The sequence below is a fragment of the Caulobacter sp. GW822-FHT07D08 genome, from assembly GCF_058798735.1.
The window spans coordinates 1-94,026 of record NZ_JBXAKU010000018.1; the positions used below are offsets into that span (position 1 = coordinate 1).

A 94,026-nucleotide genomic window follows, 5' to 3' on the forward strand; every position below is an offset into this window, starting at 1 on the left:
CTTGGCATCGAGGTCGACGACGCTCTGGAGATGTCCGAGCAGATCGACCTCTAGCGCAACAACGGACCAGCTTTAACGCGGCCGGAATGCATGACGCGCCAACTCTGAATGTCGCGTTCCTGGAGCCACGCCAACGTCAGCAACTGGCGCGCCTCAGCCAGTAAACGCAGGTCGGGGCCTCGCGCCGAGTCCTTCGACATTGGCGCGCCGACGGCCGTCCGCGCCTTAAGCTTCGGCGCCGGCTGCGCCCTTGCGGCTAGTCCCCAGCGTCGCCGCGGCTTGAAGGCGCTTGCTTCAAGCCGCAAGCCACTACGGTCAGAAGGTCTTGCTGATTGACAACAGGGCGGCCTGATCGACCAGGCCGTCGCCGTCGAAGCGCGGCGCATAGCTCGCGCCGAACTGGAAGCCGGTCTTGGTCACCGCCGTGAGGCCCAGATCGAAGGCGCCGTAGGTGACGCCGGTCTTGGGGCCGCGGACGGCGAACAGCACGTCGGGCTGGGCGGTGAACGCCGCGTTGAAGATGTCGCGCTTGTCGCCAAGCTCCTGCACCGCGCGGGCCTTGCCGTTCAGGACCAGCGCGCCCCAGGCGCGATCGATCCCGTAGCGAGCCTCGACGCCCAGGCCCAGGCGGGTGCTGTCGCGGGTGCGGCCTTGCAGGGTCGAGCCGAACGCCTCGGGATTGACCTCGGTGTAACCGTCGACCTTGACGCGGGTGGCCACCAGATCGGCGATAGGCCCGAAGGTGAAGGCTCCAGAGCCCAGGCGATAGCCGGCGGCGGCGGCGAAGGTATAGGCCTTGCCGTCGGGACTGGCGGTGGCCGCCAAGGCGCTGTCGCCGATCGGCAGGATGCGGCGCGAGTCGTAGTCGATGCTGGTGTAGGCGGCGTAGCCGTCCAGATGGAACGGGCCCGAACGCCAGCCGGCATAGAGCGCCGGCGAATAGCTCTTGGTCTTCAGCTTGCCGCCCAGCGACAGGTCGGTGTCGGTCTTGTCGGCCGAGAAGGCAGCCCCGACGACAAGGTCGGGCGTTATGGCGTAGTCGACGCCGCCGCTGGCGATCGTCGTCGTCTGATCGCCCGCCAGAGAGTCTCCCAGGCCGTGATCGCCGAACCGGGCCCCGGCCGCCAGGAAGCCGCTGAACCGCGCCTCGCTCTCGCGCCGCCCCGCCAATCGCGACTGGATCTGGTCGAAGCGGGCCGAGGCCCCGTCGATGACCACCTCGGTCTGGACCGAAGCTTCCTCAGGGGTGGGGAAGTCAAGCACCACACGGGCGTCGGCGTTGTCGGGCGCGAAGTCCGAGATGGTTTCGTTGCCGACCAGGCCGCTGCGCGGCCAGAGGTTGGCCAGGAACTGCGCGGTCTTCAGGCCCTGCGGGGTCAGCAGCGAGGCCGGCATCACGACGCTGAGCGTGTTGCCCGAGACGGTCACCGCTCCGGCCGGCAGGACGGTGGCCACGCCGGTGACCAAGTCGCGCACGGTGGTCACGCCCTTGGGATCGACGATGATCACCGAGTCGAAGAGGACGTTCGAGGCGATAGCCCCAAAGCGCGCCGTGCCCTTGCCGCGATTGAAGCCCCAGACATAGACGCCGCCGGTGGTCTGGCCGATCGCGCCATTGGTCGTGGCGTCGAGGCGAAAGGTCGCCCCGTTATAGGTCGCCTGCATGGCGACCACGTCCAGGTCCGCGCCCTTGGGGCCGGTGTAGCTGGGAATGAAGTCGCCGACCGCGTCGGCCACCGCCTGGGCTTGGGCGGCGGAGGCGAGCGCCAGACCGGCGCCGAACAGACTGGCGATCAGGGCCAGGCGGCGAGCTTGAGCAGGTTTCGGGACGAGAGGCATGGGGAAGACCCTTTTCTTGGATTGCGGACACGGACGGGCGCCCGCCCGCGAGGCGTCGCGGGCGTCCGTTGGTGTAGGGACGAGAGGAACTCGCCGGAGCGAGCGTCAGGTGGTCAGGACGGAGCGGCGAAGGCTCCGCGCCCAGAGGCCCAGGGTCGCGCCGCCGCCCGGGAGGGCGACTGCGCCAAGCGTGTCGAAGTCATGGTTGTCATGCGCCTTGCCCGGTGGACCTCCTGGATGGACGTCGGCGCGAGGGCTTTATTCCTGAACCGCCGCGTTTTTTTTTAGGGTTTGGCGACGGCAAGATGCCAGCTGTTGGCCAGGAAGCCGTCGCCGCTGATGTCGCCGGGCTTCTGGTCCTTGATCCAGCGATAAAGGGGGCGCCCGTTGAACGCCCATTGCAGGGACCCGTCCTCGCGCGTCACCAAACCGTAGGCGCCGTCGGCCATGGCGTCGGCCTTGGCCAGCAGCGGCGGCCAGTTCTGGGCGCAAGCCTCGGCGCAGTTGGAGCGGCCAGAAGCGTCCTTGTCGAACACATAGAGGCTCATGCCGGCCGGGTCGGCCAGCGCGGCGCCCTTGGCGGTCTCGACGACGCGGATCGGGGCCCGATCTTGCGCCAGGGCGGGGCTGGCGGCCAGCAGCGCCAGGGCGACGAAAGCGGCGGATAGTTCAAGTTTAGGCATGAGATGTCTCCAAAGGTCACGACGACCCTCAAGCAGACGCCGCTGCGCCCCCCTTTATTCCCGTCCGCCGCCATGGCCGACGGGACCGAAAATGATTTCCGACCGGACGGAATAAACGCGGTCTGTCACTGACTCTTTAAGTCGCGACCGTCGGACTCAGTGATCCCAGCGTGAAGCCTGACTCCATAAGCCGCGACTGACTCCAAAAGCGCGCGATCAGACTCGAAAATGCGCGACTGCCTTTCGGTGATTTTTGACACATGGACGACTATAGGGGGGCTAACGTTTACGCCCCGGAGAGCTTCAACACGAACCTCAGGCGTCGAGCGGCAGGGGCGCGGCCGGGCTGACTAGGCCAGCCTGCCGCAGCTCGCACCAGAAGTCGGCGGGAATGACGGCGTCCAGGCCGGCGCGGTCTTCGGCGATGCGGCTGGGGCGGCTCGCGCCAGGAATGACGGCCGCGACGGCCGGGTTGGCCAGGGCGAACTGCAGGCCCGCGGCCTTCATGCTGACGCCGTGGTGACCGGCGATGGCCTTGATGCGGGCGACCTTGTCGAGGATCGCCGGAGTGGCCGGGGCGTATTCGAAGTGGGGGCCGCCGACCAGGGCGCCTGAGCTGTAGGGGCCGCCGACGACGATCCCCAGGCCGCGCTCGGCGACCATGGGCGTCACTCGCTGTAGCGCGCTGTCGTGGTCGAGCAGGGTGTAACGGCCCGCCAGCAGGAAGACGTTCGGGCGAGGCTCTTCCTGGCCCAGCAGCAGCTCGATCGGCTCAACCCGATTGACCCCCAGGCCCCAGCCCTCGATCACCCCTTCGTCGCGCAGGCGGTCGAGCGCCTTGAAGGCGCCCCGGCGTGCAGTCTCGAAAACGCCCAGCCATTCGTCGCCGTAAAAGTCCTGCGCCAAGTCGTGAACGAAGACCAGTTCGATCCGATCGGTGCGCAGCCGCTTCAGGCTGTCCTCGATCGATAGGTCGCGTCCTCGGAATAGTCGTTCACGATCTTGTTGGGCCGGCCATGCTGAAAGACGCCGCTCTTCTCGCCGAAGTCGCGATCCTCGGCGGAACCGACGTCATCCAGAACGATCCGGCCGACCTTCGTGCTGATGACGTGCTGGTCGCGGGGCTTGCCCGCCAGAGCCTCGCCCATGCGCAGTTCGGCCAGACCGGCCCCGTAGAAGGGCGCGTTGTCGAAATAGCGGATGCCGTCGGCCCAAGCGGCTTCGACCGTTCCCAAGGCCTCGTCGATGGGAATGTCGCGAAACATGTTGCCCAGCGGCGCCGCGCCAAATCCCAGCTTGCCGGGCAGAAGCTTGCTCAAGGTCATGGTGGAGCCTTTCGATCAAGGGGTCAGGCTGATCAGTCGCGCCGGCCGCGGATCGGGCCGCCGGTGCAAGGCGGCGTTTGCTCGACGCCAACGACAGGGCGTGTCGCCGACGAAGGCGTGGAACACACGGGACATATGGGCCTGATCAGAAAATCCGCTACTCAACGCGATTTCGCAGAGTGAAGCCTGGGTCTGCCGCATCAGAACCTTGGCGTGGTCGAGCCGGGTGCGGGTCAGATATTGGCGCGGCGCGAGGCCAAAACTGCTCTTGAAGCGCCGCGCGAACTGTCCAGGGCTCAGACCCGCCAGGCTCGCGAGCTCCTTCAGCCGGATCGCTCGGCACAGGTGTTCGTCGAGGTGATGCAACACCTTGCGCTCCTGCCACGGCGCAAGCTCCGGCGCTCTGGTTTTGGCCGTGTCGGAAACAGCTTCGGCGACGGTCATCGGCGCTCTCCCTGCGCATCTATCCTGGCGTCCTTCACCCGATCGAACGCATCGCGCTGGAATTTCCTCACCGCGCTTCAACAATGTGATGAGGAGTTGCGGCCACGCTGCGTTCTGCCTTTCTGACGACGAGTCCTTGGGCGCGTTGGACAGACGGCGGAGTCTCTGATGGGAATGGCGCGAGAGGGGGCCATGAGGGATGCTTCGGACGCCGCCGCGCGCGCGGACGCTTTCGCCCGGCAGGCGGCGGCGATGCGCGGGCCCTTGGCTTCCTATTTCCGTCGACGGATCCGCAATGCGGGCGAGGTGGAGGACTTGGTGCAGGAGGTTTTCCTGCGCCTGACCGTGCGGGGCACCCCCGACAACGCCGATCACGCCAGCGCCTACATCTTCCAGATCGCCGCCAGCGTCCTGGCCGACCGGTACCGTCGGCGCACTGTCAGACGCGCCGACGAGCACGTGGCGCTGGATCCAGAGCTTTGCGGCGAACAAGATTTTGACCCCGCGCGCATCTATGCCGGCAAACAAGCCTTGAACGCCGCCGCCGCCGCCCTGATGACCATGCCCGAACGTACGCGGACGATCTTCCTGCTTCGGCGGATCGACGGTCTCCGTCACCTAGCGATCGCCAAGCAGCTGGGCCTGTCGGTCAGCGCCGTGGAGAAGCACATGGTTCGCGCCATCGAGCACCTGACGGCCCATGTGGGAGGCGCCCGATGAGCCGCGACGCCTTCACGCCTGCTCAGGCCGCCGCGCAATGGCTTGCTTGCGAGGACCTCGACCGATCGCCTCAGCGCGAGCAGTTCGCCGCCTGGCTGGAGGAAAGCGAAGACAATCGCAAGGCCTGGGCCCAGGCGCACCGGGTTTGGGAGGTCTTCGGCGACGCCGAGAAGAACGATCTGATCGCCGCCTTGGCGCGCGCGGCGCGACGGGCCGGACCCGAGCCGGTGACCAAGCCCCTCCGGCCTTGGCTCATCGCCGCCTCCATAGCGGCTGCGATCGTCGCGGCGGGGCTGTTCGCCGGCGTTCGCCAGGAGTGGTTCGCGCCGGCCACCGCGCCGACCCAGTTCGCGACGGCTGGCGCGCCGTCGCTCGCCGCGTTCGGGCGCGCAGACTACGCGACGGGCCAGAACCAGAAATCCATCGTCGACCTGCCGGATGGGACGCGTCTCACCCTCGATGCGGACACCGCCGTGGACGTGGCGTTCACAAAGGACCGCCGCGATATCCGCCTCCTGAACGGCCATGCCTTTTTCGACGTCGCGCATGATCGCGAGCATCCTTTCGCCGTGGAGGCCGGGGAGCGGCTCATCACGGCGCTCGGCACCCAGTTCGACGTAAAACTGGAAGCGGAGGAACTGCGAGTGGTGCTGGCCGAAGGCAGCGTGTCGGTTGGCATGGCCCATGCGCGCTCGGCCGGTCCGCCGCCGGTCACGCTTAAGCCTAGCGAGGCCTTCTCCGCGCCGAAGAACGCCGCCGGCAGGGTGACGCGAACGGATTTGAACGAAGCGCTGGCCTGGAAGCAGGGTGTGGTCGAGTTTCGTGACCAGCCGTTGTCCGAAGCGGTCCAGCTGTTGAACCGCTACACACGGGCCCAGATCGTCATCCGAGATCCCAAGGTCGCGGCCTTGCGCATCACCGGAGTCTTCAAGACAGGCGATATAAAGCGCTTCGGGCGCTCGGTCTCCGAGGTCCTGCCGGTGCGCATGATCGCCCGTGACGCGGACACCTACGAGCTGGTCTCCGCGCGGCGCTAGACCCTCTTTTCATTGAGGATTTTTGGAAAATCGACGTTCTCCCTCATAGAGCGGCGCGCGCTCGATAGGCTTGTGCCTGTCGACTGCTCCCGTCGCTCGAAACCCCAAGAGCGAGGACCGACATGACATCGCCCCAGATCATCCGCGACCCCGTGGCCGATCATCTGCTGACGCCGCAGAACGCCGCCCTGCTGATCATCGATTTCCAGCCCGTGCAGGTGTCGTCCATCGTCACGATGGAAAAGCGCCTGCTGATCGCCAACGTGGTCAACCTGGCCAGGACCGCGCGGCTCTACGAGCTTCCCGTCGTGCTCAGCACCGTGAACGTGGCCACCGGCCTCAATTCGCCGACGATCAGGCCGATCACCGACGTGCTGACGGAGGCCGAGCCGATCGATCGCACCGCCATCAACGCCTGGGAGGATGACGATTTCGTCGCCGCCGTGAAGGCGACCGGCCGCAAGAAGCTGATCATGGTCGCCCTGTGGACCGAGGTCTGCCTGGCCTTCCCGGCCCTCGACGCCCTGGCCAAAGGCTATGACGTTTTCGCGGTTGTGGACGCGGTGGGCGGCACCTCCGAGCTGGCGCACCGCGCTGGCATCGATCGCATCGTCCAGGCGGGCGGCAAGCCGGTCAGCTGGATCCAGGTGGCCTGCGAGCTGCAGCGCGACTGGAACCGCAAAGCAACCGCCGAGGACTTCGCGGACATCGTCCTGCGCGCCGTGGGTCACTAGCGATACGAAAAGGGGAGCAGGGCCGGTGGCCTTGCTCCCATTCTTCGGCGAGATCTTCGAAGAGGCTTAGGGCTTAGGGCTTAGGCGCGTCGGCCGCCTCGACATAGTCGGTGCTGGTGGGCCCGAAGCCGGAGATATAGACGCTGGCGCCTTCGGGGCCGGTCATGGCGAAGTGATCGACCCCCGCCGGCTCGCTGTAGAAGCTGCCGGGCGGGAGCGTCTTCACCAGCGCGCCCTTGGCCGTGCGGCCATAGCCGAAGCGCCACAGACCGCCGACGACGATGGCCGTGCGGTTGTCGCGATGGCTGTGGGCGGCGATGCGCATGTTGGGCGGCACGCGTAGCGCGATCGTGTAGGGGCCCGGCTTGGTGGGGTCGCCGTACAGGACCGTCGTGCGGATGCCGCTGACCCCGGAGGTGCCGGCCGTGGCGCCGCCTTGAGCGAGGGCCTGGATATCCGTGGGAGTGAGGCGAACCTGACGCTCCTGGGCCGATGCGGCGCCGCCCCCGATGATCAGCGCGACAAGGGCTATCGCGAAGCGGCGGCTCATGGCTTGGCGTCCAGGAAATCGCGGACCATCGCCACGGTCGCCTTGGGGTTCTCTTCCATGATCCAGTGGCCGGAGTCGGGCACCACGCCCTCGGTGACGTTGCTGGCGGCGAAGCGCATCACTGTGGCCATCATCGGCCCGAACGATTTTTCGCCGCCCAGGGCCAGCACCGGCATGGTCAGCTTGCCCTGCGCCATGAAGGCCTTGTTATCGACGGCGTCTCGGTCGAAGGCGGCGAATTGCGAGAAGCCGCCGTGCATGGCGCCGGGCAGGGCGTAGAGCTTGGCGTAGTGCTCGCGCGAGGCCTCGGTAAAGCGGGACGGTGTGGCTGAGAACTCGTTCCAGAAGCGATCGAGATAGATACGCTCGCGCCCGGCGACCAAACGCTCCATGTCCGGTCCGCCGAACCGGAAGTGCCACAGCAGCGGGTTCTTCAGGACATCTTCCCACGGACCGACGCCGGGCAGGGGCGCGTCGATCAGCACGAAGCGGCGGACGCGGTCGCGGTGTTCCGCGGCGAAGGCGTAGCCGACCATGTTGCCGATATCGTGGGTGACCAGATCGACCTGGCCGACCTTCAGGGCGTCGAGGACGCCGGCCACGTCTTGGCCCTGGTTCTTCTTGTCGTAACCGCCCGAGGCCGGCTTGGACGACAGCCCAAGGCCCCGCAGATCGGGCACGATCACGGTGTGGGTCTTGGCCAGCTCGACGGCCATCGGCTCCCACATGTCGCCGGTCTCGCCATAGCCGTGCAGCAACACGACGGCCGGGCCCTTGCCGCCCACGCGGACGTGGATCGTCGCGCCATTGGTCGCAATGTCCTGGACCTTGAAATCCGCAGGGAAGGGTTTGACCTGGGCGTGGGCGGTCGCGCCCATGGCCGAGGCCGAAAGGATGAAGGCCGCCAAGGCGACCGGGGCGAGCTTGCGCACCTGCTGTCCTCCAGTACGGCGCGGAACCGACCGCGCCTAGGAGGGGGAACGCAGGCTTCGGGGGAACCCTCACGTGGTGGACAAGGCGAGACAGGCTTGCCAGGCCGCCGGTCAAAAACGGGCGGCGAGCAGGAGTCCGAAGCGGCGGCGCCGCGGATCGCCATGGTAGTCATAGCCCATCTGAGTGACGTCGGCGATGATCGGGGGGCTGGTGTCAAACAGGTTCTGGACGCCCAATCGCACGTCGAACGCCTGGATGGGCGAGTTGGCGGGCGGAGTGAATCGACGGCGGGCCGTCAGGTCGATGTAAGTCTGGGATTTCAGACGGTTCGAGCCCTGGGCGAGCGCGACATCGCCGATGGCGGGATAGACGGGGGACCACAGGGTTCTGGCGCCGCCGACGTACTGGACGTTGAGGTCAACCGTGAGCTTGTCGCGCGTCCAGGTCAGGCCCGCATTTCCCTTCCACCGGGGAGGCGCGTCTCGCAGGCCAGCGCGTCCCAGCCAGGGCCCGTCCTTCTTGACCTTCGATTTCAGAACCGGCTGCCAGGTCGCCGCGCCATACAGCCGTCCCTGTCCGTGGGCCGTGGCGGGAAGCGTCCAGTCGAGGTCGTAGTCCACCGTCTGAGCGGTCGTGCGGCCGTCATTTCCATACCCCGTATAGAAGGCCGTGATCCGGCCGGCGGTGAAGCCGAGGACCGCGTCGGCGTCCGTGAGCGGTTCGCGGTCGACCCGCTCGGAATAGGGTGAGCCCTGTCCAAACAGATTGGATCCGGTGAACTTGACGATCTCGTCGCGGATCTCGATCCGGGAAACATCGATCGACAGGCGCGGCCCACCCCCTGTCGGATTGAGCACCAGGCCGCCGGATATCGTCCGGCCCTCTTCGGCGCGGATCCTGTGCGATCCCTCTCGAATCTCGATGACCGCGCCCTCGGAGATGGCGGGGCGGTTGCCCCGCTGCGGATCGAGCAGGTTGGAAAAGACCGGCACCGTCCGCTCTTGAAGATACTGCAGGGCGGGCGGCGTCTGGCCTGTCGCCAGGCTGGCGCGCAGCATCAGCCACGACCTCGGCAAGACCCGGGCGCCGACGGTGTAGACATCGGCGCGGCGGCGCGCGGTGAAAGGCCGCGTGGCCCGGGCGGCGACGGCCCGGTTGTCCGGCACGGTCATCCTGACGTCGTCGCGCCGCCCGGCGAGCTGCAACTCCAGGCCGCGGATGGGAATGAAGCGGGCGTCGGTCGGGACAAGCGGCGCACGTAGCTCGGCGTAGCCCGTGCGCACGTCCTGAGCGCGATCGTAGGTCAGCGTACTGGATTTGCCGAAGGTGCTCTGCGCCATGCTTTCGGCTTCGGGAATGTGTTCACGCCGAAACTCGCCCATCAGGGTGAGGGTCAGCGGTCCTCCAGGCAGCGAGAGAACCGGGCCGGCCGCACGCACGGTCGCGTCGTAGAGCCTGTTGGTCAGCCGCAGGCGGGACGAGGTGTTCACGAGATAGCTGCGAAGCCCCGCCTGCAGCGTCGCGTAGTCGCCAAAGGGCGTCAGCGCCGGTTGCCCGTTCCGCCCCACGACGCCCCATCCCAGGTAGTCGGAACCCACGTCGCGGCTTTGAGACTGGGTCTTCAGCGCGGCGCGGCCAACCGTGTAGTCGGCGGAGGCCTGCCAGTGGCCAGGGAGGCGCACAATCCCGCCCGCAGTGACACGATAGGCTGACGTCCTGCTGATCCGGTCCTGAACTAGATCGGGCAGGGGGACGAGGATGTTCAGCGCGTTGGTGAACGGGTTGAGGGGCGACGCGCCGAGCGTGCCCTGAAAATAGCGCGGCAGCCGCGCCTCGGCCCGGTTGTCCAGATAGAGCGCGTCGATGAAGGCCTCGACCCTGTCGGACGCGCGGTGCCTGGCGTTGAAGAGGATGGACCGCGTTCGCGGGGTCGAGACGAGCGAGGTGTCCTCGCCCCCCAGGCCCTCGGCGGGCGTGTCGAGTTGCCTGCCCGCGTTACCGGCCAGCGTTGTCGCGAGCGTGGCGCGGTCGCCTTGAAAATCGAGCGGCAGATGAGTGAAGACCGAGCCTAGCGACGCGCCGCCCAGGCTCGGTGTGAATTTCAGCGCGTCGCCAAAGATCGAGCCGATCAGGACGCCGCCGATCGGCTGACCGCCCAGATAGAAGCGTTTCGGGTCGTTGACGTTCCGATACTGTTTGGAACGCAGGGCGTAGTCGCGCTGCCCCACCGCGAAGCGCTCCGCGGCTGCGTATGAGCCGGCGATCAGCACATGGGTGCGACCGTCGTTGGGGGTGAACCCGGCGCGCCCCTCGACCCTGAAATGGCCCGCGTCGCCGCGGCTGGAGACGCCGGACTCGAGGGCCACCTCGGCGCCGCTGTAGTCGCGCTTCAACACAACATTGACCACGCCGCCGATCGCCGAAGGGCCGTGAACGCCGCCGATGGTGCCGGTCAGGCTCTCGATACGCTCGATCGCGCCCAGCGGGATCGCGTTGAGATCGGACTGACTGAAGCCGTAGCTCTGGGTCGGCAGGGCCGGCAGGCGACGGCCATCGACCAGGACGAGGGTTCGTTGCGATCCTAGGCCATGCAGATCCAGGCTCGAATTGTTCGAAGCCCCGGCGCGTACGTCCTGATAGGGCGATACCAACTGTCCATTCGCCGACAGCCGATCGCGGAAATACTGGCCCAGGTCGTCATGCGGCGCGACCGCCAGTTCGCGCGGGCCGATGACGTTGTAGGGCTGGATGTCATTCTCCGTGCGGCGGATGTCGGTGTTCTGGGTCCGCCGCCCGATGACCAGCACCTCCGATATCGCGCCGTCGCCGGAGTCCACGACGCGCGTCGGCGTAGCGAACAGGACGAAGACGCCGTCGGGTGTCAGCCGATAATCGATCCCCGACCCGGCCAGCAATCGAGCCAGAGCCTGCTCTCCGGAGAGACGCCCCTTGATCGCCTGGCTTTGATGTCCTTGAACAAGGTCCGCGGTGTAGAGGATGTCGACGCCATTCTCGCGAGCCAGCTCCGCGAGGGCGTCCCCCAAAGAGCGTCCACGCACATCAACAATCGCGGCCGCGCCTTGGGCGGTCGCTCCGCAGCTCAGCAATGAGATCAATATGCCCGCGGGAATCATCGCCATGCGTCCGCGTCCACGCGGTATGCGGCGCCGATCCTCCGCGGCGGGATGGATTGCGATCATATGGATCTCGCGCGTCTCTCGAGAACCTTGTTATCTCTGGCGGTGGCTAGGATGGCTAGCGCCAAGTCCGCGAACGGCGGCGACATCCTGATCGAGCGATTTCGCGGCTAGAATGTCCATGGTCTGGCCATTCACCCAACGTCAGCTATTGGCGCGGCGCTGCCGGAAATCGGACCCACCGTGGGCAAGGGCAACGTGGATGTGGGCGTTGTCGTGAGACTGTTGATCTTATCCGCCCGCCTTGGAATCAAGCGCGGTGATTACGGCCTTACCAGCAAAGACGAGGCCCAACGTCAGGGGCGCAAGCAGCCAAGCCATGAGGGCCTGTGAAAGCGGTGTCCAAAGACTGATCGGGACCAGCGCAACTCCGATCACCAGGCCGATCAAGGCTCCGAAACGGTTCAAGGCGAGCCGCTTTGGCGAGGCTGGCGCATCGCCGCGGCCCAGCACGATCAGCTTGGCGGCGCTGTTGGCGGCCATGGCCATCCAGATCGCGGCGGCGGCTAGGAGCAGGCGCGGCGCGGCTTCGCCCAGCGGGAACCAGCCGTAGATCACGCCGATTTCCATGGCCTCGAGCGCCGCGAACAGCCCCGCTATTCCGGCCAGCAGCGTGGCGCTCCAGCGTCGGCGCTGTACAGCGCTTTCAGAGTCGCCCGTCGGTTGGCGCAGCGCCACGAAGAGCAGGTTCAACAACAGGCCGGCGGGCGCGGCCAGCAGGGCCTCGATGGGCAGCGGCCGTCGTCCAGCGCCGAGATGACCGACCAGGGTCGGCAAGTGTTCCACCGGCCGATCCGCGGTGACGATCGCGGCTCCCATGGTCATCAGGGCCGTCAAGCTCCCGATCATGATGGTCAGACGGCGGTCCATGGCGTCGCTCCCTGAAAATTTCAGATAGACGATAATTTGCTAATTAGCTAAACATCAAATATGAACTCGATCTTCAAGGCGCTTTCGGACCCCACCCGCCGCCGGGTGCTGCAGTTGCTGCGTGAGCGGCCGATGACGGCCGGCGAACTGGCGGGGCACTTCTCGATCGCCAAGCCGACGCTGTCGGCGCACTTCGCCGTGCTGCGCGAGGCCGACTTGGTCGAGCCGGTCAAACAGGCCAACACCATCACCTATCACCTGAAGCTTTCGGTGCTCGAGGACGCGCTGCTGTCGTTCGCCGAGTCGCTGAGCATCGGAACCGGGGCCAGGGACGAGGTCTCCGACCGCGCCGCCAAAGGGGCCAAATCCTGAACCGTCGAACGCCAGGAGGCGTCGAATGAACAGATCGCTGAAGCTCGTCGCGCTGCTGATCGTGCTCGCCTCTTTCGCCCTCTCCATCGCCGCCCTGGCTTGGCGATGGCGAGAGGCCGGAGACGTCGCCGCGGTCTTCGCCGGGCCCAAGCCGTTCAGGCCGATGATCATCCTGGCCCTCCCCGCTGTCCTGGCGGGGCTGCTGGCCTTCACCGATCTCGGCCTCGCCCGTCAGGAGCCTCGCATCACCCGGGAGGGGCGATGGTTCGTGAGTTTCACCCTGCTCACCCACGTCGTGCTGCTGGTCGCGATCCAGGCATGGATGGTCGCGACCTATCTGGGTCCTGTTGGTCCCGATCATCACCAGCAGAATGCGCGGCGTTCCCTTGGCATGCAGGGCATATCCGTACTCGCCCATGACGTTGGGGTTTGGGATCAGCTTCTCGCCGGCCTGGGCGACGAAGGTCATGTCGGCCAGGAAAATATCGCAGAGGCGAATCTTCTTCAGGATGGTGTCGGTGATCGGCGGCGTACCCGGTTCGCCCTGAGTGTCGGAGTCGATGGTCAGCGCGATCTCGCCGCTGGCGTCGAGGATCGCCGCCGCTTCGTCTAAGGCCTTGCGGATGAAGTCGCGGCAGACATGCGTCGGCCGGTCCATCTGCCAGGAATAGAACAGGGTCAAGGGCAGCATCGGGATCAGGCGATCCTCTATCTCTTCTACCTCGGGAAGCCAAGCGTTGAAGTCTGCGCCGGAGGCGATCCAGCGGAATCCGAACGGCATGACCATCAGGACGGGCGCGCCGTCCGGCCTTGGCGCGGGGTCCCACAGGCCCAGGGCTTCGACCTCGGCGACCAAGCCATTGTAGGCGTCGGCCGTGTCCATGGCGACCACCAGGGGATCGAACCCGGCGGCCGCCATCGCCGCCGTCAAGTCGGCGGGTGCTTCCGCGCCTGCCGCGAGATAGAGCGCGACCACGCGCCCGCCCAGGCGGTTGTTGATCTGCTCTTGCCGCTCATAGGCGGCGTCCACTTGGGGGCCTGCCGCATTGCCCGAGATCGAGAACCGATTGTCTTCGGTCAGCTCGATGGTCCAAGGCATCGGATAGTTGGCGCTGAGCCGGCCAATGATCGTCCGCGCGGGCCGGAAGCTTCTGGCTGTCTGATCCCGGAACCGCTGCTGCAGCTGGAAGAAGAAGAGCGCGATCTGAAGCGCCTGTTCCAGCTGCTGAGGGCTCAGGACGACGACGTTGCCGCCGTTGCGGCGGCGCAGCCGCAGACCGAAGGCCAAGAACTTCCATTGGTAGGTGTCGGGCCCGCAGTTCCGCGACTACCACCTGTTGCTGGACGAGCAGGCCGGCGAGATCTTCGCCCGCACCGACGAGATCGCCGAGCGCGCGCGAAAGCTCGGCGCGTCGCCCCTGCGCTCGATCGGCGAGATTCATCGCCGTCAGCGTCTGGTCGACAACGACAAGGCCCGCGTCCCCGCCATCGCGATGCTGCGGGAACTGCACGGCGACAACTTGGCCATGGTCGCCGCCCTCAAGGAGTTGAAGGCCTTGGCGGACGCGGCCGGCGACAACGCCACTTCCGGCGCGCTGGACGCCTGGACCAACGAGGTCGAGCGCCGCGCCTGGTTCCTACAGGAGATCGCCCAGGACTAGGCGACGACGTGTTCATGGCGCGGCCTCAAGCACAGAAGGCCGCGCCGGCCGCGTTTTCACAGACGAAGGCGCGGTTGGCGGCGTTGGTCAGGTCCGTGATGAGCTGGCTGCCGGACCGGCAATCGGTATCGCCCGCGGCGACCAAGCCGACGAGCTTGAAGTTGCTCGAGGTGATCCCGTCCGGGGCGCCAGCGAAGATCGGCCCGCCAGAGTCTCCTCGACAGATGCCCGCGCCATCCGTCCTGCTGGCTTCCCAGGATAGGAGGCTGGGGGGCACTGGGGTCACCGCCACGCCGTTCATCAAGCGAATGGTCGTGACTTCCAGGGCGACGCCGTTGACTGGCATGGCGTCGGTCTCGCCCCAGCCGGCCGCGGTCATCACGACGGGCTTTGGCAGCCCACTGGCCTTGGCGGCGAAATTGCTGGCGTCCATGGGCTGGCTGAGCTGGATGACCGCTAGGTCGTTCTTCCAGACATCCCCGTTTCGGTCGAGCTGGCCATGGATCCTCGACGCCTTCACCGAATGGAAGCTGACCTTCGTGAACGGGCTTGGCTCGCCCGACCGCACGACCGTCTGGGTCCCGTTGGTAAATTGCGTGAGGACGATGATGTCGGTGTCCTTCGCTGGCGCTTCCGGCCCGACGACGCAGTGCGCGGCCGTCACCACCGTGCCGGGCGTGATCAGCAATCCCGAGCAATAAAGCTCCACGACGCCAGAGCCGTTGCGCTTGGCCAGGCCCACCACGTTCCTGAAGGCGCTTCGCGCCACCTTGTCGGTTTGGCGATTGAACGGATCGACTGGCCCCTCGTCCTTGGGGGGACGCGGCCGGTAGATATAGGGCGAGGTCTCCAGCGCCTTGCGTGCGCGATCGAGAAGCTGTTCGACGCCCGCGGGCTTGGCGAAGGCCTTCTGGCCTTGGACGTCGACGATGCGCGGCAAGGCCACGCTTCCCTGCAACTTGAGCCGCTCGCGAAGCCTGGCCAGGAAGGTGGGTTGCTCCTCGGCGAGTTGCCGCGCGGCCTCGACGGTCAGGACATCCCTGGCGGCCTCGTCGAGTTGCGTGGGAAACTCCGTCGCCTGGCCACCTTCCAGTTGGAGGCGCCTTAGCGCCACGGCGCTGCGATCCAGGACAGCCTGCCGATCCGCGGCGCCCATGCGCTCCAGCACCCGGCGGAGGTTGCCGTCGGGAAGGGCCGCATCGAGCCGGGGCGGCAACTTGCCATCGCCAGCCCGCGAGCCGTCGGCAGCGCGCGCTGGCGCGGACGCGACCACCAGCGCCAACAGCGCGACAGCCACGACCGGGCGAGGCCACCGGTCGATCATGGCGTCGTCGCGACCGCGCCGTTGCGCATCGTCTCCAGCTTCTTGCTTTCCTCCAGCAGCTTCTGTTGCTTCTGGATTTCCTGGATCTGGAAGTCGAGGTCGTCCAGGCGACGCTTCTGGTCACCGGTGACGTCGGCCTTGGCCGTCGCCAGCTTGGCCTGCAGGTCGACCACGTCGATCTGCTGCTGGATCTCGTCCTTCTCGGACTGCGACTTCGCGGCGGCCAGCTTGGCCTTCAAGTCTCGGCGCGCCCCGACGTAGTCGAGGTAGGACTGGCCGGCGGTCGCGAACGCGCCGCTTGCCCGCTCGGCCGGCGCGGTGGTGTCGAAGAACAGGCTCGTCACCGCGCCGTCGGGAGCCACGGTCAGCTTGATCGTGCTCTTGGAGAACGCCATCGACTTCAGCGGCAAGACGGAGACCTGTCCCCACTGCGGCACCGAGAAGAGCTTGCTCAACCGCTTGGTCCGGTCACCGCCGCACGAGCCGGCGCAGACCGCCATCAGCCCCATGGCGGGCGTGCGAAGCCAGATCCCGTCCGTGGACTTGCCCGCCAGGTCGAGCTTCTTGGCCGCGAGCCCGCTATCGACGGAATCCTGCTTCGCGGACTGCAGGTCGAAGGTCACCGTAGCGACGAGGTCAGGGGCGCCGTTGACGCCCAGGTCGTCCAGAGCGGCCTTCGGGTAGATGATCGAGAACGACTTGGCGAACTCGTATTCGTTTGGCACGAAATTCGTGGACGCATTGAACGTGAGGTCGCGCAGGACGATGGCCGCGACCCGCGCCTGCAGGCTCGTGGTCGGGGCGCTCGCGGGGAAGGCGTCTAGCTTGGCTTGGGCGGCAATAGCCCTTTGCACGGCGTCGGCAAGTTGCGCGTTGGCCCGGGCGAGGTCCTCCACGCCTGCGGTCTCCTTGGCCGCCTTCACGCCCGCCCTGGCGTCCACCACCGCCTTCTCGGCGTTGGAGGCGGCGGCCGACAGCTTTGACTTGGCCTCGGTGGCTTCCGAAGCCGCGTCCATCTGCAAGTTCAGTTTCCGGACCGAGACCAGAGCGTCGGTGAACTTGTCGCCGCACGCGGTGCGAACCTTGGCGATGATCGGGTCGTCGTGCGCCGGCTTGCCATCGAGGTCGCTGATGGAGACGTTCTTGTTGGCCGGCGCTTTGCCCCCCGAGAAAAGCCCCGTCCCCGTCATGCCCAGCGCGATCTTCAAGGCGCCTGAGACGACATTCGTGGCCGTCTCGGCGGTCCTGTCGTCGGCCGTGGCGTTGATCGCCTTCAAGGTCCCGTTTTCGTATTCGGTGATCTCGAAGTTGAGGGCCTTCAAGGCCCGGCCATTTAGGCCATCGTAGATCGAGAAGGCCCGGCGCCGATCCGCCAGGAGCTGGGCCGCCACGACGGGCTCCACCTCCCAGCTCATCACCGGCTTGCCGGCGGGGTCGGCCGCGCAGTTGGTGACGACATACTTCACGTCGATGTCGAAGCTACGGACCGGCAGGTAGTAGACCAGGCCCGTCGTTGGCTCGGCCGGTTCAACGCTCTTGGTCTTCACCGTGGCGCACCCAGAAAGGCCCAGTAGCAAGGCTACCGGCAGCAGATGGCACGCGCGATCGCCGCGCTTGATCGTCTTCATGGAAAGCCCCCGCCTCACGTCCCGGCGCCATCCGGGAATTGCGGGATCAGAAAATACAGACTATACGAGCATTATCAACCATAGTTCAGCGAACATCGTTACGATAAGTTCGCTGTAGTGTCGCCCCTGGCCTCAAACTGGATAGCTGCGTCTCTTGCCGGCATTGTCGGCCTTTTTCGAAGATCCTTGGCCTGGACCGGGACCGGGGCGGTTAAGTTGCGGCCACGACGCGGGGGCGCCCACATGGCGATGCAAGCTACCAGGCGGCGCGTACTCGCCGGATCGATCGCGGCGGTCCCATGCCTGTTCTTGGGCCCCGCCGTGGCCAGGGCCGAGCCCGTCACGCTTGTCGCCTCGGCCTCCTTCGTGGCGCTGGCCCTTGCGGAGGGGGCCGTCAGCTATGTCGGTGGCAGGGCGATGGCGTCGATCCTGGGCGACCCGGCGACCGTGGACGTCAAGCGATGGATCGAGAGCGCCGTCCAGGAACTCGAGGCCTATTTCCGCGCGGAGTTGAAGCAACAGCTTGAACAGCTGGTCGTGGACCAGCTCAGGGCGAGCGCCGAGGGCGTCGTGGCGAATCTCTACGAGTACGCCTCGCTTTCCGCCGCCTCGCGAAAAGCCAATCGTTTCCTCCTGGAGCACGCCGACACCAAGACGGCGGAACTCCTCTCCATGTCCCTGAGGCAAGACGCGGCGACCTTCATATCGCTGTCGGCCATGTCGTATCGGCTGATGACCCTGTACAGCCTGTTCCTGCTCGACAAGGACAGGGGCCATGTCCTCTCCCTCAAGCCGATGATGGATCGCTTCGTCCTCGACATCTCCAGCTATCGCAACAGGGCCGGACACCTGCTTTCGACGGAAGTCCGGGTCGGTGGCGCCTGTGACCTGATAGGTGGCGAGGAAGGCTTCAAGGGCAGCTATGTCCGCTGCCAGGTCAAGCTGGATGGCCAGCCCTACAAGTTGGTCACCGGGCCCGACTTCGATCGGGCCGACGCCAAGGTCAAGCCTGTACGCGACGCACTGGCCGCGACCGTGGCGGCGCAGCAGGCCGAGTTCCTCGCCAAGATCGACAAGCCGCTGCGCTCGACGATCGCGGCCTACGACGCGATGTGCCGCAAGGCGAAATCCAGCTATGCCGCGCCCCGCGAGGCGGGGATCGCCGCCTAGCCCTAGGCTTGGCCGGCCAGGTATCGGGCGACCGCACCAAGACAGTCGGTACTGATCCGTCAGGCAACCACTACACGGGCGCCGAGATGTTGACCCTGATGGACAACATGGACTTCAAGATCGTCGCCCAGGCCTCAAATCCGAACAACACGGCGCAAGCCTCCACGACGTTTTCTTCAACATCCCTTTCCGAAAAGGGACATGTGGAAATCGTCGGCAGCATGCTGGTCGGCGCTGATCAGGCCAATATCGACTTCACCGTCGCCCACGAAATTGCGCATGCCTTGCCCGCGGGCCACCAGATGGCCGACTATACTTCACAGGCCTTCTTCGATAACGGCGGGCAGCAGTACACCGTGCTCAATCCGGCAACGGGTCAATATGAAGCGACGCCGCGGTATTACACTGCCTTCGACGCCTCGCAGTACAAAATCATGAACGAGTCTTGGGCCAACACTGTCGGCAGGATGATCTCGTCCTTTGACGGCATGGGCTGGTATCACGACGGTGGGACCAACGTGCCCGCCTACGGTTATTGGCACTTTTAGAGAAGCCGATGCGCTCCATCGGCCATTTGGGATCTGAGTGCATGTCGAACCATCAGCTTTTCCGCCGCGCCGTGGCGCTGTCACTCGCCCTCACCGCCATCACTGGCGGTGGAACGGCTTGGTCGCGTGACCTGGGGCCCAGCGAGCGACAGGTCTACGTCTTCGCGAGCAGCAGCGCCGACGGCGGGGCGTTCTATCGGCTGGATGTAGCGGCCAAGCGGCAGGTCCTAGCGCCGACGATCGACGGGCGGGCCACGGCCTCATACCCCCTTGTGGATTGTGGGAGCGCCGATTGGTACTGCGTGACGAGCGACCGTCATGGCCTAGCCTTCATCGCGCCGCGCCTCTGCGCCGATCCTAGGGCGTCGCCGCAAGTTGGCGACGTTTGGCGTTACGCCGGGCAAAAGCTCGTCGTCCTGCAGCGCCGCGATCCCGAAAAAAGACCGTCGGGCGAGCGTGGCGGCGCGCCGCAGATCGCCGCGGACGCCGATATCTCCAGCATGCTCTTGCTCGGCAACCCGTCGCGCCCCGACACGGTCTACGAATATGCCTTATCGCGCGGGATCGTCGGCGTGTTCTTGCGTCGCAGTCCGCGCGGGCCGTCGCCTTATGAAGAAGCGCGCGCCGGACGCCTCAGTCGCACCGCAGAGCCGGAGCGAGCCGCCATCTACCGCTGGCTTCTACCGGTCGCTCCGTTGGTTCCAACCGATCTGGCTCGTTGTCGCGCCGCTCAGTAGCTCGGAGCGCGCCTCGCCACCGACGGCGCAGTAAACGCCACTAGCGCCCGTCTAGGAAAGGGCGCCGCAGGCGTTCCAGGCCGAGTGCCGAATGTCCAGTACGTGGAGTCGCGCCAATGTCTGCAGCTGGCGCCTTTCAGCCGCGACGAGGGCGAACCCGTAGCGGCGGCTTTCGCGTCAAAGGGGCACATCGCGTCGGCGTGGGGGCGTGAAGCCATAGGTTCTGAATTGGGTATTGAGACGACCGTTGGCGATGGTCACCTCCAGATAGCCCTCGGGCGTGCCCAAGAAGCTGCCGCGCCAGTCCGCGCCAGCGACCGCGCCGCTGGAGATATAGCGCACCCCGGCGACCTCGACGGTCTCGTATACGTGGCCATGGCCCTGCAGCACCCCCAGCACATTGCGGTTTTGGAACAGTCGCATCACCTCACGGCCGTTCATCACCCGCGTCCAGTCATAGGGCGAGGCCGCCCAGTCTTCGGGCTCGTAGCACTCCAGCGCGGTCACCAACGGGATGTGCGTCAGGACCACCACCGGATCCGAGGGCGAAAGGATCGCGAACTCGCCACGTAGCCATGTCAGCTGCTCGGCGTCGATACGGCCCTCGTAGTTGCGGCCCTTGAAGCCGATCGAGTCCAGGACAAGGAACCGCACGCCCTTGTGGTGGAAGCCGTAATAGGTCGGCCCGAACTGGTCGGTGAAGTAGCGCTTGCCGTAGCCGGGCGCGGACGGGTCCACCCCGCTCTTCTCGAACAGCCCGAAACAGTCGTGGTTGCCCAGGACGTGACGGACGGGCTTACCCAGCAGGCGCTCGGACTCGCGATAGAGCGCCATCTGGGCGTCGGCGCGGGCGCGTCCCACTTCCATGGCGTCGAACACATGGTCGCCGCCATGCACCACGAAATCGGCGTCGCTGGCCGCCACCTGGGCAAAGCAGCGACGCACGCCCTCGACCGCCCCGTCCTCGGGCTGGATGTGCGTGTCGCTGAGGAACACGAACTTGAAATCCCCTGTCTTGGCCTGGGCGGTAGCGGCGCAACTGGCGGAGACCAGCGCTCCGCAAAGCAGGGATCGACGGTTCATGGCGGTCTCGATCATTATCTCGCTCGAAAGGCGCCGCCGCCGAGGAGGACCTCGGCGGCGATCGGTCCAGACTAGAAGCTGACCCGCACGGTGGCGAACACCTGGCGCGGCGCGCCTTGCTGCAGCGTCGTGTACGAGCCCGTGGGGTCGGCATTGACGAAACCGCTGGTGCCGACCGACGAGTAGTAGCGCTTGTCGAACAGGTTGGTGACGTTCAGCAGCACCTCGACACGCGTCCGAGGGACGCGATAGCCGGCGGCCAGATCGAACACGGTCGAGCTCTTGACCGGCGAGTCGTTCAGGTAGGTGTAGAAGCGCTCGCCTTGATAGTGGGCCGTGATCTTCGACCAGACCGCGCCGTTGTCATAGGCCAGTTCGGCGCCGCCGACGGTCTTCGGGGCGGCCACGACGCGCTTGCCCTTCGTCGCGATCGCCGCGCCGCCGAGCGGCGTGACGTCGTTGTCATACTTGGCGTCGTTGTAGGCGAAGCTGCCGAACAGCGACCAGTCGGGCGCGAAGCGCCAATTAATCGCCGTCTCCACGCCGCGCGAGGTCACGCCGCCGACATTCTGCAGGACGTTCTGGTTGCCGACGATCGTGGCGCTGATCGAGGTGGCCAGCAGGCGGTTCTGGAAGGCGACGTCATAGGCGGTCACGGAGGCTTGCAGCCCGTCCCCGGAATAGCGATAGCCGGCCTCCAGGGTGCGGGTCTTCTCGGGCTTCAGGTCCTTGCGGATGTAGTCGAAGCCAGCCTGGGTGGTCGAGAAGGGGCCGCTGGACGCGGAGGCCACGAAGGCGGCCATGTTGCGCGTGAAGCCGGCGAAAACCTCGTTGCGCTCGTCGAGGCGGTAGAGGATCCCGGCCGAGGGCAAGAAGTAGTCCTTGGCCTTGATCGCGCCGTTGATCGGCGTTTTGCTGGTGATCGTCTTGGCTTCGTTGGTGACGTTCAGCGCCTTGAAGCCGGCGTTGACCTTCAGGTCGTCGGTGACCGACCAAGTGTCACCGACATGGAACTGGTAGGTCTTGGTGGTGAAGCGATAGTCCCAGCGCGTGCGGAAGGGATTGTCGTAGAAGCGCTGGAAATTGGTCGGAGCAACGCCCTTGGTCAGGCCATAGAGATAGGCGGCTTGGTGAAAGTCGTTGTCCTCGTACCAGACGCCGGCATCCAACTTGTGATCGCCCAAGGTGTAGCTCAGGCGGCTGATCAGGCCGGCGCGGTCGATGTCGTAGCGCAGCGCTGAAACCGAGACCGACGATCCGCCATACGCCTCGGGTGTCGCATCGTAGGGGCTCGCATAGGTGCCGATGCCGTGATCGCGGTGATAGTAGGCGGTCGTCGAACCCGACAGCGACGGCGTCAGGTCGTAGTCGAGCCGTTCATAGACCAGGGTGTCCTGCCGCACGCCGCCGCCGTTGTAGTAGACGTCGTCAGCGTTGAGATACGGCTTAGGAACGGCGGCGCCAGTCTGCAGGGCGGTGGCGAGCGTTTCGGCCAGGGCGAAGTTGTCGCTAATGGTGTCGACGTTCCAGCCCAGCCGATTGACCAGGGCAAAGGACACGTCAGCATAATCGTCCTCGCGGCGGTCGGCATAGTCGACGAAGGTGGTCGAATGCACGGCTTCGCCCAGCGGCTGGACGAACTTCACATTGATCTGCTTGATGTTTTGCTCGCCAGCGGCCTTCCACTTCTTGGTGTCCTGCCGTGCATAGCCCGCGTAGAGGCTGCCGCCGCCAGGCAATTTGCCCGTGTTAAGCCGGGCGAACCCACGCCAGGTGCCCCCGCTGCCGTAGGTGCCGGCCATATCGACGCCGAACGTACCGGTCGGGTCGATGGAGGTAAAATCGATCGTGCCGCCGATATTGCTGGTCGAGGCCGTGCCAAGGGCGCCGCCGCCCTGTGAAAGCGAGGTGGCGCCGTTGTTCTCGGTCAGCAGCGCGCGGCCGATGCTCAGGCCGTTGTTGTTGCGGTACTGCATGTTGCCCAGTGGCAGACCGTCCAGGGTGTAGCCCATCTGGTCGGTGGTGAACGAGCGGATGGTCACCTGCTGGGCCCATTCATAGGCGCCGAACGGGTCGGATGATGTGAAGTTGACGCCCGGCAGCTTGTTCAGCGCCGCGAGAGGTGAAGTGCCCGGGGCCAGCTTGTTCAGTTCGGCCTTCGAGAGCGTCTGCATCTGGCGCGTGCGTCCGCGGCCTAGCACGACCACGACCTCGTCGACCGCCGCGATCTCAGCCTGCGCGGGTTGGGCGGGAGCCTCGACGAGCAGATAGGAGCCGCCCGGCGTCGTTTGGACGTCCAGCCCCGACCCGACGAGCAGTCGGCGCAGTGCGGCGTCGGCGGTGAAGCGACCTTTGAGGGGCTCGGCGGCCTTGCCGCTGACCTGCTCGGGGCGGAAAACCACATTGACCTGGGTCTGACGGCCGACGGCAGTCAGCGAACGCTCGAGAGACTGGCCGGGCAGGTTGAAGGCGTACTGGGCCTGGGCTTGGGCCGCTCCGGCGGCCATCACTACCGAGACGGCCGCGCTTGCGAAAGCGGCGTGTTTGAAAGGCATCTGGATCCCCTGAAGACTGGCGAGGATCCTGCGGGACCCTCACAAGGGAAACGAAGCCTTCGCGCCGATCCGACATGAAGATTTCATGACGTGCCGGCGGCCGGGCCTATCGCCGCAGGTCCAGGCCATCCTCCCGGCGCACGACCCTGAGCCCGTGGAGCTGGGCCGCGGCGGCGGCGAACTCGGCGGCCTGGTTGGTCGCAAAGACGCCGGAAATCCTCAGGTCCGAGACATCGGCGTTGACCGTGACCTTGATAGGTCCATAGCGATTCATCTCGTTGGCGGCTTCGGCCAAGGTGGCGCCTTCGAAGATCACTTCGCCTTGCTCCCAGGCGGTCACGATCTCGATCGGGGGCGTGTCGAGCTGGGGTTGCGCCTGCGGCGCCACCTGCAGCCGCTGGCCTGGGGTCAGGATCGCCAACACCCGCTTGGCGCCACGCGGGTCCGCGCCCCGGCCAGAGACCTCCACCTTACCGCGCACAAGAGTCACCGAGACTCGATCGCCCTGCCGTCGCACCACGAAGGCCGTGCCCAGAGCACGCACTTCCGTCGTCCCGGCCATGACGACGAACGGGTGGGCCGGATCGTGAGCGACGTCGAACGCCGCCTCCCCGCGATCGAGGCGGATCCGGCGCTCGGTCGCCGAATAGATCACCTTGGCGCGGCTGTCGGTGTTGAGTGTCAAGCGTGAGCCGTCCGCCAAGGTCATGGCGCGATGCTGCCCCTCGTCGGTGACATAGACCGGCCCGCCCTTGATCGAGATGACCCCGACGGCCGCCAGCACGCAGGCCGCCAGCCCCAGTCCGATCAGCGCGGGTCGGATCGCCGAGCGGCGATGGGCGGAACCTCGGCTCGAGCGCACGGGCGCTGAGCGCCGTGGCGACATCAGCGCCACCGCGCCGGGCAGGAACTCCCAGGTTTCGGTGACCTGCTGGAAGGCGACCCGGTGCTCGGGATCCAGCGCCAGCCAGTCCTGCAGGGCCTGGCGGCTCTCCTCCACGCCGGTCTCGCGCTGGATGCGCGTCAACCAGACGGCGGCTTCCGCCCGAACGCGGTCGCGGCGCGATGCATTCGGTGTCACCATTGGTCCATCCACTTCGTCAGCTCAAGGGTCGCGCGCGCGACGTGCTTTTCCACCGCCGCGACGCTCATGCCCTCCTTCTCCGCGATCCGGGCGTAGCTGAGTCCGTCTATCCGGCGCGCCAGCAGAAGTCTGCGCGTACGTTCGGGCAAGCGTTCCAGTCCCTTGGCCGCGTGACGAAGCTTGGAGCGCGCGCGGAGAATCTCATCCGGAGCCGGCGTTTCATCGGCGATCAGCTGCGCGGCGTCGTCGAGGTCGATGAAGGGCGCGGCCCGCCGGCGCCGCGCCGCGTCGATCGACAAGTTCACCGCGGCCACCACGACGCGGCCTTCGGTGACGGGGCCCCCCTCACGCCGCCCGAACGCCTCGACCCGCAAGAAGGCTTCTTGGACAAGATCCTCGGCGTCCTGCGCCAGGACGCCGCGTCGGATGACCGCTCCGCGGGCCTTACGCAAAATTTGCTTCAACCCATTCATGGCCAGCCTTCGAACGCGCCCATCTCCGTAGACGAAGGGGGGTGTCAAATCCGACATTTCGGCCCCAGTTTTGTGACGCTGACGTCCGCAAGGGCGTGGCGGCCCTTGCCCTGCTCGACGCGGAGAGGTCGAACAGCACCTCAATTGTTTCCCGCGCGATGTCGGCGGGTTGCTCGGTCATGGCCAGCTGCACCGAGACTATCCAGCTGAGCAAGTCGGTGTGTTGGGCCGAGAGCTGATTTCCTCGCGCGAGATTGCTTGTCGTTGGCGCGTGTCTCCGACTATGCGCGATCGCCTGCCTGCCACGTACGACCAGAAGCAAGCCAGGTTCCTCTCTCCAATCGGGACGGCGGCCGTTTCAACGTCGGGCCTGTATCACATGGACCGGCTCGCGCCCGGGACGCCCCACCACATCCGGATGTGGGTGGGGAAGGGGCAGGGCGCCGCCTCGAAGCCAATCCGCGTATAGAGGCGTCGGGCGCCGTGATTGGTCTTCTCGACATACAGGGTCAAGGCGTCAGCGCCCGCCTCGACGGCGGCCTCCTGGACCGCCTGGATCAGGGCGCCGCCGACGCCCGCGCCGCGCGCCTTGCTCAGCAAGCACAGATCGATGGCTTTCCATTCGCGTTCGCTACGATCGAGATACACCGTCACCGGCGACGCGGGCACGCGCGGCTACCTGGAAGGCCACCCCTCGCTGAAGGGCCGCGTCGCGTTCCTGCGCGCCGAGCCGGGTGAGGACCATGCCGCGCGCTACTAGCGGTCTCAAGGTCACCCCAGATTCGGGACCTTTTCATCGGTGCCGGCCCGAGGCCCGGATCAAATCCTGTCAGGGGTGCTCCGCCGGTCGGTCTGGCTCGACCTCATCGGAGGAAGGCGGCTCAACGGTCGGTGGCGGATCGTCTGCTGGCCGATCCGGTGTCGCGGTGGCCGGCCGCTCAGCTTCGAGCGCCACTTTCAGCCCCGCCAGACGCTCGCGAAGCGCTTCATAGGGCTGGACGAGCGCCAGGAGGTCGTCGTCTAGGCGGCGACGGTCACGCGGCCTCGGACCGCGCGGTATCGAAGTTCGGCGGCGTTGTCTGTATCCGCCGCGCCAGTCGCGCCTGGATCCGCTCCCAGGTCTTGAGCTTGATCGGCTCACCCTTGCGCAGCTTGGTCCAGGTCGTCTCGCTGATCCCATAGACGTCGGTGAGATGTTCGCGCGTGATCGCCGGCAGGGCGGACTTGAGGGCTTCGAAGCGCTCGAGGCTGATGGTGATGGTCTGGATCACGTCGAACTCCAATGGACGTCGAAGGGGGCGCGGCCGGCGCCTGGGAGGTCGGCGCCGGCCGCTGACGATCGCTGGGGGGAGCGATCGTTATTCGCGTCCCGCCGAGGCGGGCTTGCGGTAGTCCAGCGCCGGCGGACGGTCGCCCAGCATGGCCTTGTAGGCGAAGTTGGGACCGCGACGCTGGTCCAGCTCGGCCTTGGCCTTCTTGACCACGTCGGGGTTGGAGAAGAGATCCGCGCCCGTCAGGGCCAGGGTCTTGGCGGCGTTGACGGCGCCCTTGACGCCGATCGACGAGCCGGCGGCGGCCACGTTCTGCCAGCTATGGCCAGCCGAGCCCGGAACGAAGGTGGCGGTGCCCAGGCCGACGGTCGGCGTCACCCAGCTGATGTCCGAAACGTCGGTCGAGCCGCCGCCGCCTTCCAGTTCGATCTTGTACGGCTCGATCGTCTTGACTGTGTCGATCGACGGCGCGCCCGGCAGGCTCTCCTGCATCTTCTTGGCGAAGGCCTGCTCCTCGGGCGTCCAGGTGATGCCGCCGACCTTGCGCAGGTTGGCGTCCATCACGCGACCCAGGGTGTCGTTGGGCAACAGGGCGTAGACGCCGCCGGTGATTTCCTTGTCGACCGTCGTGCCGGTGGCCAAGGCGGCGCCGTCGGCGGCCTTCTCGACCCGCGACCAGACGTCCTTGACGACGGCCGGATCGGGGTGACGGACGTAGTAATAGACCTCGGCGAAGTCCGGCACGACGTTGGGCGCGCTGCCGCCGGCGGTGATCACATAGTGGATGCGCGTCTTGTCGGGGGTGTGCTCGCGCAGGAAGTTGGTGGCGACATCCATGACCTCGACGCCGTCCAGCGCCGAACGGCCCTTCTCGGGCGCGCCGGCGGCGTGCGCCGAGATACCGTGGAAGCGGAACTTGCCGCTGATATTGGCCATCGACACGCCCTGGACGGCCGAGTTCGCATTGGCCGGGTGCCAGTGCAGCGTGGCGTCGACGTCGTTGAACAGGCCGTCGCGGACCAGATAGACCTTGCCCGAGCCGCCCTCTTCGGCGGGCGTGCCGAACACGCGCAGCTCGCCCTTGATGTTGTTCTTGACCATCCAGTCCTTGATGGCGACGGCGGCGCCGACCGAGGCGGCGCCGAACAGGTTATGGCCGCAGCCATGGCCGGCGATCTGGCCGGGGATGCCGGTCTTCACGGGAGTGGCCGTCTGGGCCAGGCCGGGCAGGGCGTCGAACTCGGCGAGGATGGCGATGACCGGGCCAGCGCCGTTCTTGAAGCTGGCCACGAAGGCGGTCGGTTCGCCCGCGACGCCAGCCTTCACGTCGAAGCCGGCGGTCTTCAGCTGGCCTTGCAGCAGGGTCGAGCTCTTGACCTCCTGATAGCCGACCTCGGCGAAGCCCCAGATCTTCAGGGCCGCGTCCTGGATCTGCGGGGCGTCGGCGTCGACGGCCTTCAGAATCTGAGCGCGCGCGGCGTCGTTGAGCGGCGCGGCGTGGGCCTGGGTCGCGAGCACGCTCGTCGCCATGCTGGCGGACAGAAGGGCGAGCTTCAGAGCGGAAAGCTTCATGGAACGGTTTCCCCGGGTGGCGAAGGACGACGCCAGACGGGCGCCCATCTATACGACGTAGGGCGAAGCGCGCCCCTCACCTGGAGTGTGAAAAATTTGTCGCCGCGCGTCAGGCGCGGGGGCGCACCAGTTCGACCCGGTCATCATCGGCGCGGCCGACGTCGGCCAGGCCGTAGGTCTTGAGCGCGGCCACGAACGCGTCGATCTGGCCGGTCTTGAAGACGCCGCTGACCGGGGTGGCGCCCAGGGCCGGATCGGCCAGCGCCAGCTTGCGCTCGGAGAAGCGGTTCATCTCGGCGACGACGGCCGACAGCGGCTCGCCATCGAACACCAGCCGCCCCTTCAGCCAGGCGGATTCCTTGGCGGTGTCGACCGCTGAGATCAGCCAGTCGGCGGGATCGGCGGCCACGAAGCGCGAGCCGGCCGACATCTCGACGCGGCGTTCGCCCCCATGTCCATTGGCGGGCGCGTCGGCGGCGATGCGCACCCGGCCCTCGACCAGCGTCACCGACAGCTTGCCCGGCTCCATGCGCACGTCGAAGGCCGTGCCGACGGCCGTCACGCGCTTGTCGCCGGCCGCGACCACGAAGGGGCGCGAGGGATCCTTGGCGACCTGGAAGAAGGCCTGGCCGCGCAGCAGCGTCAGCCGGCGCTCCTCGGCCCAATGGTTCACCCGCACGGCGGAGTCGGTGCTGAGCGTCACCACCGAGCTGTCGGCGAGACGGAAGGTCGAGCGCTCGCCCACCGCCGTGCTGAACACCGGTTCGTCGGCCGGCGGGACGCGTGCGGTCTCTCCGCTCAGCCAGCGCTTGCCGAAGATGCCGCCGCCGACAGCGGCGACCAGGCCGGCGGCCGCCAGGCCCAGGGCGCGGCGATCCAGATGCGGACGCTTGTCGCCGGCGTTCAGCGCATCGGCGCGCAGGGCCGCGAACGCCGGATCGCTCTCGAGAGCGGCGACGCCGTTCCAGGTCCGGTTGAGATCTTCCCACGCGACGGCGTTGCGGGCGTCGGCCTTCAGCCAACGCTCGAATTCCCGCCGGTCGCGCGGCGGCACGTCATCGCCTTGCAGTCGCGCGAACCAGAGGGCGGCCGCGCTATCCGGGTCGTCGTGTATCTCTTTGCCCGACGTGGTCGACGTCATCCTGGTCTCGCAGACGCTCGTGCAGGTGACGCAGCGCCTTCATCACATGTTTCTCGACAGCGCTGACGGAGACCCCCAGGCGCTGGGCGACGAGCTTGTAGCTCATCTCCTCGAAGCGCACGAGAATGAAAACCCGTCGCGTGCGTTCCGGCAGCTCGTTGAGGGCCGCCATGGCGCGCGCCATCTGCTCACGTCCCTGTAAGACGCGCTCGGGCGAGACTTCATCAACGGGATGATGAATTTCTTGCAGTTCGCAGTGATCGGACCGTCGGCGTGTGCGATCGCGACGTCCGCGATCGATCAGGACATTGGCGGCGACCTCGAAGAGATAGCCCTCGACATTGGTCACGACGGCGCCCGGCTGGCGTTTCTGGATGCGGAGAAGAACCTCCTGCACCAGATCCTCGACGTCGTTGGCGTTCGCGCGACGGGAGAAGAAGGCGCGGAGCGCTGGCGTGAAGCGCGCGCCGCTATCCGACAGGTCGCGGATCCGCTCGGGAGCCTTGGACGGCTCGCGGCCCCAGATCATTGTTTTCGCCCCGACATGACGGTCAGGTGAAATCGCGCTCTCGCCCGTGTCAAGAGAGGTTCCCCGCATGAGACCGCGAGGACGCAACCTTTGACTGGTTGCCTATTGGCTATGCAATACGCGATCTTACGCCGTCAGGATGCGCCGCGAAGTACGGCGCGCCGGCAAAGCAAGGCATGGTGCGCGCCCTCGACGGCGTGAGATTCCAGGCCGCCAGGGGAGGTCGGAATTCGTTGTTGCCCAGGGTCAGAGGCTCGGAAGCGTGCGCGAGGCGCGGCGCCGTCTTGGCCCTGCTGTGCGCTACGGCCCTGACAACCGCGCCGACCGCGGCGGCGGTCGCCGCGCCGCGACGCCCGGACGCCGCCCTCCGCTTCGACATCCCCGCGCAGCCCTTGAGCCAGGCGCTGAATCAGCTGGCGCTGAGGAGCGACCGCGAGATCCTGTTCTCGCCCGCCCTGACCCAGGGCAAGCGCAGCGAGAGCCTGAGCGGGGTGTTCACGGCCGAGGCGGCGCTGCATCGACTGCTGGCGGGGTCGGGGCTGAGCGTTCAGCTCGAGGGGCGCAGCTTCCTGGTCGTGCCGGCCGCCCGACCCGCCAGAGCCTCCACGACGAACGCGCCGCCGCCCGCGCCGCCACCGCCGCCGCCCGTGGCGATCGATTCGGTCGTCGTCACCGCCCTGAAGCGCTCCAGTCTGGCGCGGCAGACGCCGATCAGCATGACCGTGATCTCCGGCGAGCAGTTGTCGCGAGCGGGCATAGTCGACCTGGACAAGGCCGCGCCGTTGCTGCCGGGACTGAAACTGATCTCCACCGCCTTTGGCCGACGCCTGGTGCTGCGCGGCGTCTACGGGGCCGGCGAGGCGACGACGGGCCTCTACTACGACGAGACGCCGATGACCGGGCCGGTCGGCACCACGGCGGATCCCGGGGTGATGGCGCCGGAGCTGGCCCTGGTCGATGTCGACCGTGTCGAACTTCTGCGGGGCCCGCAGGGCACGCTCTACGGCTCGGGCGCGATGGGCGGGGCGCTGCGGATCCTGTTCAGGCGTCCGGACCTCTCGGCGGACTCCGCCTCGGTTGGCGCCTCACTGTCCTCCGCCGCCCACGGCGGGCAAGGCGGCGGGGCGAACGCGGCATTGAACCTCGTCGCGATCCCCGAGACCCTGGCCCTGCGTCTGACGGCCTATGACCAGCGCCAGCCTGGCGTGATCGACAACGTCCGGCTGGGCCTGAAGGACGTCGACGCTTCTCGCGTGCGGGGCGTGCGGCTGGCGGCGTTGTGGGCGCCGGGATCGCGGTTGTCGGCCCTGGTGTCGGCCACGCGCCAGGCCAGCCGCCGAGACGACATCTCGGCCTGGAACGACACGGCCGGCCCCTGGCGGACCGTCCATGCGGCCCGCGCGCCCTTCGACGGCGACATCGACCTGGCGGCCGCGACCGTGAAATGGCGTGGCGACGCGGTGGATCTCACGGCGGTGTCGTCCTGGTATCGCTGGCGACTGACGCGCCGCTCCGACTACAGCGGCGTGCTGCTGGGCGAGCGGACCAACGCGGCCGGCTGCGCGCGGATGTTCACCCTGGCCCAGGCTTGCGACGCCACGCAGATGGCCAGCTATTCGGCCTATGTCGACAGCGTCTATCCGGCGATCCTGAACCAGCCGGCGGAGATGACCGCCCGGATCCACGAAATCCGGGCCTCGTCGGTCGGCGAGGGGCCGCTGACCTGGACGCTGGGCGCCTATCGCGAGGTGCGCGGCGACTCCATCGACAGCCAGGTCCGGCACGTGGATCCCGATACCGGCGCCCTGGCCGAGCCGCCGGTGCTGATCGGCCGCCGCGACATCGAGAACCATCTCGCCCAAAGCGCGGTCTTCGGCGAGATGTCCTACGCCGTCGCGCGCCAGACCCAGCTGACCCTGGGGGCGCGGCGGTTCGACTACCTCAAGCGCGACCGAGGGGCGGTGCAGGTCGCCAATGTCGTTTCCGGCACCTGGGCCGACTATGCGATCGACGCGCGGACCCAGGAGCAGGGCTGGAGCCTGAAGGCCCTGGCCAGCCGCCAGTTCGGACCGGGGCTGTTCGGCTACGCCCAGGTCTCGCAAGGCTTCCGCCCCGGCGGCGTCAATGTGGTGCCTGGACTGCCCGAGACCCTGGCGGTCTATCGCTCGGACCGCCTGAACAACTACGAGCTGGGCCTGAAGACGCAGAGCGCCGACCGGCGCTTCACCGGCAATGTGGCGCTGTATCGAATCGACTGGCGGGACATGCAGTACGCCGCCCAGACCCAGAACCGCGCCTTCAACTACGTCACCAATATCGGCGCGGCGCGTATCCAGGGGCTGGAGGTCGAGGCCGCCGCCGAGCGCGTGATGGGCTGGACCCTGGCCGGCGCCCTGACCGTGACCGACGCGCGCCTGACCGCCGACCAGCTGACCAACACCGCGATCGGCCTGGGGCTGGAGGGGGACCGCCTGCCGGTCGTGCCCCGGATGACGGCCTCGGCGTCGATGGAGCGCCGCTGGACCCTGCCCGGCGACCTTGTCGGCCGGCTTCGCCTCGACGGCTCCTATGCCGGGCTCGCGCGCTCAGCCTTCAACGCGGGCAATAGCGACTATCTGAAGATGGGCGGTTACGCCGTCTTCGGCGCCAGTTTCAGCCTGGAGGGACGCGCCTGGACCCTGGACCTGACGGTCGACAACCTGCTGGACCGGGCCGGTCGCGCTACCGCGACGCGCAACACCTCGGGCCCGATCGAGTATTTCGGCGTGGCGCCGCGCATGCTGCGCGTGAGCGTCGAGCGTCGCTTCTGAGCCGGACTGTCCTTTTTCCGGCGCGCCAAGGTGAGGGAGCCTGTCGCCCTTGCGTCTGATCCTACAGGCCGCCGCCGAGCGCGCCGACAACAGGGGATCAATAATGATACAGTTTCGAGGCCTTCGCGCCCTGGCCCTGGGCGCCAGCGCCCTGACGAGCCTGGTGGCCGGCCAGGCGTTCGCCCAGTCGAGCGAACCCAAGGACGCCGGCACGATCGAAGAAGTGATCGTCACCGCGCTGAAGCGCTCCACCACCGTCCAGACCACCCCGATCAGCGTCAGCGCGGTCACCGAGAAGTCGCTGCAGGCGCTGGGCGCGCAGGGCATCCAGGACTACTTCCGCACGGTTCCGAACCTGCAGGTCGACGGCAACTCGCCGACCAGCCGCCGCCTGACCCTGCGCGGCGTGCGCAGCGCCGGTGAAGCCACCGTTGGCCTCTATTACGACGAAACCCCGCTGACGGGCCCCGCCGGCACCACCGCCGACGCCAGCTCGACCAGCGCCGACGTCAACCTGTTCGACGCCGAGCGCGTCGAGGTCCTGCGCGGTCCGCAAGGCACGCTGTACGGCTCGGGCTCGATGGGCGGCACCCTGCGCGTGATCCTCAACAAGCCCGACACCAGCCGCTACGCTGGCGCCGTCGAAGCCCAGGGGACCAGCACCAAGGGCGGCAGCAACGGCTATTCGGTCAAGGGCATGATCAACGTGCCGCTGATCGAGGACAAGCTGGCCGCGCGCCTGGTCCTCTACAAGACCGAGGGCGGCGGCTATGTCGACGACGTCCTGCTGAACAAGAAGGACATCAACGACCAGCACTCCAGCGGCGGTCGCCTGATGCTGGGCTTCACGCCCACCGAAAACCTGACGATCAACGCCTCGGGCCTGTACCAGAAGACCACCCTGGACGGTCAGAACACCTGGTACCCGGCGCTGGGCAAGGAAGAGTACAAGACCAACGCCCGCGTCATCGCCCCGACCAGCGACAACCTGCGCATGTACAACGTCACGGGCAAGTGGGACCTTGGTTTCGCGACCCTGACCGGCACGTCGTCCTACTACAAGTGGACGCTGCTGCGGAACTCCGACTACAGCCCGACGCTGTCGGGCAGCCGGGCCAACGCCACCTCTTGCCGCAACTGGGTCGCCGGCGGTCCGGCCGCGACGGGCTCGACGAACCCGGTCTGCACGGCGACGCAGCTGACCGCCTACACCGCCTATGCCGACAGCCGCACCCCGGGCGCGCTGTACCAGCCGATGGGCCTGACCTCGTGGAACCACGAGCTGCGCATGACCGGCTCGCTGTTCGACGACAAGGTTGACTGGACGGCCGGCGCCTATCTCGAAAAGCGCGAGGACTATATCGAGAGCAAGGTCGCCAAGGGCGACGCGACCACGGGCGTCATCAATCCCAACGACCTGACCGCCTGGCGCCACGTCGGCACCGACACCAAGCAGACCGCCTTCTTTGGTGAAGTGTCCTACAAGCCGATCGACAAGCTGACCCTGACCGGCGGCCTGCGCCGCTTCAAGTACGACAAGACCGTCTCCGGCCAGGTCCTGATCAGCAACTTCATCACTCAATCCTACGTCGGGCCGGCCGCCCAGGTCGACGCCAGCGCGGATGGCTGGGTCAGCAAGCTGAACGCGTCCTACCAGGTCACGTCCGACGTCATGCTCTACGCGGTGGCGGCCAAGGGCTTCCGTCCCGGCGGCGCCAACAACGTGCCGGGCCTGGCCAGCGCGCTTCTGGCCTATCAGCCTGACAGCCTGTGGAACTACGAAGGCGGCATCAAGAGCCAGTGGTTCGACCGTCGCCTGACGTTGAACGCGGCCGTCTACCAGATCGACTGGTCGAACATGCAGATCTCGGCGACCAGCGCGAACGGCGCCTTCAGCTATCTGACCAACGCCGGCAAGGCCAAGATCAAGGGCTTCGAGATCGAGGCCGTGGCCCGTCCGATCTCCGGCCTGACCATCAGCGGCACCGCCGCCATCGTCGACGCCAAGCTGACGGAAGACCAGGCCAACTCGACCATCCTGATCACCGGCTCGACCGGCCTGCGCGGCGACGAGTTCCCGAACGTGGCCAAGTACAGCGGTTCGGCCGCGGTCGAATACACCTGGCCGCTGAACGGCGACCTGAACGGCCTGGTCCGGGCCGACTACGCCTATGTCGGCGAGTCCGCCTCGCAGTTCCGTCCGACCTACGTCTACTACGAGAAGCAGGGCGACTATGGTTACGCCAACCTCCGCGCCGGGGTCGAGGGCCCGGACTGGGGCGCGTACCTCTTCGTCAACAACGTCACCGATGAAGTCGGGCTGATGAGTGTGACCTCGGCTGTGAACAACAAGCAGCAGGTGGTGAGCATCAATCCGCGCACGGCGGGCTTCCAGGTCCGCAAGCGCTTCTAGAGTCCAGTGACGGGTGGGCTTCGCGCCCGCCCGTCGCCTCGGGCGCCCGCCGCGGATACCCAGCTCGCCGACGCCCCTGGCCGGCGCGAGTTCGGCGAGCTCAGTGGAAAACGTTATACCCGCCGATGATCGCGATCATCAGCCATCCGCTGAGCAGGCTGCCCGCGAAGTTACGCGACAGCCAGTTCCTGGTTTTGTTCAACGCCGACATGGAACGCCCCCGACTAAACTGAACCGTAGGCTGCCGAGTGATTCTATCCACAGGCAATCTTGTTCGATGGCGTTCGGCCAAGTTTGGCGGATTTTCTTCTCTTGCAATTGGCTTCGTCGGAAGAAGAGCGTCGCGCGCTTCCAGGAATTAAGAGATGGTTAACAAGATAATTTAAGTTCACAAGTCGACATTTCGACAAGCTTCAGTATGAAAAGTCCTTTCTGATCAGTATTTTTGACGCATAAATCAAAACCCTAATGCGATAACCTGCCGCATTACCCCGATTGAGTACTCCGGATACAAATTGGTTAGCCAAACCGATTTGTACTCGTCGAGTTAGGGGGCGTGCTTGAGCTTCGTTTTTGCCCGTCAGGCCGCGTTCTTGGCCGTGGCGATGTTCATCAGCGGCCTGGTCGCTCAGCCCGCCAAAGCCCAGGTCCTTGAGATCGGCGCCGACGGCGCGGTGACGCGCTTCGAGGGGCCGGCCGTATTCACCGACGACGGCGCCAAGGCGCTGATCCAGGACGCGCCCCTGGCGGATCTCTCGATTGGCGCGGACGCCGTTCGTCAGCAGATCTCGACCGCCGCGAGCGCCTACGCCCTCGATCCGAAGCTGGTCGAGGCGGTGGCCTGGCGCGAAAGCCGTTTCCATGCCGGAGCCTTGTCGGCCAAGGGCGCGATCGGGGTCATGCAGCTGATGCCGGGCACCGCCCGCGACCTGGGCGTCGACCCGCACGACCCGGTTCAGAACATTCGCGGCGGCGCGCTCTATCTGCGCCGGATGATGTCGGCGTTCGGCGGCGACGTCCGCCTGGCGCTCGCCGCCTACAACGCCGGTCCCGCCGCGGTCCGCAAGCATGGCGGGGTGCCGCCCTATGCCGAGACCCAAGCCTACGTGACCTCGATCCTCGGCCGCATGGCCGCGACCGGGGCCGTTCTCGCCGTTCCTGCCCTCGGAGCCTCCCAGTGATGCGTGAAGTGATGCGTAAGTTCTTCCAGCCGAAGGCCGCCGCCCTGGCGACCGCTCTCACGGCCGCCGCCAGCCAGGCTCACGCCCAGGCCGCCCAGTCCGACCCGCAAGGCTCCAGCGCCCTGCTGGCCGGCGTCATGTGGCTGCAAGGCTCCCTGATGGGCAATGTCGCCACCGCCGTGGCGGTGATGGCCGTGGCCGCGGTCGGCTTCATGATGCTGACGGGACGCCTGAACTGGCGCTACGGCGCGACGGTCATCCTGGGCTGCTTCATCCTGTTCGGCGCCACCACGATCGTCAGCGGCATCCGCGCCGCCTCGGGCGCGGCCTAGGCCATGGCCGCCCCGCTGGATCGCGACGTGGTGTTCGGCGCCCTGACGCGCCCGCAGATGTTCGCGGGCGTGACCTACAGCTACTTCGTGATCAACGGCGTGGTGACCGCCGAACTCTTCCTGATCACCAAGTCGTTCTGGGCCATCGCCGCCGCCCTGGTGATCCACGCGATCGGTTACGCGGCGTGCCTGCGTGAACCGCGCATCTTCGATCTCTGGCTGACCAAGGTCAGCCGCTGTCCCCGCGTACCCAATTTCCGAGCCTGGCGATGCAACAGCTACAGCGCTTGAACCCCCGCAAGGAAATGACGGCCGGCAAGCGCCTGCCGTACGCCCGCCACCTCGACGACGTCACGCTGGAGACGCGCGACGGCCTGCTGATGCAGGTGATCCATCTGGCCGGCCTGCCGTTCGAGACGGCCGACAGTGAGACGCTGAACTACCGCAAGGCGGTGCGCGACGTGATGCTGCGCGGCCTGTCCAGCTCGCGGTTCGCCATCTACCACCACGTGGTCCGCCGCCAGGTCGACGCCAGCACGCAGGGGTCGTTCCCGGACGCCTTCAGCGCCGAGCTCGACGCTGCCTGGAGCGAGCGCCTGGCCGCGCGGAAGCTCTACGTCAACGACCTGTTCCTGACGATCGTCCGTCGTCCGTTGCAGGGCCATGGCGGGGTCATCGACGGCGTCCTGCGCGCCCTGAAGGGGACCGGCAAGGCCGAGGCCGCCGCCGTCCAGGCCGCCGACCGCCGCGAGCTGGACAGCGCCCGCGACAGCCTGATCTCGGCCCTGACGCCCTATGGCGCTCGCGTGCTGGGCGTTTATGACGGGGCCACGGGCCGCTGCTCCGAGCCGCTGGAATTCCTGTCCTGCCTCTACAACGGCGAGATGCGTCCGGTTCTGGTCCCGCAAGGCGACGCCGGCGAGTACCTGCCGTACCGCCGCGTCAGCTTCGGCCTGGAAACGCTGGAGCTGTCGCGCGCCGGCGCTCTGGCGCGTGGCTTCGGGGCCATGGTCTCGATCAAGGACTATCCGGCCCAGACCACGCCGGGAATGCTGGACGATCTGCTGCGCCTGCCGTGCGAGATGGTCATCACCCAGAGCTTCGGCTTCGTCGACCGCCAGCCGACCCTGGAGCGCATGAACCTGGCCCTGCGCCGGATGAAGGCCGCCGACGATGACGGCCTGTCCCTGCGCGCCGACCTGACCCGCGCCAAGGACGATGTCGTCTCGGGCCGCGCGGTTTTCGGCGAGCATCACCTGACCGTGCTGGTGCGCGGCGAGAGCCTGGAAGGTCTGGACCGCTCGACCGCCGAGGTGATGTCGGCCTTCACCGAGATGGGCGCCATCGCCGTGCGCGAGGACATCAATCTGGAGCCGGCGTTCTGGGCTCAGTTCCCAGGCAATTTCAAGGACATCGCCCGCAAGGCGCTGATCTCGACCGCCAATTTCGCCGGCTTCGCCAGCGGCCACAACTTCCCGGTCGGCCAGGCCGACGCCAACCACTGGGGTCCGGCCGTGACCTTGCTGGAGACCACCTCGGCCGGCCCGTATCACTTCAACTTCCACAAGGGCGACCTCGGCAACTTCACGGTCATCGGCCCGTCGGGCTCGGGCAAGACCGTGGTGCTGAACTTCCTGCTGGCCCAGGCTCGCAAGTACAGCCCGCGCATCGTCTTCTTCGACAAGGACCGGGGCGCGGAGATCTTCCTGCGCGCCATCGGCGGTCGCTACGAGACCCTGCGTCCGGGCCGGCCGACGGGCTTCAACCCGCTGGCCCTGCCGGACGGGGCTGACGCCCGCCGCTTCCTGACCGAGTGGGTCGCCAAGCTGGTCGCCGCGCCGGGCGAGGCCCTGTCGGTCGACGACATCGCGCGGATCAAGGACGCCGTCGACGCCAGCTTCGATCAGGCCCCGGGCCTGCGCCGCCTGCGCTACTTCGCCGAGCTGTTCCGCGGCGCGCGCCGTCCCGACGCCGCTGATCTGGCTGCTCGTTTGGCTCCTTGGCACGGGACCGGCGAGCACGCCTGGCTGTTCGACAACGAGACCGACGGCCTGGATCTGGACGCCGCCACCCTGGGCTTCGACATGACCCAGCTGCTGGACGACCCGGCTCTGCGCACCCCGGCCATGATGTACCTGTTCCACCGTGTGGAGCAGCGCCTGGACGGCCATCCGACCCTGATCGTCATCGACGAGGGGTGGAAGGCCCTGGACGACGACGTGTTCGTGGCCCGCATCCGCGACTGGGAAAAGACCCTGCGCAAGCGCAACGGCGTGGTCGGGTTCGCGACCCAGAGCGCCCAGGACGCGCTGGAAAGCCGCATCGCCAGCGCCATCATCGAGCAGGCCGCGACCCAGATCTTCATGGCCAACCCCAAGGCCCAGGCCAAGGATTACTGCGAGGGCTTCGGCCTGACCCCGTACGAGTTCGAGCTGGTCAAGACCCTGCCGGACACCTCGCGCTGCTTCCTGATCAAGCACGGGACCGACAGCGTCGTCGCTCGCCTGAACCTGGCCGGCGCGCCCGAGCTTCTGACCGTGCTGTCGGGTCGCGAGACCAGCGTGCGCAAGCTGGACGCCCTGCGCGAACAGCTGGGCGATGATCCACAGGCCTGGATGGCCCAACTGGTGAAGGCCGCGTGATGGCGTCCTGCGCGCAACTTCCCGTCGACGCCCCGATGGTCCCGGGCCTGATCGGCTCGGTCGACTGCCGGGTTCATGATCTGGCCGAGAGCGGCTTCGCGGCCCTGGCCGGGCCGGGCTCGCCGGTCGGTCTGCTGTTGACGGGCCTCCTGACCCTCTATGTCGTGTTCATCGGCTATCGCCTGATCCTGGGGCGTGGGGGCTTGAGGGTCGGCGACGCCGCCCTGTCGATGCTGAAGATCGGTCTGATCGTGGCCCTGGCCACCAACTGGGGTCTGTTCCAGATCCTGGTCTACGACACCCTGACCAAGGCTCCGACCGAGCTAGGCGGTCTGCTGCTGGAGGGCCAGGCCCCGTTCGTCCGCCTGCAGGACGCCTTCGACGGCCTGCAGCAATCGGCGACCCTGATGGCCAGCCGCGCCAGCGTCGGCGCCGCCGCCACCCAAGGCGGACCAGGCTTCGGCGCCTTCGCGGTCAACACCGGCGGCATGACGCTTATCTTGTCCACCCTGGGCGTGCTGCTGGGCAGCAAGGTCGTACTGGCCATTCTGCTGGCGCTCGCGCCTCTGATCGTCGGCCTGGCCTTGTTCGAAGCCACGCGTGGCCTGGTCGAGGGCTGGCTGAAGGCGATGATCGCCCTGGCCCTGGCGCCGCTGATCGCCACCCTGACCCTGTCGCTCGAGTTGGCCATGCTGGCCCCGTCGCTGCGGGCCCTGGCCGAGGCGCGGGCGGCCCAGCAGTTCGCCGCCTTCGACATCAATCCCGCCGTGACGGTGCTGGTGCTGACCACGGTCTTCGCCCTGGTCATGCTGCTGGCGCTCATCGCGCTGGGCGTCATCGCCGCCGGTCTGCGTCTGCCGCGCGGCCTGGCCGGCGCCGCCTGGTCGGACCAGAACGCCGTCCCCGGCGCCTCGCGCTACGCCACCGCTCAGGTCGAGCCGATGAGCCGGGCGGCCGCCATCGCCGCCGCCGCCGTGGCCATGGACCGCCGCCAGACCGCCGCCCCGTCCGCCGACCCGATCGGCCCTCGGATGCTGACCGTCGTCTCGGACCGCGTCTCGACCACGACCTCCGCCGCCCAGGCTGGTCCCGCCGCGCCGCTGGGCCAGACCTATCGCCGCATGCCCGCCCCCCGCCGCGCCGCCTCCAGCGCCCGGAGAGACCAGTGACCTTCGCCTGTCCTCGCCCGCTCCTCGCCGCGCTCGCGCTCGGCGTCGCCTTGGCCGGTTCCGCTTCTCATGGTGTTGCTTGGGCCACCCAGACGCCGCGTCCCGGTGCGACCGACCCGCGCATCCGCACCGTCGCCTACGACCCCGACCAGGTCGTGCGCCTGACCGGCTATTTCGGTATCCAGACCATGCTGGAGTTCGCCCCCGACGAGCGGATCGAGAACGTCTCGATCGGCGACGCCATGGGCTGGCAGGTAACGCCGAACAAGAAGGCCAACCTGCTGTTCCTCAAGCCCCTGGACCGCACCGCCGCCACCAACATGACCGTGGTGACCGACCGTCGCCGCTATGTGTTCGAGTTGGTCGTCGCCGGGCCCAAGGCTTCGGCGAAGGACCTGGCCTATGTGGTTCGGCTCCTGGTTCCGGCGCCCGCGCCGGTCACCGTCATCAGGCCGACGCCGGCCCCGCCGGCCGCGCCGGTCGTCCGCAACAGCGCCTATGCCGTGAAGGGCGACGCCGTGATCCAGCCGACCCGCGTCTTCGACGACGGCGTGGCGACCTATTTCGGCTGGCCGGCCCGGGCCGACCTGCCGGCGGTGTTCGTGGTCGGCGTCGACGGCGTCGAGGGGCTGGCCAATGCGGTGGTCCGCGACGGCTACCTGGTGGTCGACCAGCTGGCCCCGCGCTTCGTCCTGCGCTCGGGCAAGTCCAGCCTGACCGTGACCAACGCCGCCTTCAGCCAAGGGGGCGTTCGATGAGCGATCCCCGCCAGTCCGCCCAGGTCCAGCAGGATCTCGCCGCCGCCGACGCCCAGGCGCGTCCGGTCGTGGCCCGAGCTCACGCCGGCCTGCCGACGCCGGTGATCATGGCCGGCTTTGGTCTGGTCGGCGTCGGGGTCTTCCTGTGGATGGCCGGTCATCGCGCCGACGCGCAACCACGTCCGCCGCGCAAGGCCGAGGTCATCGCCGCCACGACCCAGGCCGCACCCGCCACGCCGCCGGCGGTCATCCCCGGTCCGCAGTTCACCGAGAACAACAGCCTGCCGCCGACCCCGGCCCAGGTCGCCGTGATGAACGCCGAGCCGCCGCCGCCGACCCCGCCGGCCGATCTCGACCAGCGCCGCCGCGCCCCGACCCTGGTGGTCGACTTCAGCGGCGCCCCGGCCCTGATCAAGGCCAGCGCTCAAGTCGATCCGTCGTCGCCGATGGCTGGCAAGGCCGCCGACACCGGTCTGAACGCCGACGAAAAGTTCGCCGACCGCGTCGGGACCAGCGACGCCGAGCCGGCCAAGGCCACGGCCATGCGCAATCTCGACGCCGTCATCCCGCAGGGCGCGGTGATCCCGGCGGTGATGGAAACGGCGATCAATTCCGACCTGCCGGGCCTGGCCCGGGCCATGGTCACCCGCGACATCAAGAGCTTCGACGGCTCGACCGTGCTGATCCCGCGCGGCAGCCGGGTGATCGGTCAGTACAAGTCGGGCGTGGCCATGGGCGCCTCGCGCGTCTTCGTGGTCTGGACCCGCGTGATCCGGCCGGACGGCGTCTCGATACACATTGCTTCTCCGGCTGCCGACCCGCTGGGTCGCGGTGGTCTGGAGGGCAGGGTCGACCGCCACTTTTTCAGCCGCTTCGGCGGCTCGATCCTGATGTCGGTGCTGAACGCCGGTGTCGCCGCGATCGGCAACGCCCGCTCGACCTCGCAGATCTATATCGGCTCGGCGTCGGAGGCGGCCAACCTGGCCGGCGCGGTGATGAAGAGCGACCAGGTCGCTCCGACCATCCAGACGCGGCAGGGCGCGCCGGTGACGATCTTCGTGGCCCGCGACCTCGACTTCTCCGGCGTGCGCAAATGACCGCCCATTCGCCAAAGCTCCCCTCTTCAGGAATGGGCGTCTATCTGGAGGCCTACCTCGCCCCGCTCGCGCCCTGGCTGGCCGAGCCGGCGGTGACGGACCTCTACGTGAACCGTCCTGGCGAGCTGTGGGTCGAGCGCCTCGGTGGAACCGCTGAACGTATCGAGGTCCCGGCCCTGGACGAGATCAATCTCTGGCGGCTGGCCCGCCAGGTCGCCAGCCTGTCCAGCCAAGGCGTCAGCCGCGAGCATCCGCTGCTCTCGGCGGTGCTGCCCGATGGCGCGCGGGTGCAGGTCGTCGCCCCGCCGGCGACGCGCGAAGGCCTGGCCCTGGCGATCCGCAAGCACGTGGTCAGCGATCTGTCCCTGACCGACTACGCCGCGTCCGGCGCCTTCGATCAGGTCCTGGCCCCGAAGGCCAATGCGGACGCCATCCTGCGCGCTTTTCTCGACGCTGGAGACATCCGCAACTTCCTGGCCGGAGCCGTGCGCGCCGGCAAGAACATCGTGATCAGCGGCGGCACGTCCACCGGCAAGACCACCTTTCTCAACGCCCTTCTCAAGGAGGTTCCACTCGACCAGCGTCTGGTGCTGATCGAGGACGCGCCGGAGATCCGCCTCGTCCACCCCAACGCCGTCGGCCTGGTGGCCGTGCGGGGCGAGCAGGGCGAGGCGCGGGTCACGACCGAGGATCTGCTGCAGGCCTCGCTGCGCCTGCGGCCGGATCGGATCATCCTGGGCGAGCTGCGCGGCGCCGAGGCCTTCTCGTTCTTGCGCGCGGTGTCCAGCGGCCATCCGGGTTCGATGACCACCGTCCATGCCGACGATCCGGCGGGGGCGGTCGATCAGCTGGCGCTGATGGCGCTGCAGGCCGGGGCCAATCTTCGCCGCGCCGACGTGGTCGATCATGTCCGGCGCGTCGTCGACATCTTCATCCAACTTCACCGCCAGAACGGCGTCCGAGCGGTCCGCGAGGTCGTCTTCCAGGACCCCTAAACCCGCTCCTCCCTTCAACCTTCCTGGCTTTCCAGCTTAAGGCGCGCCGGCCTCTCGCGGCGCGTCAGGGACCTTGTCATGCGTAAACAGGACTTTGGCTCGGCGGCCGCGCTGAGTTTGGCTTTCTTCCTCACCGCCTGTGGCGGCGGAGGCTCAAGTGGGAACAGCGGCGGCGGATCGTCCAGCGCTGAAAAGCCCGCGTCGATCGCGACCGGCGGCCTGGGCGGCACCTCGCCGGCGGCGCCGGGGGACTTCACCCGCGAAACGGCCGCCCGCCTCGCCAAGCAGGGCAGCTTTGGGCCGACGCTCGAGCTGATCGATCACATCCACGCCCTGGGCGGCGCGGAAGCTTGGCTGAACGAGCAACTGGCGCTGTCCTCGAGCAGCTACGCCGACATGGCGGCCAAGCCCGTGCCGAGCAACTTCTGCTCGACCCTGACCGGGACCGATCTGACCAACTGCAATCGCGACAACTTCACGGCCACGCCGATGCAGATGCGGTTCTACGCCAATGCGATCGGCAGGGATGACCAGCTGCGCCAGCGAGTCGCCTTCGCCTTGTCGCAGATCGTCGTCGCCTCGGCCGTCGACGTCGGCAACACCGCCGGCCTGGCGACCTTCAACCAGATCCTGCTGAGCAACGCCTTCGGCAACTACCGCGACATCCTCAAGGCCGTCACCCTGAACCCGTACATGGGCGACTACCTGGACATGGCCGACAGCAACAAGAGCCAGCCCAACGAGAACTACGCCCGCGAACTGATGCAGCTGTTCTCGGTCGGCACGGTCCTGCTGAACCCGGACGGCACGCCGCAGACCGACAACGCCGGCGCGACCATCGCCACCTACAGCAACACCGACGTCAAGGAAGTGGCCCGCGCCCTGAGCGGCTGGACCTATGCCCGCCTGAACGGCGCGGCCCTGACCGACAACACCAACCGCGACTGGACCAAGCCGATGGTGGTCTATGCCGCGCGCTACGACGTGGGCGCCAAGACCTTCCTGGGCAAGACGGTGCCGGCCAACGCGACCCAGCAGGCCAGCGTCGACGCCGTGGTGGACGCGGTGTTCAACCACCCCAACACCGGCCCCTACATCTGCAAGCGGCTGATCCAGCAGCTGACCATCGCCAATCCGACCCCGGCCTATGTCGGGCGGGTCGCGGCCGTCTTCGCCGACAACGGCGCGGGCGTGCGCGGCGACATGAAGGCGGTGGTCAAGGCGATCTATCTGGACAGCGAGGCCCGCGCCGCCTCGCAACTGCCGGGCAAGGTCAAGGAGCCGGTGCTGCTGGTCACATCGCTGGCCCGGGCGATCGGCTACGCGACCGACGGCTATGCCTTCACGACGCGCGACGCCGGCCTGGGCCAGGCCCCGTTCCGCGCGCCATCGGTGTTCAACTACTACCCCTACGACTTCCCGCTGCCGCAGGGGGCCGGCCTGCTCAGCCCGGTCACCAAGCTGATGACCACCTCCACGATCATCGCCCGCCACAACTTCCTCTACGACTGGACGGTCGGCGGCGACGCCACGCGCAACGAGTTCAAGCCGACCCTCGGCGCCACCGGCACGATCCCCAACTGGGCCAGCTGGGAAGCCAACGGGACGAACGATGGCAAGACCATCGACCGCATCAACCTCGTCCTGCTGAACGGCACGATGACGTCCGCCCAGCGCCAGGCGCTGACGACCGCCATGGCCGCCGTCAAGAACACCGACCCCGCCCTGCAGGCCCGCAAGCGCGCCCAGGTCGCCCTCTACATCGCGGCGTCGTCGCCGCTCTTCCAAGTCGATCGGTAGGCGTAACCATGACCGTTTCTCGTCGTGAAATCATGCAGATGGTCGCGGGCGGCTCGGCCGTCGCGGCTCTGGGGCAACTGGGCCTCTCCAGCGCGCTCGCCGCCGACGGCGGCGGTTACCGCGCCATGGTCGGCGTCTTCCTGTTCGGCGGCAACGACGCCTGGAACATGGTGGCGCCCACCGATGGCCGCTATGCCGACTACGCCAAGCAGCGCGGAGCCAGCCTGGCCCTGGCTCAGAGCAGCCTCGTGCCCCTGACCGGCACGGCTCGATGACCGCCCTGAAGTCGGTCTGGGACGACGGCGGCCTGGGCGTGGTGCTCAACACCGGCACGCTGTTCGCGCCCCTGACCAAGGCCCTCTACACCAGCCGCCCGGACCTGCGCCCGGTCAACCTGATGTCCCACGAGGATCAGCAGAACCAGTGGCAGGGCATGCGCATGCGCGCCACCAACAAGGACGGCTACATGGGGCGGATCCACGACCGCGCCGGTGGCGCGTCCAACCTGCCGCCGCTGATCTCGATCGGCGGCTCGAACCTGGCCCTGATCGGCGACCGCACCGCGCCGCTGATCCTGCCGTCGTCGGGCTCGATCGTCCGCAACGGCTATAACGCCGCCAGCACCGACGCGGCGGTGAAGGCCCGCCAGGCCGCCCTGGACGTCTTCGCCGACGCCTCGTCGTACGGCGCGATCACCGACCTGACCGGCAGGGGCATGTCCTCGGCCTACGCCCAGGCGGTGCAGGCCAACAGCATCATCACGGCGACGACCTCGGCGGTGGACAAATACTTCGTCAACCCGGCCACCGGCGCGGCCCTGACCTCGGACATCTCCCGCCAACTGCTGCGCGCGGCCCGGATGATCGAGGCGCGCAACACCCTGGGCCACGCCAAGCAGACCTTCTTCGTCAGTCAGGGCGGCTACGACACCCACACCAACCAGGTGGCGGCGCACAAGAACCTCTATGCCGATCTCGGCAACGCCCTGGCCGGGTTCTACAACGCCATGAAGGCCCTGGGCCTGCAGGACAACGTCACCGCCTTCACGATGTCGGACTTCGGCCGCGTCTACAAAGGCAACGCCAGCGGCGGCAGCGATCACGCCTGGGGCTCGAACCACCTGGTGGTCGGCGGGGCGCTCGCCAACGGCAAGGTGCACGGCCGCTATCCGGACGTGACCTTCGGCGGCCCGGAGGACGCCTCCAACGACGGCCGCTGGATCCCCTCGATCGCCACAGAGGAATATATCGGGGCCATCGCCCAGTGGTACGGCGTCAGCGCCGCCGATCTGCCCTATGTGTTCCCGAATTGGGGCGCCTGGAACGGCGGCGGGCGTGGGCCGGTGCCGCTATTTAGCTGACGGCTTGTCAGGCCGGGACGGGCGCCCTTAAGCAGGGTGCGTGTCTCAGCCCGGCTCAGCAGCGAATGGCTTCGATCACCTCCGGCTGATCGCGGCCGCGCTGGTGGTGGTTCACCACGTTCGCGTGCTGAACGGCGCAGCGCCCTGGATGATCGGATGGGGACCCGATCCCCTAGGCCCTGATCTGGGAACCCTGGGCGTCGGGATCTTCTTCGTGATCAGCGGCTATCTGGTGACCGCCAGCCTGCGCCGCACCCCCGGCGTCGGCGCGTTCCTGGCCAAGCGGGTGCTGCGCGTCGCGCCGGGCCTGCTGGCCGCCCTGCTGCTGACCGCCTTCGTGCTGGGACCTTTGGTCAGCGGCCTGTCGGTCGCGGACTATTTCGGCGGCGCCGCGCCGCTGCTCTATGTCCTGAATAACCTCAGCCTCTACGCGGTCACCTACGAGCTGCCGGGCGTCTTCTCCGACGCGCCCTATCCCGATGTGGTCAACGGCTCGCTGTGGAGCCTGCGGCTGGAGTTCACCGCCTATCTGGGTCTGGCCGCCCTCGGCGCCCTGCGGCTGGTCCGCGCGCCGGTGCTGGCCGGGCTGGCGCTGCTGGCGGGCGGGGCGTTCATGGTCGTCCACTTCACCGGCCTCGACGCGCGGGGCGAAACGGCGCGGCTGGCCTCGCTGGCGACCTTGAACGGCTGGCTGTTCCTGTGCGGCGCGGCGCTCGAGGCGTTCAGGGCGAAGCCGCCAGCCTGGACGGCGACGATCGGCCTGGCGCTGCTGCCGACGCCGGCCTGGTTCCTGGGTCTGCCCCTGGCCGTCGTGGCCCTGGGGCGGATGACGGCGCCAAGGTTGCCGGCCGACTTGTCGTATGGCCTCTACATCTACAGCTTCCCGCTGCAGCAGGTGCTGGCCGAGCACGGTCGCCTCAACGTGCTAACGTCACTGGCCCTGACCCTGCCGTTCGCGGCGGCGTCGTGGTTCCTGGTCGAGAAGCCGACCCTGCGGCTGAAGGCGCGGCTGCCCGGCGCGGTGAGCCCAGCCCCCGCGCCGGTCGATCAGCCGCTTTAGGGCTTCGGCTTCTTCTTCGGGGCCAGCTCTTCCGGCGACAGCTTGCGGACCTCGGTTACCGGATAGCGCTGCACGCCGATCGGGCCTGGCGCGATCACCGTGGCGTCCATGCCCTGACACACCCACGAACCGCCGCGCGCCTCGACGCCGATGCGCAGGCTGGTGTCGATGTCGCGGGCCGGCGAGAACAGGGTCAGGCGCCAGACATTGCGTGGCCCGATCGAGACGTCGACGGTCCGGTCGTCGACGACGCTGAAGCCGTTGATGTCATCGGCCCGGAAGCACTGGCTGCGATCGGGCTTGGGTTTTTGCGGCTTGTCGGCCGCGTGGGCCGGGCTGGCTGCAAGGATGGCCAGCACGGCCGCCGAGGCGATCAGGACATGCATGAACTCTGATTCCGAAGGGGACCCGCCGCTGAAGTTTTCGCGCCGAAGCCTGTGGAACTCAAGTGGCGCCGGGCTTGGCCAGCCGCAAGATCGCCATGCCGACCAGGGCCGTGTCAGAGCTTCGCTAGAAAGCGGTTGGCGAAGAACAGGCCTACCAAACCGAGGCCGCAGGCGACATAGGCCCCGAACGCCAGGAACTGGCCCCAGGCGATGTCGAAGTGACCGAACGACTTCACCAGCAGCAGCGAGATGCTGCCGACATAGCCGAACGAGTCCGCCACATAGATCAGGAAGCCGGCCGTGCCGACCTTGCCGGTGGCGGCGATCATCCGGTCGAACAGCATGGCGTTGAACGGCGTATAGCCCATGTAGAGCCCGGCCCCGGCCAGGATCATCCACCAGACCGGCGGCAGCACGTGCAGTTGATAGGCCAGGGTCGAGGCGCCCAGCAGGGCGAAGCCAAGCGCCACGAAGCCGAGGTTGAAGGCCACCGCGCGGCGGTTGTCCTTGACCCCCATCAGGGCGGCCAGGCCGACCAGAACGATCGCCGCCACCGGCAGCTCCGACAGGGTGAAGATCGAGGCGGCGTTCGGAAAGCCCAGCTCGGCCCAGATCTCGGCCGAGAAGTTGTCGCGGAAATCGCGCAGGGCCGTCAGCATCACATAGACCGCGATCAGCAGGATCAGGGCCGGAGCGTGGGCGGCGAACAGGGCGGCGCGATCCTTGGCGTTCATCGGCGCGCGGCGCACGCGCTCGGCCTCGTCGGCGGGCGAGGGCGGCGGCAGCTGGGCCAGGGCGACCACGGCGATCAGCATCAGCGGCGTGAAGACCAGACCTGCCACGGCCGGCATCCATTTCTCGTCGACATTCGACAGCAGCAGCATCTTGCCGACCGACTTGGCCACGCCCGACGACAGGATGAAGCTGGCGCACAGCATGGCCCCCAGCACCTCGGTCAGGCGGCGGCCCTCGAGAAAGCCGAAGACCAGACCCCAGATCATGCCCAGGCACAGGCCGTTCAGATACAGCGCCATCGGCCCGATCGCCGCGGGCAGCAGGCCGAACAGCAGCAGCGCCATCTGGGCCCCGAAGATCAGGCCCAGGATCGCCACGGCCCGGCGGCTGGCCCGCATCTCCGAGATCACCTTGACCCCGATGAACTTGGCGGTGGCGTAGCCGGCGACCTGAGCGATCACGAGGGCGATCTTGAAGTCGAAGGCGAACGGCCAGCCGTCGGGATGGGCGAAGGCGGCCGCGGCGAACGGCTTGCGATAGCCGAACATGGCGAAATAGACGGCGAACGACGAAAGACCGCCGTAGAGCGCGAACACCCAGGGCGGGGCCGAGACCAGAAAGCGGGTGACCGCGCCTTGCGGGGCGTTGGCTTCGGCCCTGGCGTCCATGCGAAATTTCGTCCCCAAGGCTGAAGGTCTTCAGCTAGCCTGCTTTGTCGCGCGCGGGCAATCAGGGGAACGAAGGCGCTCCGTGGTCGGAGCGCCTTCTGGTCAGGCTACTGGCTGGGGGCGTTGGGGCCGGCCTGGAATTTGATCGGAATGGTGACCTTGCCGCCGGCGGTCGGCTTGCCGTCCAGCGAGGCCGGCTTCATCTGGAAGTACTGGGTCAGCGCCAGGGTCGCCTCGCCGAAGCCAGCCTCCGTCGGGCTTTCCGAAAGCACCGTGCAGTTCTCCAGATGCCCGTCGAGCTTGACGTCGCAACTGACCGTAGACCGGCCGGGGAGGTGCGCCTTTGCGGCCTCGGCCGGATAGTAGCGCACCAGATCCTGGGCGGTCGGCTTCGTGGCCCAATCCGGCGCGATGAGCGAAGGCTTGGCGGGCGCGGGCGTGGCGGCCCAGACCGTGCCAGCGCCGGCCAGGGCGATCGCGCCGACCAGGATCAGGCCAGCGCGGCGGCGGGCGACCGTCGTGGAGATATTGTTCAGCATCGTCAGTCTCTCCTTCAGGGGATGGACGCCGGTCGCCGGCCAATGGCAGCCGAACGGCGCGGAAAAAGGGGTCATGGCGGCGCCCAGCAGCAGCTCGGCATAGAGCCGCCGGTCGTCGGGGCGGGCGGTGGTGACGGCGGCGTCGCAGGCGATCTCCTGGTCGACGCGGAAACGGCGGGCGCCCAGATGGGCCAGCGGGTTGAACCAGGCCAGGCAGCGCAGGCCCACCACCAGCCCGTTGACCGCCGCGTCGCCGCGCGTCTGGTGGACGCGCTCATGTTCGAGGACCAGGCGGCGGGCCGGACCGGTGAAGCGCGTCTCGAAGTCGGCCGGGACGACGATGCGCGGTCGAATGGCGCCCAGCAGCATCGGCCCGCCGCCCAGGTGCTCGCCGCGCAGAATATCGGGATCGCTGTCCAGCGGCGTCAGGCGGCCGAGCGCGCGGACGAATTGAAGCTGGCGCACCGCGAACAGGGCCGCGGTGACCAGCGCCCCGCCCATCCAGACCGCGATCAGCAGGGGCGTCAGGCTGGCCGCCTGCCGGGCCACGGGGGCGAGGCCGCGCGCGCCGGCCCCGACCAGGGTGACGACCGGCGCCGTGACCGCCGACGGGGCATGGACGGGCAGCAATCCAGCGAGCAGGCAGACCGGCGCGACCAGCCACAGGGCGTAGGCCGCCAACGCGCCGAAGCGCTCTCGCACGAGGCGGCGCAGGCCCAGGATCGCCAGGACGGCGACGGCGAGGACCAGATTGGCCTGGAGGACGGCGGGAAGGGTCGCCGCGCTCATTTGCCGATCTTCTCGATCAGGGCCTTCAGTTCGGCGATGTCCTCGTCGCTGAGCTTGTCGCTTTCGGAAAAGTGAGTGACCAGCGGCGCCAGCCGTCCGCCGAACAGGCGATCCAACAGGCCCTGGCTCTCGGTCCCGACATAGGCCTGACGCGAGACCAGCGGCGAATAGAGATATCGGCGGCCGTCGGCCTGGGCGGCGACCGCCTTCTTCTTGACCAAGCGGCTGATCAGCACCTTGACCGTGCCCTCGGTCCAGCCCTGGGGCTCGCCGACCTCGCTGATGATGGCCTCGGAGGTCAGGGGGCTACGTCGCCACAGCGCCTCCATCACGACGCTTTCCGCCGAACTGATCTTCATGGTCGCCTCTCGATGACAGTTGTCAACGAATCGACGTTGACACTTGTCATCGCTGTGGTCAACCGCCGTTCTTCGGAGGCGTGAGCAAACAAAAACGCCCCCCGCGAGGCGAGGGGCGTTTTCGGTAACCGGATCGGAAGAGGTCGCTTAAGCGGCCTTGACCAGCGACTTGGTCAGGATGCCGATGGCGGCTTCGCGGTCGATGCGCTCGATGGCGGCGACTTCGCGGGCCATGCGGTCCAGGGCCGATTCATACAGCTGGCGTTCCGAGTAGGACTGTTCCGGCTGGTTCTCGGCGCGGTGCAGGTCGCGGACCACTTCGGCGATCGAGATCAGATCGCCCGAATTGATCTTGGCTTCGTATTCCTGGGCGCGACGCGACCACATGGTGCGCTTCACGCGGGCGCGGCCCTTCAGGGTGGTGAGGGCTTGCGAAACGGTGCCGCCTTCCGCCAGCGGACGCAGGCCGGCCGTCTTGGCCTTCTTGGTCGGGACGCGGAGGGTCATTTTCTCGTGGTCGAAGGTGATGACGTAGACTTCGAGCGAATAACCGGCCACTTCCTGGGTCTCGACCGCCTGAATGGTGCCAACGCCGTGCGCGGGGTAAACGACGTGGTCGCTGACCGAGAATTCCAGACCGCTCTTGCTCATGTTCGTCCTCATCTATGCAGGCCCGCGGGGCCCGAACGCCGTGTCCATTCCAAATCAAAAACGACAGGTTCTTGCTCCGCGGAAGAATGTGCGCGGGGCCAGGCCTGTCAGGATTGGGAATAGATCTCTAAGACACCCTTCGCCTTCGATCGGGCGAGCCGGCTCAAACTGGTTTGCTGAAACGGCTTCTTCGACAAGACGGACTGTCGCGATTAGCCGCAACCGTCACGTCGACAGCGACAATAGCATAAAATTCAGCCCTATGAAAGGGTTGCGTCCGGCAAAGGCGGAGCGTCGCCAAGCTTTCGCGGCTTGGCGGGGGATCAAGCTTGAGAAATCGAGGCGGGGCGTGGCAGTCGAAAATGTAAGCGGTTTCGACGCCCGCCATGCTTCTAGTGCTGGAAGCGGAGCCTGCTGACCCGTTTCTGATGTCCACCAGAAACGGGCGTGCCGGCGAGCTTACGAGCCCTTGCCGGGCTTTTCGCTGAAGTATTTCTCGAACTTGCCGGTCTCGCGCTCGAAATCCTCGCGGTCGGCGGGCGGCTCGCCCTTGACGGTGATGTTCGGCCAGACCTTGGCGTAGTCGGCGTTGATCTTCAGCCACTTGCCGTCCGGTTCGTCCTCGGTGTCCGGCTTGATGGCGTCGATCGGGCACTCCGGTTCGCAGACGCCGCAATCGATGCATTCGTCGGGATTGATGACGAGGAAGTTCTCGCCCTCGTAGAAGCAATCGACCGGGCACACCTCCACGCAATCCATGAACTTGCAGCGGACGCAGGCGTCGGTGACGATGTAGGTCATCGAAAACTCGAATGATGTCGGACGAAGTTCGGCGGGCGCGTTTTCGAAGCCTGGGGCCCGCTTGTCAATGCGGCTTGGCCGCACGCGCGCCCAGGAATTCTCTATGTGTCGCCAGTCTGGGGTCTTTCCGCGGTCGCGCCTTGCGGCGGGCGCGACAAAGCGCCCGATGGCGTGTAGCGCCGAGAACACTTTCTTATCGAACGAACGCCAATATGTGGGACTGGAAACGCTCAATAAAAACAAGTCGGGAAGCCGGCACGCATGAAGATTGAAGCCTTGGCCGCCCAACCGATTCCGGAACCCGACGCCGTCAAGCGCGCCCTGGCCAAGGCGCGCGCCCGCGCGTTCGGCGAGTTCATTCGCGAGATTCCGTTCGCCGCGGCCTTGCTGGATCGCGACCTTGTGCTGGTCGCCGTCAGCCGCGAGTGGGCCCGGCAGGGCATCGCGCCCGGCCTGGCCCTCGGCGGAGACGCCGGAGCGGGCGGTCTGGTGGCGTCCGAGGACGTCGGGTCGCTGCTGATCTGCGCCGAGGCGGGGATCGCCTTCTCGCGCTACCTGCCGACCGTCGACGCCGAGGGCGCGCAGCACGTCTGGCGCACCGAGTTCAGCGCCTGCCGGGACGGCGCTCCGGGGAGCGAAGAGACCTATGCGGTGATGGTCACCGCGCGCGACGTCACCGGCTATGCCGACAGCGTGCTGCGCGCCGAGCGGGACAAGCAGCGCCTGACCATGGCCCTGGAGCTCGACGACCTGCTGGTCCGCGAATACGACCTGCGGACCAAGGAGGTCTATTTCTCGGGCCACGCGCCCGAGCTGCAGAAGTACTGCAGCTTCAAGGACGATCCGCTGGAAATCGTCGATCCCGAGGACCGCCAGCGCTGCGCCAACCTGGTGGCCACCCGCAAGATCGGCGAGGCGAGGGTCTTCGAGTTCAAGCTCAATCGCGAGGATGGGGTCGAGACCTGGGTCCGCTCGGTGGGCAAGGTGTTCGTCGGGGCCGACGGCAAGCCCGAGAAGCTGGTCAACCTGTTCAAGGACATCACCGACCGCCGTCGCCAGACCGAGGCGATCGAGACCCTGGCGTTCAAGGATCCGTTGACGGGCCTGCCCAACCGCGCCCTGTTCCAGCACCGCTTCCAGGAGGCGGTGGCGGCGTCCGAGACGTTGGGCGAGATGTTCGGCCTGATCATGATCGACGTCGATCACTTCAAGGACATCAACGACAGCCTGGGCCACGACGCCGGCGACGCGCTGCTCAAGCGCCTGGCCGGCATGCTGCAGCGCGCCTTCCGCAGCAACGACACGGTGGCGCGCCTGGGCGGCGACGAGTTCGCGGTGATTCTGCGCGGCCTGCACGGCGAAGCCGACATGACGCGGCCGATCGGCAAGCTGCAGGACCTGCTGCGTCAGCCGATCGAACACGGCGGCCGCAGCTTCACGGCCAGCGCCAGCATCGGGGCCGCTCTGCACGGCGACCCGGACGCCGATCCGGCCCACATGATCAAGAATGCCGACATCGCGCTCTATCGCGCCAAGGAGGCCGGCCGCAACCGCAGCATCGTGTTCGAGCCGTCGATGCGCTCCGAGGTCGAGCGGCGGCTGGAGCTGCTGCGCGACGTCCGCGCGGCCCTGGTCGAGAACGAGTTCACCCTGTTCTACCAGCCGGTGGTCGACATCCGCGAGAACAAGGTCGCCGGCTTCGAGGCCCTGATGCGCTGGGTCCACCCCGAGCAGGGCGTGCTGACCCCGGCCCGCTTCATGGCGGCGTTCGAGGACCAGGACCTTTCCCTGAAGCTGGGCGATGTCGCCTTCGAGGCGGCTCTGAGGCAGATGCGCCGGTGGCTGGACGACGGCGTCGAGTTCGGCCGCGTGGCGGTCAATATCAGCTCGGCCCAGTTCCGGTCCGGCCGCCTGGCCGAGGAGATCCAGGAGCGCCTGGCCCGCTGGAACGTGCCGTGCGAGCGCCTGACCATCGAGGTCACCGAAAACGTCTATATGGGCTGGGGCTCGGACTTGGTCAGCGACACCGTCCGCCGCCTGCACCAGGCGGGCGTGATGATCGCGCTGGACGACTTCGGCACGGGCTACGCCAGTCTCGCCAACCTGCGCCAGTTTCCGATCGACCGCCTGAAGATCGACAAGTCCTTCGTCCAGAACACCGAGGACGAGGCCATCGTGAAGGCGGTGATCACGCTCGGCACATCCATGGGCATGAAGGTGGTCGCCGAAGGGGTCGAGGACGCCGCGCAGCTGAAGGCGCTGGAACACTATGGTTGCGACCAGGTCCAGGGCTACCACTTCGGCCGGCCGATGCCGGCGAGCGAGGTGGCGGGCTTCCTGAAGGGGTTCGGGGTCAACCCCTAGTGGCCTCGGGCCCGCGGTCTCGTATAGCCTCCGGGCATGACTCTGACGATGGGAAAGGCGCCGTGGCGGTATCGCGGCTTCGTGGGGCGGTCCATCTGGGTGGTGGTCGCCGTCGTGCTGGTGCAGCTCTGCGCCAGCGTCGCCTTCTATAGCGCCATCGATCGCCAGACCCTGCGCGAGGACCACGCCCGGCGGATCGGCGAACTGCTGGTCGTCGGCCAGCGGGTCGCCAGGCTGGGCGAGGCCGATTTCGACAAGGTCATGACCTCGCACTACATGGAGGCCAAGGTCGTGATCCTGCCGCCGGAGGGGCCGCCGGTCACCCGGACCCGGATGGCCGAGGCCAGCGCCATCGCCGACTATGTCCGCCAATGGGAGCCGAGCCTCGCCGCGCGACCGCTGCGCCTGTGGTCCGAAAGCCGGCCCGAGGGCGGCCGCGACCTGGTCGGGGTCATGGGTCTGGAGGACGGCCGGTGGCTGACCTTCCGCTCGCGCAACTTCCCCCGGCCCTGGCCGATCGCCCTGCGCGCGGTGGCCACGACGCTGGTCTTCTCCCTGGCCTGCGTCGCCCTGGGCGCCTACGCTCTGCGCCAGCTGGGCGAGCCCCTGCGCCGCCTGACCGAGGCCTCGCGCCACGTCGGCGCGAGCCCCCCGTCGTCGATCCTGGTCGAGGGCCCCAACGACCTCGTCGAACTGGGCCGGGCGTTCAACGACATGCAGCGCCGCATCGCCGGTCTGATCGAGGACCAGGCCCGGGCCATGGAGGCGCTCAGCCACGACCTGCGCACGCCTTTGGCCCGCCTGACCCTGGCGGCGGACTATATCGAGCCGGACGACATCAAGGCCCTGGTGGCCGACAATGTCGGCGAGCTGGACGCCATGCTGCGGTCGCTGTCTGACTGGCTGCGGGCCCAGCACTCGGCCAGCACCGCCGAGGTCGTCGACCTGCCGTCGTTGATCCTGGGCGTGACGGCGCGGTGGCCGGACGTGGTGCGCTACGAAGGCGGCAAGGCCCTGGAAGTGACCACCCATCGCGGGCCGCTGGAGCAGGCGCTGATCCGGCTGGTGGACAACGCCGTGCGCTTCGGTGGCCAGGCGCGCGTCCGGCTTGTCGCGGACGGTCCGGAGGGGCCGCTGATCGAGGTGCTGGACCAGGGACCGGGCCTGACCGCCGACGCCATGGCCCGCATCTACGAACCGTTCTTCCGAGGCGACGCCGCGCGGGCCCGCGACACCGGCGGCTTCGGCCTGGGCATTCCCACCGCCGAGCGCCTGATCAAGCGCTTCGGCGGCAGGCTGGTGATCGGCAATCGTGAAGGCGGCGGTGTCAGCGCGAGAATCTGGCCGCCGGTGGCGATGTCGGAGGGTTACCCCACCGCCTCATAGAGCCCGCGCGCCTCGGTCGCCGGGCCCCGGCGTTCGCCGCAGTCCAGCACCCGCACGGCGATCAGGCGGCCGCCAAGACCGAACACCACGACATCGCCGGGTTTGACGGCGCGCGAGGGCTTGTCGATGCGGCTCTCGGTTCCGGAGCGGGTCAGGCGGATGCGGCCCTCGTCGACGAACCTGGCGGCCAGCGAGCGGGTCTTGAAGAAGCGGGCCCGCCACAGCCACACGTCGGCGCGGACGGAGTCTCCCTGGATATCCGTCATGATGCGGCCTGCTTACCAGCCGCCTGGGCGGCCGGCTTGCGGCGGCGCGGCTTCTTTCGCCTGGGCGGCGGTTCGGTCAGCTTGGCCAGGGCCGCGAACGGCGAGTCCGGGCGCGCCTTGACGGGGGTCTGGTCCAGCTTGGCGGCGCCACGGCGCTTCCAGACGATCGGCTGATCGGGCTTGGCGCGGATGGCGGGGGTGTAGTCGAGGGCGCGCAGGACGTTGGAGGCCTGCTTGGCTGTCCAGCCCAGCGTCTCCAGCGCCGCGTCGGTCAGCACCACGCCGCCGTGCTGCTGCTCGGCGCGCAAAAGGGCGTCCAGCGCCTCCAGCGCCTCGACCGGAATGCTGAAGCCGGCGACGGCGCGCAGCCCGCTGGCCGACAGTTCGCGGGCCGAGGGCTCGGGCGAGGGCAGGGGCTCCAGCGTCGTCAGCGCGCCGCGCCAGCCGGTCGGGTTCAACGCGCGGGCCGCGGCGATCGCCTCGGCCTTCAGCACGGCGGGGCAATAGAGGCTGAAGGCCCCGATCCGCACGCCCAGGCTCTTGAGGGTGCGACGCTCGGCCTGGCTCAGCGCCTTCAGTTCCGGGTCGACGGGGCGTTTGTCGAGCACGCCGCCGGCTTCCAGCAGGCGGTGGGCGACGCCGCGCGGCAGGCCGCGAAGCTCGCCGCCGGCCAGGGCGCGCTCCAGCTTGCGCAATGGGGCCAGGTGCTTGTCGACTTCCGAGGCGAGAAAGGCGTCCAGCCGCCGCTCGGCTCGCTCGCGCACGGCGACGGGGCCCAGTTCGCCCAGCAGGCGGGCGCGGGGCGACAGCAGGGGCAGGTCGCGGCGCACGGCCCCGGCCGCCTCCCCCCGCCACAGGATCGCGCCGTCGGGCGTCAGGGCGAAGGCGTCGTCGGCTTCGCTGGCCAGCAAGCCCAGGCGCTTGGCGATCTCGGGCCCGACCGCGCGCTGGGCGGCGTTGCGCAGGGCTTTCTCTTCCAGGGGCGAGGTCGCCTTGACCGGGGTGAAGGCCACGCCCGACAGGTGGCCGACCACGTGGCCCTCGACCGTGACCTCGCCGTCCTGGCCAACACCGGCATAGAGCGTCTCGCGCTCGCCCAACTGCTTCATCAGCGCGCTGGTGCGCCGGTCGATGAACCGAGCCATCAGCTTTTCGTGCAGGGTGTCGCTGATCCGGTCCTCAAGCTGGCGGGTCAGGCCTTGCCAGTGGGCGGGATTGGCCACCCAGTCGGGACGGTTGGCGATGTAGCTGAGCGTGCGCACGCCCGACAGCCGGCCGGCCAGGCTGTCGATCTCGCCGTCGACGCGGTCCAGCGCCTTGTACTGGCTGTTGATCCAGTCCTCGGGCAGGCGCTTGCGGCCAGTGGTCAGGTCGTCGAACAGGGTGCGCGCCATGCGCTGATGGTCGTCGTCGGTGGTCTTGCGGAAGTCCGGAGTCTGGCAGACGTCCCACAGCCGCAGCAGGGCCGAGCGGTCGGTCTTGCAGCGCTTGATGACGTCTTCCTGCTGAGCTAGGGCGCGCAGGGTGCGCTCGTCGAGGGCCTCCTGCGACAGCGACAGGCCATTGCGCTTGGGCGTCTCGTTCAGCGAGCGCAGCAGGCCGGGCAGAGAGCCGAAGTCCAGCCGCGCGTTGCGCCACTCGGCGGCCTGGATCGGCTCGAAGGTGTGGCTCTCGACCGCTTCAACGAGATCCTCGTCGATCTCCTCGCAGTCGCCGGTGACGCCGAAGGTGCCGTCGCGGGTATAGCGTCCCGCCCGGCCGGCGATCTGGCCGACCTCCTGCGGATAGAGCCAGCGGGTGCGCTTGCCGTCGAACTTGCGCAGGCCGGCGAAGGCCACGTGGTCGACGTCCATGTTCAGGCCCATGCCGATGGCGTCGGTGGCGACCAGGAAGTCGACCTCGCCCGACTGGTAGAGCGCGACCTGGGCGTTGCGGGTGCGGGGGCTCAAGCTGCCCATGACCACGGCCGCCCCGCCGCGTTGGCGCCGGATCAGTTCGGCGATCGCGTAGACCGCGTCGGTGGAGAAGGCGACGATCGCCGTCCGCCGGGGCAGGCGGGTCAGCTTCTTGGAGCCGGCGTAGGAGAGGTTGCTGAACCGCTCGCGCGACACGATCTCGGCGTCCGGCAGCAGTCGACGCACCAGCGGGGCCATGGTCCCGGCGCCCAGGAACATGGTCTCGAACTTGCCGCGCGCATGCAGCAGCCGGTGGGTGAAGATGTGGCCGCGTTCGGGATCGGCGCACAGCTGGATCTCGTCGACGGCCAGGAACTCGACCTCTCGGGCCAGCGGCATGGCCTCGACGGTGCAGACGAAATAGACCGCCCGGGCCGGGACGATCTTCTCCTCGCCGGTGATCAGCGCCACCGAGGCCTTGCCGCGCAGCTTGACGACGCGGTCGTAGATCTCGCGCGCCAGCAGCCGCAGCGGCAGGCCGATCATCCCCGACCCGTGGGCCAGCATCCGTTCGACGGCCAGGTGGGTCTTGCCGGTATTGGTCGGACCCAGGACCGCCGTCAGCTTCGAAGGGGCCAGGCCGGTCGAACGGTCACTCATGACTTTAAGGTGGGGCGGGAATCGTGGGGAGGCAAGCGGCAGCGGTGCTTACGGGCGGCTGAACACCACCTTGCCGTCGACCACGGTCAGCATCGGCTGGGCGGTGAGGATCTCCTTGGGCTCGACCGTCATCAAGTCCTTGTCGAAGGCGGTGAGGTCGGCCTTCTTGCCGGCCTCCAGCGTGCCCAGCTCCTTCTCGCGAAACACGGCGTAGGCGGGGGCCAGGGTCAGCATCTTCAGGGCCTCGGCGCGGGTGACGGCTTCTTCCAGATGCCAGTCGGCGTTGGCGAAGCCGTCCAGCCCGTGGCGATAGACGGCGGCGTAGAACTCGATGCGCGGATCGCCGACCTCGACGGGGGCGTCCGAGCCGGCCGCGACCACGACGCCGGCCTTCAGGAAGTCCTTCCAGCGATAGCCTTCGTGCAGGCGGGCCTTACCCAGGCGCGCGGGGGCGAAATAGAGGTCTCCGATGGCGTGGCTGGGTTGCATCGAGGCGATGACGCCCAGCTTGGCGAAGCGCGGCACGTCGGTGTCGGCGACGATCTGGGCGTGCTCGATGCGCCAGCGGGCCTTGGTGTCGCCGCCCAGGCTCTGCTCGAACCAGTCCAGGGTCATGCGGTTGCCGCGGTCGCCGATGGCGTGCATGGCGACCTGGGCGTTCACCGCCTTGGCCTCTTTCATCAGCGCCAGGCCCTTGTCCTGCGGGGTCAGCTGCAGGCCCAGGCCCTCGGCGTCGCTGTAGGGCTCGAGCAGGGCCGCGCCGCGCGATCCCAGCGCGCCGTCCATATAGAGCTTGATCCCGCGCGTCCGGATCAGGCCGGTCGCATCGGTCCGCGGACCCTCGCTCAGCACTTCGGCCGCGCCGCTGGGGTCCATGTAGTTGTCGACGCGGATGTGGAAGCTTCCCTTGGCGGCCTCATCGCGCAGCAAGGCGAGATCGTCGGCCATGACGCTCATATTGGCGAGGCCGGTCCAGCCGCGCGCGGCGTAGAGCGCGCCGGCCTTGCGCAGGGCTTCACGCTTAAGGGCCTCGCTGGGCGGCGGGATGACGTCCGCCACCAGGGACTGGGCGTGGTCGATCAGCATGCCGTCGGGCTGGCCGTCGGGGCCCTTGAGAATCTGGCCGCCGGCCGGCGCGGCGGTGGCGGCGGTGATCCCGGCCTTGGCCAGGGCGGCGCTGGAGGCGACGCTGGCGTGGCCGTCCGATCGTCCCAGCACCACGATCCGCCCCGGCGCCGCCGCGTCCAGGTCGGCCTTGGTCGGGAAGCGCTTCTCGGGCCAGTGGGTCTCGATCCAGCCCCGGCCATAGATCGCGCCCTCCGGGTGGGCGGCGGCATAGGCCTTCACGGCGGCGACCAGCTCGGCCACCGACTTCACCTGATCGAGATTGAGGGTCAGCTCGCGCAGGCCGATGCCGGTCAGGTGGGCGTGGGCGTCGACGAAGCCCGGATAGGCGGCCGAGCCCTTCAGGTCGATGTCGCGAACGTCCTTCGCGGCCTTGGCCTTGGCGGTGGCGAGATCGCCGACGAACAGGATCCTGTCGTCGCGCAGCAGCACCGCCTGGGCCGTCGGCTTGGCGTCGACGCCGGTGTGGATCGGACCGCCGTAGATCAGGATATCGCCGGCGTTCGCGGCCGTGAAAGAGGTCGCGGCCAGCAGGGCGGCGAGTAGGATCCGGTGCAAAGGCGACCTCCGAAGCTTAGCAAGTTTCGGAAAACGTACGGTGTGGCCCTCCCAAGTCGCAACAGGCCTGCTAGTTTTTCGTCATGAGCGCTCAGCGTTTTGTCCTGTTCGACACGATCATCGGCCGCTGTGGCGTCGCCTGGGGCGAGCGCGGCCTGATCGGTGTGCAACTGCCGGAGAGCTCGCCCGGCGCGGCCTGGGCCAGATTGCGTAAGCGCTTCCCCGATGCGGTCGAAGACGAGCCGACCGCCGAGATCGAGACGGTCATGGAGCGTATCCGCGGACTGCTGGCCGGCGGCCGCGACGACCTGACCGACATCCCGCTCGACCTGGACGGCCAGCCAGCCTTCAACCTGCGGGTCTATGAGATCGCCCGGGCCATCACGCCGGGCGAGACCTCGACCTATGGCGAGGTGGCGAAAGCGATGGGCGAGCCGGGCGCGGCGCGGGCCGTCGGCAAGGCCCTGGGCGAGAACCCCTGGCCGATCGTGGTGCCTTGCCACCGGGTGCTGGGCGCCTCGGGCCATATGGGTGGCTTTTCCGCGCCGGGCGGCGCCGAGACCAAGGCCCGACTGCTGACGATCGAGAAGGCGCGGACCGACAAGGTCCCGACGCTGTTCGACCTGGAATTCTCGGTCGCGCCGCGGCGTGGGGGCTGAGGTCGACGACCCTCCGCCCACGTCTCTTAACGCGAGGTAACGCTTCTTCGAACAGGGGCGAAACGAATCATGACCGAATCAGCGACGTCGGCCGATTCAGTGTTTGTTCCCTACAAGCTATTGTAGCTTAAGGCGGATTAACCACAAATCGGTTTCGCGGAGCGGCGTTACCTCGATGTCGTTTCCGGGGCCTTTTCCGCCGTTTTCTCTTCCGGCGCGCACTCGGCCGCGACGCGCTTGGCGTTCATGCTGCCGGCCAGGTTCATGCCGCTGATGGTCTTGATGTGGATGTCCATCTTGAAGCTCTCGGGCGTGTAGCTGCCCTCGGCCGTGACCGGCGAGACCCGGTCCTTCTTGTCGGTCCAGGTGCCCTTCAGCTGGATCTTGCCGTCCTTGACCACATTGGTCGTGTAGTCGCAGCGATAGCGCCGGGTGCAGATGCCGCGCGAGAACTGCTCGGCGTCGGCCGGCTTGAGGCATTTGCGCTCGCTACTGACCGGGATCACGCCGACCTTGTAGTCGTACTCCCACTGGCCGGGGAGAATCGTCGCCTTGCTCGAGGCCGAGGTCTTGGCGGCCGCCGCGTGGACCGCGGGCTGGGCGAGGGCGACGCCCCCAAGAACGCCTCCCGTGGCGAGGACCAGAATGGAAGCGGCGAGGGCGGTCGAACGCATGCGGCGGGTCTCCTTCATACCGCTCCTATATAGAGAGGCATATGAACCCTGCTTGAAGGCGGAGGTTGGGCGGCCGGTTCCTTGTCGGGCGCCGGCGCGGGGATCCTTGGCCAGACGCCTTGACTCGGGGGCGACCCTTCGCCTATATCGCCCGCTCTCGCGCGGTCGGCCTGGTCCAGTCGCGTGTCCGAATTCATATCTTATCGGGACCAGGCTCTTCACCGAGCCAGACGGTTTCGCCCAAGCCAAGGTAACCACCATGTCGCGCCGTTGCGAACTTACCGGTATCGGTCCGATGGTCGGCCACAATGTGAGCCACTCGAACATCAAGACCAAGCGCCGCTTCCTGCCGGCCCTGTCGCCCGCCACGCTCCAGTCGGAGTCGCTGGGCCAGAGCTTCAAGCTGCGCATCAGCAACGCGGCCCTGCGCACCCTGGACTTCAAGGGCGGCCTGGACGTGTTCCTGCTGGGCGCCAAGGACGAGCAGCTGTCGCCGCGCGCCCTGAAGATCAAGACCCAGGTCAAGGCCAAGGCCAAGGCCGCCGCGACCGCCCAAGCCGCCTAAGGCTTTACGGTCTCGACTGACGATTGAAAGCCCGCCGGGAGCGATCCTGGCGGGCTTTTCGTCGTGGGCGTGGCGGCGGAAGGCGAGCGTGATCCGTAGCGGGGCATATTGAGCGTCGCCTTTGGCTTGGGGAGCGGGCTAGCCTAATCCGGCGAGCCAATGGCCATCCCTGCTTCACGCCGCACTATCGGCGGGCGCTCCTCGCTTCTGCGTGCGGATCATGGCGCGGAAATTTCCGCCATAAGCGGTCTCATTCCAGGCGGCCTCAAACTGGGCGTAGGTGGCGCTATTACGACCCGGCGAGGGTGCGGCGGGATCGACGAACTCGATCCGCTGCGTGGCGTCGTCATAGCCGGTTAGCACGAAGGTGTGTCCGACACCCGCATAGCTGATGTCGACGAGCACGGGACGGCCCGCGCGCAGGTCCGACTTGATCACCGCCATGCCCTGCTCGAAGCCTTCCGGCGTCGTTGGCAAGGCGCTATCGCGCCAGTCGTAGCCCAGGGTGCGAAGACCTCTGATCAGGCTGGCGAACGGTGTGATGGAAAAATCGGTGAACGGCACGGCGGGATCGTAGGTGCGGCCGGCCGCCAGGGCCTTCAGCTTTCGCGGCGGCTGAGAGTCGCCATAAAATGCGAGCACCATCGCCGCCGAAGTTGGGACGCAAAGCAGCGTCTCCTGCCCGAGAAACGGCACATCGAGCTTCACGCTGGAGGGAGGCTTCTCCGCCCCACAGGCGGTCAGCATGACCATGCAGACCGTCAAGCCCGCAAGGCGCAGCCTACCCTTAGTCGACCCCGGCATTTCGCCTCCGCAAGCTTGCAGAGCAACTCTAGGATGTGATCCTTAATGGACTGCTATGCTACAGGAAAGGCCGTGGAAGGCTGTTGGCAAGGGTCCGCAACGGGGCGACAGCCGAACTCCAATCTGTTCCGGAAGCAGCCCCCCAGACAAAGCAAAACCCGCCGCGACTGAGCCGCGGCGGGTTTTGAACGCTTGGTACTGGTAAACTCGGTACTGTTACGCTTGGTACTAAAGCCTGGGGTCGCTTAGCGGGCGACGACGGCGCCCGAAGCCGGGTTGGCCGAGTTGAACGCGCTCAGGGCCGGGTTGTTGATCTTCGACACGGCGTCGTTGACCGAGGCGCGGATGCAGGCCGGGTACAGGTAGCCAGCGAGGGCTTCGCCACGGACGTCCTGCCAGCAGACGGTCGAGGCGGCCTTGACGATTTCGGCGCGGACTTCGGCGGCCGACTTGCCGGCGAGCTTGACGCGGACTTCGGCGGCCGAGGCCGGAGCGGCGGCGAACAGGGCGATGGCCGAGGCGGCCAGAACGATGGAGCGGATCATGTCGATGTTCCGAAAGAGGGTTGGGTTCAACCCCCTCCAGACGCGTTCCTCTGACGGCCCGTCCCCGGTCTATCGCCTGCTCAGCCCGTCTCGTCGCCTATAGCAACGTTCGCATGGGTTATCAACGATTATGTTGCAGTGCACCCAAGGTGGAGTCGGGCGTTATTGCGCGTGCGAACAACCGATTGCAGACCAGAAAAAGCCCGCGAAACGGGGGTTTCGCGGGCTCTGTCGGGAAGCGTCGACCGCTCTTAGCGGGTGGCGATCTTCAGGAAATAGACGCCGCGGCCCTGGGCCTTGTCGTAGGCGATCAGGTCGCGGCTGTGGGCGCGGCTGATGGCGTCGCGAGCGATGTCGCGCACGCAGTAGGGGGCGATCTGGACAGCGTAGGGGTTGCCGAAGAGGTCTTCCTGGCACAGTTGCTTGGCGGCCTGGACGATTTCGGCGTGGACGGTGGCGGTGTCGCGGCCGGCGACCTTGACCTTGATTTCGCCAGCGCTGGCCGAGGTGGCGGCGGTGGTGGCCATGAGGGCCGTGATGGCGATAACGAGCAGACGGATCATGTTGTGTAGTCCCGGAAAGGAGGTTGAGTTCAACCGCCTCCCGACGCGTTCCTCTGACGGCCCCCAGGATCTCGCCTCGTCGTCCGTCGGGATCCATGAGTATATGGTACCGGTACCTTTCGCAAGTGCGAAATCGGTTTATGCGACAAAAAGTCCAATGCAATCATATAGTTGGCAATGAAACCGTCTCGTCTGAAACGAAACAGCCTTAGCGCCTGCGAACGGGCTTGCGCGTCGCCTTGGGCGGCATTGGCGGCGGGAGGGGCGGGGCCACCCAGTCGAAGGCCAGAAGCAGGGTGCGCTGGTTGGCGCCGACTGCCTGGTCGTCGGAGATCAGATAGAGGCGCGTCGCGCCGGCCGGCGCGCCCGGCGGCGAGGCGGTGATGGACACGCCTTCGAAGTTGTCCCGCGGCATGGAGCCTTCGATCCGCAGCGTCGCGGCGGTGCGTTGGCGGGCCGTGGGTTGGGCTGGGTCGGAGATGAAACGCACAATCGAGCGCCAGCCGCGGACGGGGTCATAGCCGCGATGCAGGCTGGCGATGGCCGCGCCCTGGAAGGGGGCGAAGCCGGTCAGGCCCCAGGTGAAGTCCGGCCCCGACTGCGGCGGCAGCGCCTTGCAGTCGGCCGACAACCGGCACAGCCACACCTCGCCCTCCTCGCCGCCAACGATGTAGGCGTCGGAACCGGCGGCGGGATAGGCCGAGATCGCCTCCATGCCCTCGTTGTCCGGGAAGATGGTGGCGGGCTTGGGCGCGGGGGCCGGAAGGCTCCACGTCCCATCGGGTCCGACCGCGTAGCGCCAGATGCGGTGGTCGCGCTCGAAGCTGACCAGGCGGTCGCCATTGGGCAGCACGGCCAGGCCCTCGGCGTCGGCATGCTGCTTGTTCCGCAGGGGCTGGCCGTCCAGGCCCTTCAGCGGCGCCAGCTTGGCGTCGGTCAGGCCGACCAGCTTGCCGGCGGCGTCGAACTGGATCTTGGCCTCGAAGACGTCGCCTTCGTCGCTGATCGCCGTCAGCTGGCCGTCGGCGGTGACCGACAGGTCCGACAGGCCGTGCAGGCGCGAAGTGGTCGTGCTGGTCAACGCCAGGCCGCCGGCATAGGTGAAGCCGCCGTCCAGGGTGGTCTTGGCTGGGTTGGCGGCGTCCAGCGGCACGGGCGTCGCCGTGACGGTGATCTCCGGCCCGACCTTGACCGGCGCGGGCGGGGCGGCGACCACCGGCGGCGGCTTGCGCGGCGTGCACTGGGTGGCGAAGCCGCTCAGGCCGCCGACCATCCCCAGGACGAGCGCGGCGCGAAGACCGATCACGCGGAAACCTTGCCGGCCTTCGAAACCTGCGGCGTCACGACGGGCGGCGGGGCGAGCAGGCCGCGCGCGCGGGCGATCTGGCGCGGCTCTTCCTCGAACAGGGCGGCCAGCTGCTCGACCAGCACCCCGCCCAGTTGCTCGACATCGACGATGGTGACGGCGCGGCGATAGTAGCGCGTGACGTCGTGGCCGATGCCGATGGCGATCAGCTCCACGGGGCTCTTGGTCTCGATCTCACCGATGACCTGGCGCAAGTGACGCTCCAGATAGTGGCCCGAATTGACGCTGAGGGTGGAGTCGTCCACCGGCGCGCCATCGGAAATCACCATCAGAATGCGGCGGGCTTCGGGCCGGCCGATGATCCGCTGGTGCGCCCACATCAGGGCCTCGCCGTCGATGTTCTCCTTCAGGAGCCCTTCGCGCATCATCAAACCGAGGTTCTTGCGGGCCCGGCGCCACGGAGAATCGGCGGCCTTGTAGATGATGTGGCGCAGGTCGTTCAGGCGGCCCGGGGCGGCGGGCTTGCCGGCCTTGATCCACTCGTCGCGGCTGGTCCCGCCTTTCCAGGCGCGGGTGGTGAAGCCCAGCACCTCGGTCTTGACCCCGCAACGTTCCAGGGTCCGAGCAAGAATGTCGGCGCAGATCGCCGCCACCATGATCGGCCGTCCCCGCATCGAGCCGGAATTGTCGATCAGCAGGGTCACGACCGTGTCGCGGAACTCCTGGTCCTCTTCCTGCTTGAAGGACAGCGGGGCGGTCGGGTCGATGATCACCCGCGTCAGGCGGGCGACGTCCAGCATCCCTTCCTCGAGATCGAAGGTCCAGGCGCGGTTCTGCTGGGCCAGGAGGCGGCGCTGCAGCTTGTTGGCCAGGCGCGAGACGACGCTGGAGAGCGCCGACAGCTGCTGGTCCAGATAGGCGCGCAGGCGCGTCAGCTCCTCGGCGTCGCACAGGTCCTCGGCGTCGACGACCTCGTCGTGGGCCGTGGTGAAGATCTTGTAGAGCGGCTCGCCGCCCTGCGACGCGCCCGGGTCGGGTCGGGCCGGCTTGGCGCCGTCGCCCATCTCGGGCTGCTCGTCGGATTCCTCGGGCTCGCCCTCCTGGTCCGACTGGACCATCTCCTCGTCGCCGGACTCGGTCTCGCGGTCGGAGGCCTCGCTCTCCTGCGGCGAGGAGCCCTCGGGCTGTTCGCCTTCGCCCTCGCCCTGATCCTCGTCGGAATTCTCGGTCGCGCCTTCCTCTTCGCCGTCGTCCTCGTCGGCGCTTTCGGTAGCGTCGGACATCTCTTCGCCCAGGTCGAGGTCGCGGAGGATTTCGCGGGTCACCCGGGCGAAGGCGGCCTGGTCGTCGATGGCGGCGGCCAGGCGGTCCAGGTCCTTGCCGGCCTTCATCTCGATGTCGTTACGCAGGATGTCGACCAGGGCCCTGGCGCCGTCCGGCGGCGCGTCGCCGGTCAGGCGCTCGCGGACCATCAGGCCCAGGATCTCGGCCATGGGCGCGGACTGGCGGTCGGTGGCGACGGCCCGCGTCAGGCCCTGCTTCTCCAGCCGGGCCTCCAGGGCGGCGGTCAGGTTTCCGCGCACGCCGCCCAGGGCGTTGGCGCCGATCGCTTCCAGCCGCGCCTGCTCGATCGACTCGAAGGCGGCCTGGCCGTCGGGCGAGCTGGGGCGCGCGCGGGCGTGGGCGATCGGGTCGTGGTGAGCCAGGCGCAGGGCCATCTGGTCGGCCAGGCCCCGGATGCGCGCGGCCTCCTTGGAGTTCAGGTCGCGCGGCGGATGCGGCAGCACCGCCCGCTTGCCCAGGAGCTGCGGGCCATCGCCCGAGAACACGACCTCCAGGTCCGGCATTTCGGCGAGCGAGCGCGCGGCGTGCGCCAGGGCGCGCTTGAAGGGTTCGGTCGGGCTTTCGGGCTTGGAGGCCATGGCTTCGAGTTAGCGGCGCCGGGCGGCGAAAACAAGGAACGCCGTGCGCGGACGGGACGTTGATTTTCCATCGGCGCCGCTTCGGCGCCTCTGGAATCTGTAAGCGGCGCCGCTCGGACGCCTTCGTGAGGGAACGCAAATGCTCAAGTGGGCCATCATTCTCGCCGTCGTCGCCCTGATCGCCGGGGCCTTGGGTTTCACCGGCGTTGCCGGCGCGGCGGCTGGCGTCGCCAAGATTCTGTTTTTCCTGTTCCTGCTCGGCTTCGTGATCGTGGCGTTGCTGGGCGCGACCGTGTTCAAGGCGGCGGCAGGCCCGAAATAGCCGCCGCACGCCTTGCGCGGGCCGGAGCGGACGTCGACCCGCCGCCGGCATCAGGGTGGCGCTAGGGCCTCGTGGGAGGGGTCCTAGCGTCCCGCGTAGGCCTTGGCCTGGCGGGCCACGAGCGCGTTCAGGTCGCCCATCTCCAGATTCACGTCGATCAGGTGCAGGCCCCAGTCCTTGAGGGTCTGGCTGCCGACCATGATGTCGCCGGCGATGTCGTCGGTGCGCGGGTCGGCCGGATCGGCGTTCACCTTGACCGACAGATAGGTGAAGTCGCCTTCGCTGACGCATTTGGCCGAGATCAGGCCGGGCAGCGAGACGAACGGCGTCGTCACCTTTACGTCCTGGGCGAACGGCTTGGGCTCGCCGCTCGACAGGAAGGCCTTTGTGCTGAGATAGGCGCGCACGGGGGTCTCATCGGTCGAGGCCTTGCCGGCGACCAGGGCGGCGGGGTTGACGCAGCCGGCGCGACGGCCCTGTTCGTCGGTCTTGCCGAAGCGGCTGTTGGCTGGCGGCGGGCTGGAGGCGCGGAACGAGACGTAGGTGACGAGACAGCCGGCCCGATCGGCCTTGTCGCACAGCGGGATCGAGCCGAACTTGCCGTCGGTCACCGGCGTGTTCATGCCCAGGACATAGGCCGAGATCATCTGCTTCTGGGCCGGCTTGCCGTCCACCTCGTTCTTCAGGAGGTCCAGCAGCATCCGCGAGCCCTGGCTGTGGCCGAGTAGGACCACTCCTCGCCCCTTGTTCTCATGGGCCAGATACCAGCGCCAGGCGTCGCGCACGTCGCCATAGGCCAGGACGCCGTCGCCCGGCGAGGGCTGACCCGTCATCACCACGCGCAGGGCCGCCAGGGTCACCTGGCGGTACATCGGGGCGAACACCCGGCACTGGCCGCCGAAGCGGGCCAACTGCTGCTCGACCACGCGGCGCTCGGCCTCGTCGATGACCATGTCGCTGTTGCCGCCCGCATCGGTCGAGACCGTCGGATAGATATAGAAGCAGTCATAGGCGAGGCTGGCGGCCGGCTTGAAGGCTTCGGTCGAGGTCTTGCCGTCGGCCTGGACGATGGTGGTGGTCTGGTCGACGGCGCAAGCGTCCTGGCGGCCAGGAAGGCACAGCCAGTTCTCCGTCTTACCGTAGTCATTGGGGGCGGTGTTGGTCGGCGCCTGGGCGCAGGCCGCGCTCGTCAGGGCCAGGCCCGCCGCCAGGCCCAGGGCCGCCAGAGTCTTCGAAGCCATCGTCTTCTCCCCGAACGCTTGTTTGGCGCGGACAATGGCCGAGAGAACGCGGATCGCCAAGGGGGCTTGGCGCGAGGCTTGCGATACGGGCCGGGACTGTCCCGCCGAGGGACGTTCCGTGTTCCGCATCGAGGTCGGCCATGAGCCCCAAGATCCTTCTCCGCGTCGGCGTGCTGGCCGCTTTCGCCAGCCTCACCCTGGCCTCGCCCGTGCTGGCCGACGGCTATGAGCGTCCGCCCGCCCGTCAGGCGCATGCGCCAAAACGGGTCACGACGCGCACCAAGGTGGTCTATGTCGATCGCGTGGTGGAGCGCCGCGTGCCGGTCTATGTCGACCGTCCCACCACCCAGATCGTCGAGAAGGTGGTCGACCGGCCGGTGATCGTCGAGCGCCCGGTCGTGGTCGAAAAGCGCATCGAGGTTCCGGTCGAGAAGCTGGTCCAGGTCCCGGTCGAGAAGATCGTGGAGCGACCGGTCTATATCGACCGTCCGGTCGAGAAGATCGTCGAGAAGCGGGTCGAGGTGCCGGTCGATCGTCCGGTCTATGTCGATCGCCCGGTTCCCGTGGATCGCCCCGTGCCGGTCCCGCAACCCGCGCCGTGCCAGCGGGCCTGCGGCGGCGAGGTGGTCGAGAAGATCGTCCAGGTGCCGATCTACGTCTATGTCGATCGTCCGGTCTATGTGCCGGTCCAGCCGCAAGGCGGCTGCCAGCCGCGCGTCTGCGGCGGCGCTGTTGTCCCGCAGCAGTGCAGCCCGTGCGGCGGCGGTCATCGCTATGAGGACGGCTATTACGAAGAGAGCCGCGAGCGTTCGTCCTACGACTATTCGGAGTCTCGCTACAGCGCCGGCGGCGGCTGGAACGCGGGTTCGGCCGGCAGCTCGGCGTGGGGTAACTATATCGAACCGCCGCCCCTGCCGATGGGCTATGTCGGCGCGCAGTCAGGCGGGCGCGGCGGCGGCTATGGCGGTCCCGGCCTGGCCGGCGGCGGCTATGCGGGCGGTTACGCCGGCGGTTCTTCGAGCGGCTACGCCTCGAGCTCGGCCTCGGCTTCAGCCTCGGCGTCGTCCTCGATCCACATCGGCGGCGGCTATCACGGCGGCGGTGGCGGCAGGGGCGGCTGTAGCGCCTGCGGCGGCGGCGGGCGCCACTAAGTCTAGAGTGAGAGCCAGCGCCTCGGGTTCTTGTCGCCCAGGGCGCGGGCCTCGCCGGGTTTCAGGCCCAACTCGCGCATCCGGTAGGCGACGATCTCGCGCAGGGCCTCGACGGGCTCCTGGCCTTTGACGGGGCTGGAGGCGACCGAGCCGGCGTTCATCGCCAGGTCCACGGCCGCCCACTCGGCCTGGGCGCGATCGGCCTTTCCGACGGCGAAGTAATGACGGACGGGCAAACGCTCGCCCGGGACCTCGACCATCACGCCGATGACCCAGCCTTGAACGATCAGATCGGCGTCGGGGCGTTGACGGAACATCAGGCGCATGTAGCGCCCGCATGGCCTCACCGATAGGGGCTAGCCGATCAGCTGGAACGCCGCCTGACTGATCAGGCCCAGCACAAGCCAGGCGGAGACGCCCATTACGATGAGGTTGGCGCGAGACACGCGGCGCCGGCGATGAGCGGAATACAAACGCACGAACGACATTTCAGCCTCCATGCTCTGTAAGGTGAGCGAAAGGTTAACGTCGAACCTTCGCCTTGGATGCACCGCCTTTTCGCCTGTCACGGGAAGTTGAAACCGTCGTTGTGCGGACAAAGAAAAACGGCGGGACCTCGCGGCCCCGCCCTCAATCACTTCAGCGATAGGCTGAACTTCTAAATTAGAAGTCCATGTCGCCGCTCGGGATCGGCGTGCCGATCCCGATCTCTTTGGAAGATGGGCGACTTTATGGATTTCTCTTAGAAATCCATGTCGCCCATGCCGCCCGGCATGCCGCCGCCCGGAGCGCCACCGCCGCCCTTCTTGGGGGCTTCGACGATCGCGGCTTCCGTGGTGATCAGCAGGCCGGCCACCGAGGCGGCGTCCTGCAGAGCGGTGCGGACAACCTTGGCGGGGTCGATGACGCCATCGGCGACCAGGTCGACATACTGCTCGGTCTGGGCGTTGAAGCCGAACGTCGCGTTGTCGCTTTCCAGGATCTTGCCGACCACGATCGAGCCTTCGACGCCGGCGTTTTCGGCGATCTGACGGATCGGAGCCTGCAGGGCGCGACGGACGATGGCGATGCCGGCGGTTTGGTCGTCGTTGTCGCCGGTCAGGTTCGCCAGGGCCTTGGAGGCCTTCAGCAGAGCCACGCCGCCGCCCGGGACGATGCCTTCGTCGGCGGCCGCGCGGGTCGCGTTCAGGGCGTCGTCAACGCGGTCCTTCTTTTCCTTCACTTCGACTTCGGTCGAGCCGCCGACGCGGATGACGGCAACGCCGCCGGCCAGCTTGGCCAGACGCTCTTGCAGCTTTTCCTTGTCGTAGTCCGACGTGGTGTCTTCGATCTGGCGCTTGATCTGGGCGATACGGGCCTCGATGTCGGCCTTCTCACCAACGCCGTCCACGATCGTGGTGTCGTCCTTGGTGATCGAGACCTTCTTGGCCTTGCCGAGCATGTCGAGCGACACGTTCTCGAGCTTGATGCCCAGGTCTTCCGACACGACTTGAGCGCCGGTCAGGATGGCGATGTCTTCCAGCATGGCCTTGCGGCGATCGCCGAAGCCCGGAGCCTTGACGGCGGCGACGCGCAGGCCGCCACGCAGCTTGTTGACGACCAGCGTGGCCAGGGCCTCGCCTTCGACGTCCTCGGCGATGATGACCAGCGGACGGCCCGACTGGACCACGGCTTCCAGCACCGGCAGCAGCGGCTGCAGCGACGACAACTTCTTTTCGAACAGAAGGATCAGCGGCTCTTCCAGCTGAACTTCCATCTTGTCGGCGTTGGTGATGAAGTACGGCGACAGGTAGCCGCGGTCGAACTGCATGCCTTCGACGACGTCGAGTTCGGTCTCGGCGGTCTTGGCTTCTTCGACGGTGATGACGCCTTCGTTGCCGACCTTGTCCATGGCGCGGGCGATCATGTCGCCCACTTCCTTGTCGCCGTTGGCCGAGATGGTGCCGACCTGAGCGATTTCAGCGTTGGTCGTGACCTTCTTCGACGACGACTTGATCTCGGCGACGACGATGGCGACGGCCTTGTCGATGCCGCGCTTCAGGTCCATCGGGTTCATGCCGGCGGCGACCGACTTCAGGCCTTCCTGAACGATGGCTTGAGCCAGGACCGTGGCGGTCGTGGTGCCGTCACCGGCCTTGTCGTTGGTCTTGCTGGCGACTTCGCGGATCATCTGCGCGCCGAGGTTCTCGAAACGATCGCTCAGTTCGATTTCCTTGGCGACCGAGACGCCGTCCTTGGTCGAGCGCGGAGCGCCGAAGGACTTTTCGATCACGACGTTGCGGCCCTTGGGGCCCAGGGTCACCTTCACCGCGTTGGCGAGGATGTTGACGCCGCGCAGCATCTTGTCGCGCGCGTCCGAGGAGAAATAAACGTCTTTAGCGGCCATGTGTATGAGCCCTTCTAAAAGAGAAACTTGGGGTCGAAAGCGAAGAGGACGGAGGAGGCCTTAAGCCTCGACCACGCCCAGGACGTCGCTTTCCTTCATGATCAGGAGGTCCTGACCGTCGACCTTGACTTCCGTGCCCGACCACTTGCCGAACAGGATGCGGTCACCAGCCTTGACGTCCAGGGCGACGACTTCGCCCTTGTCGTTACGCGCGCCGGGGCCGACGGCGACGACTTCGCCTTCCTGCGGCTTTTCCTTGGCGGTGTCGGGGATGATGATCCCGCCCTTGGTCTTGGTTTCTTCTTCGACGCGCTTCACGAGGACGCGGTCGCCCAGGGGACGAAATTTCATGGGTGTTCTCCGTCGGAACGGTTTCAAGTAAGGCTGCGTCGGACCAGGGGAGCTGCGCTGTTAGCAGTCGCTCCCATCGAGTGCCAACGTCGGCTGTGAGTTAGGGATGAGGCTCGGGGGAGTCAAGGACGACGACCGCGAACTTTTTGCGGCGCGGTTAATGCGGGAGGGTTCGATGTTCGATCATGTGGGGTTCGGAGTGGCCGACTTCCAACGTTCCGCGGTCTTCTATGACGCCGCGCTGCGCCCGTTGGGGATCCGCCAACTGTATGTCGTGCCCAAGGAATTCACCGGCGGGGTGGACGCCGTCGGCTATGGCGTCACGCGGCCGATGTTCTGGATTTCCGAGCAGGACGCGACCCAGGGCAAGCTCCACGTGGCCTTCGCGGCCGAGACGCGCGCCCAGGTCGATGCTTTTTACGCGGCGGCGTTGAAAGCCGGCGGAAAAGACAATGGTCCGCCCGGACTTCGCCCACATTACGATAAGGACTATTACGGCGCGTTCGTTCTGGACCCGGACGGCTTCAACGTCGAGGCCGTCTGCCGCGCGCCGGAATAGCGTCGAGAATAGCAGGAGCAACAAGGCCCATGTCGAGCTACGTTCTGTCGCTGTTTCTGGCGGTCCTGGCCTGCGTCATCGGCGGAACCCTGGGGGGCATGATCCTGGCGCGGCCGCAGACCATGCTGGGCTTGGCGGGTCTGGCCGATGACGACACCCCCAAGCCGCCGCTGTTCGCGGAAGGGCGGGCCCTGGGCGGGGTGCTGATCGCCTCGCACGGGGTGGCGGCGCTCTATCTGGGCTATCAGCCGCGCATCGGGGCCGCCATGGCCATGGCCTTGGCCGTCGCCTGGCTGGGCGCGGCGGCGGGTCGGGCGATCTCGGCGGCTCTGGACGGCGAGGCCGGGCGCTACAATAGCGGCGCCATGGTGTTCAACGCCCTGATCGGCCTCACCCTGAGCCTGCCGTTCTTCAATATCGGCCGCGTGGTGCTCGAGGGCGCGAGGCTGGCCTAGATCGCCTTCTCGTGGACGAGCAGCCAGCGTTTGCGCTCTATCCCGCCGCCATAGCCGGTCAGGGTTCCGTTCAGGCCGATCACCCGGTGGCAGGGCGCGACGATGCTGAGCGGGTTTGAGCCATTGGCGTGGCCCGCGGCCCGGACCGCGAGCGGGCGTCCGGCGCGACGGGCCAGTTCGGAATAGGTGATCGTCTGGCCGGCGGGGATTTGCGTCAGGGCCGTCCAGACCGCGTGCTGGAAGGCCGTGCCGTTGGTCGCCCAAGCGATGGTGTTCAGGGTGTCGAGCTCACCGGCGAAATAGGCGGCCATGGCCTCGCGGATCTTGGCTGGCGCGGCGCCGAGGTCAGGCCGCAACGGGCCGTAGTGGGTCTTCAGTAGGCGGTCGAGGCGAGGCTCGTAGTCGTGGAAGTCCAGCGCGCGCAGGGTCCCGGCCTCGTCGGTGACGATCAGCAGTTCGCCGATCGGCGAGGGCGCGCGGTCGAGGAAGAGGCGAGCGGGGCGACTCATGGGGCGATCATCGCCGGGTGAGGCGAGGGTGTCCGCCCGGAATTTGCGCTAGTGACCAAGTCCGTTTCCCCGGCGAAGGCCGGGGCCCAGATCGAACCCGCGACGTCGCGGATCTGATCTGGGCGTAGGTCGGATCATCCCCAGACGCTCAGGCTGAATCTGGGCCCCGGCCTTCGCCGGGGAGATCGGGATTGGCGCTAACCTACCGGATCCCCGGCACGTGCAGGGCGGCTTCCTTCTCGGCCTTCTGCTTGTAAACGAGGTCGCCGTACTTGCCGTATTCCATGCGGGCGATGGTGCGCTGGTGCACCTCGTCCGGGCCGTCGGCCAGGCGCAGGGTGCGGATGCCGGCATAGGCCTTAGCCAGGCCGAAGTCGGTGGTCACGCCGGCGCCACCGTGGGCCTGGATGGCGTCGTCGATGATCTTCAGGGCCAGGCGCGGAGCCGCGACCTTGATCATGGCGATCTCCAGGCGGGCCGACTTGTTGCCGGCCTTGTCCATCATGTCGGCGGCCTTCAGGCACAGCAGGCGGCACATCTCGATGTCGATGCGGGCGTCGGCGACGCGCTCTTCCCACACAGAGTGGTCCGAGACGTACTTGCCGAAAGCCTTCCGGCTCATGAGGCGCCGGCACATCTTTTCCAGCGCGACTTCCGCCGTGCCGATGGTGCGCATGCAGTGGTGGATGCGGCCGGGGCCCAGGCGCCCCTGGGCGATCTCGAAGCCACGGCCTTCGCCCAGCAGCAGGGCGTCCTCGATCGGCACGCGCACGTCCTTGAGGATGACCTCGGCGTGGCCGTGCGGGGCGTCATCGTAGCCGAACACCGGCAGCATGCGGACGATCTCGATGCCCGGCGCGTCCAGCGGCACCAGGACCTGGCTCTGCTGCTGGTGGCGGCTGGCGTTGTCGGGATCGGTCTTGCCCATGACGATGGCGACCTTGCAGCGCGGGTCGCCCACGCCCGAGGACCACCACTTGCGGCCGTTGATCACATAGTGGTCGCCGTCGCGCTCGATGCGGGTCTCGATGTTGGTGGCGTCCGAACTGGCCACGGCCGGCTCGGTCATCAGGAAGGCCGAACGGATCTCGCCGTTCATCAGCGGGCGCAGCCACTTTTCCTTTTGCGCCAGCGTGCCATAGCGCATCAGCACTTCCATGTTGCCGGTGTCGGGCGCCGAGCAATTGAAGACTTCCGAAGCGAAGCCGACCTTGCCCAGCTGTTCGGCGATCAGGCTGTATTCCAGGTTGGTCAGTTGCACGCCTTCGAACTGGAAGGTGTCGTCGACGTGCACCTGGCCGCTGTGCGGGGGCATGAAGAAGTTCCACAGGCCGGCGGCCTTGGCCTTGGCCTTCAGTTCCTCGACGACCTGGACGACCTTCCAGCGCTCGGCGCCCAGGACGTCCATCTCGGCCTCGTAGACCGGAACCGCCGGATAGATGTGCTCGTCCATGAACGCGGTGACGCGGTCCAGGAAGGCGCGCTGCGTGGGGGAGATGTCGAAATCCATGGTCGTTCCCTCTGCCCGGTTCTCAATGTGTCAAACGCTTGTTTGAAGTGTTTGTAGACCGGCTTTACGCGGGCGGCAAGCGGTCCTGTCTTGCTCAAGGAGACTTTCGAAGCGGGTTGTCAGGCCACGCGTCCTGTCGGACAACGGGGCCATGCTGAACCTGACCGCCGACACCCTGCAGGGCCGCTATGTCCGGCTCGAACCGATCACCATCGATCACCGCGACGCGCTGCAGGCCGCGGTCGACTGCGATCCCGCCAGCTGGGAGATCATGTCGGTCAACGGCTGCGGCGAGGGCTTCGAGGACTTCTGGGGCGCGCTGCAAGGCGAGACCGACCGTGGCGAGCGCATCGGTTTCGCCATCCGTCGCCTTTCGGACGGCAACATCGTGGGCACCTCCAGCTACCTCAACATCCGCCGCCTGCATGGCGGGCTGGAGATCGGCTCGACCTTCCTGAATCCCGACGCGCGCTCGGGTCCGGTCAATCCGGAGAGCAAGCGCCTGCTGCTGGCCCACGCCTTCGAGAAGGCCGGCGCCATCCGCGTCGAGTTCAACATCGACGTTCGCAACGCCCGCAGCCAGGCCGCCGTCGAGAAGCTGGGGGCCAGCAAGGAAGGCGTGCTGCGCAATCACAAGGTCACCTGGACCGGGCACATCCGCGACACGGCGGTGTTCTCGATCACCGACTACGACTGGCCCGCGGTCCGCGAACGGCTGGAATTCCGCCTTAGCGAGACGTTCGTATAAAGGGCGCCAAAAAAGGTTCCCTCGCTGGCGAAATAAAACGTCGTTATCTGGGCGGCTGTAACCGTTCAAAAAGCTTCGGCCGCTAGGGTCTGGCCCATGACGGCCATTTGCTGCCTGCGTATCCTGTTCACGGTTGGCGAGAGCCAGCCGGGTGAAGTCCCCAAGCACAAGGCTCAGGGGGTGGCGGACGCGTTCCTGAAGGCCCGCTGGCGCGCGCCGCGCAAGTGCGGGGCCGTGGCGCCGATGGCCTTCGTCCTGGCCGACAACCGCGTCGAGACCCTCGACCCCACCGAGATGCAAGCCCTGGCCGCCGAACTGGAGAAGGTGCTGTTCCCGGGGCGCCCTATTGGTCAGATCGCCCTGATGACTTTCGAGGGCGACGAGCAAGCGGTTCTGCAGTTCGCCGCCCTGTCGCAGGCCGAGTTGGCCGGGCTGATGGCGGGCGAGGGCTATGAGGGTCCGGCCGGCCGAGTCCATGTTGTCACGGCCGACAGCGTCGAGCCCCGCCCCAGCACGCGCGCGGAAGCCAAGACCCTCGCCGAGGACAAGGCCAGCGCCAAGAAGCCGGGTTTGGCCGCCGCCACGACCGTGACGCCAGAACGTCCGGCCAAGGCGGCCGCGCCCGTCTCCACCGTCCCCGCGGCGGAACCGGTCAAGCCGGTCGTCGCTCAGGCTGTTCCGCCGGCCGTCGCGGCCGCCGCGCCGGAAAAGCCCAAGGCTCAGCCGGCCCCGGCGTCCAATTCTGCCGCCGCCAAGATCGCGGCCCCGCCGCCGCCAGCCCAGACCGGCTGGTGGGGCGTCTATGATCTGGCCCAGGGCGCCTTCGTCGGCTCGGCGATCGGCATGCGCTCGGACCTGGTCGGTCCGCCGCCCGAGGACGACGGCAAGCTGCTGAAGCGCGACCTGATCTGCCTGACCGACACCCAGGCCGCCCTGAAGACCGCCCCCTTCGGCGAGATCCAGGCGCCGTTCGGCTTCTGGAACCTGACCACCCCGGCCTCGCAGGAGGCCTATAAGAGCCGCCTGTCGCGATATCCGCTGGACCAGCAGCCGCGCCTGACCGCCACGATCTACGCCACGCCGCGCGAGGCCTCGATCGGCATGCTGCAGCAGATGCGCCTGTTCCTGAAGGGCAGCTTCTCGCGGATGGACGTCCAGGTCACCGACCCGACCTTCCCGATCTCCGGCCTGCCGCCCGAGCTGGTCGACAGCATCACCCTGGTGCTGAACGGCGAGACCGAGCACGACCGGCTGAAGCAGATCCTCAAGTTCGTCGAGCGCAAGGCCGCCTACGTCGCTAAGGACGTGATCCAGGCCGCGGCCAATGTCTCCTCGGCGGTCGAGCTGGAAGCCTGCAAGGCGGGAGGGATCGCCTTCGTGCGCGGACCCGCGGTCACCGACCTGCTGGAAAAGCCGGTCGCCAGCCCCGACGGCGCGACCCTGGCGGCGGCCAACGCCGCCTAGAGCCGGCTCATTTTAGGGCATTGACCCTCACGCCGCGTCAGACCTGACTGATCCTTCCATCGAAGAGGGAAGGTTCACCAAGGACACCGGATGAGCGTCTACACGGTCAAACAGATGGCGAAGCTGTCGGGCGTCTCGGTGCGGACTCTGCACCACTATGACGCCATCGGCCTGCTGCGGCCCCGCGCCGTCGGGGCCAACGGCTATCGCTACTATGACCGCCAGAATCTGCTGCGCCTGCAACAGATCCTGTTTCATCGCGCCCTGGAGACTCCGCTGAAGGACGTCCAGGCCGCGCTGGACGACCCGGCCTTCGACCTCGCCGCCGCGCTTCGCGCCCATCGCGAACGCCTGGCGGCCGAGGCCGAACGCTACGCCAAGCTGGTGGACATCGTGGACCGCACCCTCGCCGACCTCAAAGGAGACGAGACGATGGAAGACAAGGAGATGTTCAGGGGATTCGACCCGGCGAAGCAGGCCAGGCACGAGGCCGAGTTGGTCGAACGCTACGGCGATGGCATGGCGGAGAAGATCGCCCATTCGAAGGCGGGCATGGACAGCTGGGGCAAGGGCGACTGGGCCGGCTTCCAGCAGGAAGCCGTGGCGATCGAGGCCGACATGGCCAAGGCGTTGGCTCAGGGCCTGCCCGCCGATAGCGCCGTCGTCAGCGCGATCATGCGCCGCCACTGGGCCTGGATCGCCAAGTCCTGGAACCGCGAACCGACCCCGGACGCGTTCACGGGCCTGGGGCGGCTGTACCTGGACAACCCGGAGTTCACGGCTCGCTATGAGGCGATCGCGCCGGGACTGACGGAGTATCTGGCCGAGGCGATGCGGGTGTTCGCTGCGGGCCGGTCGGCTTAGCGCCGCCCGAACAGCTTCTCGATGTCGGCCAGCTTCAGCTCGACATAGGTCGGCCGGCCGTGGTTGCACTGGCCTGAGTGCGGCGTGGCTTCCATCTCGCGCAGCAGGGCGTTCATCTCGGCGCCGTTCAAGCGGCGCCCGGCGCGGACGCTGCCGTGGCAGGCCATGGTCGAGCAGACCTCCTCCAGCCGCTCCTTCAGCGCCAGGGCCTGACCGTTCTCGGCCAGGTCGTCGGCGATGTCGCGGACCAGGGCGGCGGCGTCGGTCTTGCCCAGCAGGGCCGGCGTCTCGCGCACCAGGACCGCGCCGGGGCCAAAGCTCTCGATGACGAGACCCAGGCTGGCCAGTTCCTCGGACCGGGCGACCACGCGCTCGGCCTCGGCGGGATCGAGGTCGACCACCTCGGGCAGCAGCAGGGTCTGACGGGACACGCCGCCGGCCGCCATCTCGCCCTTCATGCGCTCATAGACCAGACGCTCGTGGGCGGCGTGCTGGTCGACGATGACCATGCCGTCGCGGGTCTGGGCGACGATGTAGGTCTCATGCACCTGGGCCCGGGCCGCGCCCAGCGGGAAATCCACGGGGTCGAACGGCGCGGCGGACGCGTAGTCCGGCGCGGGGCGGTCCTCGAAGGCGACATTGGCATAGGCCTCGCGCACCACCTCGGCCAGCTGGCCCCCGAAGCCTGGCGTGTAGCTGGGTTCGACCCGCGCCGAGACCTCGTTCAGCCCCGGCAGATCCATCGGCCGCTGCGTCGGCGGCGTCCAACCGCCCTCGCGCCAGGCCGAGAATCCGGCGGCCGACGGGCCAGGCTGGTATCCCGGCTGATACCCCGGGAACGGGCTCTGCTGGGCGCGGATGCTGTCCAGCGCCTGGGTGGCGACGGTGGTCGAGGCCCGGTGGCCGGCCCCGGCCAAGGCGTGGCGCAGCGCGCCGACGATCAGGCCGCGCACCAGCGCCGGGTCGCGGAAGCGGACCTCGGCCTTGGCGGGGTGAACGTTGACGTCGACCTCGCTGGTGTCGAGCGTCACATACAGCGCCGCCGTCGGGTGGCGGTCCCTGGCGAGAAAGTCGGCATAGGCCGCGCGCAGGGCGCCTTGCAGCAGGCGGTCGCGCACCGGGCGGCCGTTGACGAACAGGTACTGGTGGGCGGCGTTGCCGCGATTATAGGTCGGCAGGCCGGCGAACCCCGACAGGCGCACGCCGTCGCGGACCTGGTCGATCTCGATGGCGTTGTCCTGGAAGTCGCGGCCCAGCACGGAGGCCAGGCGCGCCAAGCGTCCTTGCGGCCCGGGATGCTCGGGCGGCAGGCGCAGAATGCGGCGGCCGTCGATGTCCAGCGAGAAGCCGACGCTCTCGTTGGCCATGGCCTGGCGCTTGATCTCCTCGGTGATCGCCAGGGCCTCGGCGCGCTCGGACTTCATGAACTTCAGGCGCGCGGGCGTGGCGTAGAACAGGTCGCGCACCTCGATCCGCGCCCCATGCGGGCCGGGGAAGGCGGCGGGCGACACGTCGCCGACCTGGCCGCCCTCGACCAGGATCGAATGGGCGTCGCTCGAACCCTTGGCGCGCGAGCTGATCGTCAGCCGCGCCACCGAACCGATCGACGGCAGGGCCTCGCCCCGGAAGCCCATGGTGTGGATGCGCAGTAGGTCCCAGAGACCATCCTCGTCGGGCGCCAGCTTCGAGGTCGCGTGGCGCTCGATGGCCACCGGCAGTTCTTCGGCCGACAGGCCGCAGCCGTCGTCGGCCACCAGGATGCGGGTCAGGCCGCCGCCGTGGGCCTCGACCTCGATCCGCGTCGCGCCCGCGTCGATGGCGTTGTCGACCAGCTCCTTGATCGCGCTCGCGGGCCGTTCGACCACCTCGCCGGCGGCGATGCGGTTGACGGTCTCGGGCGGCAGGCGGCGGATGGGCATCACACGGACTTTCACGAGGCAGGCCGGAGCCCCCTTCAAACCCGAAGGAAGCTCAAGCATTGCGACTCCTTAAGTTGACCGACCTAACGCCGATCGGCCAACGACAGGGAGAACGCGGAGTTTATCTCGATTCCGCCGCCGTTCGAGGAAGACAGATAGTGACCCTTCGCCGTTTCGCCGCCGCCGGTCTCGCCCTTTCGCTGCTTTGCGGGGGATCGGCCTTGGCGCAGGCTCGCAACGAGGTCTCGATCCACCAGACGGCGCCGGTCGACCTGCGCGCCGCCGACCCCGAAGGGACCTTGGTCGAGGAACTGGTCGTCAACGCCAAGCTGCCCGGCCCGGCCTGGTGGAAGGTGTCGGACGCCGACAGCACGGTCTACATCCTGGCCATCCCGGCCCTGTCGCCCAAGACCCTGACCTTCGACACCTCGGTGCTAGAGCGTCGCCTCGATGGCGCCAACCGCCTGATCATGGCGCCCGAGCCCGACGTCAGCGTCGTGCGGATCATCGCCCTGGCCGTGGGCGGCCGGCGCTATTTCCTGGCCGACAAGCCGATGCGCGACACCCTGCCGCCCGAACTGCGCGCCCGCCTGGAGAAGCGCCTGGCCGACGGCGGCGAGAAGCTGGACAGCATGGACGACATCAAGCCGGCCTTCGCCGGTTTCCTGGTCGCCAACATGAAGAAGGGCGGTTCGATCAGCATCCAGAGCGGCGGCGTGGCCGACAAGGTCGAGGCGATCGCCAGGAAGAGCGACCTCAAGAAGCGGCCGCGCATCCAGAAGCTGGACGGCTACGACGTGATCGACGCCCTGAAGTCGGTCGGCTCGCTGCCCAAGCCGATGCAGGAGTTCTGCCTGGACGCCGGCCTGCGCGAGGCCGACGCCGGCGGCTCCCGGGCCGTCGAGACGGCCCAGCGCTGGGCCGAAGGCGACGTGGTCAAGCTGGCGGCGGCCGATCGCGGCTACCAGGCCTGCCTGTCGGCGACGCCGGGCGTGGCCTCGGAGATCCGCAAGACCATCGACCGCTCGACCAAGGCCATCGATCAGGCCCTGAAGACGCCCGGCAAGTCGGTGGCGCTGGTCAACTTCCGACCGCTGCTGTCGGAGGAGGGCGTCTTGGCCAGGCTGAGGGCCAAGGGCTACACGATCACCACGCCGGCCGAAGTCCAGCCTTGAACGCGAAACGGCCCGGAACCGCGAGGCTCCGGGCCGTTCGATTGTCTCGGCGCGCCTGAGCTTAGAGGCCCGGCAGCTTGATGCCGGTCTTCTTTTCGCGGCTGATGACCACGCCACCGGCGCCCACCAGCTTCTTCAGACGGGCTTCCTCGGCGGCGGCGTCGACCTCGGCCGGGGCGTTGGCGCCCGACTCGGCGGCGGTGGCGACGTTCGTCGTCTTGGGCTGGCCCTTCTTCCAGAACATCACCTTGCTGGCGAAGCTCTCGTCCTTGTGGGCCAGGTCGCCGTTCTCGTCGTCGACCACGAAGCGGATCAGGGGATCGGCCTTGTCGGTCCCGGCGCGGGCGACCAGCAGCTTTTCACCTTCCGAACGACCGGCGGCGTTGCTCTGGCCGATCAGGGCGGCGCGAGCGGCGCTTTCCGGCTGCAGTTCCTGAGGACGCGGCTCGCCGGGCGCCGGCGGACGCAGGGCGTAGTCCGGCGGCACGGCCAGCGGGGCCTTGCTGACGACGCGGAATTCGTCGGGAACCACCTTGTTCATGCCCAGGGCTTTCTGGGTCGAGGTGCAGCCGGCCAGGCCGATCACGGCCACGGCGGTCAGGGCGCTTACGGTCGCGACCCGATTGAAACTCATCAAACCATGCTCCAGCAGGCCGACCCCCGGCCCAAATTTTGGACGCTCTCGATACGACATCCTCGCCCGGGCGCCAATCTCCCACGCGAATGCGGCGTCATTCCGTCAAAACGCCTTGGCGGCCCTAACTCACTCAGCCGGTTCGGCCAGCTTCTTCTCGCCATAGAGGAAGCTGTCGATCAGCAGCAGGGCCACCCCGATGTTGATCGCCGAGTCGGCGATGTTGAAAACCCACGGGAAGTTCAGGCGCGAGACGTCGATGAAGTCGACGACATAGCCGTACAGCACCCGGTCGATCAGGTTGTTGCCGATCGCCGCGCCGATGATCATGCCGACCCCGATGGCCGGCAGCAGCTTGTTGGCCTTGCGAGCCCAGACCGACAGGCCGATCACCACGAGAATCGAAAAGCCGATCAGCAGCCAGCGGCCCCAGTCGTGGTCCTTCAGCAGGCCAAAGCTCATGCCGTAGTTATGGACCATCGTCAGGTGCAGCGGACCCAGCAGCGGCAGGGACGCGCCCTGTTCGCGGCCCAGCAGGCCCAGGACCCAGAGCTTGGAGATCTGGTCCAGCACCAGGGTGACGGCGGCGACGGCGTAGGCGGTCCAGCCGAGGCGGGTGATTTTCAGTGACGACAAGCTCATCCATCCATCTTGCACCCTCTCCCATAGGGAGAGGAGGGACCCGCCGCGCAGCGGTGGGAGGTGAGGGGTTTCACCGGTAGCCGGCGTGCCGGCACGCCGTCAAACCTCGTAACCCCTCACCCCTACCCCTCTCCCTATGGGAGAGGGAGATTTCAGCCCCGCTGAGCGTCCCAGTACGCCACAGCTTCAGCGTCGCGAAGGCTAAGCTCCGGATAGCGGGGATCGGTTCCCACCTCCGGCAGGATCCGCCACGAGCGGGCGCACTTGTTCCCCTCGGCCAGTTTCGGATCCACCGACACGCCCTTGACCTCGTCGGTCGTGAACGCGCCGCTTTCACCGGCGACCAGGGTCGCGGCGCTCGTGCGGAACACCTCGGCGGCGTCCAGGCCATCGAAGGCGGCCAGCAGCTCGGCGTCGGCGACGTGGACGACCGGCGCCGCCTCCAGCGCCGAGCCGATGCGCTTTTCGCGGCGTTCGACTTCCAGGGCGCCGGTCACCACCGACATCACCGTCTCGACCTTGGCCCAGCGGGCGGCCTCGGCGTCGTTGCGCCACTCGGCCGGCGTCGCCGGGATCACCCGCAGGCTGTTGGAGCCCGCCTCGGGGAAGCGCGTCTGCCACGCCTCTTCCATGGTGAAGCTGGTCAGCGGCGACAGCCAGATGGTCAGACGCTCGAACACATAGTCCAGCACCGTGCGATAGGCCCGACGGCGCAGGGCGTTCGGCGCGTCGCAATAGAGGCTGTCCTTGCGGATGTCGAAGAACAGGGTCGACAGATCGCCCTGGCAGAACTCGATCAGCGGCCGGGTCACGTCGGCGAAGCGATAGGCCTCGTAGGCGGCGCGCACCTGGCCATCCAGTTCCCACAGGCGGTGCAGGATGTACTTCTCCAACGGCGGGAAGTCGGCGTAGTCGGTGACCCGCTCGTCTTCCGTAAAGCCGGCCAGGGCGCCCAGCAGGTAGCGCGTGGTGTTGCGCAGCTTGCGATAGGCGTCGGTCGTGGTGGCCAGGATCGTCTTGCCGATCCGCTGGTCTTCCGAATAGTCGACCATCGCCGCCCACAGGCGCAGGATCTCGGCGCCGCTTTCCTTGGTGATGGTCTGCGGCTCGACGGTGTTGCCCTTGGACTTGGACATCTTCTCGCCGTTCTCGTCCTGGGTGAACCCGTGGGTGAGAACCGCCTTATACGGCGCGCGGCCCCGCGTGCCGCAGCCTTCGAGCAGGCTGGACTGGAACCAGCCGCGGTGCTGGTCCGAGCCTTCCAGATAGAGGTCGGCCGGCCAGTGGCTGTCGGCCCGGCCCTCGATCGTGAAGGCGTGGGTACAGCCGCTGTCGAACCAGACATCCAGGATGTCGCCGACCTTCTCGTACTGGGCTGGATCATAGGCGTCGCCCAGGAAGTCGGCGTCGGGACGCGAGAACCAGGCGTCGGCCCCGCCCTCGCGGATGGCCGCCAGGATGCGGGCGTTGACCGCCGCGTCCATCAGCGGGGCGCCGGTGGTCTTGTCGACGAACATGGCCAGGGGCGTGCCCCAGGCGCGCTGACGGCTGACCAGCCAGTCGGGGCGCGTCTCGACCATCGAGCCGATGCGGTTGCGGCCGGCGTCGGGGTGGAAGGCGGTGTCGGCGATGGCCTGGATCGCGGTCTCGCGCAGGGTCTGGCCGCTCTCGAGCGGCTGATCCATGCGGATGAACCACTGTGGGGTGTTGCGGAAGATGATCGGGGCCTTCGAGCGCCAGCTGTGCGGATAGCTGTGCTCGACGCGGCCGCGCGCCAAGAGGGCGCCGGCCTCGATCAGCTTGTCCATCACCGCGCCGTTGGCGGGGCCGAACTTGCCGGCCTTCTTGCCCTCGGTCTCGATGACTTTCAGGCCCGCGAACAGCGGCACGTGCGGGTAGTAGGCGCCGTCCGGATCAACGGTGTCGGGGATGGAGTCCAGCGCGTAGCCGCTCTTCAGCCACACCAGATAGTCGTCCGCGCCGTGACCCGGGGCGGTGTGGACAAAGCCCGTGCCGGCGTCGTCGGTGACGTGCTCGCCGGCGAGGAGGGGGACGTCGAAGCCGAAGCCCTCATCGAATTGCGCCAGCGGGTGGGCGCAGACCAGACCGGTCGGATCGACGGGCTCGACCCGGCGCCAGGTCGCGACCTTGGCGGCCTTGCGGACGTCCTCGGCCAGCTTGTCGGCGATGACCAGGCGGTCTCCGGCCTTCGACCACGGGGCGAACTCGAGGTTCTCCTCCATGGCTTCCACCTCATAGAGGCCGTACTCGACCTTGGGGTTGAAGCTGATGGCGCGGTTGGCGGGGATGGTCCACGGCGTGGTGGTCCAGATCACGACAGAGGCGTCGTTGGGCTGAAGGCGGAAGACGTTGTCGCCGGCCGGATTGCCCGACAGCGCGTAGTGCTCCTCGTCATAGACCTTGACCGGGAACTTCACCCAGATCGTGGGGCTGACGTGGTCGTGGTACTCGATCTCGGCGTCGGCCAGGGCCGTGCGCTCGACCGGGCTCCACATCACCGGCTTGGAGCCGCGATAGAGCTGGCCGCTGGCGGCGAACTTGTGGAACTCGGCGACGATCGTGGCTTCCGAGGTGAAGTCCATGGTGGCGTAGCGGTTCCACCAGTCGCCCAGGACGCCCAGGCGCTGGAACTCGGTCTTCTGGGCCTCGACCCAGCCGCCGGCATATTCGCGGCAGCGGGTGCGGAATTCCTCGGCCGGGACCTCGTCCTTGCGGCGGCCCTTGGCGCGGAACTCTTCCTCGATCTTCCACTCGATCGGCAGGCCGTGGCAGTCCCAGCCCGGTACGTAGTCGACGTCGTAGCCCAGGGCGAAGCGCGAGCGGACCACGAAGTCCTTCAGCGTCTTGTTCAGGGCGTGGCCGATATGGATCGCGCCATTGGCGTAGGGCGGGCCGTCGTGCAGCACGAACAGCGGGGCGCCGTCGGCCTGGCGCTTGGCGCGGATCGCGCCGTACAGGCCCTTGTCGGAGAGGGCGGCCCAGCCCTCCAGGATCTCGGGCTCCTTCTTGGGCAGGCCCCCGCGCATCGGGAACGGGGTGTCGGGAAGAAAGACGGTTTCGCGATAGTCGCGGGCGGTCGTGGCGTCGTCGGCCATGGAATAGGTGTCCGGCTTGAAAGGGGTCGGAAGAGGGCGGGAAAACCCGGCGCGCGCTGGAGGATCGTCCGGCGGCGTCACGCCGGGCGGATAATTCGCGAAATCTTCCGAACGAAATTCATGGCCAGCGGGATAGCAGAGGGAGGGCCGGGGCGCAAAGGCTTCGGCTAAGCCCCCGGCTTCCGCAGCTTGGGCGTGACGGTCACGGTCATCAGGCGGGCGTTGCGGATGATCAGGAACGCGGTGGCGCGGCCGATGCTGTGGTGGTCCAGCGCGCGCAGCAGGTCGTCGAGGCCGGTCAGCGCCTGGTTTCCCGCCGCGACCAGCAGGTCGCCCTCCTTGATCCCCGCCTTGGCCGCTGGGCCGCCGAGATCGACATGGGCGACATAGACCGCATAGGGCTGCTGGACGCCCGTCGCCCGCGCCAGGGTCGGCGGGATCGGGGCCTGCTGGGCGATCAGGCCGATCGAGCCGCGTCGCACATGGCCGTGCGCCAGCAGTTCGCCGATCACGAAGCGGGCGGTGTTGGCCGCCACCGCGAAGCACAGGCCTTGGTAGCCGGCGATAATGGCGGTGGCGATGCCGATCACCTCGCCGGTCGAATTGACCAGCGGGCCGCCGCTGTTGCCGGGATTGAGCGCCGCGTCGGTCTGGATCAGGTCCTCGATCAGCCGGCCGCGCTCGCCCCGCAAGGACCGGCCCATGGCCGAGACGACGCCGGTGGTCACCGTCGCCTCGAAGCCCAGCGGCGCGCCGATGGCGATGACCAGTTGGCCGCGCCGCAGTTTCTTGGAATCGCCCAGCCGGGCCACCGGGATGTCGGCGGCCTGGTCGATCTTGATGATGGCCAGGTCGGTGTCGGGATCGTCGCCGACGCAGCGGGCGGTGAAGTTGCGGCCCTCGGCCGTGATGACCACGAAGCGGCTGGCGCCCTGGATCACGTGGCTGTTGGTCAGGATCAGCCCGCCCCCAAGCTCCTTGTCGGCGCCGATGGCGAAGCCCGAGCCGACGCCGGACATCCGGGGATCTTCCAGCATCGGATGGATGCGCACGACGCTGGGTCCGACCCGTTCGACGGCGCGGACCACGGCGTTGGAATAGGCGTCCAGCAAGTCACCGTCGGGCAGGGCGCAATAGCCGCCCTCGATCTCGATGGCCTTGCCCGTGTCGAACACGAACTGCGCGCCCTCGGGATAGGCCAGGATCTCGTGGGCCCGCGCCTTCGCCGGCTGCCTGGCGCGCGCGAAATCCCGGTACTTGCGCCCCTTGAGCATGCGGTCCCCACCCAGCCGTTAAACAAGGTTAACGGGGCGGGGGAGGAGGGGAAAGGGTTTCGTGCGCCGCGCGATCCCCCTCCACCGGCGTCCGCCGGTCCCCCTCCCCCAAGGGGGGAGGAGAGATTCTCCGCCACCCACTTGGGGGCGGACAGACCACGCGGAGCGTGGTCAGGTGGGGGTTAGTGCCGAGTCAGAACCCCGGCGCCACGATCGCCCGCGCCGCCTGCTCGTCGCGGCGGATCTGCTCGATCATCAGCTCCAGGCTGTCGAACTTCAGTTCCGGGCGCAGGAAGGCGATCAGGTCGGTCTCGATGATCTGGCCGTACAGATCCTCGTCGAAGTCGAACAGCCAGGTCTCCAGCCGGGTCTCGACCATGCCGGTGGTGGGGTTGTTGCCGAGATTGGCCACGCCGGGCACCTCGCGGCCGTCGGGCAAGCGGGTGCGGGTGGCGTAGACGCCGAGCTTGGGGACGACATAGTCCTCGACCTCGACATTGGCGGTGGGGAAGCCCAGCTGGCGGCCCAGTTGCTGGCCCCGGCGCACCACGCCCTCGATGGCGAAGGGGCGGCCCAGGATGCGGGCGGCCTGGTCCGGCTCGCCGTTGCGCAGCGCGTCGCGGACGCCCGTCGAGGAGAACTTGTCGCCGTCGCGGCTGGCCACGGGTTCGGCGATCGAGACGGTGAAGCCATATTCATCGCCATAGGTTTTCAGCAGGTCGGCGCTGCCGCTGCGGCCGCGGCCGAACGAGATGTCGAAGCCGGCGGCGACGTGCTTGACGCCCAGGCCCTCGACCAGCACCTTTTCGACGAATTCGCGGTCGCCGAAGCTGGCCATCTCGAAGTCGAACGGCAGCAGATAGAGCAGGTCGACGCCGAGGCCGCCCAGCGCCCGGGCCTGCTGGCCGTGAGTCATCAGCTTGAAGGCCGGCTCGGTCGGCCGGAACAGGCGGCGCGGGTGCGGGTCGAAGGTGATCACCCCCAGCGGCGTGTGGTCGGCCAGCGCCGCTTTCGCGGCCTGGGCGATCACCTGCTGGTGGCCGCGATGCACGCCGTCGAAATTGCCCAGCGCCACGGCGGCGCCGCGCTCGTCGGCGGGGAGGTTCTTCCAGGCGTTGACAGTCTTGAGCGGCATCAGGCGGCCTTGCGCGGAACCATGACCACGGCCTCGCCGTCGACGACCGCCTTGCCGCCCACCTTGCAGACGGTGGCGAGGGTGACCTGGGCCTTGGCTTCGTTGATCTCGGAGATGGTGACCACGGCGGTGACCTCGTCGCCGATCCTGACCGGGCGTTTGAACTTCAGCGTCTGCGACAGGTAGATCGCGCCGGGGCCGGGCAGGGCGGTGCCCAGCACCGCCGAGATGTAGCCGGCCGACAGCATGCCGTGAGCGATGCGCCCGCCAAAGCTGGTCTTGGCCGCGTAGTCGGGGTCCAGGTGCACCGGATTGGTGTCGCCGGTCACCTGAGCGAAGGCGACGATGTCGGCCTCGCCCACCGTGCGGACCAGCTGCGCCGACTGACCGACGCTCAGCTCTTCGAGAAACTTGCCCTGCATGATGATCCCCTTGTTCTTTTTGCTTACCAGACCAGATCGCCGATGGCGTGGGTCGCGCCCACGGCCTCGGCGTCGAGCAGGGCCTGAACGGCCTCCGGGATCAGCAGGCCATCGGGCCCGACGGCCGCCTCGCCATGGATGCCCTTGGCGATGAACAGGCAGGCCAGCTTTTGGTCGCGGGCGCCCTTCACGTCGGTGATGACGCCGTCGCCGATGCACAGCACGCGGTCGCGATCGACGGGACGACCCAGCAGTTGCGCCGCCTCGGCCACGGCCAGGTCGTAGATCGCCCCATAGGGCTTGCCGGCCATGACCACCTTGCCGCCCAGGGTCTCATAGAGATCGGCCAGGGCCCCGGCGCAGAAGATCAGGCGCTCGCCGCGCTGCACGACGCGATCGGGATTGGCGCAGATGAACAGCAGGCCCCGGTCGGCGGCGACCTTCAGGCGATCGCGATAGTCCTCGGGGACTTCCTTTTCGTCCTCGTAGAGGCCCGAGCACAGGATGAAGTCGGCGTCCTCGGGGCCCGCCAGGGTCAGGTCGAAGCCCGCCCACAGCGGCCCGTCGCGCTCCGGGCCGATCTTCCAGACCTTGGTTCCCGTGTGCGGCGTCAGCAGCGCCCGGGTCGCGTCGCCCGAGGTGACGAATCCCTGCCAGGCCGAGCGCGGCACGCCCAGGCCGTCAAGCTGCGCCACCACGTCATACGAGGGCCGCGGTGAGTTGGAGATCAGCACCACCGGACCCTTGGTCTCACCCCACTGGGTCAGCGCCACACAGGCCTCGGGGAAGCTCTCCACCCCGTTGTGGATCACGCCCCAGACGTCGCACAGCACCACGTCGTAGCGGTCGGAAAGGTCGGAAAGGCCGGCGGGAAAGTCCATCATGGATTGGGCGGTAAAGCTCGCGGGAGTGGGCGTCAACCAGGAGCCATCTAGGCGCTCGCACCCTCGGTCGCCAGGGCAAGGCTCATCTGTTCGGCCAGCCAGTCGTTCATGCGGGCGTCGATCACCAGGTGAACCCGGTCGGTGTCGCCGCGATTGGCCACCGTATGAGGGTCGGAAAGGCGCAGGTACCAGGCCTCGCCCGGGGCCATCGGCACAGGGACGCCATTGACCTTGAACTCGACGGCCGGGTTGCTGGCGATCGGGACGTGGATACGCGCCTTGCCGTCCTCGGCGCACAGATCGAGGTCGGTATGCTCCTTGATCACCGAGCCGGGCGCCAGCTTCATCAGCCGCACGCTGGTCAGCGGGCATTCGAAGGCGGCCAGGACCGACTGGAAATAGGGGCAGGCCTCCAGGAACGGCGTGGCGACATAGTCGATGCGGACCGGGTCAGAATAGATCATCCGGATCGGATGGGTCTCTCCGGCCATGCAGCGCAGGGCGATGGCGCTCCAGTCGCCGTCATAGTTCTGGCGGACGAAATGCGAGACCCAGGTCGTCCCGGCTTCGACCCGCGCGAGATCCGCGCGCAGCCGGTCCGGATCGAAGGCCAAGGGCAACCGCACGCGGTCTGGAAAGCGCATGGTTTCAGCTTATGCTGGTGCTCCGTGTCGCCACAAGCGATGATCTTCCGGAGCCCGAATGACCCTCGCGCCGAGCCTGGCGGCCTTCGGACGGCTGCTGTCCGATGCGGATCTTCGCGCGCGTCTCGCCGAGGAGCAGGACATCGGCGCGGCCGCGTTGGCGTTGGGTCTGGAGCAGCCCGGCTGGCAGGCTCCGCCGATCCGGCTCGACCAGGCGCCGCCGCCCGGCTGGCTGCCGGCCGCGATCGACGGCGACCGGGTGTCTTGGCGGTGGTTCGGGCGCCGGGTGCTGGACGATGGCTTCTACGCGCACGAACTGCTGACGGCGGGTTTTCTGGCGATCAACCGGCTGTTCGCCATCGAGACGCCGCTTTCGGCTTTGCCGTCGGGTTCGCGCGCGCCGGACGGGCTTGTCTTTCACATGTCCCGCTGTGGCTCGACCCTGATCGCGCGAATGCTGGCGGCCGATCTCGACGCCACCGTGATCTCGGAGGCCCAGCCGATCGACGCGGCGGTGCGGACCGGCGACCCGACCCTGCTGCGCGCCGTGGTCGCCGCCTTCGCCCGGCCGCGCGGGATCGGCGAGGCGCGGCTGTTCCTGAAGCTGGACTGCTGGAACAGCCGGGCGCTCCCGCTGTTCCGGGCGGCCTTTCCCGACACGCCCTGGATCTTCTCCTACCGCGAGCCCGTCGAGGTGATGGTCTCCCACGCCCGTCGCGCCGGAAGCCAGATGGTCCCCTCGCTGGTTCCGTCCTCGATCCTCGGATTGGCGTGGGGGAACCCGCGGGATCCGCTCTATCATGCGGCCGTTCTGGCCAGCGTCTGCGAGGGCGCGCTGGACGGCTGGGCGAGGGGCGGCGGGATGCTGGTCGACTATCGCGACCTGCCGGAGGCGGTGTTCACGCGGGTGCTGCCGCATTTCGGACTGACGCTGGCTTCCGACGTCGAGGCGGCGATGCGGGCGGTCGCGGGCGTGAACGCCAAGGCTCCGGGCGAGGCCTTCTTGCCCGACAGCGAGGCCAAGCGCCGTGAGATCAGTCCCGCGATCCTGGCGGCGTGCGAGGGCCGCCTGGCGATCGCTCACGCGCGGTTGCGCCTGCTTTCGGAAATCGTCGTTCCGTGACTATGATCCCGGGACAAACGGGAGGGGCCGATGACGATACTGATCCTGGGGCTGATGCTGTTTCTGGGCGTCCATTCGACGCGGATCCTGGCCGCGCCGTTCCGCAACGCCCAGGTCGCCGCCAATCCGGGCCGCTGGAAGGGGCTGTATTCCGTTCTCTCAGCGGTGGGGCTGGGGCTGATCATCTGGGGCTGGATCCAGTTCCGGCCGATGGCGCCGCAGCTCTACGACCCGCCGCCCTGGGGCCGTCACGCCGCGATGGGCCTGGTCTGGATCGCTTTCGTGCTGCTGGCCGGCTCGAACGGGCCGGTCGGACGGATCAAGGCGACCGTGCGCCACCCGATGCTGCTGGGAACCATCCTGTGGTCGGCCGGCCACCTGCTGGCCAATGGCGACCAGGCCTCGGCGCTGCTGTTCGGGGCGTTTCTGGTCTGGGCGATCGTGGACCTGATCTCGGCGCTGGGACGCGGGGAGCCGGCGCCGGTCGTGACCAAGCCGATCGCGGACGTGATCGCGGTCGTGGCGGGCACGGCGCTGTATGCGGTGTTCGTGGTCTTCCTGCACCGGCTGCTGTTCGGGGTCTCGCCGCTAGGCTAGGTCGCGTCGTGGAAGATGACGCCTAGCGTTCGCCGCCGGCCTGAGCGGATCTCGCTCACGCCGTGCCGCAACACGCGACGGTGGACGCCGCGCACGCCTTCGGCCGGCCGTTCGCGCACGGCGAAGATCACGCCCTCGCCTTGCCTCAGCGGCACGACCTGCGGCGCGCTCTGTTGGCGGGGCCGCTGCTCGACGATCACGAACTCGCCGCCGTCGAAGTCCCGGCCCGGCTCGTCCAGCAGGAACGCCGCCTGCAGCGGGAAGACGTGCTCGCCGTAGAGGTCCTGGTGCAGGCAGTTGTAGTCGCCGGGGCCGTAGGTCAGCAGCAGGGGCGTGGGCCGGACTTGGCCAGCCTCGCGGCAGCGCGCCAGCATGTCGTCCAGCGCTTCCGGGAAGCGGCGGTCTTCGTCCAGACGCTCGGCCCAGCGGTTGGCGATCGTCGACAGCGGACCGTAGAGACCCTGCCGGAGTCGTTGCACGACGTCCGGCAGGGGGTAGCTGAAGTACTTGTACTCGCCGCGTCCGAAGCCGTGGCGGGCCATGACCACCCGACTGCGGAAGCCCGCGTCCTGGAGATAGAGGTCGGCGATCCCCTGGCAGGTCTCGGGCTTCAGGATCGGGCCGGTCAGGGCCCAGCCGCGCGCGTCGAGCTCGGCGCCGATGCGAATCCAGTCGAGTGTCACGCGGCCACGCGCGCCCCTTCACGCGCCAGAAGGGCCTGCTTGCGCTCGACGCCCCAGCGGTAGCCCGACAGGCCGCCGTCGGCGCGGACCACGCGGTGGCAGGGCGTGATCACCGCCAGCGGATTGGCTCCGCAGGCCTGGGCCACGGCGCGCGCGGCGCTGGGCCGGCCGATGGCGCGGGCGATGTCGGCATAGGAGGCGGTCTGGCCGACGGGGATCTCACGCAGCGCGCCCCAGACGGCCTTCTGCAGCTCGGTGCCTTGCGCGTCGGTCGGCAGGTCCGGCGCGCGGTCGGGATGGTCGATCAGATCGGCCACCGCCTTCAGGTCGGCGGCCAACCCCTCGGCGTCCGAGACGATCCGGGCGTGCTTGAAGCGCTTCTCCAGGTCGGCTCGCAGCGCCTCGGCGTCGTCGCCCAGGGTGATCAGGCGCAGGCCCGCGTCCGAGCGGGCGACCAAGGCCAGGCCCAGGCTGGTCTCGCCGACGGCCCAGCGCAGGGTCTCGCGATTGATGTCGGGCTTGCAGCGCAGGCAGGCGCGCAGGCCAGCGGCGCGGGCGTCTTCCCGGGTGGCGTAGAAGGCGACGTTCTTGCGCAGCGGACGGCCGCCGCAGCTGGCGACGCAATAGACGCCGGTGGTGCGCACGCCGATATAGAAGGCGCCCTCGGCGGCGCGATCCCTGGCGCGCATGGCGTTCCAGCGCGCGTCATCATTGGGATAGGTCGAAGCGATCATGGGGATCTCCTTTCGTGAGGAGATCGTGCGTCACGCCGTCGTCCCGGTCATTCCGAAGCTTGCGGCCCGGCGCCCAAAGCTGTCAGCAGTCTAGGCCACGGACTCATTAAATCGCAGCCAAATGCGTACTGAGGCGAGTTTGACGCCGGCGAGATAGTTGTCGGCGC

At 67.8% G+C, this 94,026-nt stretch carries 90 protein-coding genes; 37 read left to right on the top strand and 53 right to left on the bottom strand.

Features of this window, described 5'->3' with window-relative positions:
* Positions 1-315 precede the first annotated feature (315 nt).
* From AC1RJ9_RS23260 to AC1RJ9_RS23280, 5 genes are all read right to left on the bottom strand, one after another.
* Positions 316-1,839, bottom strand: a complete 1,524-nt coding sequence (locus tag AC1RJ9_RS23260; protein WP_492840488.1) for an autotransporter outer membrane beta-barrel domain-containing protein — start codon at positions 1,837-1,839, stop codon at positions 316-318.
* 284 nt (positions 1,840-2,123) lie between these two features.
* Positions 2,124-2,522: a COG4315 family predicted lipoprotein gene (locus AC1RJ9_RS23265; RefSeq protein WP_492840486.1), complete on the bottom strand. Its 399-nt coding sequence runs from the start codon at positions 2,520-2,522 to the stop codon at positions 2,124-2,126.
* 315 nt (positions 2,523-2,837) lie between these two features.
* A complete protein-coding gene (locus tag AC1RJ9_RS23270) occupies positions 2,838-3,488 on the bottom strand; it encodes an aldo/keto reductase (RefSeq protein WP_492853400.1) in 651 nt (216 codons plus the stop codon).
* The gene (locus AC1RJ9_RS23275) at positions 3,473-3,847 is read right to left on the bottom strand and encodes an aldo/keto reductase (RefSeq protein WP_492840484.1); all 375 of its coding nucleotides are present in this window, start codon (positions 3,845-3,847) and stop codon (positions 3,473-3,475) included. Before AC1RJ9_RS23275 ends, AC1RJ9_RS23270 begins: the two co-directional genes overlap by 16 nt.
* 15 nt (positions 3,848-3,862) lie before the next feature.
* A complete protein-coding gene (locus tag AC1RJ9_RS23280) occupies positions 3,863-4,291 on the bottom strand; it encodes a helix-turn-helix domain-containing protein (protein WP_492840482.1) in 429 nt (142 codons plus the stop codon).
* Between the two features lie 192 nt (positions 4,292-4,483).
* Between AC1RJ9_RS23280 and AC1RJ9_RS23285 the strand changes: the two genes are divergently transcribed.
* The 3 genes from AC1RJ9_RS23285 to AC1RJ9_RS23295 all read left to right on the top strand — a co-directional run bounded on the left by AC1RJ9_RS23285 (position 4,484) and on the right by AC1RJ9_RS23295 (position 6,782).
* Complete coding sequence (locus AC1RJ9_RS23285) at positions 4,484-5,011, top strand: RNA polymerase sigma factor (protein ID WP_492840480.1); 528 nt, start codon at positions 4,484-4,486, stop codon at positions 5,009-5,011.
* Complete coding sequence (locus AC1RJ9_RS23290; protein WP_492840478.1) at positions 5,008-6,048, top strand: FecR family protein; 1,041 nt, start codon at positions 5,008-5,010, stop codon at positions 6,046-6,048. The genes AC1RJ9_RS23285 and AC1RJ9_RS23290 overlap by 4 nt, the downstream gene beginning before the upstream one ends.
* 122 nt (positions 6,049-6,170) lie before the next feature.
* Positions 6,171-6,782, top strand: coding sequence for a hydrolase (locus AC1RJ9_RS23295; RefSeq protein ID WP_492840476.1), 612 nt, complete (start codon positions 6,171-6,173; stop codon positions 6,780-6,782).
* A 73-nt stretch (positions 6,783-6,855) separates the two neighbouring features.
* Here AC1RJ9_RS23295 and AC1RJ9_RS23300 read toward each other — a convergent pair whose 3' ends face one another.
* The 4 genes from AC1RJ9_RS23300 to AC1RJ9_RS23315 form a co-directional block, all read right to left on the bottom strand.
* Positions 6,856-7,332: a cupin domain-containing protein gene (locus tag AC1RJ9_RS23300; RefSeq protein ID WP_492840474.1), complete on the bottom strand. Its 477-nt coding sequence runs from the start codon at positions 7,330-7,332 to the stop codon at positions 6,856-6,858.
* On the bottom strand, positions 7,329-8,264 hold the full coding sequence (locus AC1RJ9_RS23305; RefSeq protein WP_492840472.1) for an alpha/beta fold hydrolase: 936 nt from the start codon (positions 8,262-8,264) through the stop codon (positions 7,329-7,331). The genes AC1RJ9_RS23300 and AC1RJ9_RS23305 overlap by 4 nt, the downstream gene beginning before the upstream one ends.
* A 111-nt stretch (positions 8,265-8,375) precedes the next feature.
* The gene (locus AC1RJ9_RS23310) at positions 8,376-11,405 is read right to left on the bottom strand and encodes a TonB-dependent receptor (protein ID WP_492840470.1); all 3,030 of its coding nucleotides are present in this window, start codon (positions 11,403-11,405) and stop codon (positions 8,376-8,378) included.
* A 288-nt stretch (positions 11,406-11,693) separates the two neighbouring features.
* On the bottom strand, positions 11,694-12,332 hold the full coding sequence (locus tag AC1RJ9_RS23315) for a hypothetical protein (RefSeq protein WP_492840468.1): 639 nt from the start codon (positions 12,330-12,332) through the stop codon (positions 11,694-11,696).
* A gap of 60 nt (positions 12,333-12,392) precedes the next feature.
* On the opposite strand from AC1RJ9_RS23315, the gene AC1RJ9_RS23320 reads away from it, so the two are divergent.
* Positions 12,393-12,704, top strand: coding sequence for an autorepressor SdpR family transcription factor (locus AC1RJ9_RS23320; protein WP_492840466.1), 312 nt, complete (start codon positions 12,393-12,395; stop codon positions 12,702-12,704).
* 1,304 nt (positions 12,705-14,008) lie between these two features.
* The gene (locus AC1RJ9_RS23325; protein WP_492840464.1) at positions 14,009-14,365 is read left to right on the top strand and encodes a Dps family protein; all 357 of its coding nucleotides are present in this window, start codon (positions 14,009-14,011) and stop codon (positions 14,363-14,365) included.
* Positions 14,366-14,390: 25 nt separating this feature from the next.
* Here AC1RJ9_RS23325 and AC1RJ9_RS23330 read toward each other — a convergent pair whose 3' ends face one another.
* Entirely contained in the window at positions 14,391-15,689 is a 1,299-nt protein-coding gene (locus AC1RJ9_RS23330) for a trypsin-like serine protease (RefSeq protein WP_492840462.1), read from the bottom strand.
* Positions 15,686-17,317, bottom strand: a complete 1,632-nt coding sequence (locus tag AC1RJ9_RS23335; RefSeq protein WP_492840460.1) for a hypothetical protein — start codon at positions 17,315-17,317, stop codon at positions 15,686-15,688. Before AC1RJ9_RS23335 ends, AC1RJ9_RS23330 begins: the two co-directional genes overlap by 4 nt.
* A gap of 243 nt (positions 17,318-17,560) precedes the next feature.
* Between AC1RJ9_RS23335 and AC1RJ9_RS23340 the strand changes: the two genes are divergently transcribed.
* The 3 genes from AC1RJ9_RS23340 to AC1RJ9_RS23350 are packed head-to-tail and all read left to right on the top strand — an operon-like array spanning position 17,561 to position 19,772.
* Positions 17,561-18,487 carry a hypothetical protein gene (locus tag AC1RJ9_RS23340; RefSeq protein WP_492840458.1) on the top strand — a complete coding sequence of 309 codons (927 nt, stop codon included), beginning with the start codon at positions 17,561-17,563 and terminating at the stop codon, positions 18,485-18,487.
* A gap of 8 nt (positions 18,488-18,495) precedes the next feature.
* Entirely contained in the window at positions 18,496-19,035 is a 540-nt protein-coding gene (locus AC1RJ9_RS23345; protein WP_492840456.1) for a hypothetical protein, read from the top strand.
* Positions 19,036-19,043: 8 nt separating this feature from the next.
* Positions 19,044-19,772, top strand: coding sequence for a hypothetical protein (locus AC1RJ9_RS23350; RefSeq protein WP_492840454.1), 729 nt, complete (start codon positions 19,044-19,046; stop codon positions 19,770-19,772).
* Between the two features lie 177 nt (positions 19,773-19,949).
* On the opposite strand, the gene AC1RJ9_RS23355 is transcribed toward AC1RJ9_RS23350, so the two are convergent.
* The 5 genes from AC1RJ9_RS23355 to AC1RJ9_RS23375 all read right to left on the bottom strand — a co-directional run bounded on the left by AC1RJ9_RS23355 (position 19,950) and on the right by AC1RJ9_RS23375 (position 25,567).
* Positions 19,950-20,855 carry a metallophosphoesterase family protein gene (locus AC1RJ9_RS23355; protein WP_492840452.1) on the bottom strand — a complete coding sequence of 302 codons (906 nt, stop codon included), beginning with the start codon at positions 20,853-20,855 and terminating at the stop codon, positions 19,950-19,952.
* A gap of 71 nt (positions 20,856-20,926) precedes the next feature.
* Complete coding sequence (locus tag AC1RJ9_RS23360; protein WP_492840450.1) at positions 20,927-23,410, bottom strand: TonB-dependent receptor; 2,484 nt, start codon at positions 23,408-23,410, stop codon at positions 20,927-20,929.
* A 106-nt stretch (positions 23,411-23,516) separates the two neighbouring features.
* On the bottom strand, positions 23,517-24,494 hold the full coding sequence (locus tag AC1RJ9_RS23365) for a FecR family protein (RefSeq protein ID WP_492840448.1): 978 nt from the start codon (positions 24,492-24,494) through the stop codon (positions 23,517-23,519).
* Positions 24,488-24,967, bottom strand: coding sequence for an RNA polymerase sigma factor (locus tag AC1RJ9_RS23370; protein ID WP_492840446.1), 480 nt, complete (start codon positions 24,965-24,967; stop codon positions 24,488-24,490). Before AC1RJ9_RS23370 ends, AC1RJ9_RS23365 begins: the two co-directional genes overlap by 7 nt.
* A gap of 375 nt (positions 24,968-25,342) precedes the next feature.
* The gene (locus AC1RJ9_RS23375) at positions 25,343-25,567 is read right to left on the bottom strand and encodes a GNAT family N-acetyltransferase (RefSeq protein ID WP_492840444.1); all 225 of its coding nucleotides are present in this window, start codon (positions 25,565-25,567) and stop codon (positions 25,343-25,345) included.
* A gap of 10 nt (positions 25,568-25,577) precedes the next feature.
* On the opposite strand from AC1RJ9_RS23375, the gene AC1RJ9_RS23380 reads away from it, so the two are divergent.
* Positions 25,578-25,727 carry a hypothetical protein gene (locus tag AC1RJ9_RS23380; RefSeq protein ID WP_492840442.1) on the top strand — a complete coding sequence of 50 codons (150 nt, stop codon included), beginning with the start codon at positions 25,578-25,580 and terminating at the stop codon, positions 25,725-25,727.
* 274 nt (positions 25,728-26,001) lie between these two features.
* Here the strand turns inward: AC1RJ9_RS23380 and AC1RJ9_RS23385 are convergent, their stop codons facing one another.
* The 4 genes from AC1RJ9_RS23385 to AC1RJ9_RS23400 all read right to left on the bottom strand — a co-directional run bounded on the left by AC1RJ9_RS23385 (position 26,002) and on the right by AC1RJ9_RS23400 (position 29,480).
* Positions 26,002-26,238: a hypothetical protein gene (locus AC1RJ9_RS23385; protein ID WP_492840440.1), complete on the bottom strand. Its 237-nt coding sequence runs from the start codon at positions 26,236-26,238 to the stop codon at positions 26,002-26,004.
* A gap of 87 nt (positions 26,239-26,325) precedes the next feature.
* Positions 26,326-27,810, bottom strand: a complete 1,485-nt coding sequence (locus AC1RJ9_RS23390) for an amidohydrolase (protein ID WP_492840438.1) — start codon at positions 27,808-27,810, stop codon at positions 26,326-26,328.
* A 109-nt stretch (positions 27,811-27,919) separates the two neighbouring features.
* A complete protein-coding gene (locus AC1RJ9_RS23395; protein WP_492840436.1) occupies positions 27,920-28,951 on the bottom strand; it encodes a FecR family protein in 1,032 nt (343 codons plus the stop codon).
* Entirely contained in the window at positions 28,905-29,480 is a 576-nt protein-coding gene (locus tag AC1RJ9_RS23400; RefSeq protein WP_492840434.1) for an RNA polymerase sigma factor, read from the bottom strand. Before AC1RJ9_RS23400 ends, AC1RJ9_RS23395 begins: the two co-directional genes overlap by 47 nt.
* Before the next feature lie 236 nt (positions 29,481-29,716).
* Here AC1RJ9_RS23400 and AC1RJ9_RS23405 point away from each other — a divergent pair, with 236 nt between their 5' ends.
* The 14 genes from AC1RJ9_RS23405 (at position 29,717) to AC1RJ9_RS23470 (ending at position 47,097) form a co-directional block, all read left to right on the top strand.
* Positions 29,717-32,290 carry a TonB-dependent receptor gene (locus AC1RJ9_RS23405; protein WP_492840432.1) on the top strand — a complete coding sequence of 858 codons (2,574 nt, stop codon included), beginning with the start codon at positions 29,717-29,719 and terminating at the stop codon, positions 32,288-32,290.
* A gap of 103 nt (positions 32,291-32,393) precedes the next feature.
* Positions 32,394-34,703, top strand: coding sequence for a TonB-dependent receptor (locus AC1RJ9_RS23410; protein WP_492840430.1), 2,310 nt, complete (start codon positions 32,394-32,396; stop codon positions 34,701-34,703).
* A 560-nt stretch (positions 34,704-35,263) separates the two neighbouring features.
* On the top strand, positions 35,264-35,884 hold the full coding sequence (locus tag AC1RJ9_RS23415; protein ID WP_492840428.1) for a lytic transglycosylase domain-containing protein: 621 nt from the start codon (positions 35,264-35,266) through the stop codon (positions 35,882-35,884).
* The gene (locus AC1RJ9_RS23420) at positions 35,884-36,216 is read left to right on the top strand and encodes a TrbC/VirB2 family protein (protein ID WP_492840426.1); all 333 of its coding nucleotides are present in this window, start codon (positions 35,884-35,886) and stop codon (positions 36,214-36,216) included. The genes AC1RJ9_RS23415 and AC1RJ9_RS23420 overlap by 1 nt, the downstream gene beginning before the upstream one ends.
* 3 nt (positions 36,217-36,219) lie before the next feature.
* A complete protein-coding gene (locus AC1RJ9_RS23425) occupies positions 36,220-36,507 on the top strand; it encodes a VirB3 family type IV secretion system protein (protein WP_056045755.1) in 288 nt (95 codons plus the stop codon).
* Positions 36,486-38,858, top strand: a complete 2,373-nt coding sequence (locus AC1RJ9_RS23430; RefSeq protein ID WP_492840424.1) for a VirB4 family type IV secretion/conjugal transfer ATPase — start codon at positions 36,486-36,488, stop codon at positions 38,856-38,858. Before AC1RJ9_RS23425 ends, AC1RJ9_RS23430 begins: the two co-directional genes overlap by 22 nt.
* Positions 38,858-40,027 (top strand): TrbL/VirB6 family protein, encoded by a 1,170-nt coding sequence (locus AC1RJ9_RS23435; RefSeq protein ID WP_492840422.1) that lies wholly within the window; start codon positions 38,858-38,860, stop codon positions 40,025-40,027. The genes AC1RJ9_RS23430 and AC1RJ9_RS23435 overlap by 1 nt, the downstream gene beginning before the upstream one ends.
* Positions 40,024-40,785, top strand: coding sequence for a TrbG/VirB9 family P-type conjugative transfer protein (locus AC1RJ9_RS23440; RefSeq protein WP_492840420.1), 762 nt, complete (start codon positions 40,024-40,026; stop codon positions 40,783-40,785). Before AC1RJ9_RS23435 ends, AC1RJ9_RS23440 begins: the two co-directional genes overlap by 4 nt.
* The gene (locus AC1RJ9_RS23445) at positions 40,782-41,882 is read left to right on the top strand and encodes a TraB/TrbI/VirB10 family type IV secretion system protein (RefSeq protein ID WP_492840418.1); all 1,101 of its coding nucleotides are present in this window, start codon (positions 40,782-40,784) and stop codon (positions 41,880-41,882) included. Before AC1RJ9_RS23440 ends, AC1RJ9_RS23445 begins: the two co-directional genes overlap by 4 nt.
* Positions 41,879-42,877 (top strand): P-type DNA transfer ATPase VirB11, encoded by a 999-nt coding sequence (gene virB11 / locus AC1RJ9_RS23450; RefSeq protein WP_492840416.1) that lies wholly within the window; start codon positions 41,879-41,881, stop codon positions 42,875-42,877. Before AC1RJ9_RS23445 ends, virB11 begins: the two co-directional genes overlap by 4 nt.
* A 78-nt stretch (positions 42,878-42,955) precedes the next feature.
* Positions 42,956-44,677, top strand: coding sequence for a DUF1800 domain-containing protein (locus tag AC1RJ9_RS23455; RefSeq protein ID WP_492840414.1), 1,722 nt, complete (start codon positions 42,956-42,958; stop codon positions 44,675-44,677).
* Between the two features lie 8 nt (positions 44,678-44,685).
* Complete coding sequence (locus AC1RJ9_RS23460; protein ID WP_492840412.1) at positions 44,686-44,952, top strand: hypothetical protein; 267 nt, start codon at positions 44,686-44,688, stop codon at positions 44,950-44,952.
* Positions 44,949-46,037 (top strand): DUF1501 domain-containing protein, encoded by a 1,089-nt coding sequence (locus AC1RJ9_RS23465; protein WP_492840411.1) that lies wholly within the window; start codon positions 44,949-44,951, stop codon positions 46,035-46,037. Before AC1RJ9_RS23460 ends, AC1RJ9_RS23465 begins: the two co-directional genes overlap by 4 nt.
* A gap of 40 nt (positions 46,038-46,077) precedes the next feature.
* Entirely contained in the window at positions 46,078-47,097 is a 1,020-nt protein-coding gene (locus AC1RJ9_RS23470; protein ID WP_492840409.1) for an acyltransferase family protein, read from the top strand.
* On the opposite strand, the gene AC1RJ9_RS23475 is transcribed toward AC1RJ9_RS23470, so the two are convergent.
* The 6 genes from AC1RJ9_RS23475 to fdxA all read right to left on the bottom strand — a co-directional run bounded on the left by AC1RJ9_RS23475 (position 47,094) and on the right by fdxA (position 52,025).
* On the bottom strand, positions 47,094-47,483 hold the full coding sequence (locus AC1RJ9_RS23475; RefSeq protein WP_492840407.1) for a DUF6491 family protein: 390 nt from the start codon (positions 47,481-47,483) through the stop codon (positions 47,094-47,096). The genes AC1RJ9_RS23470 and AC1RJ9_RS23475 overlap by 4 nt on opposite strands.
* Before the next feature lie 113 nt (positions 47,484-47,596).
* Positions 47,597-48,886, bottom strand: coding sequence for a DUF5690 family protein (locus tag AC1RJ9_RS23480; RefSeq protein WP_492840405.1), 1,290 nt, complete (start codon positions 48,884-48,886; stop codon positions 47,597-47,599).
* Positions 48,887-48,993: 107 nt separating this feature from the next.
* On the bottom strand, positions 48,994-50,214 hold the full coding sequence (locus AC1RJ9_RS23485) for a TonB family protein (RefSeq protein ID WP_492840403.1): 1,221 nt from the start codon (positions 50,212-50,214) through the stop codon (positions 48,994-48,996).
* Positions 50,211-50,573, bottom strand: coding sequence for a BlaI/MecI/CopY family transcriptional regulator (locus tag AC1RJ9_RS23490; RefSeq protein WP_492840401.1), 363 nt, complete (start codon positions 50,571-50,573; stop codon positions 50,211-50,213). Before AC1RJ9_RS23490 ends, AC1RJ9_RS23485 begins: the two co-directional genes overlap by 4 nt.
* A gap of 147 nt (positions 50,574-50,720) precedes the next feature.
* Positions 50,721-51,224, bottom strand: coding sequence for a CarD family transcriptional regulator (locus AC1RJ9_RS23495; RefSeq protein ID WP_492840399.1), 504 nt, complete (start codon positions 51,222-51,224; stop codon positions 50,721-50,723).
* A 459-nt stretch (positions 51,225-51,683) separates the two neighbouring features.
* Positions 51,684-52,025: a ferredoxin FdxA gene (gene fdxA / locus AC1RJ9_RS23500; protein WP_492840397.1), complete on the bottom strand. Its 342-nt coding sequence runs from the start codon at positions 52,023-52,025 to the stop codon at positions 51,684-51,686.
* Positions 52,026-52,286: 261 nt separating this feature from the next.
* Here fdxA and AC1RJ9_RS23505 point away from each other — a divergent pair, with 261 nt between their 5' ends.
* Positions 52,287-54,389 (top strand): putative bifunctional diguanylate cyclase/phosphodiesterase, encoded by a 2,103-nt coding sequence (locus AC1RJ9_RS23505; protein ID WP_492840395.1) that lies wholly within the window; start codon positions 52,287-52,289, stop codon positions 54,387-54,389.
* A 36-nt stretch (positions 54,390-54,425) separates the two neighbouring features.
* Positions 54,426-55,775 carry an ATP-binding protein gene (locus AC1RJ9_RS23510; protein ID WP_492840393.1) on the top strand — a complete coding sequence of 450 codons (1,350 nt, stop codon included), beginning with the start codon at positions 54,426-54,428 and terminating at the stop codon, positions 55,773-55,775.
* Here the strand turns inward: AC1RJ9_RS23510 and AC1RJ9_RS23515 are convergent.
* Genes AC1RJ9_RS23515 through AC1RJ9_RS23525 form a run of 3 tightly spaced genes read right to left on the bottom strand, consistent with a single transcriptional unit; the run spans position 55,757 to position 60,279 of the window.
* Entirely contained in the window at positions 55,757-56,041 is a 285-nt protein-coding gene (locus tag AC1RJ9_RS23515) for an RNA-binding S4 domain-containing protein (protein WP_492840391.1), read from the bottom strand. The two genes, AC1RJ9_RS23510 and AC1RJ9_RS23515, sit on opposite strands and share 19 nt — an antisense overlap.
* Positions 56,038-58,596 (bottom strand): helicase-related protein, encoded by a 2,559-nt coding sequence (locus AC1RJ9_RS23520; RefSeq protein WP_492840389.1) that lies wholly within the window; start codon positions 58,594-58,596, stop codon positions 56,038-56,040. The genes AC1RJ9_RS23515 and AC1RJ9_RS23520 overlap by 4 nt, the downstream gene beginning before the upstream one ends.
* Positions 58,597-58,644: 48 nt before the next feature.
* Complete coding sequence (locus tag AC1RJ9_RS23525) at positions 58,645-60,279, bottom strand: amidohydrolase (protein ID WP_492840387.1); 1,635 nt, start codon at positions 60,277-60,279, stop codon at positions 58,645-58,647.
* 83 nt (positions 60,280-60,362) lie between these two features.
* Between AC1RJ9_RS23525 and AC1RJ9_RS23530 the strand changes: the two genes are divergently transcribed.
* The gene (locus tag AC1RJ9_RS23530; protein ID WP_492840385.1) at positions 60,363-60,938 is read left to right on the top strand and encodes a methylated-DNA--[protein]-cysteine S-methyltransferase; all 576 of its coding nucleotides are present in this window, start codon (positions 60,363-60,365) and stop codon (positions 60,936-60,938) included.
* 167 nt (positions 60,939-61,105) lie between these two features.
* Here the strand turns inward: AC1RJ9_RS23530 and AC1RJ9_RS23535 are convergent, their stop codons facing one another.
* On the bottom strand, positions 61,106-61,612 hold the full coding sequence (locus AC1RJ9_RS23535) for a DUF3617 domain-containing protein (protein WP_492840383.1): 507 nt from the start codon (positions 61,610-61,612) through the stop codon (positions 61,106-61,108).
* A 259-nt stretch (positions 61,613-61,871) separates the two neighbouring features.
* Here AC1RJ9_RS23535 and rpmB point away from each other — a divergent pair, with 259 nt between their 5' ends.
* Complete coding sequence (rpmB, locus tag AC1RJ9_RS23540) at positions 61,872-62,177, top strand: 50S ribosomal protein L28 (RefSeq protein WP_492840381.1); 306 nt, start codon at positions 61,872-61,874, stop codon at positions 62,175-62,177.
* Positions 62,178-62,351: 174 nt separating this feature from the next.
* Here rpmB and AC1RJ9_RS23545 read toward each other — a convergent pair whose 3' ends face one another.
* From AC1RJ9_RS23545 to cobT, 5 genes are all read right to left on the bottom strand, one after another.
* On the bottom strand, positions 62,352-62,930 hold the full coding sequence (locus AC1RJ9_RS23545) for a C39 family peptidase (RefSeq protein WP_492840379.1): 579 nt from the start codon (positions 62,928-62,930) through the stop codon (positions 62,352-62,354).
* 296 nt (positions 62,931-63,226) lie between these two features.
* Positions 63,227-63,526 (bottom strand): hypothetical protein, encoded by a 300-nt coding sequence (locus tag AC1RJ9_RS23550; RefSeq protein ID WP_492840377.1) that lies wholly within the window; start codon positions 63,524-63,526, stop codon positions 63,227-63,229.
* Positions 63,527-63,777: 251 nt separating this feature from the next.
* The gene (locus AC1RJ9_RS23555) at positions 63,778-64,089 is read right to left on the bottom strand and encodes a hypothetical protein (RefSeq protein WP_492840375.1); all 312 of its coding nucleotides are present in this window, start codon (positions 64,087-64,089) and stop codon (positions 63,778-63,780) included.
* A gap of 208 nt (positions 64,090-64,297) precedes the next feature.
* Positions 64,298-65,395, bottom strand: a complete 1,098-nt coding sequence (locus AC1RJ9_RS23560) for an esterase-like activity of phytase family protein (RefSeq protein WP_492840373.1) — start codon at positions 65,393-65,395, stop codon at positions 64,298-64,300.
* Positions 65,392-67,317, bottom strand: coding sequence for a cobaltochelatase subunit CobT (gene cobT / locus AC1RJ9_RS23565; protein ID WP_492840371.1), 1,926 nt, complete (start codon positions 67,315-67,317; stop codon positions 65,392-65,394). Before cobT ends, AC1RJ9_RS23560 begins: the two co-directional genes overlap by 4 nt.
* A gap of 139 nt (positions 67,318-67,456) precedes the next feature.
* Here cobT and AC1RJ9_RS23570 point away from each other — a divergent pair, with 139 nt between their 5' ends.
* Positions 67,457-67,639: a DUF1328 family protein gene (locus AC1RJ9_RS23570; protein WP_492840369.1), complete on the top strand. Its 183-nt coding sequence runs from the start codon at positions 67,457-67,459 to the stop codon at positions 67,637-67,639.
* A gap of 83 nt (positions 67,640-67,722) precedes the next feature.
* Here AC1RJ9_RS23570 and AC1RJ9_RS23575 read toward each other — a convergent pair whose 3' ends face one another.
* Positions 67,723-68,880 (bottom strand): DUF3089 domain-containing protein, encoded by a 1,158-nt coding sequence (locus tag AC1RJ9_RS23575; protein WP_492840367.1) that lies wholly within the window; start codon positions 68,878-68,880, stop codon positions 67,723-67,725.
* A gap of 140 nt (positions 68,881-69,020) precedes the next feature.
* On the opposite strand from AC1RJ9_RS23575, the gene AC1RJ9_RS23580 reads away from it, so the two are divergent.
* On the top strand, positions 69,021-70,031 hold the full coding sequence (locus tag AC1RJ9_RS23580; RefSeq protein WP_492840365.1) for an IMCp domain-containing protein: 1,011 nt from the start codon (positions 69,021-69,023) through the stop codon (positions 70,029-70,031).
* Positions 70,032-70,033: 2 nt separating this feature from the next.
* Here the strand turns inward: AC1RJ9_RS23580 and AC1RJ9_RS23585 are convergent, their stop codons facing one another.
* The 4 genes from AC1RJ9_RS23585 to groES all read right to left on the bottom strand — a co-directional run bounded on the left by AC1RJ9_RS23585 (position 70,034) and on the right by groES (position 72,768).
* Positions 70,034-70,348 carry a hypothetical protein gene (locus tag AC1RJ9_RS23585; RefSeq protein WP_492840363.1) on the bottom strand — a complete coding sequence of 105 codons (315 nt, stop codon included), beginning with the start codon at positions 70,346-70,348 and terminating at the stop codon, positions 70,034-70,036.
* A gap of 39 nt (positions 70,349-70,387) precedes the next feature.
* Positions 70,388-70,519, bottom strand: coding sequence for a hypothetical protein (locus tag AC1RJ9_RS23590; protein WP_492840361.1), 132 nt, complete (start codon positions 70,517-70,519; stop codon positions 70,388-70,390).
* A 254-nt stretch (positions 70,520-70,773) separates the two neighbouring features.
* Complete coding sequence (gene groL / locus AC1RJ9_RS23595) at positions 70,774-72,417, bottom strand: chaperonin GroEL (protein WP_492840359.1); 1,644 nt, start codon at positions 72,415-72,417, stop codon at positions 70,774-70,776.
* Positions 72,418-72,477: 60 nt separating this feature from the next.
* Positions 72,478-72,768: a co-chaperone GroES gene (gene groES / locus AC1RJ9_RS23600; protein WP_013080760.1), complete on the bottom strand. Its 291-nt coding sequence runs from the start codon at positions 72,766-72,768 to the stop codon at positions 72,478-72,480.
* 175 nt (positions 72,769-72,943) lie between these two features.
* Here groES and AC1RJ9_RS23605 point away from each other — a divergent pair, with 175 nt between their 5' ends.
* Together AC1RJ9_RS23605 and AC1RJ9_RS23610 are read left to right on the top strand one after the other, a co-directional pair.
* On the top strand, positions 72,944-73,327 hold the full coding sequence (locus tag AC1RJ9_RS23605) for a VOC family protein (protein ID WP_492840494.1): 384 nt from the start codon (positions 72,944-72,946) through the stop codon (positions 73,325-73,327).
* Positions 73,328-73,356: 29 nt separating this feature from the next.
* Positions 73,357-73,782, top strand: coding sequence for a DUF4345 family protein (locus AC1RJ9_RS23610; protein ID WP_492840357.1), 426 nt, complete (start codon positions 73,357-73,359; stop codon positions 73,780-73,782).
* On the opposite strand, the gene AC1RJ9_RS23615 is transcribed toward AC1RJ9_RS23610, so the two are convergent.
* Together AC1RJ9_RS23615 and AC1RJ9_RS23620 are read right to left on the bottom strand one after the other, a co-directional pair.
* On the bottom strand, positions 73,779-74,291 hold the full coding sequence (locus AC1RJ9_RS23615) for a methylated-DNA--[protein]-cysteine S-methyltransferase (protein WP_492840355.1): 513 nt from the start codon (positions 74,289-74,291) through the stop codon (positions 73,779-73,781). The two genes, AC1RJ9_RS23610 and AC1RJ9_RS23615, sit on opposite strands and share 4 nt — an antisense overlap.
* A 202-nt stretch (positions 74,292-74,493) precedes the next feature.
* Positions 74,494-75,801: an acyl-CoA dehydrogenase family protein gene (locus tag AC1RJ9_RS23620; RefSeq protein WP_492840353.1), complete on the bottom strand. Its 1,308-nt coding sequence runs from the start codon at positions 75,799-75,801 to the stop codon at positions 74,494-74,496.
* Positions 75,802-75,952: 151 nt separating this feature from the next.
* Here AC1RJ9_RS23620 and AC1RJ9_RS23625 point away from each other — a divergent pair, with 151 nt between their 5' ends.
* The 3 genes from AC1RJ9_RS23625 (at position 75,953) to AC1RJ9_RS23635 (ending at position 78,877) form a co-directional block, all read left to right on the top strand.
* Entirely contained in the window at positions 75,953-76,549 is a 597-nt protein-coding gene (locus AC1RJ9_RS23625) for a GNAT family N-acetyltransferase (RefSeq protein ID WP_492840351.1), read from the top strand.
* Between the two features lie 96 nt (positions 76,550-76,645).
* Positions 76,646-78,013, top strand: coding sequence for a hypothetical protein (locus AC1RJ9_RS23630; protein WP_492840349.1), 1,368 nt, complete (start codon positions 76,646-76,648; stop codon positions 78,011-78,013).
* Positions 78,014-78,103: 90 nt separating this feature from the next.
* Entirely contained in the window at positions 78,104-78,877 is a 774-nt protein-coding gene (locus tag AC1RJ9_RS23635; RefSeq protein WP_492840347.1) for a MerR family transcriptional regulator, read from the top strand.
* On the opposite strand, the gene mutL is transcribed toward AC1RJ9_RS23635, so the two are convergent.
* Entirely contained in the window at positions 78,874-80,796 is a 1,923-nt protein-coding gene (mutL, locus tag AC1RJ9_RS23640; RefSeq protein ID WP_492840345.1) for a DNA mismatch repair endonuclease MutL, read from the bottom strand. The genes AC1RJ9_RS23635 and mutL overlap by 4 nt on opposite strands.
* 158 nt (positions 80,797-80,954) lie before the next feature.
* On the opposite strand from mutL, the gene AC1RJ9_RS23645 reads away from it, so the two are divergent.
* On the top strand, positions 80,955-81,971 hold the full coding sequence (locus AC1RJ9_RS23645) for a TraB/GumN family protein (RefSeq protein WP_492840343.1): 1,017 nt from the start codon (positions 80,955-80,957) through the stop codon (positions 81,969-81,971).
* Between the two features lie 61 nt (positions 81,972-82,032).
* Here the strand turns inward: AC1RJ9_RS23645 and AC1RJ9_RS23650 are convergent, their stop codons facing one another.
* The 8 genes from AC1RJ9_RS23650 to AC1RJ9_RS23685 form a co-directional block, all read right to left on the bottom strand.
* Entirely contained in the window at positions 82,033-82,605 is a 573-nt protein-coding gene (locus tag AC1RJ9_RS23650) for a DUF3035 domain-containing protein (protein ID WP_492840341.1), read from the bottom strand.
* 129 nt (positions 82,606-82,734) lie between these two features.
* Positions 82,735-83,241, bottom strand: coding sequence for a signal peptidase II (gene lspA / locus AC1RJ9_RS23655; protein ID WP_492840492.1), 507 nt, complete (start codon positions 83,239-83,241; stop codon positions 82,735-82,737).
* A 158-nt stretch (positions 83,242-83,399) separates the two neighbouring features.
* On the bottom strand, positions 83,400-86,363 hold the full coding sequence (gene ileS, locus AC1RJ9_RS23660; RefSeq protein WP_492840339.1) for an isoleucine--tRNA ligase: 2,964 nt from the start codon (positions 86,361-86,363) through the stop codon (positions 83,400-83,402).
* A gap of 167 nt (positions 86,364-86,530) precedes the next feature.
* Complete coding sequence (locus AC1RJ9_RS23665; protein WP_492840337.1) at positions 86,531-87,637, bottom strand: S1C family serine protease; 1,107 nt, start codon at positions 87,635-87,637, stop codon at positions 86,531-86,533.
* 193 nt (positions 87,638-87,830) lie between these two features.
* Positions 87,831-88,772: a bifunctional riboflavin kinase/FAD synthetase gene (locus AC1RJ9_RS23670; RefSeq protein WP_492840335.1), complete on the bottom strand. Its 942-nt coding sequence runs from the start codon at positions 88,770-88,772 to the stop codon at positions 87,831-87,833.
* Positions 88,772-89,197 carry a MaoC family dehydratase gene (locus tag AC1RJ9_RS23675; protein WP_492840490.1) on the bottom strand — a complete coding sequence of 142 codons (426 nt, stop codon included), beginning with the start codon at positions 89,195-89,197 and terminating at the stop codon, positions 88,772-88,774. Before AC1RJ9_RS23675 ends, AC1RJ9_RS23670 begins: the two co-directional genes overlap by 1 nt.
* Positions 89,198-89,217: 20 nt before the next feature.
* Positions 89,218-90,078 (bottom strand): TIGR01459 family HAD-type hydrolase, encoded by an 861-nt coding sequence (locus AC1RJ9_RS23680; protein WP_492840333.1) that lies wholly within the window; start codon positions 90,076-90,078, stop codon positions 89,218-89,220.
* Positions 90,079-90,125: 47 nt separating this feature from the next.
* A complete protein-coding gene (locus tag AC1RJ9_RS23685) occupies positions 90,126-90,722 on the bottom strand; it encodes an aspartyl/asparaginyl beta-hydroxylase domain-containing protein (RefSeq protein WP_492840331.1) in 597 nt (198 codons plus the stop codon).
* A gap of 58 nt (positions 90,723-90,780) precedes the next feature.
* Between AC1RJ9_RS23685 and AC1RJ9_RS23690 the strand changes: the two genes are divergently transcribed.
* Positions 90,781-91,845, top strand: coding sequence for an aspartyl beta-hydroxylase (locus AC1RJ9_RS23690; protein WP_492840329.1), 1,065 nt, complete (start codon positions 90,781-90,783; stop codon positions 91,843-91,845).
* Positions 91,846-91,875: 30 nt separating this feature from the next.
* Positions 91,876-92,442, top strand: coding sequence for an NnrU family protein (locus tag AC1RJ9_RS23695; RefSeq protein WP_492840327.1), 567 nt, complete (start codon positions 91,876-91,878; stop codon positions 92,440-92,442).
* On the opposite strand, the gene AC1RJ9_RS23700 is transcribed toward AC1RJ9_RS23695, so the two are convergent.
* Together AC1RJ9_RS23700 and AC1RJ9_RS23705 are read right to left on the bottom strand one after the other, a co-directional pair.
* Positions 92,439-93,125: a 2OG-Fe(II) oxygenase gene (locus tag AC1RJ9_RS23700; protein WP_492840325.1), complete on the bottom strand. Its 687-nt coding sequence runs from the start codon at positions 93,123-93,125 to the stop codon at positions 92,439-92,441. The genes AC1RJ9_RS23695 and AC1RJ9_RS23700 overlap by 4 nt on opposite strands.
* Positions 93,122-93,859, bottom strand: a complete 738-nt coding sequence (locus AC1RJ9_RS23705; RefSeq protein ID WP_492840323.1) for a methylated-DNA--[protein]-cysteine S-methyltransferase — start codon at positions 93,857-93,859, stop codon at positions 93,122-93,124. Before AC1RJ9_RS23705 ends, AC1RJ9_RS23700 begins: the two co-directional genes overlap by 4 nt.
* Positions 93,860-94,026 lie beyond the last annotated feature (167 nt).

Excerpts from the sequence above, each read along its gene's own strand:
- fdxA (WP_492840397.1), bottom strand. The coding sequence starts at position 52,025 with ATGACCTACATCGTCACCGACGCCTGCGTCCGCTGCAAGTTCATGGAT.
- AC1RJ9_RS23535 (WP_492840383.1), bottom strand. The coding sequence starts at position 61,612 with ATGCGTTCGACCGCCCTCGCCGCTTCCATTCTGGTCCTCGCCACGGGA.
- AC1RJ9_RS23545 (WP_492840379.1), bottom strand. The coding sequence starts at position 62,930 with ATGGTCATGCTGACCGCCTGTGGGGCGGAGAAGCCTCCCTCCAGCGTG.
- AC1RJ9_RS23315 (WP_492840468.1), bottom strand. The coding sequence starts at position 12,332 with ATGGACCGCCGTCTGACCATCATGATCGGGAGCTTGACGGCCCTGATG.
- AC1RJ9_RS23590 (WP_492840361.1), bottom strand. The coding sequence starts at position 70,519 with ATGTCGTTCGTGCGTTTGTATTCCGCTCATCGCCGGCGCCGCGTGTCT.
- AC1RJ9_RS23380 (WP_492840442.1), top strand. The coding sequence starts at position 25,578 with ATGGCTTTCCATTCGCGTTCGCTACGATCGAGATACACCGTCACCGGC.
- AC1RJ9_RS23685 (WP_492840331.1), bottom strand. The coding sequence starts at position 90,722 with ATGCGCTTTCCAGACCGCGTGCGGTTGCCCTTGGCCTTCGATCCGGAC.
- AC1RJ9_RS23300 (WP_492840474.1), bottom strand. The coding sequence starts at position 7,332 with ATGAGCCGCCGCTTCGCGATAGCCCTTGTCGCGCTGATCATCGGGGGC.
- AC1RJ9_RS23680 (WP_492840333.1), bottom strand. The coding sequence starts at position 90,078 with ATGATGGACTTTCCCGCCGGCCTTTCCGACCTTTCCGACCGCTACGAC.
- AC1RJ9_RS23635 (WP_492840347.1), top strand. The coding sequence starts at position 78,104 with ATGAGCGTCTACACGGTCAAACAGATGGCGAAGCTGTCGGGCGTCTCG.
- AC1RJ9_RS23575 (WP_492840367.1), bottom strand. The coding sequence starts at position 68,880 with ATGGCTTCGAAGACTCTGGCGGCCCTGGGCCTGGCGGCGGGCCTGGCC.
- AC1RJ9_RS23650 (WP_492840341.1), bottom strand. The coding sequence starts at position 82,605 with ATGAGTTTCAATCGGGTCGCGACCGTAAGCGCCCTGACCGCCGTGGCC.
- AC1RJ9_RS23695 (WP_492840327.1), top strand. The coding sequence starts at position 91,876 with ATGACGATACTGATCCTGGGGCTGATGCTGTTTCTGGGCGTCCATTCG.
- AC1RJ9_RS23400 (WP_492840434.1), bottom strand. The coding sequence starts at position 29,480 with ATGATCTGGGGCCGCGAGCCGTCCAAGGCTCCCGAGCGGATCCGCGAC.
- AC1RJ9_RS23390 (WP_492840438.1), bottom strand. The coding sequence starts at position 27,810 with ATGAAGCTTTCCGCTCTGAAGCTCGCCCTTCTGTCCGCCAGCATGGCG.
- AC1RJ9_RS23395 (WP_492840436.1), bottom strand. The coding sequence starts at position 28,951 with ATGACGTCGACCACGTCGGGCAAAGAGATACACGACGACCCGGATAGC.
- AC1RJ9_RS23275 (WP_492840484.1), bottom strand. The coding sequence starts at position 3,847 with ATGACCTTGAGCAAGCTTCTGCCCGGCAAGCTGGGATTTGGCGCGGCG.
- AC1RJ9_RS23430 (WP_492840424.1), top strand. The coding sequence starts at position 36,486 with ATGCAACAGCTACAGCGCTTGAACCCCCGCAAGGAAATGACGGCCGGC.
- groES (WP_013080760.1), bottom strand. The coding sequence starts at position 72,768 with ATGAAATTTCGTCCCCTGGGCGACCGCGTCCTCGTGAAGCGCGTCGAA.
- AC1RJ9_RS23665 (WP_492840337.1), bottom strand. The coding sequence starts at position 87,637 with ATGCTCAAGGGGCGCAAGTACCGGGATTTCGCGCGCGCCAGGCAGCCG.
- AC1RJ9_RS23265 (WP_492840486.1), bottom strand. The coding sequence starts at position 2,522 with ATGCCTAAACTTGAACTATCCGCCGCTTTCGTCGCCCTGGCGCTGCTG.
- ileS (WP_492840339.1), bottom strand. The coding sequence starts at position 86,363 with ATGGCCGACGACGCCACGACCGCCCGCGACTATCGCGAAACCGTCTTT.
- AC1RJ9_RS23505 (WP_492840395.1), top strand. The coding sequence starts at position 52,287 with ATGAAGATTGAAGCCTTGGCCGCCCAACCGATTCCGGAACCCGACGCC.
- mutL (WP_492840345.1), bottom strand. The coding sequence starts at position 80,796 with ATGCCCATCCGCCGCCTGCCGCCCGAGACCGTCAACCGCATCGCCGCC.
- AC1RJ9_RS23365 (WP_492840448.1), bottom strand. The coding sequence starts at position 24,494 with ATGGTGACACCGAATGCATCGCGCCGCGACCGCGTTCGGGCGGAAGCC.
- AC1RJ9_RS23335 (WP_492840460.1), bottom strand. The coding sequence starts at position 17,317 with ATGAAGACGATCAAGCGCGGCGATCGCGCGTGCCATCTGCTGCCGGTA.
- AC1RJ9_RS23435 (WP_492840422.1), top strand. The coding sequence starts at position 38,858 with ATGGCGTCCTGCGCGCAACTTCCCGTCGACGCCCCGATGGTCCCGGGC.
- AC1RJ9_RS23515 (WP_492840391.1), bottom strand. The coding sequence starts at position 56,041 with ATGACGGATATCCAGGGAGACTCCGTCCGCGCCGACGTGTGGCTGTGG.
- AC1RJ9_RS23480 (WP_492840405.1), bottom strand. The coding sequence starts at position 48,886 with ATGGACGCCAGGGCCGAAGCCAACGCCCCGCAAGGCGCGGTCACCCGC.
- AC1RJ9_RS23610 (WP_492840357.1), top strand. The coding sequence starts at position 73,357 with ATGTCGAGCTACGTTCTGTCGCTGTTTCTGGCGGTCCTGGCCTGCGTC.
- AC1RJ9_RS23290 (WP_492840478.1), top strand. The coding sequence starts at position 5,008 with ATGAGCCGCGACGCCTTCACGCCTGCTCAGGCCGCCGCGCAATGGCTT.
- AC1RJ9_RS23630 (WP_492840349.1), top strand. The coding sequence starts at position 76,646 with ATGACGGCCATTTGCTGCCTGCGTATCCTGTTCACGGTTGGCGAGAGC.
- AC1RJ9_RS23520 (WP_492840389.1), bottom strand. The coding sequence starts at position 58,596 with ATGAGTGACCGTTCGACCGGCCTGGCCCCTTCGAAGCTGACGGCGGTC.
- AC1RJ9_RS23280 (WP_492840482.1), bottom strand. The coding sequence starts at position 4,291 with ATGACCGTCGCCGAAGCTGTTTCCGACACGGCCAAAACCAGAGCGCCG.
- AC1RJ9_RS23425 (WP_056045755.1), top strand. The coding sequence starts at position 36,220 with ATGGCCGCCCCGCTGGATCGCGACGTGGTGTTCGGCGCCCTGACGCGC.
- AC1RJ9_RS23460 (WP_492840412.1), top strand. The coding sequence starts at position 44,686 with ATGACCGTTTCTCGTCGTGAAATCATGCAGATGGTCGCGGGCGGCTCG.
- AC1RJ9_RS23260 (WP_492840488.1), bottom strand. The coding sequence starts at position 1,839 with ATGCCTCTCGTCCCGAAACCTGCTCAAGCTCGCCGCCTGGCCCTGATC.
- AC1RJ9_RS23585 (WP_492840363.1), bottom strand. The coding sequence starts at position 70,348 with ATGTTCCGTCAACGCCCCGACGCCGATCTGATCGTTCAAGGCTGGGTC.
- AC1RJ9_RS23485 (WP_492840403.1), bottom strand. The coding sequence starts at position 50,214 with ATGAGCGCGGCGACCCTTCCCGCCGTCCTCCAGGCCAATCTGGTCCTC.
- AC1RJ9_RS23295 (WP_492840476.1), top strand. The coding sequence starts at position 6,171 with ATGACATCGCCCCAGATCATCCGCGACCCCGTGGCCGATCATCTGCTG.
- AC1RJ9_RS23370 (WP_492840446.1), bottom strand. The coding sequence starts at position 24,967 with ATGAATGGGTTGAAGCAAATTTTGCGTAAGGCCCGCGGAGCGGTCATC.
- AC1RJ9_RS23310 (WP_492840470.1), bottom strand. The coding sequence starts at position 11,405 with ATGGCGATGATTCCCGCGGGCATATTGATCTCATTGCTGAGCTGCGGA.
- AC1RJ9_RS23475 (WP_492840407.1), bottom strand. The coding sequence starts at position 47,483 with ATGCATGTCCTGATCGCCTCGGCGGCCGTGCTGGCCATCCTTGCAGCC.
- AC1RJ9_RS23490 (WP_492840401.1), bottom strand. The coding sequence starts at position 50,573 with ATGAAGATCAGTTCGGCGGAAAGCGTCGTGATGGAGGCGCTGTGGCGA.
- AC1RJ9_RS23355 (WP_492840452.1), bottom strand. The coding sequence starts at position 20,855 with ATGAACCGTCGATCCCTGCTTTGCGGAGCGCTGGTCTCCGCCAGTTGC.
- AC1RJ9_RS23580 (WP_492840365.1), top strand. The coding sequence starts at position 69,021 with ATGAGCCCCAAGATCCTTCTCCGCGTCGGCGTGCTGGCCGCTTTCGCC.
- AC1RJ9_RS23340 (WP_492840458.1), top strand. The coding sequence starts at position 17,561 with ATGGCGATGCAAGCTACCAGGCGGCGCGTACTCGCCGGATCGATCGCG.
- virB11 (WP_492840416.1), top strand. The coding sequence starts at position 41,879 with ATGACCGCCCATTCGCCAAAGCTCCCCTCTTCAGGAATGGGCGTCTAT.
- AC1RJ9_RS23550 (WP_492840377.1), bottom strand. The coding sequence starts at position 63,526 with ATGATCCGCTCCATCGTTCTGGCCGCCTCGGCCATCGCCCTGTTCGCC.
- AC1RJ9_RS23690 (WP_492840329.1), top strand. The coding sequence starts at position 90,781 with ATGACCCTCGCGCCGAGCCTGGCGGCCTTCGGACGGCTGCTGTCCGAT.
- AC1RJ9_RS23445 (WP_492840418.1), top strand. The coding sequence starts at position 40,782 with ATGAGCGATCCCCGCCAGTCCGCCCAGGTCCAGCAGGATCTCGCCGCC.
- AC1RJ9_RS23530 (WP_492840385.1), top strand. The coding sequence starts at position 60,363 with ATGAGCGCTCAGCGTTTTGTCCTGTTCGACACGATCATCGGCCGCTGT.
- AC1RJ9_RS23420 (WP_492840426.1), top strand. The coding sequence starts at position 35,884 with ATGCGTGAAGTGATGCGTAAGTTCTTCCAGCCGAAGGCCGCCGCCCTG.
- groL (WP_492840359.1), bottom strand. The coding sequence starts at position 72,417 with ATGGCCGCTAAAGACGTTTATTTCTCCTCGGACGCGCGCGACAAGATG.
- AC1RJ9_RS23360 (WP_492840450.1), bottom strand. The coding sequence starts at position 23,410 with ATGCCTTTCAAACACGCCGCTTTCGCAAGCGCGGCCGTCTCGGTAGTG.
- AC1RJ9_RS23570 (WP_492840369.1), top strand. The coding sequence starts at position 67,457 with ATGCTCAAGTGGGCCATCATTCTCGCCGTCGTCGCCCTGATCGCCGGG.
- AC1RJ9_RS23605 (WP_492840494.1), top strand. The coding sequence starts at position 72,944 with ATGTTCGATCATGTGGGGTTCGGAGTGGCCGACTTCCAACGTTCCGCG.
- AC1RJ9_RS23620 (WP_492840353.1), bottom strand. The coding sequence starts at position 75,801 with ATGGATTTCGACATCTCCCCCACGCAGCGCGCCTTCCTGGACCGCGTC.
- AC1RJ9_RS23615 (WP_492840355.1), bottom strand. The coding sequence starts at position 74,291 with ATGAGTCGCCCCGCTCGCCTCTTCCTCGACCGCGCGCCCTCGCCGATC.
- AC1RJ9_RS23320 (WP_492840466.1), top strand. The coding sequence starts at position 12,393 with ATGAACTCGATCTTCAAGGCGCTTTCGGACCCCACCCGCCGCCGGGTG.
- AC1RJ9_RS23555 (WP_492840375.1), bottom strand. The coding sequence starts at position 64,089 with ATGATCCGTCTGCTCGTTATCGCCATCACGGCCCTCATGGCCACCACC.
- AC1RJ9_RS23350 (WP_492840454.1), top strand. The coding sequence starts at position 19,044 with ATGCGCTCCATCGGCCATTTGGGATCTGAGTGCATGTCGAACCATCAG.
- AC1RJ9_RS23495 (WP_492840399.1), bottom strand. The coding sequence starts at position 51,224 with ATGAGCAAGAGCGGTCTGGAATTCTCGGTCAGCGACCACGTCGTTTAC.
- AC1RJ9_RS23670 (WP_492840335.1), bottom strand. The coding sequence starts at position 88,772 with ATGCCGCTCAAGACTGTCAACGCCTGGAAGAACCTCCCCGCCGACGAG.
- AC1RJ9_RS23465 (WP_492840411.1), top strand. The coding sequence starts at position 44,949 with ATGACCGCCCTGAAGTCGGTCTGGGACGACGGCGGCCTGGGCGTGGTG.
- AC1RJ9_RS23625 (WP_492840351.1), top strand. The coding sequence starts at position 75,953 with ATGCTGAACCTGACCGCCGACACCCTGCAGGGCCGCTATGTCCGGCTC.
- AC1RJ9_RS23330 (WP_492840462.1), bottom strand. The coding sequence starts at position 15,689 with ATGATCGACCGGTGGCCTCGCCCGGTCGTGGCTGTCGCGCTGTTGGCG.
- AC1RJ9_RS23455 (WP_492840414.1), top strand. The coding sequence starts at position 42,956 with ATGCGTAAACAGGACTTTGGCTCGGCGGCCGCGCTGAGTTTGGCTTTC.
- rpmB (WP_492840381.1), top strand. The coding sequence starts at position 61,872 with ATGTCGCGCCGTTGCGAACTTACCGGTATCGGTCCGATGGTCGGCCAC.
- AC1RJ9_RS23285 (WP_492840480.1), top strand. The coding sequence starts at position 4,484 with ATGAGGGATGCTTCGGACGCCGCCGCGCGCGCGGACGCTTTCGCCCGG.
- cobT (WP_492840371.1), bottom strand. The coding sequence starts at position 67,317 with ATGGCCTCCAAGCCCGAAAGCCCGACCGAACCCTTCAAGCGCGCCCTG.
- AC1RJ9_RS23510 (WP_492840393.1), top strand. The coding sequence starts at position 54,426 with ATGACTCTGACGATGGGAAAGGCGCCGTGGCGGTATCGCGGCTTCGTG.
- AC1RJ9_RS23705 (WP_492840323.1), bottom strand. The coding sequence starts at position 93,859 with ATGATCGCTTCGACCTATCCCAATGATGACGCGCGCTGGAACGCCATG.
- AC1RJ9_RS23410 (WP_492840430.1), top strand. The coding sequence starts at position 32,394 with ATGATACAGTTTCGAGGCCTTCGCGCCCTGGCCCTGGGCGCCAGCGCC.